Source organism: Caulobacter sp. FV2ps19, assembly GCF_058681035.1.
Map to the genome: position 1 here is coordinate 955,293 of NZ_CM178729.1, position 112,886 is coordinate 1,068,178.

Here is a 112,886-nt window from a genome sequence, read left to right on the forward strand (position 1 = left end):
CCGAGGATCTGGCGGGACTGTTCCCGGATCATCCCAAGCGGATCGCGGGCTTTGTCGCCGCGACCAAGGCGCTGCAGGATGCGCTGGGCCGCCTCAACGACCTTCGGGGGCAGCCTGAACTGGCGCGCGCGGTGGCCCTGGCCAGCGGCGATCCCCAGGCGGCCTTCGCGGCGGGGCGGCTGACCGCCGGCGGCGATGAGGCCGCCCTGATGCGCGACGCCCAGAAAGCCCGCGACGCCTTCGCCGACGCCAGGGTTTTCTGGCCGGCCTGATCGGCGCATGCGCCCTGCGACAATATCACATAAAGATATCTTTATGTGTTAATTGCCCGGAAGGATCGATCGCGATATAAGCCCCGCAAGAACTTCACCGACCGCAGGAGCCCGACCGTGGCCGACTACATCGTCAAGGACATCTCGCTCGCCGATTACGGCCGCAAGGAAATCGAAATCGCCGAGACCGAAATGCCCGGTCTGATGGCCACCCGCGCCGAATACGGCCCGGCCCAGGTCCTGAAGGGCGCCCGCATCGCCGGCAGCCTGCACATGACCATCCAGACCGCCGTGCTGATCGAGACCCTGACCGCTCTCGGCGCCGACGTGCGCTGGGCGTCGTGCAACATCTTCTCGACCCAGGACCACGCCGCCGCCGCCATCGCCGCCTCGGGCGTGCCGGTGTTCGCGTTCAAGGGCGAGAACCTGGTCGAGTACTGGGAATACGCCCACAAGATCTTCGAGTGGAGCGACGGCGGCTATCCCAACCTGATCCTCGACGACGGCGGCGACGCCACCCTGCTGTGCGTGCTGGGCCCCAAGGCCGAGAAGGATCCCTCGATCCTCAACAACCCGCAGAACGAGGAAGAAGAAGCCCTCTACGCCGTGATGAAGAAGTATCTGGCCGAAAAGCCGGGCTTCTACACCGCCATCCGCAACGCCATCACCGGCGTGTCGGAAGAAACCACCACGGGCGTCCACCGCCTGTACCAGATGGCCCAGAAGGGCGAGCTGCCGTTCCCCGCCATCAACGTCAATGACAGCGTCACCAAGTCCAAGTTCGACAACCTGTATGGCTGCCGGGAATCGCTGGTCGACGCCATCCGTCGCGGCACCGACGTGATGCTGTCGGGCAAGGTGGCGGTGGTCTGCGGCTATGGCGACGTCGGCAAGGGCTCGGCCGCGTCGCTGCGCCAGGGCGGCGCTCGTGTGATCGTCACCGAAATCGACCCGATCTGCGCCCTGCAGGCGGCGATGGAAGGCTATGAAGTCCAGACCCTGCAGGACGTCGCCGGCAAGGCCGACATCTTCGTCACGGCGACCGGCAACAAGGACGTCATCACGCTGGACGACATGCGGATGATGAAAAACAACGCCATCGTCTGCAATATCGGCCACTTCGACTCGGAAATTCAGATCGCCGCCCTGCGCAACTACAAGTGGGACGAGATCAAGCCGCAGGTCCACCACGTGGAATTCCCGGACGGCAAGAAGCTGATCGTGCTGTCGGAAGGCCGCCTGGTGAACCTGGGTAACGCCACCGGCCACCCCTCGTTCGTGATGAGCGCCAGCTTCACCAACCAGACCCTGGCCCAGATCGAACTGTGGACCAACCGGGCTTCCTACGAGCACCAGGTCTACACCCTGCCCAAGCACCTGGACGAAAAGGTCGCCTTCCTCCACCTGGAGAAGCTGGGCGCCAAGCTCTCGACCCTGCGCAAGGACCAGGCCGACTATATCGGCGTCCCTGAAAAGGGCCCGTTCAAGCCGGACCATTACCGCTACTAGGCGCGCTATCACGGCGACAGGATCAGGCCCGCTCGCGGAAACGCGGCGGGCCTTTTTCGTGGCGCGCGCCGTGGCATGGGTCCGAAAACCGCGCTGTGACGTTGATAGGGGGCAGGAGCCCCCAATGTCCGCTGAACACGACGCCAAACTCGCCGCCCTGATCATTGAAAACGCCCTCGGCTACGCCATCTTCACGATGGATCTCGACGGCGCGATCACCAGCTGGAGCCGGGGCGCCGAAAAGGTGCTGGGCTTTAGTCGGGAGGAAGCGATCGGCATGCATTTTGGCGCGCTCTTCACGCCCCCCGACCGCGAAGCCGGCGCCGACCGGCGCGAGCTCGACAGCGCCCGGCAGAAGGGGCGCGCCGAGGATACCCGCTGGCACCTGCGCAAGGACGGCACGCGGTTCTGGGGCAACGGCATGACCATGGGCATTTTCAGCCCCGAGCTCAGCGGCCTCTTGAAGATCCTGCGCGACGAGACGCCGGCCAAGCTGGCGGAGGATCAGCGCATCCTGCTGCTCAACGAGCTGAACCACCGGATCAAGAACACCCTGGCCACGGTTCAATCGATCACGGAACAAACCCTGCGCGCCGCCCATGTCGATCCTGTGGTGCGCCGGGAGCTGACCAACCGCCTGATGGCGGTGTCCGACGCTCACAACGTTCTGGTCGATGAGAGTTGGGCGGGCGCCGATCTGGGCACGATCGTAAGGCAAGCCGTGGCGCACCATGATCTCAGCCGCTTCAGGATCGATGGGCCCCTGGTCTGGCTAAGCCCGCAGCAAGCTGTGGCCATGGCCCTGGCCCTGCACGAACTGGCGACCAACGCGCTCAAATACGGCGCCCTGTCGACCGAGGACGGTCAGGTCGAGCTGACCTGGAACCTGGCGCATGATCAGCTCGGCGCCCGTCAGCTGAACCTGCTGTGGCGCGAGGTCGGGGGACCGCCGGTCGAGCCGCCGCAGCGCACCGGCTTTGGCACCCGCCTGATCGCGCGCACCTTTGGTCAGGACAGCGGCGGGCAGGCGCGGATCGACTATCTGCCGCAGGGCGTGCAGTGCGTGATGCAATTGCAGTTGTCGGTCAGCGGCGAAGAGCCGGCGGAATGGTCCTCGCTGGTCGCCGACCAGGTCGGTGAGACGCTCGGTTCCGTCTTCGCCGCAGCCGGCGCGCCGGAGGCGTCCAGCCCCGAAATCTTGCCGGCTTGATCCAGACGCGTACGCGCCGCCCTGTTCAAGCTCGCCGTCGTCCGCTAAGCCGCTTGCCATGCCCTTAGCTCTGATCATCTCCAGCCATGTCGCCGGCAGCCGGGTCGGCGCGTCGGCCCAGGCCGCCGCACTGGTCCAGTTCCGGATTGAGTCGATGGTCGTGCCGACCGTCCTGTTCGGTCGCCATCCCGGCTGGGGCGTGCCCGGCGGGGCGCCCGTGCCGATCGAGGTGCTGGAAGGCATGCTCGACGGTCTGGAGGCCAATGGCCTGTTCGGCCAGACCGATATCGTCATCACCGGCTATTTCGCCGACGCCGCCCAGGTGCGCGCCGCCGCCCGGGCCATCGACGCCGTCCGCGAGGCGCCGCGGGAAGGCGCTTCCAGCCGCCAGCCTTCGGTGATCGTCGACCCCACCATGGGCGACGCCGGCAAGGGCCTCTATGTGCTGCCCGAGGTGGCCGAAGCCATCGCCGCCGAGCTCATCCCCCGCGCCGATGTCGTGGCCTGCAACGCCTGGGAGCTGCAGAAGCTGACCGGCGCCGACGCCCGCGATCCGCAGTCGGCCATGCGCGCCGCCCGTCTGCTGGGCAAGCCGACCCTGGTGTCCTCCGTCCATCGAGGCGCAGAGATCGGCGTCGTGCTGGCCGACCGCAAGGAAGCCTGGCTGGCCGCCCACGCCAAGGTCGAGCGCTCGCCCAATGGCACCGGCGACCTGCTGACCGCCCTCTACGCCGCCTCGATTCTTGAAGGCCAGACCCTGTCCTATGGCCTGGCCCGGGCGGTCGGCGGCGTGGCCGAAACCGTGACGGCGGCCAATATCTGGAACGCCACCGAGCTGCCGATCGTGGCCATGGGCGCGCGGATCAAGCAGACCTCGCCCACCGTCCGTATCGAGCGCCTGGCCTAGGAAATCCGCCATGACCGTTGAGATCACCGGGGTCTGCCCCGATCGCTTCGCCCAAGTGCGCGACGTGTTCGCGGCCAATTTCGCGGAGGACGGCGAGCTGGGAGCCCGCTTCGCCCTGGCGATCGACGGCGAGATCGTCGTCGATCTGATGGGCGGTTTCGCCGATCGCAAGCGTGAGGTCGCCTTCGGTCCCGACACCCTGACGGCCCTGTTCTCGACCACCAAGGCCGTCGCCGCCCTGATGGTGGCCCGGCTCGTCGACGAGGGCCGTCTGGCCTATGACCAGCCCGTCGCCGATGTGTGGCCCGAGTTCGCCCAGGCCGGCAAGGCGGCGATCACCGTCGAGCAGGCTCTGTCGCACCAGGCCGGCCTGTCGGGCTTTCCGGACGAGACCGATCCGGCCATCTGGTTCGACTGGGACGCCACCTGCGCCAAGCTGGCCGCCATGGCCCCGCTGTTCCCGGTGGGCTCGGCCAGCGGCTATCACCCCGTCACCTTCGGCTATCTGGCCGGCGAGATCTTCCGCCGGGTGGATGGCCGCACGATGGGCGCGGCGCTGCGCGAGGATATCGCCCAGCCCCTGGATCTGGACCTGTGGATCGGCCTGCCCGACAGCGAGCACGGCCGCGTCGCCGAGCTGATGCGCCCGACCACCCTGCCGAAATTCGGCGAGATCAATGACGCCGTGAAAGCCGCCTTCCTGACCCCCTGGGCCGCGCCGTCGGGACGCGGCACGGCCGAGTGGCGGCGGGTCGAGATTCCGTCGGCCAATGGTCATGCGACAGCGCCCGCCCTGGCCCGCCTGATGGGCGCCCTGGCCAGCGGCGGCAAGCTGGACGGCCGGTCGCTGATCAGCCTGGCCGGCATCCGCGCCGCGACGGCCGAGCGGATCGTCGGTCAGGATCTGGTCCTGCCGTTCACGATCAGCTGGGGCGCGGGTTTCATGCGCAACACGCCCAACTTCTTTTATGGCCCCACCACCGAGGCGTTCGGCCATTCCGGCTGGGGCGGCTCATGCGCCTTCGCCGACCCGAGCACGGGCGTGTCGGGCGCCTATGTGATGAACCGGCAGGGCGTCGCCCTGATCGGCGATCCCCGCGCTGTCCGGCTCATCGAGGCGGCTTACGCCAGCCTCTAGAGCGTGATAGCCGCCTCACATGATTCCATGTGAGGCTAAAAGGCTCTAGGCCGTCGGCGCAGGGGCCAGCACCCGCGTGCGCTTCCAGGCCCCATAGGCGAAGACCGCCACGCCGGCCCAGATGAACACGAACGACAGAGCCCGCATCGGCGTGAAGGCTTCGCCCAGCGCGACGCCCAGCAGGAACTGGATCGTCGGGGCGATGAACTGCAGGAAGCCCATGGCGCTGAGCGGCATGCGCCGCGCCGACCAGGCGAACAGGGCCAGCGGCACGACGGTGGCCGGACCCGCGATCATCAACAGGGCGGTGACGCTGAGACCCGATCCGAAATGTCCGGCGCCGGTCGACTGCAGGTGCAGCACATACAGCAGGCCGGGGATGGCCAGATAGGCGCACTCGATGAACAGGCCGGTCTGGGCGTCGGCCTTCACCTGCTTCTTCAGGATGGCGTAGGCGCAGAAGCTGATGGCGACGCCCAGTGATATGACCGGCAGATGGCCCAGGGCGGCGGTCTGGATCGCCACGCCGATCACCGCGAGGCCGATCGCGATGGCCCCCTCGCGGCTGATGCGTTCGCGAAACAGGATCGCGCCGGCCGCCATGTTCATCAGCGGATTGATGTAATAGCCCAGGCTGGTCTCGATCACATGGCCGGCATTGACCGCGAACACATAGATCGACCAGTTGATGAAGATAGCCGCCGTCGAGAAGGCCAGCATCATCAGCGTTCGGGGCTGACGCAACACCGCCGCGACCTGGCCGCCCTGCCGGGCCAGTAGCACCAGGCCGCCGGCCCAGAGGACCGACCACAGGGAGCGGTTGGCGATCATCTCCCACGACCCGACGCCCAGCTTGGCCAGAAGGTGGAAATACAGCGGCAGGAACCCCCACAGCAGATAGCAGCCGATCCCCGCGACCAGCGCCGTTCGCCCCTCATCGGGAGCCTTGTTCAAATCCGCCGCCATGGCGCTGTCCTGTGTTCCAAGAAAAAGGCTCCCGGGACCTGATGTCCCGGGAGCCCTGAAATCGTCCATCCGCTTGTTGCGGAAGGCGGCTTAGGCCGGGAGTTTCTGCTTGATCAGACCCTTTTCATGCAGAAGCTGCGCGATCTGCACGGCATTGAGCGCCGCGCCCTTGCGCAGATTGTCGGCGACACACCAGAGCACCACGCCGTTCTCGACGGTGGGGTCGGTGCGAATGCGCGAGACATAGACCGGGAACTCGCCGGCGCTTTCCTTGGGCGTCATGTAGCCGCCGTCCTCGCGCTTATCGATGACTTCAACGCCATCGGCGTCGCGCAGGATCTCGCGGACATCGTCCTCGTCCAGCGGGGTTTCGAACTCGATATTGATCGCTTCGGCGTGACCCACCATGACCGGCACGCGGACGCAGGTGGCGACCAGCTTGATCGACGGATCCAGGATCTTCTTGGTCTCCGCCATCATCTTCCACTCTTCCTTGGTGAAGCCGTCTTCCATGAAGACGTCGATGTGGGGAATGACGTTGAAGGCGATCTGCTTGGTGAACTTCTTGGGGGGCGGCGCGCCCAGAACGAAGACGCCCTTGGTCTGCTCCCAAAGCTCGTCCATGCCTTCCTTGCCCGCGCCCGACACCGACTGATAGGTCGAGACGACGACGCGCTTGATCCTGGCCTCGTCATGCAGGGGCTTAAGCACCACCACCAGCTGCGCCGTGGAGCAGTTGGGGTTGGCGATGATGTTCTTGGGCAGCTTGTTCACCGCTTCCGGGTTCACTTCCGGAACCACCAGCGGCACGTCCGGATCCATCCGGAAGTGGGAGCTGTTGTCGATGACGATCGGACCGGCCGCGCCGATCTTCTCGCCCCATTCCTTGGAGATGGCGCCGCCGGCGCTCATCAGCACGATGTCGACCGTGCTGAAGTCGAACTGGGCCAGGTCCTCGCATTTGAGGATCTGGTTGCCGAACGAGACCTCGACGCCGATGGATTTCCGGCTGGCGATCGCGTGCATCTTATCGACGGGGAATTTCACCTCCTCGAGGATATTGAACATCTCACGGCCAACATTGCCCGTGGCGCCGACCACGGCGACCCGGTAACCCATAGCGGTCTCCAATTCGTCTTTCCCGTCCTTAGATGGCGGGAAGCGTCCCGTTACGCCTCGGGGGGGCTGGAGGCAAGGCAAGGGTTTCTCTCAGGGTCTTTAGATAGGGGCCGGCGCGGCCATTTTTCACCAGTCGGGACGTGATTTCTCGGCCTTGATGAAGTCGACAAAGGCCCGCAGCGGCGCGGGCATGTGGCGGCGGCTGGGATAGTAGAGCAGGGGGCCCGTGAACGGCGGCAGCCAGTCGTCCAGCACGCTTTCCAGTCGCCCATCGGCCAGGGGCGCGGCGACGAAATCCTCGAAGGTGGCGATCAGGCCTATACCCGCGAGACAGCTCTCGATCTCCAGATCGATGCTGGTCGAGACCAGCGGCCCGGTCGGGCTGATGCGGATCACTTCGCTGTCCTTCTCGAACTCCCAGGGATGACTGACCCCGCTTGGAAAGCGGTGGCGGATGCAGGCGTGGTCGAGCACCTCGCGGGGGTGGGCCGGCTTGCCATGGGCGGCGAAATAGGCCGGCGAACCGACCACCACGAACCGTTGCGGCCCGGCCAAGGGCACGGCGATCATGTCCTTCTCCATCCGCTCGTCATAGCGCACCCCGGCGTCGAAGCCGGCGGCCAGCACGTCGATGAAGGTGTCCTCGGCCGTGACCTCCACCGACACGCCGGGGTTGGCGGCCAGGAAGCGCGGCAGCAGCCTGGGCAGGATGACCCGCGCCACTACGGTGGGCACGTTCAGGCGCAGGGTGCCGGTCGGGCTGTCGCGGAAGGCGTTGACCTCGTCCAGCGCCAGGGCCACGTCGGCCAGGGCTGGGGTCAGGCGCTCCAGCAGTTTCTGGCCCGCTTCGGTGGGGGTGACGCTGCGGGTGGTGCGGTTCAGCAGCCTTACGCCCAGACGCGCCTCCAGCCGGCGCACGGCTTCGCTCAGCGACGACGCGGAGACCCCGCGCACGGCCGCCGCGCCGCGAAAGCTCCGGGCTCTGGCCACGGCCGTGAAGGCGTCCAGATCGGCGAAACTGGCATCGGTCCTGGGGCTGGTCATTGTATGAAGTTCCGAACGGGTCGTGCGGGATTGGTCGGATTATCGCACGGAGCATTCGGGCGCATACCCCTCTTCAGTCAACGCGGCCAGACACCACGGCCAGACATACGGAGCCTCCCATGAAGACCCATCACCTCGGCAAGACCGGTCCCGTCGTTTCGGCCTTTGGCCTGGGCTGCATGGGCATGTCGGACATGTACGGCCCCAGCGACCGGACCGAGAGCCTGGCCACCTTCGACGCCGCCGTGGAGCAGGGGATCACCCTGATCGACACCGGCGACTTCTACGGCATGGGCCACAACGAGATGCTGATCGGCGAGGCGCTGAAGCGCCACAAGCGCGAGGACCTGGTGCTCAGCGTCAAGACCGGCGCCCTGCGCGATCCGGCCGGCGCTTTTTTGGGCTATGACAGCCGCCCCAACGCCCTGAAGAATTTCCTGGCCTACAGCCTCAAGCGCCTGGGCGTGGATTACATCGACATCTACCGCCCTTCGCGGCTGGATCCGACCGTGCCGATCGAGGACAGCATCGGCGCCATCGCCGAGATGGTCCAGGCCGGATATGTCCGCCATATCGGCCTGTCGGAAGTGGGCGCCGAGACGATCCGCCGGGCCGCCAAGGTCGCGCCGATCGTCGATCTGCAGATCGAGTACTCGCTGGTCTCGCGCGGCATTGAGGCCGAGATCCTGCCGACCTGCCGCGAACTGGGCATAGGGATCACCGCCTATGGCGTGCTGTCGCGCGGCCTGATCAGCGGCCACTGGAGCAAGGATCGCGCCTCGGCCGGCCGGGATTTCCGCGCCATGAGCCCGCGCTTCCAGGGCGACAATCTCGACGCCAACCTGGCCCTGGTCGAAGCCCTGCGCGCCGTCGCGCAGGCCAAGGGCGTGACCACGGCCCAGGCCGCGATCGCCTGGGTGGCCGCGCAAGGCGACGATATCGTGCCGCTCATCGGCGCGCGCCGCCGCGATCGGCTTACCGAAGCCTTGGGCGCGCTGGACATCACCCTGTCGGCCGAAGATCTGGCGGCCATCGAGGCGGCTGTGCCCAAGGACGCCGTCGCCGGGACCCGCTACGCCGAGGCGATGATGGCCCATCTGGACAGCGAACGCTGATCATGCGCCGGGCGGCGCTCGTTTGGCTGGACGAGCGCCGCCTCTTTCGACCCTGAAAGCTCTGCCGGAAGCCTGATCGCGTCATCTAGGCGACACAGGAACCATCAACCCTCGCATGGGTTTGGCCGTTATCCGGAGCGCATCAGGAGTGGCGGACATGGCGAGCGAATTCGACACGAAATTCGGTAACGGCGGCGAGACCCATCAGCAGGTCCCCAAGAAGGGCCCTCACGACGGCGAGGGCCACCTGACCACCAATCAGGGCATCCGCGTCTCCGACAATCAGAATCAGCTGAAAAGCGGCGAGCGCGGCCCGGTGCTGCTGGAGGACTTCGTCCTTCGCGAAAAGATCTTCCACTTCGACCACGAGCGCATTCCCGAGCGCATCGTCCACGCTCGCGGTTCGGCGGCCCATGGCTATTTCGAGCTCTATGACTCGCTGTCCGACCTGACCAAGGCCGATCTCTTTCAGCGGGCCGGCGAGAAGACGCCGCTGTTCACCCGTTTCTCCACCGTGGCCGGCGGGGCGGGCAGCGTCGACACGCCCCGCGACGTGCGCGGCTTCGCGGTGAAGTTCTACACGAAGGAAGGCAACTGGGACCTGGTGGGCAACAACATCCCGGTGTTCTTCATCCAGGACGCCATAAAGTTCCCCGACCTGATCCACTCGGTGAAGATGGAGGCCGATCGCGGCTATCCGCAGGCCGCCAGCGCCCATGACACCTTCTGGGACTTCATCAGCCTGATGCCCGAAAGCACCCACATGATCATGTGGGCGATGAGCGACCGGGCCATTCCGCGCTCGCTACGCACCATGGAAGGCTTCGGCATCCACACCTTCCGGATGGTCAATGCGGCCGGCAAGTCGACCTTCGTCAAGTTCCACTGGAAGCCCAAGCAGGGCGTGGCCTCGACGATCTGGGACGAGGCGGTGAAGATCGCCGGCGCCGATCCGGACTTCCATCGCCGCGACCTGTTCGAGGCCATCGAACGCGGCGATTTCCCCGAGTGGGAGCTGGGCATCCAGGCCTTCGACCAGGCCTTCGCCGACAGCCTGCCCTTCGATGTTCTCGACCCGACCAAGCTTATCCCCGAAGAGGTGCTGCCGATCCGGATGATCGGCCGCATGGTGCTGGACCGCTATCCGGACAATTTCTTCGCCGAGACCGAGCAGGTCGCCTTCTGCCCGGCCAATGTGCCGCCGGGCGTCGACTTCACCAATGACCCGCTGCTGCAGGGCCGGCTGTTCAGCTATCTCGACACTCAGAAGAGCCGGCTGGGCACGGCCAATTTCCACCAGATCCCGATCAATGCGCCCAAGTGCCCGGTGATGAACTTCCAGCGCGACGGCCAGATGCAGATGCTGCAGCCCAAGGGCCGGGCCAATTACGAGCCCAACAGTCTGGCCGAAACGGCCGGCGAGGTGGGCGGTCCGCGCGAATGCCCGATGACCGGCTTCACGACCTTTCCGTCCGCCGATGGCGCGGGCGAGCAGGGCGACAAGCTGCGGATCCGGCCCGAGAGCTTCGCCGACCATTACAGCCAGGCGCGGCTGTTCTTCCGGTCGCTCGATCCCGCCGAACAGGCTCACCTGGCCTCGGCGATCGTGTTCGAGCTGTCGAAGGTGGGTATCGAGGCAGTGCGGACCCGGATGCTGTCCAACCTGGTCAATGTCGATCCAGACCTGGCCAAGCGGGTGGGGGCGGGCCTGAACATGGCCGTGCCCAAGGCCTCCAAGTCGGCGGCGCCGGTCCTGGATCTGGATCTGTCGCCGGCCCTGCGGGTCGTCAATGGCCCTCGCGCCCCGACCGACATCAAGGGTCACGTCATCGGCATTCTGGTGGCCGACGGCTCCGACGCGGCGGCGGTCGACAAGCTCAAGGCGGCAGTCAAGACGGCCGGGGCCGTGGCCAAGGTGATCGCGCCGAAGATCGGCGGGGCCAAGGGCGCGGACGGGACGATGATCCCGGCCGATGGCCAACTGGCCGGCACGCCGTCGGTGACGGTCGACGCCATCGCGCTGGTGCTGTCTGACGCTGGCTGCGCGGCCTTGCTGAAGGAAGCCGCTGCGGTGCAGTTCGTGATGGACGCCTTTGGTCACCTGAAGGCCATCGGCGCGACCGACGCGGCCAAGCCGTTGCTGGACAAGGCGGGCGTCGAGCCGGACGACGGCGTGGTGGGCCTGGGCGCTGACTTCATCAAGGCGGCGGCCCGGCGGTTCTGGGACCGCGAGCCGAAGGTGCGCATGCTGGCCTAGATAAATCCTCCCCCTGAAGGGGGAGGCGGCCGAAGGCCGGTGGGGGAAGACTGCGATGAGTCAGCAGCATTTCCCCCACCGTCGGCTCCGCCGGCACCTCCCCCGCTAGGCGGAGGACTTAGTTCAGCAAATGCTCCCGCCACGCCGCGCGCAGCACCTTCTTGTCGATCTTGCCGGTGGCGGTCAGGGGCACGGGGGCGAAGACCACGTCGTCGGGGGTCCACCATTTGACGATCCGAGGCGCCAGATAGTCGAGCACGGCGGCCTTGCTGACCTCCGAACCCTCGTGGGCCTCGATGACCAGCAGCGGGCGCTCCTCCCATTTGGGATGCGGCACGCCGATCACGGCGGCGATCTTCACGCCGGGACAGCCGACCGCGACATTCTCCAGGTCGATCGAGCTGATCCATTCGCCGCCCGACTTGATGACGTCCTTCTGGCGGTCGGTGATGCGCATGAAGCCGTGGGCGTCGAGCGTGGCGATGTCGCCGGTGTCGAACCAGCCGTCGTCCTGGGCGGCGTCGGCCTCCTGGCGGAAATAGCGTCGCACCACCCAGGGGCCGCGCACCTTCAGGGCGCCGGAGGTTTCGCCGTCCCAGGGCGCGTCCGAGCCGTCCTCGGCCTCGACCTTCAGCTCGATGCCGAACTGCAGCCGGCCCTGACGGGTCCAGATCGCCTCGTCCAGGGCCTCTTCGCCTAGGGCGGCCAGGGCCGGGGTGGGGGTGGCCACCACGCCGATCGGACAGGTCTCGGTCATGCCCCAGATCTGCAGCACGCTGACGCCGTAGAGGCGTTTGAAGGTCTCGGCCATGGCCCGGGGCACGGCGCTGCCGCCGATCACGACCCTCTTGAGGGTGTCCGGCCGCTGGCCGGTCTTTTCCAGCCAGTCCAGATACATCGTCCAGATGGTCGGCACGCCGCCGGTGAAGGTGACGCCCTCGTCCTGGATCAGGGCGTGCAGGGACGCCCCGTCCATCCTGTCGCCGGGCAAAACCAGCTTGGTCCCGCACAGCGGCGCGGTGAAGGGCAGGCCCCAGGCGGTGGCGTGATAGAGGCTGGAGCACGGCATCACCACATCGAAGGCGGTGAAGCCAAAGGCGCTGTTGAGGCCGCCCGCCATGGCGTGCAGCACCACGGCGCGATGCGAATACAGCACCCCCTTGGGATCGCCCGTGGTGCCCGAGGTGTAGCAGAGGAAGGCCCCGGCGTTCTCGTCGAAGCCGGGCCAGGCCAGGCTTTCGGCCTCGCCGGCGATCAGGGTCTCGTAGCTGACCGCGCCGACCGCGCCGGGGATCGTCCGCGCGCGATCCGACAGCATGACGAAGGTCTTCACCGTGGTTAGGTGCGGGGCGATCCGGTCGACCAGCTCGGCGAAATTGCGGTCGAAGAATAGCACGCGGCTTTCCGCGTGGTTGATCGTGTAGATGATCTGCTCATCGAACAGCCGGGGATTGGCGGTGTGCAGCACCGCGCCGATCCCGGGGACGGCATAGAACAGTTCCAGATGCCGGTGGGTGTTCCAGGCCAGGCTGGTCACCCGGTCGCCGGGCTGGACCCCCAGCCGCTTCAGGGCGTGCGCCAGTTGAGCCGTGCGCCGGGCCAGACCCGCATAGTCATAGCGCCAGACCGGCTCGTCGATCAGTTTGGAGACGATCTCGCGGCCGGCATGGGCCTGGGCCGCATAGGTCAGGACGCCGCTGATCAGCAGCGGGGTGGTCTGCATCAGGCCCGAGATCATGCGCGGCGCTCCCTTTTATCGTTGGGCTCAGCCTAGGGCCTGGGGCAGGCCTTGGGGAAGGGGCGATGGACCGGTTGCGGCCCGTGCGGCGGACATGGCTTGGCGGCCTCACGCGGAAACCCGCTGAAGGGATGGGAAGGGCTGCGGAGCGTCCGGGCCTCGCCCGGAGGATTGGGCAGTGAATACCGTTTCGACGAAGACGAACGCTCCGCGCAGCCGTTATTCGGGAGCATCGCCGGGATTGGCGGGGTTTTAACCCGCTCCGGTAGCTAGGCCCCCGACGGGCAGGGTGTTGGCGCACCCTGGACCGCATGAGCGATTTCAGCCCATGCCTGTCGCACTCTTCGAACCTTGGCCGCCTGGGTTTTCGTCCCGATGTTTCAGGGAACCCGTCCAGATCTGTCGCCAAGGCGGTCACTCAAGACCCCCGATGAGCGCTACCCGCTCGACCACCCCCAAAGGCCCGTCAGGTCGCCGGCCGACGTCCCTTCCCTTGCCTTTGGGTGAGATCAGTATGCGGGCGGTTTGAACGCGGAGGATAAGTTCGCGCGAGAAAGTTGAAAGTGATTGATTTCGCTGTATTCGTTTCGCTGAACACCGAGGATAGAGCGCGCTGTAAGTCGCCCGCCCTACATCCCAAGGTGGGACGATCCCCGCCTTCTCCCTTCCCCCATCCGCCGACGGGAAGGGTTGAGTTTTAGCTTGAAATGCGTGCGCCTCGTCGCCCCGCTATCCGCCTTCCAGCGCCGCCAGCACCTCGGGCCGGCGCCGGGCCAGGTCGATCAGGCGTTCGATCAGGGCGTCCCGGCCTTCGAGGGCCAGGCCGTCGCGCAGGCGGGCCATGCGGGCCTGGACCTTTTGCAGGCCGGCCGCGTCCAGGGCGTTGATCGCCGCCGCGACGGCGACCTGGTGCTTGCAGGCCCCGAACTTGTCAAAGCCCGGACAGGTGCAGGTTCCGTCGGCGGGCGGGCGCAGCTCGACCACATAGAGGTCGCCGCCCTGGACGTGGGCGGTGGCGACCTCGTCCTCGACGGCGATCAGGGTCACCGCGCCGTTCTGGGCCAGGTCCAGGCCGTTGGCGAACGAGCCCTCGCTCATCCGCTCGCCCAGGGCGTCGAGATGGAACCGGGGCGGGGTCATCAGGCGTCGTCCTCGATGCGGTGGATGTCGTCGTCGGACAGGCCGAAATGATGGCCGATCTCGTGGACCAGCACATGGGCGATCAGCTCGCCCAGGGTGACGTCGCCGCGCTCGGTCCATTCGTCGAGGATCGGGCGGCGATACAGAAAGACCCGCGAGGGCTGAACGCCGGTGTCGAGCACCGAGCGATGGCCCAGATCGACGCCGTGATAGAGCCCGCTGAGCTCGAACGGGTCTTCGATGCCCAGGTCGTCGAGCACGTCATCGCTGGCGAAATCGTCGACGCGGATGACGACATCGCCGGCCCGGTCGCGGAATTCATCGGGCAGGGCCTTGAAGGCCGCCTGGGCCAGGGCGGCGAAATCGTCGAGCGAGGGGGCGAGGCGCGTGGTCCAGTCCATGCCCTTCACATAGACCGATTGGCCCGTTTGCCTAGACGTCGCGGAGGGGCGACCGGATGGACTGCGACAGCCGCGCCGGTCGCGCTCTGGTCATGGCCGGACTAATCTGTGATTCTGATTCGCGAGCCCGCCTTCGTGGGCTCGCCCTGGGGCGCTAGCGACCGGCCTGATGACTTCGTATGATTTGATCCTCTCGGCGGCGGCGGGCGCGGTCTGCCTCGCCATCTGCGCGACGCTGTGGGCCCTGGCCCTGCGGCGCGGGTTCGAGGCCCGCCTGGCCGTTCTGCAGGGCCGCCTCGCCGGTCTGGAGGGCGGGGCCCTGGCGGTTCAGGCCTCGGTCGAGGCGTTTGACAGCGCCCTGATCTCGGTTGAGGACGGCAGGGCCGCCCTGGTCTCGGGCGCCGAGGCCCTGGCGGTGTGCGCCCGGTCCCTGGGGTGCGACGCCCAGGCCCAGGCCGTGACCGCCGCCCTGATGCTGGCCGACCCCGATCACGCCCTGCGCCTGCGCGGCCTGTTCGACCAGGGCGAGCCCTGCGCGTTCGAGGCGCGCGGACAGGCCGGCTCGGTGTCGGTCGAGGGCCGGGCGGCCGGGGCCGTGGCCTGGTTGCGTCTGGCCGCCGCCGAGTCCGACGAGAGCGGCCTGCCGACCGCCGCCCGCTTCGCCGCCTTTGTCGACGGCCTGGTCGAGCCGGCCTGGATTTCCGGGGCCGACGGCGCGCCGCTGTGGGGCAACGCCGCCTATCTGCGCGCCGTCGACGCGCCCTCGGCCGCCGCCGCCGCCCTGATCGGCAAGACCTTCGACCGCGCCGCCGACGCCCTTGTCGTCGAGGCGGCCAATGCCGGCGAGCGCCGCGAAGCCCTGCGCTGGGTGAATGTCGATGGCCGCCGCCGCGCCTTCCGCGTGGCCGCCCAGTCGCTGGACGGCGGCGGGGTCGGCGTGTTCTGCAGCGACGTCACCGAAGTCGAGGACATGCGCGACGCGCTGAAGAAGCACGTCTCGGCCCATGACGAGACCCTCAACCACATCGCCGACGCGGTGGCGATCTTCAGCCAGACCCGCCGCCTGGCCTTCCACAACACCGCCTTCGCCGAGCTGTGGGGCCTGGAGCCCGCCTGGCTGGCCGACCGGCCGACCCATGGCGAGATCCTCGACCGGCTGCGCCAGCGCCGCCGCCTGCCCGAGACCATCGACTACGCCAAGTGGAAGGCCGAGGAACTGGCTCACTACGAGGACCTGGGGCCCCAGGCCGACGATCTGTGGGACCTGCCCGACCGCCGCACGCTGAAGGTGATCCGCCAGCCCCACCCGCTGGGCGGCATGCTGCTGCTCTATTCCGACATCACCGGCGAGCTGCGCCTGAAGGCCCAGTACAACGCCCTGATCCAGGTGCAGCAGGCCACGCTGGACAAGCTGAACGACGCCGTGGCGGTGTTCGGCTCCGACGGCCGGCTGCGGCTGCACAACGAGGCCTTCGAAATCTTCTGGAACGTCAGCGCCCAGGCCCTTGAGGCGGCGGTGGATTTCGAGGGCGTGGTGGATCTGTGCGTGCCGCGCCTGCACGACCTGTCGTTCTGGCGCGAGCTGAAGGGCCGGGTCGCCGATCCCGATCCGCAGATGCGCTCGCCCACCTCGGGCGAGGTGCGCACCTCGGACGGCCGGATCGTGCTGTACCAATCGCGGCCGCTGCCGGACGGCGCGACCCTGATCGGCTTCACCGACGTCACCGACACCCGCGACCTGCAAAGCGCCCTGGCCGATCGCTCCGCCGCCCTGGCCGAGGCCGAGCGGCTGAAACGCGACTTCGTGGGCAATGTCTCCTATGAGCTGCGCACGCCGCTGACCACCATCATCGGCTATTCGGAACTGCTGGAGCGGGCCGACGGCCTGCATGAGCGGGGTCGCAACCATGTGGCCGCCGTCCGCGCCGCCGCCACCCAGCTGGCCCGCTCGATCGACGACGTGCTGGACATGGCCCAGATCGACGCCGGCGAAATGGCCCTGGAGATCCAGGACATCCGCGTCGGCGACCTGCTGATCGACGCCAGGGAACGGGCCAGCAAGGACGCCGCCCTGGGCGGGGTGACCCTGACCCTCGAATGCGATGACGACGTCGGCCTGATCCGCGGCGACCTCAAGCGCCTGTCCCAGACCCTGGATCATCTGGTCGAGAACGCCCTGCGCCAGACCCCGCCCGACGGGATCGTCACCCTCTCGGCCCGCCGGGCCCTGGGCGAGGTGCGGCTGGATGTCCGGGACACCGGCCGCGGCGTGCCGTTCCACGTCCAGGCCCACATCTTCGACCGCTTCGTCGGCCGCGATCGCGGTGGTCCCGGCCTGGGCCTGGCCCTGGTCAAGGCCCTGGTCGAGCTGCACGGCGGCTGGGTGGCGCTGGAAAGCGAGCCCGGCGCCGGCTCCACCTTCACCTGCCACCTGCCCGAGACCCAGCAGCCGGGCGCCATGCAACCGGAACTGTCGTTCTAGGGGCGGCGGACCGTCGAAGGACGAGGTTTTCGCGCCAAGGCGCTAGATGTCGCGTTTTCTAGGGACGCTTGCCCTTCGGCTTGGGTGGCAGGCCGGTGACCGGATCGCGGGGCAGGGGGCGGAAGTCGTCGGCGATGAACAGGTCGGTGCGGCGGACATGCCGGCGGTCCAGTCGCACACGGATGATCTGGCGGTCCGAGACGCGGCCGAAATCCTGCTCGATCTCCGGCCGGTACTGGCCTTCAAGGCTGGCGATCAGGGCGTGTCGGCCGAGGGCTGCGTTCAACGGAGCCTCGACCTCGGCCTGATTTTGCGGCCGGGCCTCATGCACCCACATCCTTAGGGGCGGGGCGACGTCCGTTCCGAAATAGTCGCGGCCGTAATAGGCGACGGCGTTGAACAGGAAGCGGTCGTCCACCGCCACGGCGGTCAGCCCGCCCTTGGCCTGCTCCTCCTGCGCGCGCGCAATGATCGCCTGCGTGGTCTGGTCCCAACCGCGCACCCGCTTGAAGCTGTTGGCCGCGCCCAGGGCGTCGGCGACGCGGGGATTGATCATGCAGATCATGAACACGGCGCAGAACGCCGCCTGGATCGCGACGCCCGCGATCAGCCAGCGCCGGGCGTTCCAGCGCAGCAGCCAGGCCGCCGCCAGGATCGAGCCGGCGACATAGGCGGCGCCGGCCCAGTTGGCGTTGGCGCGGGACACGAAGGCCTGGGCCGCCACGATCAGCAGCGGCGGCAGGGCCAGGCACAGCATCAGCTGATCGGCGGGCTCGACCCGGCGGCGCACGGCCAGCCAGACCGCGCCGCCCGCCAGCGCCGCGAACGGGACCGGTCCGAAGACCGCGAACTGAGAGCCGATGAAATTGATCAGCTCAAGGACGTTGAACAGGCTTTTGGCGCTCCAGTTGGCGTTGGCGGCGGTATGCTCCAGCGTCGCGAAATGGTGCGCCTGGTTCCAGATCAGGTTCGGGGCCAGGGTGACGGCGAGGGTCGCCAGGGCGGCCGCGATCATCGGCAGGGTCCAGACCTGGCGGGCCTGGCGTGAACCGGCCAGATGCAGCGCCAGGCCGGCCACAGCGTAGACGGCGGCGTATTTCGACAGGAAGGCCAGGCCCAGCGCCGCGCCCAGGGCGGCGGCCAGTATCGGCCGGCGTCCCGGCGTCGCCCCGGGCAGTCCGACATAGGCCCAGATCGTCAGCGACAGGAAGAACAGCAGCGGCGCGTCGGTGGTGATGACCCCCGAGGACAGCTGGACGCCCGGCATCAGGATGTAGAAGGCCGCCGCAGCCAGGCCGGTCCAGCCGCCATAGAGCTTGCGGGCGATCCTGTGGACGATCAGGGCCGTTCCGGCGTGCAGGACCAGGGCCGAGACCCGCACCCAGGCTTCGGAATCGCCGCCGATCGTGGTGGTGGCCCAGATCAGCCAGGCGATCATTGGCGGCTTGGAGAAATAGCCGAAGTCCAGGGTCCGCGACCACAGCCAGTACTGCGCCTCGTCCGGATACAGTTCGAACGGCGTCGCGAACAGCGCCACCAGGCGCAGAATCGTCAGCAGGCCGACCATGTTGAGCGTCAAACGCCAGGCTCGCGCCTCGGTCGAACGCGCCATTTCATCAAGCGCCACGCTGATTTCCTCTGCACAAGTAATAAGTCGCTGACCAAATGTGTTGCATTGGCGCCGATCTCGGCGGGTTTATCCGCCATCGTGACCTTTCCGTCACCAAACCTTCTAAATAGGCCGCTAAAGACCGCTAAATTATGTTGGCGCGGCGGAGACTGTCGGCCGTCGCGGCTGAAATGAGGGGATAACTCAAAATGATGACGAAGAAACGCGCCTGTCTGGCGTCGACCGCCCTGGTCGGCTGCCTGCTCAGCGCCACCGCCGCTTTCGCCCAGTCGACCGCCTCCACCGAGCTCGATTCCGTCGTCGTCACCGCCGCGAGCGGTCCGAAGACCGTCGGCGGCATGATCAGCGCCGAAACCGTCGCCAAGAGCCGCACCACCGTCACCCAGGAATTCCTGTCCACCCAGGTGCCCGGCCAGACGCTCCTGCAGTCGCTCAGCATCGTGACGCCCGGCCTGAACTTCACCAACAATGACGCCTACGGTTCGAGCGGCGGTAACATCCGTCTGCACGGCTTCGACGGCAACCGCGTCGCCCTGACCTTCGACGGCATGCCGCTGAACGACACCGGCAACTACGCCACCTACACCAACCAGCTGCCCGACTCGGAAATCATCGCCAGCGCCACGGTCAACACCGGCTCGACCGACGTCGACAGCCCGACCGCGGCCAGCACCGGCGGCACCATCGGCATCTCGACCCTGACGCCGTCCAAGGAAATGGGCGCCTGGGTCCAGGCCAGCGGCGGCACCGACAACTATCGTCGCTTCGCGGCCTTCGCCGAGACCGGCGAATTTGGTCCCTGGGGCACCCGCATGTGGGTCGAGGGTTCCTACCAGAAGTACGACAAGTTCAAGGGCGAAGGCGAAATCTACAAGCGCCAGGTCAACGCCAAGATCTATCAGCCCCTGGGCGACAACGGCGACTTCATCAGCCTGGCCGCGCACTACAACGTCAACCGCAACAACTCCTACTATGGCCCCTCGCTGCGCACCGCGACCGCGAGCCTGCCCAACCAAGTGGACACAGACGGCTGGGACGTTGACTACGCCACGACCTACCTGCCGATCACCACGACCGGCGCGGCCAATGTCGATCCGAGCGCCAACTCCAGCTATTATGGTCTGCGCATCAACCCGTCGAACACGGGCAACCTGCGCGGTCAGTCGCGGTTCACCCTCGGTCATGGCCTGACCTTCACGTTCGACCCCTCGTTCCAGTACGTGCTGGCCAACGGCGGCACCCAGAACACCGCCCTGTCGGAAACCAACGCCCAGCTGAAGGGCACCGCCACCACCGGCGTTGACCTGAACGGCGACGGCGACACCGCCGACACCGTGCGGGTGATGACCCCCAGCAACACCAACACCCGTCGTTACGGCGTGCTGACGTCGCTGATCTGGCGCTTGAACGACAACAACCTGTTCCGCGTGGGCTACACCCTCGACTACGGCCGTCACCGCCAGACCGGCGAGTACAGCTATGTCGACCAAGCCAGCCACACCTACGAAAGCTGGTTCGGCGGCAAGGACGGCCACGGCGACAAGATCATGACCGCCGACGGCAAGAGCTTCATGCGGGCTCGTGACCGCGCCTCCATCGCCGAACTGAACCAGCTCAGCGTGGAATATCGCGGCAAGTTCATGGACGACAATCTGGGCGTCAGCATCGGCGTCCGCGCGCCGTTCTTCAAGCGCGAGCTGAACCAGTTCTGCTTCTCGCAGAACGGCAGCAGCAGCGTGCGTTGCACCACCGAAGTCCCGAACGCCACGCTGGCCAACGGCAACGTGACCTTCGCGGGCAGCTCGACGGAATATATCAAGCCCTACAGCCGCACCCTGAAGTATGACGACGTGCTGCCCAATATCGGCGCGAACTATCACTTCGGCGACCACAGCCAAGTCTTCGCCAGCTACGCCCAATCGACGTCGCTGCCGCGCACGGACAACCTGTATCAGGTCAAGCGTCTGGCCGATGGCTCGATCGGCAACGCCAACCTGAACCCGGAAACCAGCACCACCTTCGAAGGCGGCTACCGGTTCCAGACGACTGAAGTGGTGTTCTCGGCCAGCGCCTGGGCCACCCAGTTCAAGGACCGGATTCTCAGCTCCTATGATCAGGACCTGGGCGTCAGCATCGACCGCAACGTCGGTGAAGTGAAGCAATGGGGCATTGACGCCGGCCTGGGCTTCAGCCCGACTGAGCAGCTGAGCTCCTACTTCTCGGTGTCGTACAACGACAGCGAGGTTCAGGATAATATCGCGATCTCGGCGACCACCTTCGCCGCGACCAAGGGCAAGGAACTGGCGGAAACGCCGCACCTGACCTTCTCGACCCGCCTGGAATACGAAGTCCTCGAGGGCCTGACCATCGGCGCTCAGACCAAGTTCGTCGGCGAGCGTTGGGTCACCGACGTCAACGACCAAAAGGTCGCACGCTATGTCCTGACCGACCTGGATGTGCGTTACAGCCTTGCCAAGCTCGGCATGGACAAGTCGAGCCTGCAACTGAACGTCAGCAACCTGTTCGACAAGAAGTACTATGGCAGCCTGGGCACCCAGACGAGCTCGACCCCGGGCGCGCCCGGTTATGGCCGTCCCTACGCCTACATCGGCTCGCCGCGCACGGTGACGATGACCCTGCGCGCAGGCTTCTAAGCGTCTTAGAAACCTGAGCTACAGGAAGGGCGGCCCGGCGACGGGCCGCCCTTTTTTGTTTTGTCGCGCGTTCTTGCTAGAAGGGCCGCTTGACCCGCCGTCCTCCAGGGGCCATCTGCGCCTCCCGTTTTTGATCCAGGCTTTTGAGACCATGACTCCGACCGTTCCCGCCGAGTGGGCGCCGCACCGCGCGATGTGGGTGGGCTTTCCCAGCCATCCCGACGTCTGGAAGGAAGACCTGGAAACCGCCCAGGCCGAGGTCGCGGGCCTGGCCCGCGCCCTGGCCGGTCCCGGGGCCGAACGCGTGCGGCTGATGGTGGCCGGCGACGAGGCCGAGGCCGCCGCCCGCGCCCTGCTGGGCGACACGACCGTCGAGATCGTCCGCGGTCAGTTCGGCGACATCTGGCTGCGCGACACCGGACCGATCTTCATCGAGACCGCGCAGGGCCCCCTCGCCGCCGGCTTTGACTTCAACGGCTGGGGCGGCAAGTACGAAATGGAAGGCGATGATCTGGTCGCCGAGCAGATCGCCGCCGCCTCGGGCGCGCCCCTGGCCCGCAACGGCTTCGTGCTGGAAGGCGGCTCGCTGGATCACGACGGCCTGGGCACCATGCTGACCACCCGCCAGTGCCTGCTGAACGAGAACCGCAACGGCGACTTCGACGAAGCCAAGGCCAGCGCCGCCCTCACCAGGGCCCTGGGCGCCAAGAAGGTGCTGTGGCTGGAGGACGGCCTGCTCAACGACCATACCGACGGCCATATCGACAACCTGGCCCGCTTCGTCGCGCCCGGCGTCGTGGCCTGTCCGGTGGCGTTCGGCGTCGATGACCCCAATGCCGAGGTCTATGCCAACACCGCGCGCCTGCTGGCCGGCATGACAGACGGCCGCGGCTCGCCGCTGCAGGTGGTCCGCATCCCGTCGCCGGGCCGGATCACCAACGCGGACGGCGAGATCGTCCCGGCCTCGCACATGAACTTCCTGATCGCCAACGAGGCGGTGATCGTGCCGATCTATGCCGAGCAATCGGGCGCCTACGCCGTCGAGGCGATCCAGGCCCTGTTCCCCGAGCGCGAGGTGATCGGCCTGCCGTCCACCGCCATCCTGACCGGCGGCGGCTCGTTCCACTGCATCAGCCAGCAGGAGCCGGCATAGCTGCACTAAAGCCAATCATCGCGATCCTGGTTCTGCGCAACTAGTCGAATAGATCGTCTGAGGCCGACTTGATCATACTGTCGCATTTCTCGTTGAAGTACTGCACCTTACCCGAAAATAGCTGACCGATCTCAGTGTGTCGTCGTTTGGTTAGGCCGAGGGTGCAGCAGAATGTGTTTGCAGCGTAGTCTTTGCCCTGTGGAAACAGAATCCTCATGTTTTGGGGATGATAGCCAAGGCCGAGAAAGACCAGCTTATCGGCTTGGCGCACGACCTCGGCGATCGTTGAAGCGTGGTCGGTGCCGACCTCTTCGTTGTAGGTTTTGATTCCTTGCCATGCATGGACCAGACCGTTGGCGTACCCTCCATAGGGCATGGCGTTAGTTCGACCGAGCTCGCCGAGCGAGCCATAGACGTGGTGAACTGGGATTCTCTTAATGTGAGCATAAGCTTGGTCGGCATCCAAGCCGCCGAGAGCGATATAGGCCAAGGCTAGATACTGCTCGATCGTCCGATCATAGTTGAACGTTACGAACGAGAGGCCCGCGAAGACGTCATCCAAATCTCGTCTTCGGACATTTTCCCCAATCCGATGGCGTCGATGGACCTGCCCCATCCAGCTATTCGAAAGCTCATTGAGAATTTCGTTCGGCCCGTTGGTCTCGATAGCGCCAGGACCCATTAGCGACTTGAACTCAGCGTGAAGGATTTGGCGGGCGATGCATATCTTCGCCACCTTCGCGACCTCCGGACGATCCTGAGCCCATTCACTTACGAGATCGTCGATCGAGTCCTTAGTGTGGATGTGATCTCGGATCGTGTGCATGGCTTCCTTGTGGACACCCAAGAAGCCCCCGCTCATGCCCAAAACCTGCTGCACCGAGCCATCTGATGTGTCGCCAGATCCAGCCGCGATCTCATTGGATAAGGCGGTACGGATCATTTTGGCGAGGTCCGCACCGACGGGCATTTGTTTCGACCGATCAAAGTCGAGGCTTGCGCCAGCACCCAGAATAAAGACCGTTTTCATCGTTTCGTCCCCCAAAGGAACGTTATCGCGTGCATCTGGCGAGTGGCAACATCGGCAAAGCTTTCAACGATGCCCGGCATAAGCTAAAGGCCGCACGCTCTTGCGAGGAGGCCGCTGTGTCACGACTTTACCCCGTCCATTTGTTTCAACGTTCCTCGCAGGAGCCCGCATGACCCGGACCCTGAACGTCGCCGCCATCCAGACCGCGTACGGGATGGATCTGCAGGCCAACATCAAGAAGACCGAGGCCTTCATCCGCCAGGCCGCCGCCGGCGGGGCCCAGGTGATCCTGCCGTCCGAGCTGTTCCAGGGGCCGTATTTCTGCGTCACCCAGGAAGAGCGCTGGTTCGCGGAGGCTCATCCGTGGCGCGAGCATCCGGTGGTCAAGGCTATCGCGCCCCTGGCCGGCGAGCTGGGCGTGGTGATCCCGATCTCGATCTTCGAGCGCGAGGGGCCGCACTATTTCAACAGCGTGGTCATGGCCGACGCGGACGGATCGATGCTGGGCCTGTATCGCAAGAGCCATATCCCCGACGGTCCGGGCTATCAGGAAAAGTACTATTTCCGGCCTGGCGACACCGGCTTCAAGGTCTGGGACACCCGCTTTGGCCGGCTGGGCGTCGGCATCTGCTGGGACCAGTGGTACCCCGAAGCCGCCCGGGCCATGGCCCTGATGGGGGCCGAGGCGCTGTTCTATCCGACCGCCATCGGCACCGAGCCGCATGACCCGACCCTGAACACCACCCTGCCGTGGCAGCGGGTGATGCAGGGCCACGCGGTCGCCAATGTGATGCCGGTGATCGGCGCCAACCGTATCGGCTTCGAGCCCTGGGACAACTATCCCAACGGCGGCCAGCGGTTCTATGGCTCCAGCTTCATCGCCGACCATCGCGGCGATCTGGTCAGCGAACTGGGCCATGACGACGAAGGCCTGGTGTCGGCGTCGTTCGATCTGGACTTCCTGCGCACCCACCGCGCCGCCTGGGGCTTTTTCCGGGATCGGCGGTCGGATCTGTATTCGGCTTTGGCTAATCCTCGGCCGGCTTAAGCTGTCGACGGCCACTTGCCCCCTACTGACCGCTGCGCGGTCGTCTTCCCCCGGAGGGGGAAGATAAGGTCGGCGCGTTTCATCTTCCCCCTCCGGGGGAGGAGCGCGTCAGCGCGGAGGGGGCGAGTGGCTAGAGCGCGCACCCCTGTGGCGCACCCTTCCGCTTGGACGCCGCGACCTCGGCCTTCGCCGTCGCCAGATCGGCCTCGAACGCCGGGTCGGTATGCAGGCGTGACACCATGGCCGAGCCCAGCGTGCGGCCCGCCTCGATATCGCTCTGGAAGTGCACGCCGCAGATGACGCGGCTGTCGCCGAACGCCCGACCGCGCGCCAGGATCTGGCTGGCCCTGTCGGGCGCGACCTCCGAGATCACCAGCGCCCAGGACCAGCCGATCAGGCTGTGGCCCGAGGGATAGGAGCCGTCGGTGTTGAGCCACGCCTCGCGCGGCACGCAGATCGGCTTGGCGTTGCCCACCGGCGGCCGGGGGCGCTGATAGGTCGCCTTGGCCGGGCGGTAGACCGTCGCCGCATCGCCGGTCATCCGCATCAGCATCCGGGTCAGGGTCGGCGTGGCCTCCGGGCTGATCGTCACGCCGGCGGCGCACGAGAAGTTTTTCAGACCCTCCTTGCCCGACAGGTCGGCGTCGGCGATGGCCTGGGTCCAGGCCGGGGTGTTGGCCAGCTTGCGGGTGGCGTTGAAGGTGGCGCGATCGGCCTTGCCGCGCGGCGAGTCCGGCGCGGGCGGCGGACCGATCACCAGGGCGCCGTCGATGCCGCTCTTTGCCCCCAGATAGCCGGCCGGCGGTTCGACCCAGGTCGAGCTCGAGGCCGTTACCGGCGCCGCCGGTCCGGCGAACAGATGACCCACAGGCTCCAGCGCGGAGCATCCAGCGACGACAAGGCCGAGCAGGGCGATCGGCGCGAGCAGGCTGCGGGTCATGGATGATCTCCTTTTGAGCGTTCGCTCACAGAACGACGCTGACCGGTCGCGTCAAGGTCGAAGCGACTTGACGAGTCGATATGTTATTTCATAACACTCCACAACGAGGCCGCTCCCCCGGCCCAGGTTCAGGATCTTTCGATGTCGCGTTATGCCGCCCTTTCCGCCGTCAGCCTGCTGGCGCTGGTCGCCGCCACAGCCGCCCACGCCGAAACGCCGGCGGAGGCGGCCGCTCCGGCGACCGAAGACGCCGAGGTCTCGCGCGTCGTGGTCACCGCCGCGCCCTATGCGGTGTCGCTGGACTCGATCACCAGCAGCGTCAACATTATCACCCGCGACCAGCTGGACGTCGCGCCGCCGGTCGGGCTGGGCGACGCGCTCAACGGCATGCCGGGCCTGCGCTCGACGGCCTTTGGTCCCGGCGCCTCGCGGCCGGTGATCCGCGGCCTGTCGGGCCCGCGGGTCATGGTGCTGCAGAACGGCGTCGGCCAGGTTGACGCCAGCGCTCTGTCGCCCGACCACGCCGTGGCCTCCGATCCGGGCGAGGCCTCGCGGATCGAAGTGCTGCGCGGTCCGTCCACCCTGGCCTATGGCGGCTCGGGCATCGGCGGCGTGGTCAACATGATTGATGACCGCATTCCGTCCAAGCGGGCCGAAAACGGCCTTGAGGGTCGGCTGGCCGCCTCGGCGTCGTCGGTGGACGACGGCCGCGCCATCAGCGGCGCGCTGAAGGTCAATGCCGGTCCCCTGGTCTTCGCCTTCGACGCCGACCATCGCACCAGCGACGACTACGCCATTCCCACGCCCGCCGTGTCCGGCCGCCTGGCCAACCGCGACGGCCTGACCGTCGATCCGCAGAAGAAGGTCCTGAACTCGGACGTCGAGATGGACGCCTATGGCGCGGGCGTCTCCTACGTCCACGACACGGGCTTCTTCGGCGTGTCGGTCAAGCGCACCGACACCACCTATGGCGTGCCCTACGAGCAGATCCTGGCGCCGATCGACCCCGACGCCGAGGGCCCGGTCTCCATCCACCTGCAACAGACCCGCTATGATGTTCGCGGCGAGCAACAGGTCGATCTGGGGGTGTTCGACACCGTGCGCCTGTCGGTCGGCTATGCCGACTATGAGCATGCCGAGGTCTCGGTCGACAGCGGCGAGGTCGGCACCCGCTTCATGTCGAACGGGACCGAAGGCCGTCTCGAATTCGTCCAGAAGCAGCGCGGCGGCTGGCAGGGCGCCGTGGGGGTGCAGGCCTTGAGCCGGGATTTCGAAGCCATTGGCGACGAGGCCTTCGTGCCTTCGGTCACCGTCAAGGAACTGGGCGTGTTCACGCTGCAGCGCCTGGACAAGGACAGCTGGGGCGTCGACGCCGGTCTGCGCTTTGACCGTCGCACCCTGGACACCGCCGCCGCCAAGCGCGAGTTCGACAATGTCTCGGCCTCGCTGGGCGTGTTCATCAAGCCCGCCGACCATCAGTTCTACGCCCTGACCCTGTCGCGCAACGGCCGGGCCCCGACCGAGTTCGAACTGTTCGCCGACGGCCCGCACCCGGGCACCGGCGGCTATGAGGTCGGCGACAGCAATCTGGATTCCGAAAAAGTCACCTCGCTGGAGGCGACGGCGCGCTGGACCAGCGACCGGACCCGGTTCGAGGGGCATCTGTGGGCCGCCCACTATGACGGCTTCATCGAGGAAACCCCGACCGGCGCCGTCGAGGACAGCCTGCCGGTCTATCAGTACTTCCAGACCAACGCCGATTTCCACGGCGCCGAGATCGAGACCAGCTATGTCGCCTGGCAGGGCGGGGAGCACGCCCTGAAGCTGGAAGGCGCCTATGACTGGGTGCGCGGCGAGACCGATCTGGGCGTGCCCGCCCGCATCCCGCCGTGGTCGCTGACCGCCCGGACGATCTGGACCGCGCCGCGCGCCGAGGCGCATCTGGAAGTGCGCCGCGTGGCCAGCCAGGGCCGGGTCGCCGCCTTCGAGACCCCGACCGACGGCTACACCGCCGTCAACGCCATGGTCACCGTCAAGCCCTTCGCCAATCCGGCCCTGCGGCTGTTCGTCGATGGTCGCAACCTGACCAATGAAGAGATCCGCGAGCACGTCTCGTTCCTCAAGGACATCGCCCCGGCGCCCGGCCGTTCGGTTCGCGCCGGCCTGGCCTGGCGGTTCTGACGGCGAAAAGGCGAACATTGTTCGCTTGTGAGTGGAAAGGGTCGACCCGTCTCCCGCCAGGAGACGGGTCGATTGCCCGGCTGGCCGGGATCGGCTAGAAGCGCCAGGCCTTTACGGCCGCAGATCTCGTCTCGCGCGTCCGCCCTTTCAGCTTTTTTGTAGAGCTATCCATGGAATCGACTCAGTCCGCCGGCGGCATCTCCGGCAACGTTTTGTTCTACGTCTCGCCTGAGCCGCTGAACCGCGAACAGCATGCCAAGCTCGCGCTCGTCCACAACGACAAGCCCTACAGCTTCGCCTCGACCGGCACCGCCGTGCCGCTGACGGTCACCGAATTCGCCCCGGCCGCCCTGTCGTTCCCGGTGATCTTCGCCGGCGAAGACCGCGTGCCCCTGGCCGTGATGGGTCTCAACAACGCCGAGAACCTGTTCGTCAACGCCGACGGCTCGATCGATCCGGGCGTCTATATCCCCGCCTATATCCGTCGCTATCCCTTCGTTCTGGCCAATGACGAGAGCCAGGACCGCCTGATCGTCTGCATCGACAAGGGCTCGAGCCTGCTGTCGGAAAAGGGCGAAACCAAGCTGTTCGACGAGAAGGGCGAGCCCACCGAATACACCCAGAACTGCATCAAGTTCTGCGACGACTTCGAAGCCGAACGCCGCCGCACCGACTCGTTCGTGCAGCTGCTGAAGGAAAACGACCTGTTCGAGCTGAAGACCGCGACCTTCACCCCGACCAACGAAGCCGGTCAGCCGGGCACGCCCCAGACGGTGGCCGAATATTACGGCGTCTCGGAAGACAAGCTCAACGCCCTGCCGGCCGAGAAGCTGAAGGAACTGCAGGCCAATGGCGCCCTGGCCCAGATCTATGCGCACCTGGTGTCGCTGGTCGGTTGGGATCGCCTGATCGCCCTGGCCATGGTGCGCCAGGCGGCTTCGGCGGGCGTGGCCGTGAACTAAGCCTTTCCTCGGAAAGCGCTGAATTGGGGCGGCGGACCTTCGGGTTCGCCGCCCTTTTTCTTGGGCCTTCGCAGGGGGAGAGCGGACTAGAAGAAACCCTACCGCGCGAAGATGCTCCGGGTCAGGCACGAAAACACCAGCCGGCCGGCTTCGTCGAGCAGGTCGTGCTGGGCGATGATCATGCCCTTGCCCTCGCCGACCGGGTCCTTGCCCATCACGGTCATGCGGCCGCGCAGCAGCTCGCCGACCGGGGGATTGCGCATCCAGCGCAGGGCGTCGACGCCCAGGCGCTTGGTCTGGGGCCAGGCGGCGCTGGCCTCGGCGTCGAGACGTGACCAGATCGCGAAGACCATGACGTCCGGCGCGCCGTTCTCGACCGGCCAGCCCGGCGCGAAGGCGGCGATGAAGGCGTCCAGGGCCTTGGCCTCCACGGCGCGCGTGCCCAGCGAAACGACCTGGCCAATCTCGATAGCGTCGAAGGCGGCGGGCATGACGGACTCTCGCTGTGAACCGAGTCGGGACTGTTGACGGTCGCAGGGTCCTTGTCGAGAGCGCGCGTCCGGGCCATGTGTCGATCACGCGTCTTGGTTGGGGCAGGGTTTGATGATGATCCGCAGACTTCTGGTGGCCCTGCAGGCCGTGGTCCTGGCCGGGCTTCTCGGCGGACAGGTCTTGGCCGCGCCGGTCAAGACGGGACATCTGGAAGCGCAGCTGGTCGCCCAGGACGCCGCCGCCGTCCCCGGATCGACGATCTATGTGGCCCTGCGCCAGAAGATCGCGCCCGGCTGGCATACCTATTGGCGCAATCCCGGCGACGCCGGCGATCCCACCAAGATCGTCTGGACCCTGCCGACCGGCTGGACCGCCGGCGACATCGTCTGGCCGACCCCGGAAAAGAGCCGGGTCGGGCCGCTGCTCGACTATGCCTATACCGGGCAAGTGCTGCTGCCCGTGCCGATCACCGTGCCGGCCGCCGCCCGGCCGGGCTCGACCGTCACCCTGAAGGCCGCCGCCGCCTTCCTGGTCTGTGAAGAGATCTGCGTGCCCGAGGACGCGGTGCTCACCCTGGACCTGCCCATCGTCGCCGGCGCGCCGGGCCCCGATCCCCAGTGGGGCGCGGCCGTGGCCAGGACCCTGGCCGAGGCGCCCAAGGCGGCCGGTCTGAAGGCTGTCTTCAGGCTGGACGGCGGCGCGCTGAAGCTGGCCGTCACCGGCGCGCCGCTGAAGGGCGCCGACCTGGCCGGCGCCTATTTCTATCCCTATTCGGGCAAGGTCATCGACCATGCCGCCGAGCAATCTATCGAGCGCGGGCCCGAGGGTCTGACCCTGGGCCTGACGCCGGGCTATGACTTCACCAGCGGAACCGCGCCGACCGAGCTGTCCGGCGTCGTGGCCCTGAACGGTCAGGCCTATGAGGTCACGGCCACGGCCGGCGAGCTTCCGGCCGGCGCGGCAGGCCTGGGCCCGCCGCCGGCCGCGTCCAAGCCCGCCGATGCGGTCGGACTGCTCACCGCCCTGGTCTTCGCCGTCCTGGGCGGGCTGATCCTCAATCTGATGCCGTGCGTGTTCCCGGTGCTGTCGATGAAGGCCGCCAGCCTGGCCGGCCACGCCCACGATCCGGGCAAGACCCGCCTGCAGGGCCTGGCCTTCCTGGTCGGGGTGGTCGCCACCTTCCTGGCCCTGGCCGGCCTGTTGATCGCGGTGCGGGCCGGCGGCGCGGCGGTGGGCTGGGGCTTCCAGCTGCAGTCGCCGATCGTGGTGGCGGCCCTGGCCCTGGTCATGCTGCTGGTGGCCCTGAACATGTCGGGCGTGTTCGAGTTCGGAACCTCGGTGCAAGGGGTCGGCAGCAGCGTCTCGGCGCGCGGCGGCGTCACCGGCGCGTTCTTCACCGGCGCCCTGGCGGTGGTGGTGGCCGCGCCCTGCACCGCGCCGTTCATGGCCGGCGCCCTGGGCTTTGCCCTGACCCAGCCGCCGCTGATCTCGCTGTCGGTATTCCTGGCCCTGGCCCTGGGCTTTGCCGCGCCGTTCGTGATCCTGGCCTTCGCCCCGGCCCTGCTGGCCCGCCTGCCGCGCCCCGGCGCCTGGATGGACACGCTGAAGAAGGGCCTGGCCTTCCCGATGTACGGCACGGCCGCCTGGCTGGTCTGGGTGTTCAGCCAGCAGAGCGGATCGATCGCCCTGGGCGAGATCTTCGCCGCCGCCGTGCTGATCGCCTTCGCCGCCTGGCTGTGGGGCCACGCCCAGACGCTGCGGGCCAAGGGCAAGCCCAGCCTGGTCTCGGCCGTCGCCGCCGCCCTGGCCCTGATCGCGGCGATCGCCGTGACGGCGCTGACCCTGCAGGCCCCCGGCCCGGTGGTGGCCGGTCCGGTCGCGCAGGGCGCGGCGCCGGCCGGTCCGGGCCTGAGCTCGGAGCCCTGGTCGCCGGAGCGGGTGACCGCCCTGCAGGCCGAGGGTCGGCCGATCCTGGTCGACTTCACCGCCGCCTGGTGCGTGACCTGCCAGGTCAATGAGAAGGTGGCGATGTCGGGCGCCGGCGTCGCCCAGGTGTTCCGCGACAAGAACGCCGTGCTGCTGCGGGCCGACTGGACCAATCGCGACGCGACCATCGCCGCCGCCCTGGCCGAGCATGGCCGGGCGGGGGTGCCACTGTATCTGGTCTATCCGGCCAGGGGCGGGCCACCGGTGATCCTGCCCCAGCTCCTGACCGAGGGCATGGTGGTCGCGGCGATCGAGAAGGCGGCGACCTAGGCTGTGCGTCCTTCGAGGCTCGGCTTCGCCTCGCACCTCAGGATGAGGACGTCAGTACAGAATCCCTCATCCTGAGGCACCCGCCCCTTCTTGCTTGGGGGCGGCCTCGAAGGACGCAGGGCGGCACCCCGGGCGTCGGCGTCAGGCCGCCGGCTGTGGCGGGGCCGTGATCACCTCGACATTGTCGTTGAGCAGATAGTCCATGTCGCGCAGGGCCAGGTCCTGGTCCTTGACGGTCCTGGCGGCCCCGATGGCGGTCAGCTTGTCGGGCAGGTCCTGGCTGATGCCGCGCAGGATGCATTTGAGGTCGTCGACCGCGCCGCGCTCCTTCAGCGTCACGTGGCCCTTCATGTCGAGGGCCGACAGTTCGGTGATCCGGGCGCCGAAGCCGTCAAAACCCTTGAGCGCGACGGCCGGGGCGGCGGGGTCGGCGGCCAGGGTCTTGCGATAGGCCTCGACCTGCAGTTTCAGCCCGCCGGCCCGCTTGACGATGTCGGCGAACAGCGGCTCGCCGGCCACCGACAGGGGCGCGCTGACGGACGGAACGGCGCCGGGCGCGGCGGTGGCCGGACTGGTCGAGGCCAGCCAGAGCAGGGCGGAAAAGGCGATCGCATCACAGGACATGGCGTTCTCCCCGCAAAAAATCGTCAATGGTCGTCATGACGCTGCGGTATCGGTTTGGTAAGCCCCAAGCCGTAAACGCCGATTTACCATCTTGCCAAAAAGGACTGCCCCCATGGCCGATCTCGCCGCCGCCTGGACCCGCCTGCAAGCCGCCGCCAAGGCCGCCGGCGACAAGCGCATTGTCGAGATGTTCGACGCCGAGCCCGACCGCCTCGCCAATCTGACGCTCGACGTGGCCGGCCTGCATATCGACCTGTCGAAACAGGCCTGGGACGAGGCCGGTCTGGAAGCCGCGCTCGACCTGGCCCACGCCGCCGATGTCGAGGGCGCCCGGGCCCGGATGCTGGGCGGCGAGGCGATCAACGGCTCTGAAGGCCGGGCCGTGCTGCACACCGCCCTGCGGGCCTCTGCCGGCGCCGACATCAAGGCCCAGGGCGTGCCGGTCATGGCCGAGGTCGAGGCCGTCCGTCAGCGGATGAAGGCCTTCAGCCAGGCCGTCCGCTCGGGCCAGATCAAGGGCGCCACCGGCAAGCCGTTCAAGGCCATCCTGCACATCGGCATCGGCGGCTCCGACCTGGGCCCCCGCCTGCTGTGGGACGCCCTGCGGCCGGTGAAGCCCGAGATCGACCTGCGCTTCATCGCCAATGTCGACGGGGCCGAGTTCCTGCTGACCACGGCCGATCTGGATCCCGAAGAGACCCTGGTGATCGTGGTCTCCAAGACCTTCACCACCCAGGAGACCCTGTCCAACGCCACCGCCGCCCGGGCCTGGCTGGCCGACGCCCTGGGCGAGCAGGGCGCCAACCAGCACCTGGCCGCCATCTCGACCGCCCTGGAAAAGACCGCCGCCTTCGGCATCAGCGACGAGCGCGTGTTCGGCTTCTGGGACTGGGTGGGCGGCCGCTATTCGCTGTGGTCGTCGGTCAGCCTGTCGGTGGCCGTCGCGGCTGGCTGGGACGCCTTCCAGGGCTTCCTGGACGGCGCCGCCGCCATGGACGCCCACTTCGCCAGCGCGCCGCTGGACCAGAACGCCCCGGTGCTGCTGGCCCTGGCCCAGATCTTCAACCGCAACGGCCTGGACCGCCGGGCCCGCTCGGTGGTGCCCTACGCCCACCGCCTGCGCCGCCTGGCCGCGTTCCTCCAGCAGCTGGAGATGGAGAGCAACGGCAAGTCGGTCGGCCCCGACGGCCGGCCCGCCCCGCACGGCACCGCCACCGTCGTCTTTGGCGACGAGGGCACCAATGTCCAGCACGCCTATTTCCAGTGCATGCACCAGGGCACCGACATCACCCCGATGGAGCTGATCGGCCTGGCCAAGTCCGACGAAGGCCCGGCCGGCATGCACGAGAAACTGCTGTCCAACCTGCTGGCCCAGGCCGAGGCCTTCATGGTGGGCCGCACCACCGACGACGTCCGCGCCGAGCTCACCGCCAAGGGCGTGTCGGACGCGGAGATCGCCACCCTGGCTCCGCAGCGCACCTTCGCCGGCAATCGTCCGTCCACCCTGCTGCTGCTGGAGCGCCTGACGCCCCGGACCTTCGGCGCCCTGATCGCCCTGTATGAGCACAAGACCTTCGTCGAGGGGGTGATCTGGGGCATCAACAGCTTTGACCAGTGGGGCGTCGAGCTGGGCAAGGTGATGGCCGGCCGCATCCTGCCGGAACTGGAAAGCGGCGCGACGGGGAGCCATGATCCGTCGACGGCGGCGCTGATCGAGCGCTTGAAGGTCTGATCCTTCTCCCTTCCCCCTTTTGATGGGGGAAGGGCGGGGATGGGGGTGACACCGCCGGACGGTTTCACACCGGCCGCGCCCCATCCTGAACCTCTGTCACCCCCATCCCCAACCCTTCCCCCATCAAAGGGGGAAGGGAGTCGTCACAGCTCATGCTCGTCCTCCTCCTCCTCCGCCTCCTCCTCCTCCTCCGCCTCCTCCTCGTCCTCCGCCTCCGCCGCCCGGCCCAGGCTCTCGATCGCCGCCAGCCGGCCGCGCCAGTCGCCTTCCGGGACGGCGTCCAGGGTGTCGATGACCTTCAGCATGGTCTCGAAGATCTGGTAGTGCAGTCGGCGTTGCAGCTCCGCGCTCGCCGCGCGGCGGGCCAGCGTCAAGCCGTTGTCGCCCGGCTGGGCGGGGGCGGGGGCGAGGGGGAGGGGCGTCCCCAAGGCGGTCTCGAATTTGTCGAACCTGGGCATCGGATGTCTCCTGAGCGTGGAAGAAGTTGGCTTGCGCGGACTCGCGGACGCGCGCGGGCGCCGACCCCCGGGTGACCCGGCGGGCTGGCCCCAAATCATTGGGGAGGCGGCGAAGCGTCCGGGGTCTGCCCGGATGAGACTGAGGGAGTACCGTTTCGACAGGACACGGGCGCTCCGCGCGATCGTTATCCGGGAGCATCGCCGGGCTGGCGGGGTGTTAATCCGCTCCGGTAGCTAGGCCCCCGGCGGGCGGAGGGGCGACGAACCCCGTCCGGACCGCGCGGGCGATTTCAGCCCGCGCCTGGCGCGCGTCGTCCGGGCGTCGGCAAAGGATGTTCCCGGCGGTCTGGGCCTGGCCTCGACACGGCACGATCCTCGAGGGGTGTCCCGCTCAGCCAGACCCCGCCGGGCCTTCGACGACGGCCGACGGGCGCTACCCGCTCGACCGCCCCCATCACCCGTCAGATCGCCAGCTGGACGTCCTCCCCGGTGACGAGGCGAGACTCAGTATGCGGGCGGTTTGAGACCCGGGGACAAGTTTTCGATCGTCACGCTGGCTCACGGGGGCAGGGCGTTGAATTTGTTGAGGTCAGGGCAGGGATATCCCCGTCGGGGGACGGGGATTGGGGCCGTTTTGGCGCCGCCAAACCTTTCGTCATTCCCGCCCTTGTGGCGGGAACCCCTCTATCCGCCGCAGGTGCGGGAGGGGCGAGGTGCGCGCGCCCTTCGCTGGCGTCTCATGGGTCAGCTGAACCAGGGGTTCCCGCCACAAGGGCGGGAATGACGGAAAGTTAAGGGCACGCGATGACCCCGACCGCCCCAGGTCGGAGCCATCCTTACATCTCTTGGAGGCTGCAGCGTGCGGGTCTGGGCAGGTCAGTCAAGGACGGCTTCGCCGCCGCGGAGCGGCCGCCCGGAGGGCGGTCCTTGAGTGACCTGCCCAGACCCGCGATCGTCTCGCCGTGAGATGTAAGGAGGGGTGGACTTACCAGTTAAGGTTGGGTTGACTGACCGTTCGAAATTAGGGGGCACAATGATCACCATTGCCGACGAAGATGCCCGCCTTCTGGTCAGGGCAGTTAACGAGGGCGAAGCCGTCCTGTTTCTGGGCGCGGGAGCGTCGGCAACCTCGACTTTGCCGCCGACGAGAGATTTGCCGGACCGCCCCATTAAGCAAGGGTGGCAATTGGCAAAATTGATCGCTGAAACTGCCGGGCTTGCCTATGACGACGGAGACGAACTTCCTGATGTTCTGGGCGGCGTGCTTGGAGCTCGGATGAGCGAGGAGAAATTTCACAAGATCCTCGCGGCAGAATTCACAAATGTACGCCCATCGACCGAACTTCAGCAACTGTTCGACTATACTTGGAGGCGGGCATACACATGGAATATTGATGACGCTGTTCCCAACATAAGGGGAGCAGTTCAAGTGCGTCGCCCCTTTAATGGTATCGCAGATAAAGTTTCTGAGCAGGTCGGGCTTGAGTACTTACAGTTTATATTTCTTCATGGCGACGCATTAAAGCCAGAGCATGGATTTATTTTTAGCCCATCCGAATACAACAAGCGCATTGCTGAAAATAGGCACGATTGGTATCGTCAGGCAGCATCGGATTACGCGATATACACGCCTGTTTTCATAGGTAGCCGACTTAAAGAGCCTATATTATCTTTAGAACTGGATCGTGCCCGCCCAAATCCAGGAGCCGGCCTTGGTCTTGCATTTTTAATTACTCCAGATCACTTTTCCGAAGTGAAGCTTGCGGATCTAAAGGCGCGCAATATTGTAGTCATCAAGGCAACTCTCGCCGAATTTGTTGGTTGGCTACGAGAAAAAACCGGAAAGACAGTCACGCCTATCGATGTCGCGCAGAGGATAAATGCTTTTGCCAAAGAGTTAACAGAGAGGTTCGATGTTAATAGTTCTGACGTTGATATAGCGCAATCGATTATTGTTCATACGTGGAAAGATACAAAGCATAATGCGGATTTATTGACTGGAGTTTCTCTTCAGAAGGCAGCCCAGAACTACCTTGAAGGATCTCCACCCACGTGGAGGATATCGGCGACCGACGTTCCCGTCTGGCTAAGCGGAACGCAAAACCTATATGAAGAATTGAAGAAGGCCGTCGATGATCGGGCGCGCGTCTTTATAGTCTATGGTCAATCTGGAAGCGGCAAGACCACAGCGACTATTCAAGCGCTTCTCAGGATAGTCCGCGAAGACGAAATGAAACGGCTTTACGAATTAAAGCCAGACGTAAAATCTTTGCGATCTTCTTTAAATCTAATTTCACGCCTCCACAAAGGAGAGCACGTAATAGTTTATATAGGTGACGCATTTATATACGGAGACTCTCTGTATGAAGATATTGCGAGCACAATTTCTGGAAATATCACCGTGGTCACTGGTGCTCGGTCAAATGAATGGCGCGAACACATTGAGCGTCGAATCGGAGATATTAGTGTTTCTTTTCAATATCAAAGATTTTCCGAAGACGATTTTCAGCCACTTATCGATCGTCTATTGGAATATGTACCAGCGCCGCGATTCAAGAAGTTGCCACCATCACAAAGGCTGGACAGGCTTCGAGCGTCACGTAGTCAGCTGCTGATCGCACTCAAAGAGGCGACAGAGTCTGAGAAATTTACCAGCGTTATAACTAAAGAATTCAAATCTCTTTCTGACGATGCGTGTCGAGCGCTCGCATTGATCGTGGGAATCTCAACAATTGCGCGAACCGGAATATCTGCGTCTGCCGCGAGGGAGGCGTATCGGTATTTCGGGTTTGCTAGAACGTTCGAGCAAGCGCTGCGGGCGCTCGATGGAATTGTTTCGGAGACCACGGGAGGAAGGCTGGTAGCAAGGCACGAGGTATATGTCCGCCACATAATCGACAATGTGGCTGCATTTCCTAGCGTTGTATCTGCCATTGTTGGAATTCTTCGTACCTATACAAAATATAATACACCTATAGTTAAGAATGTTGGCCGCCAAGATGCACTTCTATTTAAGTTTCTTCTAAATCATAACTTCAACGCCGATCTCGCGCGACGCCGAAATGACATGGAGACTGGCCTGAAAATATACGACGAGTTCTCAGTCGAGTTCCAGCTTGATGGGCATTATTGGCTTCAATATGGTCAATATTTAGTGGAAAAGGGAGATTTAGAGGATGCTATAAACGTCCTAAATAAATCTATCCAAGCTTACCCCGATAATTCTTACGCGATACACGCCTATGCGGATGTTCAATTGCGCGTGGCGATGGAGCGCGATGACTATGACTCTAAGACTATCGAGCTGATCGGTGACGCAGTTAAAGCTTTGGAAATTCAACACGCTCGTAAAGATCCGAATTCCGATCAGTACCCAATCGTGACTCTGTCGGAGCGGCATATAGGCGCCTTAATAAAGCATAATCAGAATACTCAGGCACTCGCGCTAGCGCGAAATTACTTCCGAGAAGTTGAAGAGTTGACGAAGCGCAACAATGCGGTTCCACTTCAGCGCGCGAAGGAACGGCTGGCCCATTATCTAACCTCAGGCATATGGGCCGAAAGCAATGGCACGGGTCGATCAGGTCGCTCTCGCCATCGCCGCCGTATGCCCCGGGGCCGTTAAGGGGCTCTACGCTGCGCTTCACCCCACCACCCCTTCCCCCGCCCCGCCCTATCCGCTATAGCCCCCGCCCAATGACCCGCACGCCGCACCATCACGGCCGCCACCACCATCCGACCTCGCCTCGCGGGATCGGCCGGGTCCGCTCGCTTTAACAGCAAGCCCCCTGCCTGAGCCCCGCCTAGCGGATGGGGCTTATGAGCAAGCGCCATCCGTCGAAGCCTTGAGTATCTAAGGACGACGATGACCGACTCCCCGAAGACCGACGCCAAGACAGAAGAAGCCTTCCGCCCCGAGGCCCGCGCCCCGCGCGGCTTCGCCGACAAGCGGGCGCGCGACCTGCGGGCCGAGCGCGCCATCCTGGAGGCGGTGTCGGCGGTGTATGAGCGCCACGGCTTCGAGGCGCTGGACACCGGGGCCTTCGAATATGCCGACGCCCTGGGCAAGTTCCTGCCCGACGCCGACCGGCCCAATGAGGGCGTGTTCGCGCTGCAGGACGATGACGAGCAGTGGATGGCGCTGCGCTATGACCTGACCGCGCCCCTGGCCCGCTTCGCCGCCCAGAACTGGGAGACCCTGGCCAAGCCGTTCCGCCGCTATGCCTATGGTCCGGTGTGGCGCAACGAGAAGCCCGGCCCCGGCCGCTTCCGCGAATTCATCCAGTGCGACGCCGACACCGTGGGCTCGGCCCGGCCCGAGGCCGACGCCGAGATCATCGCCATGGCCGTGGCGGGGCTGGAGGCGGCGGGCCTGCCGCGCGGCTCGGCGGTGCTGAAGATCAATAACCGCAAGCTGCTCAACGGCCTGCTGACCGCCGCCGGGGTGGAGACGCAAGGCCAGAAGCTGGCGGTGCTGCGCGCCGTCGACAAGCTGGACCGGCTGGGCGTCGAGGGCGTGCGGCTGCTGCTGGGCGAGGGCCGGCTGGACGACAGCGGCGCCTTCACCAAGGGCGCGGGCCTGGTGGGCAAGGCGACCGACGCGGTGCTCGACTTCGTGCAGGCGGGATCGGGTGGGCGCGCCGAGACCCTGGCCAAGATCGCTGATGTGATCGGCGGCTCGGCCGAGGGCGATGAGGGCTTGAATGAGCTCTCTTTGATCGACGCGGCCCTGAAAAGCCTGGGCGTGGCCGACGATCAGGCGATGTTCGAGCCGTCGATCGTGCGGGGGCTCGAGTACTACACCGGCGCGGTGTTCGAGGCCGAGCTGCTGCTGTCGACCCTGGATGAGAAGGGAAACAAGGTCTCGTTCGGCTCGATCGGCGGCGGCGGGCGCTATGATGATCTGGTGGCGCGGTTCACCGGCCAGCAGACCCCGGCGACGGGCTTCTCGTTCGGGGTGTCGCGGCTGGCCTCGGCCCTGCGGGCGGCCGGGCGCGAGCCGGGCGGGACGGCGCGGGGACCCGTGGTGGTGATCGTCTTCGACCAGGCCCACATGGGCGAATATTTCGCGGTGGCGGCCGAGCTGCGCAACGCCGGGATCGCGGCCGAGGTCTATCTGGGAACCTCGGGCATGCGGCCGCAGATGAAATATGCCGACCGCCGCATGGCCCCGGCCGCCATCATGCTGGGCGGCGACGAGATCGCGGCCGGCACGGTGACGATCAAGGATCTGGACCTGGGTCGCCAGCTGGCCTCGGGCGTGGCCGACAACGCCGCCTGGAAGGCCGAGCGTCCGGGTCAGCAGACGATCCCGCGCGCCGAGCTGGTGGCCGCCGTGCGTCGCATCATCGCCGGCGGGGAGAACGGTCAATGAGACTGGAACCCGCCATCCCGGCCGTCGCGCTGGACGCCATCCGCGCGCCCCTGGCCGCCGCCGGCGCCGTGCTGACCGACGCCCCGGTGCTGCAGCCCCTGGGCCTGCTGCTGGACCTGGCCGGCGAGTCGATGCGGGCGCGATTGTTCGTGGTGTCCGGCGACGGCGGCGAGGAGGCCTGCCTGCGCCCCGACTTCACCGTGGCCATCGCCCGCCAGCACCTGGAGGCCGGCGCCGCCTCGGGGCGCTATCTCTATGACGGCAAGGCCTTCCGGGTGGCGCCGCGCGGCAGCGACCGGGCCGAGGAGTTCCTGCAGATCGGCGTCGAGGCCTTCGAGGCCGGCGACCCCGTGGCCGCCGACGCCGAGATCGCCGCCCTGGCCTGGGCCGCCTCGGCGGCCGGCGGGCGCTCGGACCTCTCCCTGATGCTGGGCGATGTGGGGCTGTTCGCGGCCTTCATCGACACCCTGGACCTGGCGACGCCTTTGGCCGCGCGGCTGAAGCGCGCCTTCACCCGGCCGCGTCAGCTGAAGATCGAACTGGACGGTTCGTCGGCCTCCGGACAAGCGCTGGGCGAAGATCAAAGCCGCATCGCGGCGCTGCTGGCCGGCCTGCCGGAGGGCGAGGCCTCGGCGGTCTTGCAGGAGCTGTGGTCCCTGGCCGGCATCGAGCCGGTGGGCGGCCGCCGTCCGGCCGAGATCGCTCATCGCCTGGTCGAACGCGCCGAGGACGCCAAGGCCGGTCGTCTGTCGACGGACCAAGCCGATGCGGTGCGGGCTTTCCTGGCGGTCAGCGACCGTCCGGACGCGGCCCTGGACGCCATCGCCGCCCTGGCCGGTCCGCAACGCGCGGCGCTGGACGCGGCGATCGCCGCCTGGCGGGCGCGGCTTTCGGGGCTGGCGGCGCGCGGGGTCCCCGAGGACTGCATGGTGCTGGCCGCCGCCTTCGGCCGCGCCTTCGGCTATTATGACGGCTTCCTGTTTGAAGTGCGCAGCATGGCCCTGGGCGAGGACGCTCCGGTGGCGGCCGGCGGGCGCTATGACGGCCTGCCAGCTCGCCTTGATCCAAAGAGATTGGGCGCCGAGACGACGACCGGCGCGGTGGGCTGCATGGTCCGTCCCGCCCGAGCCTATGCGGGAGCAGGCCAATGAGTGGGCAAATGATCTTCGCCATCCCCTCCAAGGGGCGCCTGAAGGACCAGGTCGAGGCCTGGCTGGCCGAGTGCGGCTTCAAGCTGGAAATGGCCGGCGGGTCGCGCGGCTATTCGGCTGAACTGTCGGGCCTGCCCGGCGTCTCGGTGCGGCTGCTGTCGGCCGGCGACATCGCGGCGGGTCTGGATGCGGGCGAGCTGCACCTGGGGGTCACCGGCGAGGACTTGCTGCGCGAGCGCGGCGACGACATGGACAGCCGGGTGATGCTGCTGCGGGCCCTGGGCTTTGGCCGCGCCGACCTGGTGGTCACGGCGCCCAAGAGCTGGCTGGACGTCGACACCATGGCCGATATCGACGCCGTCGGGCACGTTCATCTGGCCCGCACCGGCCGCCGGCTGCGGGTGGCGACCAAATATGTCACCCAGACCCGGGCCTTCTTCGCCCGCCACGGGGTGGCCGACTATCGCATCGTCGAGAGCAGCGGCGCCACCGAGGGGGCTCCCGCGGCCGGGGCGGCCGAACTGGTCGTCGACATCACCACCACCGGCGCGACCCTGGCGGCCAATGGCCTGAAGATCCTGACCGATGGCGTGATCCTGAAAAGCCAGGCCCAGCTGACCGCATCCCTGATCGCCGCCTGGTCGCCCGATCAGCTGGCGTCGCTGCAGCGCCTGCTGTCAGTGGTCGAGGCCAAGGGCCGGGCGCGGACGCTCGCCACCCTGGTCTGGCCCGCCGAGCAGGACGACCTGGCCCAGGCCGCCGTCGCCGGCTTTGTCGCCAAGGGCGGCTCGCGCCGGACCAATGGCGCCTTGCTGGCCACCGCCGATCTGTTCGAGGCCGCCGCCGCCCTGGCCGCCGCCGGGGTGGAACCGGTCACCGTGTCGCGTCCCGACTATGTCTTTGAGTCTCGCTCGAAGGTTCTGGACGATCTGGCGGCGCGTCTGAAGGTTAGTATTTGACGTAAGTGTCAAAAAACATCCCAACAGATCGCTGATAAGTTTGACCCTCGCGTCCAAACAACGGCTTTTTTGTCAAAAAACGTCCAACCCGTTGCGGAAAAAGGCTTTGATGCGTTGACACTGTCATGGTTTTGACGTTTCTTGATCCTGCAAGGAAGAAACGAGCCCATCAGAGAGCTCCCTTCCTTCGGCGTTTCGGGGAGGAAACGCCCGCCTAGATCGATTGATCGACAAATAGCCAGCCCGCCGCGATTATCCCCCGCGGCGGGTTTGGTGTATCTGGGCCCCGGTTCAAATAATTGACGCTAGAGTCAAAAAGCTTTCGCCGACCCCAAAGCGCCCGAGATCTGGCGGTGGCGTCGGGAGGCTTGAAGCCCCCGTTAAATGGCGCACAATCCCGGCCGGGGCCGCCCAGCGGCGCGGCAAACCTCCGGGGGGACGGTCATGATCAGGATGGACGGATCGGCGGACGCCAAGAGCCAGGCCGGCGCGTCGCCGTCAGAGCTGATCGACGCGCGCATCCAGGACCTGGGCGACTGGCGGGGTGAAACCCTGGCCAGGGTCCGCGCCCTGATCCATGCGGCCGACCCGCAAGTGGTCGAGACCTGGAAGTGGCGCGGCGTTCCGGTGTGGGAGCACGCCGGCATCCTGTGCACCGGCGAGACCTACAAGGCGGTGGTCAAGCTGACCTTCGCCAGGGGCGCGGCGCTGGCCGATCCGGCCGGCCTGTTCAATTCCAGCCTCGAGGGCAATACCCGCCGCGCCATCGACCTCCGCGAAGGCGAGACGATCGACGAAGCCGCCTTCCAGGCCCTGATCCGCGCCGCCGTAGCGCTGAACGGGGCCAAGCCCGCCAAGGGCAAGCGCGGGGGCTGAGCGCGGGGCGGGGGATCAAGCCGTCAGCCCCGAAATCATCTTGCTGGATCGGCGCCGCGCATCCCCTCGCGGCGCCGGAAACGCGGTTGAGGACCGCCGGTCGCCCGGCGGTCCTCGTGTCGCGCGATCCGTCAGACCTCAGGTCGGCGGGACGGCGAAGAGAATCGGGATCGTGATCTCGCCGCCGTCGATCGGCTGTCCGTCAAGGGTCTTGGGACGCATCTGGAAGATCTCGGCCAGTTGCAGGGCCGCCGCGCCAAAGCCCTGGTCGCCGGGACTCTCGCGCCGGACCGCGCACCCCGTCAGACGACCCTCGGCTGTGACGCGGCAGTCGATCAGCGCGCGGCCGCCTGTCTTGGCGGCGGCGGCCGCGGCCGGATAGAAGCGGGCCATGTCATCGCCCGTGGGCTTGGCCGCCCAGTCCGGCTTGGTGATCAGGTGAGCGGGGCGCGCTTCGGCGGCCCAGACCGCGCCGGCGCCGGCAAGGCCGACGAGCGCGACCAGGCCAAGGCCGGCGAGCTTTCGCGCGGGGCTTCTGGCGGGGATGTTCAACATGGCGAGTCTCTCCTTCAGGGGATGTGCGCCGCCGGCCGGCCAATGGCAGCCGAACGGTACGACGCGGGGAGCCAGCAGGGTGTCGAGCAGCGTCTCGGCATAGAGCCGGCGCGCCTCGGGGCGACGCAGGACCACGGCCTCGTCGCAGGCCATTTCCTGGTCCAGGCGCAGGCGATGAGCGCCCAGATGGACCAGCGGATTGAACCAGGCCAGGCATTGGGCGGCCACGACCAGGACGTTGACGAGGGCGTCGCCGCGCGCCAGGTGGACCCGCTCGTGGGCCAGGACGAGGTCGCGGGCCTCACCCTGGAAGCGGGCGTCGAAATCGGCGGGGACCACGATGCGCGGCCAGGGGCAGGCCAGCACCATCGGTCCGGCCCCGACATGCCGGCCCTGAAGCAGGGTCGGGGCGTCGGGATGCGGCGTCAGGCGTCCCAGGGATCGCGTGAACCGGGTCTGGCGGATGGCGAAGAGCACGGCGGTGACGATCACCCCAACGGTCCAGACCAGCAGGACCAGCGACGCGGCGGCCGATGTCGTCAGCGCCGCCGGCACGGCCTGGCGCGCGGCCTGGCTCGCGGTCAGGACGATCGGCGCCAGCGGCGTGGTGTCGATCGGCGCGGGCAGCAGCGCCGCCAGGACGCACAGCGGCGGCGTCAGCCACAGCAGGTAGGCGGCCAGGGCGCCGAAGCGCCGGCGGACCGGCCCGCGCAGGGGCAGCACCGCCAGGACGCCGCCGGCCAGGGCGAGGTTGGCGCTCGCCAGCGCCGAGAGGGCGGCGGCGCTCATTTGCCGATCCTTTCGACCAGCGCCTTCAGCGCGGCGATGTCCTCGTCGCTGAGCTTGTCGCCGTCGGAGAAGTGCATGACCAGCGGGGCCAGGCGACCTTGGAAAAGGCGGTCCAGCAGGCCCTGGCTTTCCGCGCCGACATAGGTCTCGCGGCTGATGAGGGGCGCGTACTGATAGCGCCGTCCATCGGCCTGGGCCGCGACGGCCTTCTTCTTGACCAGGCGGCTGATCAGCACCTTCACGGTGCCATCGGTCCAGCCCTGGGGCTCGCACACCTCCGTCATGATGGCCTCGGAGGTCAGCGGACTGCGCCGCCACAAGGCCTCCATGACGACGCTCTCGGCGGCGCTGATCTTCATGCGTCTCTCCCGATGACAAGTGTCAACGAATCGACGTTGACACTTGTCATCGAACTCGTCAATCCGCGTTCGGCGAGGGGGCTCGCAGAGCCTCCGCGACTTTCAGGATTGTCCGTTTCTTGCCGACCGTGTCGGAAAGCGCCTGCGCCAGGCTGCCGCCATGGCCCTGGAGGATGAGCTTTCCGATGTTCGCGCGCGGCGCGGGGAGGCGTTGACGGTTGTCACGAAGCCATGGCGACTCATTCGCATAACGGGGGTATTCAACTGTCCAAATTGCTTTGGGCCAAGACGCGCGGGGGACACGCATGAGCACGACACCAAGCCAGACGCCGTCTAAGGACTTGGCGTTCTTTCGAACCACAATCACGGCCATGGCCATCGTCGAGATCGCCGGCTTTGTTCTGCAGTTGGCCATGAGGCGATCAAGCTTTGGCGCGCCGCTGATCGTCCATCTGCATGCCGTCGTCTTTATGGGCTGGGTGGCGATCCTCGTCACCCAGGCATGGCTGGCGGCCGGCGGCGGGGTGCGCCTGCACCGTGCGTTGGGCGGGCTGGCGGTGATCTGGATGCTGGCCATTGTGGTGCTGGGGCCGCTGGTGACGATCGCCTCGGCGCGCACCGGGCGCGTGCCGTTCTTCTTTCAGCCCCAGCATTTCGTGATCGCTAATCCGGTGACCCTGCTGGGGGCTGTCGGCCTGTTCGTCGCCGCCGTCGTCTTGCGCAAGAACCGTGAGTGGCACCCGCGCCTGCAGGTCGGGTCCTTCATGATGCTGATGGGCCCAGGCGTTGGCCGCATCATCCCCATGCCGTTCCTCAAGCCCTATGCGTTCGAGATCGCCACCGGGCTGGCGGTGATCGTGCCGCTGATCGGCATCGTGCGAGACTGGCGGGTGCGCGGTCGGCCGCATCCGGCCTGGTTCTGGGCGATCGGCGTGCTGGTCGCGACCTTGGTCGTCGCGCGTGTCATGGCGCTGTCGCCTGCCGGGGAGGCGATCTTCGCTGCCGCCACGGCGGGCAGCCCCGCCGCGCATACGGACGGTCTGGTCTATCCCAAGCCGCCGCCGCTCTAGAGCCTTTTAGCTTTATATGGAATCATATGAAGCGTCTAAAAAGGCTCTAAATCATATACTTAGAGCGCGATAGCCGCCGAAACCGCGTACACTTTCGGCTATCGCGCTCTAACGGCCAGATGCAAAAAGGGCCGGTGATCGCTCACCGGCCCTGATCGAGGCCCGGGATTGGAGCCAAGGAGAAGAGGGTCTGGCGACTACCAGATCTTCACCCGGTCTTCCGGCGCGACATACAGCTTGTCCCCCGGTTTGATGTCGAAGGCGCTGTACCAGCCCGGCTGATTGCGGATCGTGCCGTTGACCCGGTAATAGGCCGGCGAGTGCGGGTCGCTGGCGACCTGCTGCTTGAGGGCGTCGTCGCGGGTCTTCTGACGCCACACCTGGGCCCAGCCCAGATAGACGCGCTGGTCGCCGGTGAAGCCGTCCAGCACCGGGGCCGGCTTGCCCTTCAGCGAGGCGTGATAGGCGTCCAGGCCAAAGCCCAGACCGCCCATGTCGCCGATGTTCTCGCCCATGGTCAGGTCGCCGTTGACGTGAATGCCCGGCAGGGGCTCGAAGGCCGAGTATTGCTTGCCCAGCTTGTCGGCCTGGGCCTTGAACTTGGCCGCATCGGCGTCGGTCCACCAGCCACGCAGCACGCCGTCGCCGTCGGACTTGCGGCCCTGGTCGTCGAAGCCGTGGCCGATCTCGTGGCCGATCACCCCGCCGATGCCGCCATAGTTGACGGCCGGATCGGCGTCGGGATGGAAGAACGGCGCCTGCAGGATGGCGGCCGGGAAGACGATCTCGTTATTGACCGAGTTGTAGTAGGCGTTGACCGTCTGCGGGGTCATGCCCCACTCGCTCTTGTCGACCGGCCCGTTCAGGCGCTCGACGTCATGGCGCCAGTCGAAGGCGCCGGCCCGCAGGTCGTTGCCATAGGCGTCGTCGGCCTTGATCTCCAGCTTGGAATAGTCGCGCCACTTGTCGGGATAGCCGATCTTGACGGTGAACTTGGTCAGCTTGTCCAGGGCCTGGGTCTTGGTGTCGGCGCCCATCCAGTCGAGGTTCTCGAGGCGGACCTTGAGCACGTCGCGGATGTTGTGGACCAGATCGTCCATCTTGGCCTTGGAGTCGGGCGGGAAGTACTGGGCGACATAGTCCTTGCCGACCGCTTCACCCAGCATGTTGTTGACCTGGCCGACGCCGCGCTTCCAGCGCGGGCGCTGTTCGGGCTGGCCCGACAGGGTCTTGGCGCGGAAGTCGAAGTGGGCGTCGACGAAACGCTTGGACAGCAGCGGCGCGGCGTTGTCGGTGACCTTGAACGCTTCCCAGGCCTTCAGGGTGTCCAGCGGGGTTTCGCTGTAGATCTTGGCGTATTTCGGGAACGACGTGTTGGTGGTGACGATGAAGCGGTCGACCTGGGGCAGTTCGGTCCCGGCTAGATAGCGCTTCCAGTCATAGCCCGGCGTCAGGGCCTGAAGTTCCGCCAGATTGGCGGGATTGTAGGTCTTGTCGCGGTCGCGGCGCTCGACCCGGCTCCACGAGGCCTCGGCCAGACGGGTCTCGAAATCGACCACGGCCTTGGCGTTCTGGGCAGGCTTGTCCCAGCCGGCCAGGGTCAGCATCTTCTCGACATAGACCAGATAGGCGGCCTTCTTGTCGGCGAACTTGGCGTCCAGATAATAGTCGCGGTCGGGCAGGCTCAGGCCGCCGGTCGACGAATAGACCGCATAGGCCTTGGGGTTCTTGGCGTCGGTCGAGATATAGACGCCGATCAGGCTGGAATAGGGCGTGACATTGCCCGTTCCCATCAGGGCCGTGAAGTCGTCCTTGGTCTTGACCGTCTTGATCTTGGCCAGCCACGGCGTGATCGGCTTGGCGTCCAGCGCCTCGATCTGGGCCTCATTGGTGAAGGCGCGATAGGCGGCGCCGACCTTGGCGGTGTCGCCGGTGGCGGCCTTGTTGTTGGCGGCGGCCTCGATGATGGCGCGGGTGCGGGCTTCGGACAGTTCCGACAGCTTGTCGAAATTGCCGTAGCGGGTGCGGTCCGACGGGATCTCGGTGCGGGCGGCCCAGGCGCCGTTGGCGAACTCATAGAAGTCGTCGCCCGGCTTGACGCTGGTGTCCATGCCGCTGAGGTCGAAGCCCCAGGCGCCGTAGCGCGGCGAGTCCAGCGAGGTGACATCGCCGGCCGCGCCTTCGGCGGCGGCGGGCAGCAGCGACTGCAGGGTGCAGGCGTCGTTGAGGCACAGGTGGTCTTCCTGGGCCTGAGCGCCAAACGCCGACAGCGAGAGCGCGGCCAGGGCGGCGGCGCCGAACCAAACTTTTTTCATCAAAAACGCGTCCGTGAGTGATTGCTGGCGACAATCTGCCCCGTTGAGGCAGAAACGCCTTCCTTACAAATTTGTCATGTCCGCGCCCGCGACGCCATCAGGGATGCTGGTGATCCATCATCATGGCCGGCGAGGCCTTCGGCGGCGCCCGTTGCACCGTGAGGTCGACCGTGACGCGGCGGCCGTCGGCGAAGACCAGGGTGACGGGCGCCTTTTGCCCGACGCTCAGCGCCTGTTTCAGCCCCAGGATCATCAGGTGATAGCCGCCCGGCGCCAGGGTCAGCTTGCCGCCGGGCGCGATGGTGGTGGTGTCCTGCCGGCGCATGGTCATGATGCCATTGGCCATGGACGACTGGTGCAGCTCGACCTTGCCGGCCAGGGGGCTTTCGATCGCGGTCAGGGTTACGGGCTTTGTCCCGGTGTTGAGGATGGTCATGAAGCCCACCCCGTTCATGCCGGCCTGGGCCGGACGGCTCCAGGGGTTCTGAACCGTCACGGGGCCGACCTTGTAGTCGCCGGCCCAGGCGGGGGCCCAGACGGCGGTCGAGACGGCGGTCGAGACGGCGGCCAGAGCGGCAAGGGCGAGCAGGGGGGGGCGAAGCATCGGAGCTCTCCGGATCAGGGCTGATGGGCGGCGGGGATGTGGGCCAGGGCGATGAGGCAGGGTGCGATCCTGCGCATGGATGTCGCTCCTAGAGCCTGATTGTGGTCATTAAGCGATCCCTCCTCGCCCGGTCCAGAAGACGGCCGTGCTCCATAGCCGCCGCCGGTCTAGCCGAGCGGAAGCTCGGGCTCGCTGTCGAGGTCATCGGACGCGTCCGGCAGGGGCATCGGTCGCTCGATCCGTGCACGGATCTCCGGATCCTTCAGCAAGGCCACGCGCATCACCTCGCGGGCGCGCGGCGCCGCGGCGCTGGAGCCGAACTGGCCGCCATGCTCGATGATCACCGACAGGGCGTAGCGCGGGCTGTCATAGGGCGCGAAGGCGATGAACAGGTTGTGGTCCTTCAGCTTCCAGGGAATGCCCTGGTTGCTGCGCGAAGCGCCCTGGGCGTACTGGCGCACCTGGGCCGTGCCGGTCTTGCCGGCCATCAGCACGTCGCCCAGGCCCAGCTGGCTTTGTCTGAAGGCGCCGCCGGTCGGGTCATTGGCCACCGCCGCCATGCCGGCGCGGACGATCTCGAGGTGTTCATGGCTGAAGGGCAGGTCTGGCGCCGCGTCGCCACGCGGCAGGTCGACCCCGCCGACCGACTGCACCAGCCGGGGGTTCAGCGCCTTCTTGCCATTGGCCAGGCGGGCGCACATCACGGCCATCTGCAGGGCGCTGACATTGATATAGCCCTGGCCGATGCCGTACGGCACCGAGTCCCCGGGGTGCCAGACCGGGTCGCGCTTGAAGGTCTTCTTCTTCCACGCGCGTGACCCCACCAGGCCCTTGCGCTGGCCGGGCACCCCGATGTCGAAGATCTGGCCATAGCCGAAGGCGGTGGCGGCCGCCGCGATCGGGTCGGGACCGATCCGCAGGGCCATCTGGTAGAAATAGACGTCGCACGAGTTCTTGATCGCATCGTGCATGTTCTGCGAGCCGTGACCGCCCTTCTTGTGGCAGTGCCAGACCCGGCCGCCGAACGACCACCCGCCGGTGCACAGCACCCGCTCTTCGGGATTGATCCCCGCCTCCAGCGCCGCCATCGCCACGGTCGGCTTGAAGGTCGAGCCGGGCGGATAGGTGCCGGTCATCACCTTGTCGAGCAGGGGCTTGCGCTCATATTCGGCCAGGGCGCGGTATTCGGCGCCGGACAGGCCCCGCACGAAGCGATTGGCGTCGAAGCTGGGCGCGGACGCCATGCACAGCAGGTCGCCGGAACGGCAGTCGATCACCACGATCGCCCCGCTTTCCTCGCCCATGACCTCCAGCGCGCGGTTCTGGATGTCGGCGTCGAGGGTCAGGTGAACTTCCTTGCCGGGAAGGGTGGGAATGTCGCCTTCGGGATTGAGGCGCACCGTCCGCCCCTGGGCGTCGACCTCGACCTTGGCGCCGCCCGAACGGCCGCGCAGGTCGCGGTCGAACGACTTTTCGACGCCGAGCTTGCCGACCCGAAAGCCGGGATTGTGCAGCAGTTCCTGGTCGGGATCGTTCTTGGCCGCCGCCAGGTCGCGGTCGGAGACCTTGGCGACATAGCCGATCACGTGGGCGAAGGCGCCGCCGAAGGGATAGACCCGCACCTCGCCCATATCGGCCGTGACCCCGGGCAATTCGGGCGCGCGGATATTGACGCGGGAGAACTCCTCCCAGGTCATGTCTTCCATCACCGCGACCGGTGATTTCCGGGGCGCGCGGGCGATGTCCCTGAGCAGGCGTTCGCGGCGATCGGCGATCGGCACCAGCTTTTCAAGATCGGTCAGGGTCGCCTCGATATCGACGCCCTTGTCCTTGGTGATCATCAGCCGGAAGTTCGGCCGGTTGGAGGCCAGGGAAACGCCGTTGCGGTCGACGATCAGGCCGCGCGGCGGCGGCACCAGGCGGAAGTTGAACTGGTTGCCGGCCGAAAGCTTCTGATAGCGCTGGGCGTCGACCAGCTGCAGCTGGGCCAGCCGGGCGCCGAGGGCCAGCAGGCCGACGCCCGTCAGGCCGCCAACCAGAAAGGCGCGGCGGTGGAAGACGCCCTGCCGCTCATTGACCTCGGAGAAGAAGATCGACGGTTCGCTCATCGCGGCGCCGCGGCGTCACGCCGGCCCTGCTGATCGCTTGCAAGCCCTCGGAAAGATCGCGCACGCACAGCCTCAAAGGTGGCAAGAACCATGTCGCGGCATCACAAACTGAAGTTGATCTGCAATCTTGATCTACTTCCCAATCGGTCGCGTCAATGCGCCGCGCGGGAGCGAACGCAGGAAAATTGCAGGTCAGCGCGGCCCCGCCGGGGAGAGAGGAAATCTGTAGCGGCGGTCAATGCCCCGCGGGCCCCGCCGCCATGCGCGGCGCGCGGGCCAGCATGCCCTTGGCGATCTCGTCCTCGCCGATCAGGGCGTGGGTGGCGCCGGCCGCTTTCAGCAGGTCGACATCGGCGTCGGTATAGGCGCGGGCGATGATCTGGGCGTCGGGATTGGCGGCCCGCGCCTGTTCGATGATCCGCGAGGCCTCGAACGGGCTGGGCACGGCGACGAACAGGTGGGTGGCCCGGGCCAGGCCGGCCTTCAGCAGCACCTCGGCCCTGACCGCATTGCCGCCGACCGTCTCGAACCCGGCGGCCCTCAGTTCGGCGGCGCGCTCGGCGTCGTCCTCGATGACCACCAGCGGGGTGTGGTCCTTCAGGCCTTCGGCCACCCGCTTGCCGACCCGGCCATAGCCGACCAGCAGCGCGTGGGGCAGGGCGGCGGCGACCAGCGGCGGCTCGCCGGCGGCCTTGCGCTCCTTGTCGATCATCTTCGGCAGGATCCTGTCGAGGATCACGAACAGCAGCGGATTGACCAGGATCGACAGGATGGCGCCGGCCAGGATCAGGTCACGGCCTTCGGGCGGCAGCAGTTTCAGCGACACGCCCAGTCCGGCCAGGATGAACGAGAACTCGCCGATCTGGGCCAGGCTGGCCGAGATGGTCAGGGCGGTGCTCATCGGGCGGCGGAAGGCCAGCACGATGATCAGGGCGGCGATGGACTTGCCCACCACGATGATCACCAGGGTGGCCAGCACGGCCAGCGGCTCGCGCAGCAGCACGCTGGGATCAAACAGCATGCCGATCGACACGAAGAACAGCACCGCGAAGGCGTCGCGCAGCGGCAGGGTCTCATTGGCGGCCTGCTGGCTCAGCTCGCTCTCGGCCATGATCATGCCGGCGAAAAAGGCCCCCAGGGCGAACGACACGCCAAACAGCGCCGAGGATCCGAACGCCACGCCCAGGGCCATGGCCAGCACGCCCAGCCGGAACAGCTCGCGCGAGCCGGTGTGGGCGATGCGGTGCAGGATCCACGGGATCACCCGTCGTCCGACGATCAGCATCAGGGCGACGAAGGCGACCACCTTGCCCACGGTGATGGCGAAGGTTCCGGCCACGCCGCCGGGGCCGGGCGCGGCGGCCTCGCCGCCCAGCAGGCCCGAAAAGGCCGGCAGCAGCACCAGGGCCAGCACCATGGCCAGGTCCTCGACGATCAGCCAGCCCACGGCGATCTTGCCGCGTCCGGTCTCGATCAGTCGCCGCTCCTGCAGGGCGCGCAGCAGCACCACGGTGGAGGCCACGGACAGGGCCAGGCCAAAGACGATCCCCGCCCCGACGCTCCAGCCCAACAGCAGGGCCAGGCCGATGCCCATCCCCGTCGCCGCCGCGATTTGCACGACGGCGCCCGGGATGGCGATCTTGCGCACCGCCATCAGGTCCTTCAGCGAGAAGTGCAGCCCGACCCCGAACATCAGCAGGATCACGCCGATCTCGGCCAGTTGCGGCGCCAGTTCCTGGTCGGCCACATAGCCGGGGGTGAAGGGGCCCACCAGCACCCCGGCCAGCAGGTAGCCGACCAGGATCGGCAGCTTCAGCCGGTTGGCGATGGCGCCGAACACGAAGGCCAGTCCCAGGCCCGCGACGATGGTGACGATCAGCGAGGTATGGTGCAAAGGCTCTCCTTGACGATCAACGTTTTCGGGCGTACTCAACCAATATGGGTGACAAAGTTCGGACCCGCTAGATGCCCCACGCAAAAATTCTTCTGCCAGCCCAGTGCCGAGGCGCGCGAGGTCTGCTCAACTGGTCGCAGGGCGATCTGGCGGACCGGGCAGGTGTGTCGCGCAGCACGGTCAAGGATTTCGAGACCGAGCGTCACGCGCTGCACCATAGCACTGAACGCCTGCTGATGGAGGCCATCGAGGCCGGCGGGGTGACGCTGATCTTCGCCGACGCGGCGGGCCCGGGCGTAAGGCTGAAACAGGCGATCTGAACGGAAAGAGGACAAGGCGTGCCGCACGAGGTCTCCCCCGCGGACTACAAGGATCTGGTCCTGTTCCTGGCCACCGCGGGCGTCGTTGCGCCGATCTTCAAGCGCCTGAAGCTCAATCCCATTCTCGGCTTCCTGCTGGCGGGCGTGGTCCTGGGGCCGTTCGGCCTGGGCCGGTTCATTCCGCTGGCGCCGTGGCTGGACTATGTGACCGTCGACAATCCCGACGAGATCGCCCAACTGGCCGAGTTCGGCGTGGTCTTCCTGCTGTTCATGATCGGGCTGGAGCTGTCGTGGGAGCGGCTGCGGCTGATGCGCAAGCTGGTGTTCGGCCTGGGCGCGGCCCAGGTGATCGGCTGCTCCCTCGCCCTGGGCCTGGGGGCCATGGTCCTGGGTCAGCCGCCGGTCTCGGCCCTGGTGATCGGCGCGGCCCTGACCCTGTCCTCCACCGCCATCGCCGTACCGGTGCTGGCCGAGCGGCGGCGGCTGCATTCCGACGGCGGACGGGCGACCTTCTCGGTGCTGCTGTTCCAGGACCTGGCCGTGGCCCCGATCCTGATCACCCTGACCATCCTCGGGCGCGGCGACGGGACCTTCGGCCTCAAGGACCTGATGGCCCTTGGTCCGGCCGCCATCGGCCTGGGCGCGATCGTGCTGGTCGGCCGGCTGGCCCTGCGGCCGATGCTGAAATCCGTCGCCAAGGCCAAGAGCGAAGAGATGTTCATGGCCGCCTGCCTGCTGGTGATCATCGGCGCGGGCCTGGTCAGCGCCCTGTCGGGCCTGTCGATGGCCCTGGGCGCCTTCGTCGCCGGGGTGCTGCTGGCCGAGACCGAGTATCGCCACGAGGTCGAGGTCAAGATCGAGCCGTTCAAGGGCCTGCTGCTCAGCCTGTTCTTCGTGTCGCTGGGCATCCGGCTGGACCTGTCGCTGCTGGTCGCCGAGCCGTTCCTGATCCTGGGCGTGGCTCTGGGCCTGCTGGTGACCAAGGCGGCGCTGATCTTCGGCCTGGGCCTGGCCTCGCGTCTGGGCAGCAAGGCCTCGGCCGAGGCCGCCCTGGTGCTGGCGGCGGGGGGCGAGTTCGCCTTCGTTATTCTCGACAACGCCATGGGCGCCCATGTGGTGTCGCGCGAGATCGGCCGGGCCGTGCTGGTCTCGGCCACCCTGACCATGTTCCTGATCCCGGCCCTGGCCGCCCTGGGCGCGCGGCTGGGCCGCAAGACGGCCCTGCAGAAGGTTTCCGAGGCTCCGTCTGACACGCCGGACCGGGTCGGACCCGAGCCCCAGGGCCAGGTGCTGGTGGTCGGCTATGGCCGGGTGGGCCAGATGGTCGGCGATATGCTGGGGCGCCACGACCTGCCCTGGATCGCGATCGACCGCGACGCGCGCCTGGTCGAGCAGGGGCGGCGTGACGGCAGCCGCATCTTCTATGGCGACGCTTCACGCGCCGAACTGCTGGAGCGCTGCGGCCTGGCCACGGTGCGGGCCCTGGTGGTGACGATGGACGCCCCCGACGGCGTCGAGGCGGTGGTCGCCGCCGCCCGCGGGGCGCGGCCGGACCTCGCCATCGTGGCCCGGGCCCGCGACGCCCGCCACGCCGCGCGGCTGTACGAGCTGGGCGTCACCGACGCCGTGCCCGAGACCATTGAGGCCAGTCTGCAGCTTTCGGAAGCGGTGCTGGTCGATATCGGCGTACCGATGGGCCTGGTCATCGCCTCGATCCACGAGCGCCGCGACGAATATCGCAAGGTTCTCAACCGCCCCGACGCCCTGGGTGGCCGCCGCAAGCGGCTACGGGACGCGTCGCTGCGCTAGGCGGCAATTGGGGCGTCGCTGGCCCGGAGCCCTTCGGGCGGCCTTGGGCGCCGGACGCCCTCTCAGCCGCAGCCGCCGCCCGCGAGGTCGCTGCCGGACTTTCGCCTCCCGGGCGAACGGCCGATCCAAAATGGCGAGACTGCGACAAGGCGCCGCCTTTTCATGCACCAAGCCCTTGCGCAACGCGGATTCACGTGCGAACGAACCATACTGGCGCGCTCAGCAGCAATCTCGGCCGATGCGCTCGCAGGTTGACCGATTGGGAACGGTCGCGTTTTGCTTTCTGGACCGGGCGTCCAGATCGGCGAAACCTGACCAGTGTGGCTTTGCTGACACTTTCCTGTGACGTTCACCTTGGTATAACGATGCTCGGTCGTTTTCGGCCGGAGCAGGGCAATAGAGGGCTCTTGATATGAAATTCAAACTCCTGGCGGGAGTCGCTCTGGCTGCGGTTTGCGCCGCATCGGGCGCATCCGCTCAAGAGACCGGCTGGTACGGCGCGGTCGATCTTGGCTACCACTGGCCGACGAGCATGGGCACCGAGTCCGACGCCAACGCTCCGGACGGCGCGCACTATCACTATGAGTGGTCGGCGGACAAAGACTGGGCCGGCTTCGTCCGTCTCGGCTATCAGTTCACGCCGAACTGGCGCGCTGAACTCGAAGGCGGCTATCGCCCCGGCGATCTGACCTCGGTTCGCGGCAACGCCGTGCGCCAACAGCCCCGCGGTCTGTGCACCCCGGGCGTGACCCGCACCGCCGCCGCGCCGACCTGCGGCTCGCCGGACGGTTCGATCGATTCCTGGACCCTGATGGCGAACGTCCTGTACGATTTCGCTCCGGACGCCTGGATCAACCCCTTCATCGGCGCCGGCATCGGCATCAACCGTCTGGACGTCAAGGCCCTCGGCCAGTTCAGCGGCATTTCGTATCCGCCGGGCACGACCGCCGCTCAAATCGCGGCCACCCCCAAGATCCAGAACCTGACCGTCGATGACGACGATCTGGCGATCTCCTACCAAGCCATCGCCGGCGCCTCGATCAAGGCGACCGACAAGCTGAAGATCGACGTCACCTATCGCTATCTCGGCGCCGCCAACGAGCATTCGTGGCAGTCGAGCGGCTCGGGCAACCTGCAACCGGGCGCCTTCACCGGCGGCTACAAGGACCAGTCGGTGACTGTCGGCCTGCGTTATTCCTTCGCAGCCCCGCCGCCCCCGCCGCCCCCGCCGCCGCCCCCGCCGCCCCCCCCGCCCCCGCCGCCTCCGCCCCCGCCGCCTCCCCCGCCGCCTCCGCCGGCGTATGAGGCTCGCGAATTCATCGTCTACTTCCCGTTCGATCAGTCGATCCTGACGCCGGAAGCCCAGTCGGTGGTTTCGGAAGCCGCGAACTACGCCAACGCCGGCAAGGCGACGAAGCTGGTGGTCGTCGGTCACACCGACACCTCGGGTTCGCCCAAGTACAACGTCCGCCTGTCGGAACGTCGTGCGAAGGCCGTCGCTGACGCCCTGGTGGGTCAAGGCGTCGCCGCCGACGCCCTGGCTGTCGACTGGAAGGGCGAAAGCGTTCCTGCCGTCGCCACCGGCGATGGTGTGAAGGAACCGCTGAACCGCCGTTCCACGATCTCGATCAACTTCTAAGATCTAGATCCATCTGATCTGGGAAGGGCCTGGCGGCGACGCCGGGCCCTTTTCTTTTGGGGGTTGGTCTGGCCCCGGGCGCGCGAGAGAATCACGGCGCCCCTCCAGACGGCCCAGAGGGTGGGCCTGCCTGTTTTCTCGGCCGAAATGACGCCGATCGTGGCCGATGGCGCGTTTGCCTGTGAGCGAACAATGATGTCCGGGGACTGACCGCTCGACCTGGCTTGCGGCGTGCTGTCGCGGGTGGAAAAACTTCACACGGGCAACCCGTTGATCCTGCCCAGCAAGTTGGGAGCGTTCACAGCTTGTTAACGAAAAACTCGCGCCCGAGGCGCATCTCGCCGTTGACGAGTCGTTAGCCACTGTGGCCCCATATGTGGGCTGAGGGGGCTCCTCGGCCACAAGATGTAGCGGCTGGGCGGGGCGTTCCCTTTTCCGGAACACGCTGATTGATTATGGATTTTGCTCATGACCGGCAGTGAAGCGGCGAAGATGACTGCGCTCCCCAAGGGCCGCACCGAGGGCTTGCGAGTCGCCGAGCGCCCGAAATTGGCGCTGGTGCGCAAGGTTGAGGTCGATCGCTCGCGCGACGCCCTGCTGACCGATTTCGGCAAGACCACCCTGGAAGATCGCTATCTGCTGCCCGGCGAGTCCTATCAGGACATGTTCGCGCGCGTGTCGACGGCCTTCGCCGACGACGCCGACCACGCCCAGCGCGTTTATGACTATATGAGCCAGCTGTGGTTCATGCCCTCGACCCCGGTGCTCAGCAACGGCGGCGCCGAGCGCGGCCTGCCGATCTCCTGCTTCCTGAACTCGGTCTCCGACAGCCTGGACGGCATCCTGAGCGTCTGGAACGAGAATGTCTGGCTGGCGGCCAACGGCGGCGGCATCGGCACCTACTGGGGCGGCGTCCGCTCGATCGGCGAGAAGGTGAAGGGCCAGGGCCAGACCAGCGGCATCATCCCCTTCATCCGCGTGATGGACAGCCTGACCCTGGCCATCAGCCAGGGCTCGCTGCGTCGCGGTTCGGCGGCGGTCTATCTGGACATCCACCACCCCGAGATCGAAGAGTTCCTGGAAATCCGCAAGGCGTCGGGCGACTTCAACCGCAAGTCCCTGAACCTGCACCACGGCATTTCGATCAGCGACGAGTTCATGCACGCCGTTCGCGACGGCCAGAAGTTCGGCCTGCGCTCGCCCAAGACCAACGAAGTGCTGCGCGAAGTCGACGCCCGCGGCCTGTGGCAGAAGATCCTGGAACTGCGCCTGCAGACCGGCGAGCCCTATCTGATCTTCTCCGACACCGTGAACCGCGCCATGCCGCAGCACCAGCGCGAGCTGGGTCTGTCGGTGCGCCAGTCCAACCTGTGCAGCGAGATCATGCTGCACACCGGCATCGACCACCTGGGCAATGACCGCACGGCGGTCTGCTGCCTGTCGTCGGTGAACGCCGAGACCTTCATGGAATGGCGCGACCATCCGCTGTTCATCGAAGACATCATGCGCTTCCTCGACAACGTCCTGCAGGACTTCATCGATCGCGCTCCGGAGCCGGCCAAGGCCGCCGCCTACGCCGCCATGCGCGAGCGCTCGGTGGGTCTGGGCCTGATGGGCTTCCACAGCTTCCTGCAGAGCCAGAACGTGCCGTTCGAGAGCGCCCTGGCCAAGAGCTGGAACATGCGGATGTTCAAGCACCTGCGCCGCGAGGCCGACAAGGCCAGCATCACCATCGGTCAGGAAAAGGGCCCTTGCCCGGACGCCGCCGATCGGGGCTCGATGGAACGCTTCTCGCACAAGCTGGCCATCGCCCCGACCGCCTCGATCTCGATCATCTGCGGCGGCACCTCGGCGGGCATTGAGCCGATCCCGGCCAATATCTACACCCACAAGACCCTGTCGGGCTCGTTCGCGGTCAAGAACCCCTATCTGGAAAAGCTGCTCGAGGAGAAGGGCCACAACACCGACACGGTGTGGGGTTCGATTCTGGAAAACGAGGGCTCGGTCCAGCACCTGGACTTCCTGAGCCAGGACGACAAGGACGTCTACAAGACGGCCTTCGAGCTGGATCAGCGCTGGGTGGTCGAGCTGGCCGCCGACCGTACGCCGGAAATCTGCCAGAGCCAGTCGGTGAACATCTTCCTGCCCGGCGACGTCGACAAGTGGGACCTCCACATGCTGCACTGGCAGGCTTGGGAGCGCGGCGTAAAGTCGCTGTACTACCTGCGCTCCAAATCGGTTCAGCGGGCCGCCTATGCGGGCGCCGACGTCGCGCTGGAGTCGACCGGAGGCTTCGATGTCGCGATCAAGACCGACTATGAGGAATGCCTCGCCTGCCAATAGGCGGATCAGTGGGCGAAAAAATTGAACAAGGTTAAGCGGCGGCGGGGAGAAATCCCCGCCGCCGTTTGCATTTCGGGAACGTTTCGGGGCTCAACCTGTTGACCATGTGAATATCCGTCGCGGTGGACAGCCGCGAATTACGAGATAGGCTCATGATAATTGGGACGGGGAGATCCGCCGTGCGGGTCAATAGAACGAGGCATTCGGCGCTCTATCTGACGGCTATGGCCTTTGCCATGGCCATCGCACCGACATGCGTCGCTCATGCCGCCGTCAAGGGCGGCAAGGCCGTCGCCGCATCCAAATCTCCAAATGGGGTGGCCGCCGCGCCAGGCAAGGCCGCGCCGGTCAGTTTCAAGCTGAAGCCGTCAACATCGTCCGACGCGGCGATGAAGCTGAGCGTTTCGGATATCCGCCCCGCCGCGAACGCCGCCGGTTTCGCGCCGCGCCCGGTCGATGCGCCCGAGGCGCAGGTCGACGGGGAATTCGCCCTCTCGCCGGCCGCCGCGTTCGGCGACGCCCGCCTGCTGGACGCCGATCGCTATTATCAGAACCGCGGCGCGGTCAACTGGCGCTCGAACGCCTTCGTGGTCAGCGAAAAGGCCGGCTCCGTCGATTCGGTCAGGGTTTCGATGGCCAGTGTGTCGCGCATCGCGGCCATTGCGCCCCTGACCCTGGCGCGCGCGGACGTCGACGCCTTCGACGCCGAGGCTATCGACGTCACCCTGACGCGCGGCTGGCCTTCGGCGGTGAAGTTCGCGGCGGGCAAATATGCGCTGGACGTCACGCCGCATGCGGGCTTCGGCTTCGGCGGCGCGGGCGGATCCGCCGAGGCGGGAGCGACCGTGCGGCTGGGCAAGAATGTCGAGGATCGCGTCAGCGACTCCCTGGGCCTTCGCGACGGCGACGAGGCCTTTGGCCAGCGGGGCCGTTGGTACATCTTTGCCGCCGCCAGCGGCCGAGCCGTCGGGCTCAACATGCTGCGCGGCCAGGATGGCGACTGGAGCCGGGCCGGAATGACCTCCGACGTCAACAGCAAGCTGATCGGGGACTCCCAGGCCGGCGTCGCCTGGCGGCGTGGCCCCATGCAGGCCTCGCTGGGCTATATCCATCGTGAGATGAAGGCCAAGGACGTCATTATGGGCATGGCGACGCAGAAAGATTCGATGGTCGCCCTGTCGTTCAGTCTCAAACCGAACTGGTAGGCCTTACGGCGCTTGAGTTTCGCGCCGTGATCGTGCGATAGCGCCCGTCATGAGTGATAGCGAGCCCCCGCGCCGCAAGATTTTGAGCCTCAAGAGCGGCGTCGCCGCTCCCGGAGGCCCCAAGCCGCTTGAGCGTATCGCCAGGCCGGCGCGCCCCTTTATGGCCGAACCGCCGCCCCCCCCGCCGCCGCCCCCGGCGGTCGGCGACTGGAAGTGCAAGCCCTGCGGCACGCGGTTTGATCCGTCGCCCGATCTGGCCGACACGGACTCGGTTCGCTGCCCGTCGTGCAATGCGCGCCTGGGCCTGGCCAGCGACTTCCGCAGCGATCCGCCCAATCTGGAAAAGCTGCGCGCGCGTCATCTGAAGCGCTGAGGCCGAGCGGCCTCAGACCTGTGGCTCTTCCAGGTCCGGGCTGGCCGGTTGCAGCGTCGGCGGCCATTTGAAGAAATCGCGCCATCCGCCGGTATCCGGAGCGGGGTTGGTCCACAGCGCGTTGCGGCTGGTCAGCTCCACGGCGGCGTCGAAGATCTGCTGCATCGTCGCGGTGTCGAACCGCAGCATGTTAAACCCGTCGAAGCTGGGCGGGATCGAGGCGATGCTGAGCGGAAGATGATGCCGTGCGCAAAAGCCGGCCGCCAGGCTCAGGGCCTGGCGATAGGAGAAGCGCAGCATGGCTTCGAAGCCGCGGCCCATGATCGAGGCCACGCCGGGCGGGGTCGAGCGCGGCGGCGGATCCAGAACCGTATTGACGATCACATAGACCCGCCCGCGGCGCAGGCGCTGGCCCAGGCTGCGCCAGTGCAGCAGGGCGTCGGGCATCAGGAACAGCGGCGCGGCGACGCCGCCGTCCACATGCATCTCCTGATAGCGCTCGCCGCCGGCCTCGACGTCGAACAGCTTGGCCGGAAACAGGCCCGGCACCGAGGCCGAGGCCAGCATCACATCCCGGAACAGTTTCAGGGCGTCGGGGCCGCCGTGCGTGGCGATGGCGCCCATGTCCCAGATCGAGGCCTTCTGGCTGTCGAGATTGGTGGTGGCGACCAGCAGGCGACGGCCCAGGGCATGCTGGACGGCCACGGCCTGCAGCAGGTCGTCATTGATGAAGGGCGCGATCAGGGCTTCCAGGCCCTCGCCCTTGAACAGTCCGGTGCCTCGCCCGGCGGCGAAGGATTTCAGGCTCAGCAGCTCGGCGGCGTGGCCGCCGATATAGGCGTCGGCCAGCCGGTCGTCCCAGGTGTCGCCGACAAAGGCGAGCGGGGCGATCAGGGCTCCGGTGCTGACGCCGGTGACGATGGCGAAGTTGGGCCGCGCGCCCGCCTTGGTCAGTCCGACCAGGACGCCCGCCCCGAACGCGCCGCCGGCCGCGCCGCCGGACAGGGCCAGGATATTGAATTCGTCGCGGCCCAGCAGGGCGCGGGTGGGGGCCAGGCGGTCAGCGACCGCGTTCAGGGCCTGTCCGGCCTGATAGGCGGTCAGGCGCACGCCGGGAAAGCCCACGACCTCGGCCACCTCTTCGGCGGGCGGGGTCGCCAGGCGCTTGCCGCGCAGGGGATCGGTCGACAGCCACTCGCGGAACAGACCCTGCAGGGTGATCCGGCCGGTGTCAGGCAGGCCGTTCAATGGCGTCTCACCGCGCGCCGGCCAGGACCACGCCGACCAGGACGGCGGCGTAGTGCAGGCCCGCGCCGCCGATCACATGGCCGTGCCAGATGGCGCGGCGGAACTTCAGGCGCTGCATCAGATAAAAGACCGTGCCGGTGGAATAGACCAGCCCGCCGATGGCCAGCAGCAGCAGGGCCACCCACGACATGCCGTTGAACATCGGCTTGATGGCCACCAGCACCAGCCAGCCCAGGGCCAGGTACAGACCGACCCAGAACCGCTTGTCCAGACCGGGCAGGAACAGCTTGGCCAGGACGCCGACCGTGGCCACGGTCCACACCGCCGAGGTCATGCCGATCGCCCACCAGCCGGTCAGGTTCTGGGTGGTGAAGGGCGTGTAGGAGGCGGCGATCATCACGAAGATGCCGGCATGGTCAAAGCGCCGCAGCAGCGGCTGCCAGCGGGCCTTGGCGAAATTATAGGCCGTCGACAGCGACAGCATCAGGATCAGCCCGACCGTATAGACCGAGACCGCCGCGACCTGTCCCAGACTGCCCAGGCCAAAGGCCAGGCCCAGCAGGATCCCGCCGCCCAGCAGCGCGCAGGCCAGACCGGCCAGGTGCACGATGAGATCGGCGATCTTCGCGCCGGGGGTCGGATAATGGGTCGGGGTGATGTCGGTCATTGAATCAGTCTAACGGCGCCTTGTGACACATGAACAACGATCATCATGGCCACGAAAAGGCGCCGGGTCGTTAAGAAATCAAGCCTCGCGTCCCGTCAAAGATCAGCTTTGCGCCGACCGCGACCAAAAGGACATAGATCACCCGGTAAAAGCCCTCGGCGGGAACTTTTCGCACCAGCCAGACCCCGGCCCAGGTCGAGGCGATGGCCAGGGGCAGCAGCACGCCGGCCGTGGCCAGCACCTTGGGCGTGAACTGGCCCAGGGCCGCATAGGCCGGGACCTTCATCCAGTTGACGACGGCGAAGAAGATGGCGCTGGTGCCGATGAAGGTGTCGCGCGGCAGGCGGCGCGGCAGCACATAGATCTGGAACGGCGGGCCGCCGGCATGGGCGATCTGGCTGGTGAAGCCCGCCGCCATGCCGCACAGGGCGCCCAGCCACGGCCGGCCCGGCGTGCCCGCGATCTGCGCCGCCGCCTTGACGAGCCGCTCGGCCCACAGGCGCTGCACGGCGAACACCACGGCGATCAGCCCCACGGCCAGCTCCACCGCGCTGCCCGGGACGAAGGCGGCCAGGGCCCAGCCCAGCACGATGCCGACCGCCGCCGCCGGCAACATCAGCTTCAGCAGGCCCCCGTCCCAGCTTCTGCGGAACGCCCAGACGCTGACCACGTCCTGGACCAGCAGGATCGGCAGGATGATCGAGGCGGCGGTCACCGGCGACACGGCCAGGGCCATCATCGGCACCGCCACCACCCCGATCCCGGCGAACCCGCCCTTGGCCAGGCCCAGCAGGATCACGGCCGGGATGGCGACGGCGTAGAACAGCGGATCGGTCAGCATGGACAGGGGCTTAGCAGCTAGGGCTTTGCGAGGCCACGGGCCGCAACGACAGAGCCCTTCCCCCTTTGATGGGGGAAGGGTTGGGATGGGGGTGACAGCGCTTCAGGATGGGCGCGGCCAGCGAGACATCGTCCGACGGGGTCACCCCCAACCCCGCCCTTCCCCCATCAAAGGGGGAAGGGAGAGGACCGGAGCGACCGCCTAAGCCCCCAGCATCACCTCGGCGATCTGCACGGCGTTCAGGGCCGCGCCCTTGCGCAGGTTGTCGCCGGTGACGAACAGCGCCAGGCCGTGGGCCACGGTGGGATCGGGGCGCAGGCGGCCGACAAAGACCGGGTCCTGGCCCGTGGCGGCCAGCGGGTTGGGCACGTCGTCCAGCACCACGCCCGGCGCTGCGGCCAGCAGGGCCGTGGCCTGTTCCACCGAGATCGGCCGCTCGAACTCGGCGTTGATCGACAGCGAGTGACCGGTGAACACCGGCACGCGCACACAGGTGCTGGACACCGGCAGGCCCGGGATCTCGAGGATCTTGCGGGTCTCGTCGCGCAGCTTCAGCTCTTCCTCGGTATAGCCGTCCTCATCGAGCACATAGTTCAGCGGCACGACGTTGAAGGCCAGGGGAACCACCCACTTCTCGGGCGGCGGCAGGGCCACGGCGTCGCCGCTCAGGGCCAGGCCCGCCACGTCGCCGCCGAGACCGGCCGCCAGCTGCCTGGCCAGGACCTCGATACCGGCCACCCCGCCGCCGGACGCGGCCTGATAGGTGCTGACCGTCAGGCGCTTGAGGCCGGCGGCCTCGTGCAGGGGCTTCAGGGCCGGCATGGCGGCCATGGTGGTGCAGTTGGGATTGGCGACGATGCCCTTGGGGATGTGGTTGAGCGCGTGCGGATTGACCTCCGACACCACCAGCGGCACGTCCGGATCGCTGCGCCAGGCCGAGGAATTGTCGATGACGATGGCGCCGGCCGCGGCGGCCTTCGGCGCCAGGACGCGCGAGGTCTCGCCGCCGGCCGAGAAGAACACGATGTCCAGGCCGGAGAAGTCGGCGGTCCCGGCGTCCTCGACCACCACTTCAGTATCACCGAACGCCAGGCTCTGGCCGGCCGAGCGGGCCGAGGCGAACAGGCGCAGGCTGGCCAGCGGGAAGTTCCGCTCCGCCAGCAGCTGGCGCATCATGCCGCCCACTAGTCCGGTGGCGCCGACGACGCCGACATGGGGGGGATTGGATCTGGAAAACCTGAAGCTCACGGGAATAAGTCTCCTGAAGGGGCGGAGGCGCGGGGAGCTTTGGATCTCTGCAAGAGAAGAGCCGCCCCGCGCATCGGCGGGGCTGGCTGGGATGCTCGCTAGATCGCGCGCAGACCCGAAACCGCCCCACCGAAGCGGGTCGTTTTTGGGGTCATAATCGGGGTCGCAGCGATTTGCATCGGGGTGGTGAATAGCGGGAGGAGCGGTGGAGGTAAAGGGCGCTCTGGGGAATAATGATGCGGGGAGGGTGGCGCGCCGCGTGCGGAGGGGCATGAATGTGCCGCTGGGGGCTCCAATTCCCCGTCATCCCGCGCTTCATGCCCGGGACCCATCGATCCGTCGCACGGACGGCGCCAGAACGATCTCTCACGCGAAAGCTGAACCATGGGTCCCGCGCATGAAGCGCGGGATGACGGGTGCTTTTGAGGTTTCTTCTCCCCGGAGAAGGGAGCCCTCCCTAAATCTCACGGCGAGACGATCGCAGGGCTGGTCCGCTTTCAAATGACCGCCCGCGTCGGCGAGGCCGCGCCTTAGACCCTTGCTGGCGAGCCTGCTCTGGCGTCTGACCGTGTCAAGGACGACGCTCCGCGTCGCCGCGACGCGGCCGCCGGAGGCGGTCCTTGACACGGTCAGACGCCAGAGCTCCGATCCACCAAGGATTTAAGGCGTGGCCGCATCCGGGGCGGATGGGCTGTCCGACATGGATGGGTGGCGGACTTCGCCCCCGCCCCTCACGCCTGCTGCCCCAACCGCTCCCACCCGTCAAAAAACGGGAACCGCTGCGCCCAGAACGCGGCCAGCCTCGGATCGGCGTCCACGCGCCGCACCACCTCCGCCATCTTCGGCGCGACCTCGTAGAACCGCACGCGCCGGGGCCCCCAGCGGCTGACCACGGCGACATAGAGGTCCAGCACGCTCATCTGGTCGCCGAGCAAGTATCGGCCCGGCGAAAGCTGACTCTCCATCATCGCCCAGCAGTCGGCGATGCGGTCGGCGGTGGCGGCCTTGATGCGGGCCTGAACCTCGGGGTCGGGACCGCCCAGGCGCGAAGGATCATCGCGCACCCAGAACAGCGCATAGATCGCGGCCGGCACGAAGACCATCCAGCGCAGGAACTGGGCCCGCAGCGGCGACTCGAGGGCGGGGGCGAGGCCCGCTTCCGGATGGGTGTCGGCCAGCCAGATCAGCATGGCGGCGCTCTCGGTGATCGTCTCGCCGGCCGGGGTGACCAGGGCCGGGATCTGTTTCAGCGGGTTGACCACGGCCACCTTGGCCTGCTCGGACTCGCCTTCCCAGGTCGGCGCCTCTATGACCGCATAGGGCTGCCCCAGCAGGGTCAAAGTGGCCTCGACGGGCACGGAACCCGAGCCAAGCGCCCCATAGATGGTGTATGCTGCGTTAACCATTGATTAGCAATCTACCCACAACATGTTGTGTGCTGCGACCAACTGACCACTAGATGATCCGGTTGTCTGCGGTACGAAGAGAGCCTGTCTCGTCCGTTCGATTCGCGTCCGTCCGTCTCTGGAGCCGTTGCCGATGTCTGCCAAGCTTATCACCCTCCCGGGCCTCCTGACACCTTCGGCCGCTTACAAACCCTTCCGCTATCCGTGGGCCCACGAGTTCTGGAAGAAGCAGCAGCAGGTCCACTGGATGCCCGAAGAGATCCCGCTGGGCGAGGATCTCAAGGACTGGGCCGTCAAGCTCAATGACAAGGAACGGAACCTGCTGACGCAGATCTTCCGCTTCTTTACCCAGGCCGACATCGAGGTCGCCGACAACTACATGGAACGCTACGGCCGGGTGTTCAAACCCACCGAAGTGAAGATGATGCTGTCGTCGTTCGCCAATATGGAGACCATCCATATCGCGGCCTACGCCCTGCTGCTGGAAACCATCGGCATGCCGGAAAGCGAGTTCGGCGCGTTCATGGAATATGAGGCCATGCGCGACAAGCACGACTTCATGCAGAAGTTCGGCGTCGACACCGATGCCGACATCTGCCGCACCCTGGCGATGTTCGGCGGCTTCACCGAGGGCCTGCAGCTGTTCGCCAGCTTCGCCATGCTGATGAACTTCCCGCGCTTCAACAAGATGAAGGGTATGGGCCAGGTGGTGTCGTGGTCGATCCGCGACGAGAGCCTGCACTGCGAAGGCATCATCAAGCTCTACCACGCCTTCAACGCCGAGACCGGCGCGGTGACCAAGCCGGTGGCCGACGACATCGTCGACTGCTGCAAGACCGTGGTGGGCCTGGAAGACAAGTTCATCGACCTGGCCTTCGAGGCCGGCGAGATCCAGGGCATGACGCCCGAAGACATCAAGCAATATATCCGCTTCATCGCCGACTGGCGCCTGCGCCAGCTGCACCTGCCCGAGGTGTACGGCGTGAAGGAAAACCCGCTGCCCTGGCTGCAGAGCCTGCTCAGCGGTGTCGAGCACGCCAACTTCTTCGAGGCGCGGGCCACCGAATATTCCAAGGCCGCGACCCGCGGCCAGTGGCACGGCGGCGAGGGCGTGTGGTCCAGCTTTGACCAGCTGATGGCCAAGCGCCCGGAAAGCGCGCTGTCGGCGGAATGATCTCGTTCTTCTCCCCTTGCGGGAGAAGGTGTCATCCGAAGGATGACGGATGAGGGGTCGAAAGACCTGTCCGGACGGCGCGACGCGACCCCTCACCCGACCCCGGCCTTCGCCGGGGCCACCCTCTCCCGCAAGGGGAGAGGGTTTTGTTTGGGGGGAGCCCTTCATGACCAGCATCGCCCTGATCGGACCCGGCGCGGTCGGTGGGACCCTCGCCGCGTGGCTGGCCCAGAATCCGGCGCTGTCGGTGACCGTCTGCGCGCGGACGGCGTTCGAGGGGCTGGAGATCGAAGCGCCCGGCGGCCTGATCCAGGCCGATCCGGTCGTTCTGACCGATCCTGCCCAGGCCACGCCCGTCGACTGGGTGCTGATCGCCACCAAGACCTATGACACCGCCTCGGCCGAGGGCTGGCTGGAGGGCCTGATCGGTCCCGAGACGCGGCTGGCGGTGCTGCGAAACGGCGTCGAGCATGTCGAGCCCTTCCTGGACCGCCTGCCGGCCGGGCGCATCGTTCCGGCGGTGGTCGACATTCCGGCCGAGCGTCGCGCGCCCGGCAGGATCCTGCAACGGCGCGACGGCTCGATCCGGGTTCCCGACGACGCGGCCGGTCGCGACTTCGTGGCGTTGTTCGCCCACACCCCGATCGCCGTCTCGACCACGCCGGACTTCAAAAGCGAGGCCTGGAAGAAGCTGGCCCTGAATTGCGCCGGGGCGGTCAACGCCCTGATCCTCAAGCCCTCGGGCGTGGCCCAGGACGAGGGGGTGGCCGAGGTGATGCGGACCCTGGTGCGCGAGTGTGTGGCGGTGGGCCGCGCCGAGGGCGCGGATCTGGGCGACGACCTGGCCGACCAGGTCATCGCCGGCTATCGCGCCGCCGCGCCCGATGGCGTCAATTCGCTGCACGCCGACCGTCTGGCCGGACGGCCGATGGAGCTGGACGCCCGCAACGGCGTCATCGTCCGTCTGGGCGCCCGACATGGGATCGCCACGCCGGCCAACGCCATGGTGGTGGCGCTGATCGGGGCGGCGGCTGCGGGCTGAGCCGCTTGCCCGCCGATCGCTGTTATTTTAGCGTGACGGCATGGATCCGAGCCCCATCCGTTATACCGGCGGCTGCCTGTGCGGGGCGGTGCGCTACGAGGCCAGCGGCGAGCCGCTCTATGCCGGCCACTGCTATTGCGCCGACTGCCGCAAGGCGTCGGGATCGGGCTTCATCCCGTTCATGGGCTTCGCCGCCAGCGCCCTGCGCTTTAGCGGCGAGACGCTGAAATTCTCCAGTCCGGCGGCCAACGGTGGGGAGGCGGTGCGCAACACCTGCGCCGTCTGCCACGGTCTGGTGTTTGGCGGCGAGGTCGGACTGCACGACTCGCACACGATCTATGCTGGCTCGCTGGACGATCCGTCGCTGTTCGAGCCCCGGATCGCCATCTTCACCCGCGACAGGCCCGATTGGGCGATCATCCCAACGGCCCTGACGCGGTTCGAAGGCATGCCGACGGATTAAGGCCGGTCCTTCTTGGGGATCGCCGCGACTTCCTCGGGCGTCAGCTTGGTGATGGTCTTGGCGCGGATCGGCATGGCGAAGAAGCCGTCCGACACCCGCAGATCCAGATCGAGCGGCGCGCAAACGCGGTCGACGCCCCGTACCACGTTCACGATATAGCTGCCCGGCGACTGCAGCTGATTGGTCCCGTGCGCCAGATCGACGCGATAGACGTCGCGGTTGCGGACCTTCATGTAGAGCACGTCACGGCTGGGCGAGCTCCAGCCGCGCCAGTCCGACAGCGAGAAGCAGGATCGCTCGGGTCGGGCCGGCTTGGCGGGGGATTGGGCGTCCGGCGCCTGGGCCTGGGCTGAAGCGGCTAAGCCGGCCGCCAGGGCCAGTCCGATCAGGCCGCTGCGGGCCAATCCCTTGCGGGCCAATCCCTTGCGGACCAGGGTAGTGATGGCGGTCATGGTTGAAACCTCATGATAGCGTCCCCTTCTCCTAGATTGGCCCGCCCGAGAGGCGTGTCAATGTTCGGGTCAGGCCTTGGCGGGTTCGGCGTCGTCCTCGGGCATGTCGTCCAGCTCGCCTTCCCACTTGGCGACCACGGCGGCGGCGACGCTGTTGCCGACCACGTTGGTGGCGCTGCGGCCCATGTCCAGCAGGTGGTCGACGCCCAGAACCAGGGCGATCCAGGCTTCGGGCAGGCCGAAATAGGTCAGGGTGGCCATGATCACCACCAGCGAGGCGCGCGGCACGCCGGCGATGCCCTTGGAGGTGACCATCAGCAGCAGCAGCATGAAGATCTGTTGCTGGACGCTCAGATGCACGCCGTGCGCCTGCATGATGAACATGGTGGCGAAGGTGCAGTACAGCATCGAGCCGTCGAGATTGAACGAATAGCCCAGCGGCAGGACGAACGACACGATGCGACGGCGCACGCCCACCTTGGGCAGGCTGTCGAGGATGCGCGGATAGGCGGCTTCGGAGCTGGCGGTCGAGAAGGCCAGCAGGGCCGGGTCGCGGATCACGCCAAACAGCGGGATCACCCGCTTGCCCAGCACGGCGGCGGCGGCCAGGAACAGCAGCAGCCACAGGGTTCCCATGGTGGCGTAGAAGCCCAGAACGAACTTGCCGTAGACGGCCAGCATCGCCAGGCCCTGGGTGGCGATGGTCGAGGCCAGGGCGGCGAAGATGGCCAGCGGGGCCAGCTTCATGACGAAGTTGGTGACCTTCAGCATCACCGAGGCGGCCTGTTCAGCCAGTTCCAGGATCTGCGGGGCCTTGTTGTCCAGCGAGGCGACGGCGGTGCCGACGAACAGCGAGAAGACGACGATCTGCAGGATCTCGTTCTTGGCCATGGCGTCGAAGATCGAGACCGGCACCAGGTGGGTCAGGAAGCCCTTGAGGGTGAAGGCCTCGGTGCTGGCGGCTGGGGCGGCGGCGGTCGACATCTCGGTCAGGTTCAGGCCCTGGCCCGGATGCAGCAGGTGCACCATGAACAGGCCCAGCAGCAGTGACACGGCCGAGGCGCTGATGAACCACAGCATGGTCTTGGCCCCGATGCGGCCGACGGCGGCGGCGTCTTCCATGTGGGCGATGCCGGCCACCAGGGTGGTGAAGACCAGCGGCGCGATGATCATCTTGATCAGGCGCAGGAAGATGTCGGTGATCAGCGACAGGTTGGTGGCGGCCGTCGCCGCCTGCTCCGGCGCGAGAAACTGGTTGCAGGCCCACCCCGTGGCGACCCCGAGGATCATGGACGCGATAATCAGGAAGGCGAAGCGCTTGTTCATGAAAGTTCCTCGGGCGCCGGGCGGGCGAGACTGATTTTTGCGCCTGGCGTTAGGTATGACGTACGAGGGCGAGCTATCCGCAGCCCCCCGGGAATTTCAACCCTTTTGGCCGACGGGGGCGGGTTCGTCCATGCTCTTGAAAGCGGCGGCGTACGCAGGGGTTGGCCAAGGCGAATAAACAGGCTCGGTTTGTGTGCGCGAGAGGCGGATCGGCGGCCGCGGGTCCAATAAGTAATAAATCATTCCCGTTCGCGGGGCGCGCGTCTCGCCAATGTCGCGAAACGTCGCTATAAGAGGCCATGTCAAACCAAGAAAAAGCCATGGCCGTCGTTGAACGGCTCAATGAAGAATATGAGCGCGCCGTGGGCGCCCTCCGCACCGCCCTGCGGGCCTATCTCGAAACCGGCGCCCGGCCTGATCCTCAGGATCGCTTCAACGGCGCCTTCGCCTATCCCGAACTGCGCCTGACCTATGATCCCGAGGCCCTGCCGCCCAAGCTGGCGCGGTCCTATGCCCGGGTCAGCCGTCCCGGCGTCTATGCCACCACGGTGACCAAGCCGGCCCAGTTCAAGGCCTATCTGGTCGAGCAGCTGACCCTGCTGCTCAACGATTTCGACGTCGAGATCGAGGTCGACCGGTCGCGCCAGGAAATCCCCTATCCCTATGTGCTGGACGCCACGATCGACCTGAACCAGGCCGATGTGCGCTCGGAGGACATCGCCCGCTTCTTCCCGACCACCGACCTGGCCTTCATCGGCGACGAGATCGCCGACGGCGTCTGGGACATGGCGATGGAAGAAACCCGGCCGATGGCGCTGTTTGACGGCCTGCGCACCGACTTCTCGCTGGCCCGGCTCAAGCACTATACCGGCGCGCCGGCCGAGCACGTGCAGCAGTTCATCCTGTTCACCAACTATCACCGCTATGTCGACGAGTTCGTGCGCTGGGGCATCGAGCAGCTGGGTCAGCCGGACACGCCCTATGAGGCGCTGTCCTGCTCGGGCGGGCTGATGATCACCGCCAACACGGTCAATCCCGAACTGGCGGTGGCCGAGTCGACCTGGCGCAAGCACCAGATGCCGGCCTATCACCTGATGGCCCCGGGCGGGCAGGGGATCACCCTGGTCAATATCGGCGTCGGCCCGTCCAACGCCAAGACCATCTGCGACCACCTGGCCGTGCTGCGGCCCCAGGCCTGGCTGATGATCGGCCACTGCGGCGGCCTGCGCGACACCCAGACCATCGGCGACTATGTGCTGGCCCACGCCTATCTGCGCGACGACCACGTGCTGGACGCGGTTCTGCCGCCCGAGATCCCTGTGCCGTCGATCGCCGAGGTGCAGCGCGCCCTCTATGACGCCGCCAAGGCGATCAGCGGCGACAGCGGCAACCAGCTGAAGAAGCGTCTGCGCACCGGCACCGTGGTCACCACCGACGACCGCAACTGGGAACTGCGCCACAGCCTCTCGGCCCTGCGCTTCAACCAGAGCCGGGCCGTGGCCATCGACATGGAATCCGCCACCATCGCCGCCCAGGGCTATCGGTTCCGGGTGCCCTACGGCACGCTGCTGTGCGTCTCCGACAAGCCGCTGCACGGCGAGATCAAGCTGCCGGGCCAGGCCAACGCCTTCTATGAGCGGGCGATCAGCCAGCACCTGCAGATCGGCATCCTGACCTGCAAGCTGCTGCTGGAAGAGGGCGAAAACCTGCATTCCCGCAAGCTGCGGGCGTTTGACGAGCCGCCGTTCCGGTAGGTCAGAGGTGGGGGTGATGACTTGCCCCCACCGGACCGCTTCGCGGTCGTCCGCCCCCGGAGGGGGCAGATGAGATCGTCTTCCCCCTCCGGGGGAGGAGCGCCGAAGGCGCGGAGGGGGCGAGTAACTACTCCTCCACCCACGCCTTGATCAGTTGATGCGCAATGGCCAGGGCCGGCGGGGCGAAGGCGCCCTCAAGCTCGCCCTTGATCAGGGCGGCGGCCTCGCCCTTGCTGAACCAGCGCACCTCTTCCAGTTCGGTCTGGTCGGGGCGGGCCTCGTTGCTGTCGACCTGGGCGATCAGGCCCATCATCAGCGAGGACGGCCACGGCCAGGGCTGGCTGGAATGGTAGCGCACCGAGGTCGCCGTCAGACCGGCCTCTTCCATCAGCTCGCGGGCGCAGGCTTCCTCGATGGTCTCGCCGGGTTCCAGGAAACCGGCCAGGGCCGAGAACATCCCGGCCGGCCACAAGGCCTGGCGGCCCAGCAGGCACTTGTCTTCGTGAATCGCCAGCATGATCGCCACCGGATCGGTGCGCGGGAAGTGCTCGACCTTGCAGGCCGGGCACACCCGCCGCCAGCCGCCGTCGCTGACCTCGGAGGCCTGGCCGCAGGCGCTGCACCAGCGGTGGCGACGACGCCATTCGAACATCGAGCGGGCGGTGGCCAGGATACCGGCGTCGGCGGGCGGCATCGAGGCGGCGATGCCGCGCAGTTCCTCGAACCGGCCCAGGCCCTGCAGCGGTCCCTCGGCCGGATCGGCGGCGCCCTCCAGATCGACCGCGAACACGGCCAGGTCTTTCCACAGGCCCAGGAACAGCAGCCGCTCGGACCCGCCGGCCAGATCCTTGGCCATGTCGGCGCGCAGATAGGCGATCTGGGCGCTGGTCGGCTTGCCGTCCGCGTCCAGAACGTCCTCGACCAGCGGTTTGCCGTTCCAGATCGCCACGGCCAGGGAGCCGGCGTCGTCGAGCTTTTCGGCGATCCAGGCCTCGTCGCCGCGTCGCTCGCTGGCGCGGTCCAGGGGGTTGCCGGCGAAGGTGTTGGTAATGATCGAAAGAGCCATGGGATTTGTGTAGCTCAGCAGCGAAGAGTCGTCACGACGTCGCGCGGACTTGCATCGCGGGCCATGAGTCGCGATATAGGCCTCGGAGATCGGTGACGGGCGAAGCCCTCGCCAATCTGGTCAGGGCCGAGAGGCAGCAGCCACAACGAGCCAAGCTTCGGGTCGTCCGCCGGTCTCCACCTTTCTCTTAAATCTGTCAGCATGTGGCCGCGGGACGCGACGCAGCCTTTTGCTGCGCGTCCTGGCGCTCTACACTCGATCCCATGGCCGACCACGACGACCTCACCCCCGATTCCGCGCCGCCGTGGGAAGACGAGCCCGCCGAGCGGGACGAAAACACGGCTGACATCTTCGGCGCGCCGCCGGCCGAGGCGCCTGTGGCCGCCGCGCCGGTCGCTGCGACGCCCCTCGCTGCTACAGCTGAGCAGACCGTCCATGACGAGTCCGGGGCCGCCTATACCGTGCTGGCCCGGAAATATCGTCCGCGCACCTTCGAGGACCTGATCGGCCAGGAGGCCATGGTCCGCACCCTGGCCAATGCGTTCTCCAGCGGCCGCATCGCCCACGCCTTCATGCTGACCGGCGTGCGCGGGGTGGGCAAGACCACGACCGCCCGCCTGCTGGCCCGGGCCCTGAACTACGAGACCGAGACCGTCCACCAGCCCTCGGTCGACCTCACGGTCGACGGGTTTCACTGCAAGTCGATCATCGAAGGCCGGCACATGGACGTGCTGGAGCTGGACGCCGCCTCGCGCACCAAGGTCGACGAGATGCGCGAGCTCTTGGACGGGGTGCGCTACGCCCCGGTCGAGGCGCGCTATAAAGTCTACATCATCGACGAAGTGCACATGCTGTCGACGGCGGCGTTCAACGCCCTGCTGAAAACGCTGGAAGAGCCGCCGCCGCACGCCAAGTTCATCTTCGCCACCACCGAGATCCGCAAGGTGCCGGTGACCATCCTGTCGCGCACCCAGCGGTTTGACCTGCGCCGGGTCGAGCCCGACGTGCTGGTCAAGCATTTCGACCGCATCGCCGCCAAGGAAGGCGCGCGGGTCGACGCCGACGGCCTGGCCCTGATCGCCCGCGCCGCCGAGGGCTCGGTGCGCGACGGCCTCTCGCTGCTCGACCAGGCCATCGTCCAGACCGAGCGCGGGGCGACGGTCTCGGCCGCCGTGGTCCGCGACATGCTGGGCCTGGCCGATCGCGGCCAGACCATCGCCCTGTTCGAGGCCGTGATGAGCGGCAAGCCGTCCGACGCCCTGGAAGGGTTCCGCGCTCTTTGGGGCTTCGGGGCGGATCCGGCGGTGGTCATGCTCGACCTGCTGGACCACTGCCATGGCGCGGCCGTGGCCAAGGCCCTGGGCCCTGACGCCCTGACCCTGCCCAAGGAACAGGCCGCGCGCCTGGCCGCCATCGGCGCCCACACCTCGGCCGGCACCCTGTCGCGCCTGTGGCAGATGCTGCTCAAGAGCCATGACGAGGTGCGCCGCGCGCCTGACGCCAAGGCGGCGGTCGAGATGGCGCTGATTCGGCTGTGCTACGCGGCCGATCTGCCCGGTCCCGAGGACGCCCTGAAGGCCCTGCGCGACGGTAATCCGCTCGGCGGCGCGCCGGGCGGTGGTGGGTCGCTGGGCGGCGGCGGTCAGGGCGGCGGCGTCAGCGCCCAGGCCGTGTCGATGGCCGCGCCGGCCGCCCAGGCCATGCCGGTTCTGGCCTCGTTCGACGACGTGCTGGCCCTGATCACCGCCAAGCGCGACATCGGCCTACGGCTGGACGTCGAACAGTTCGTCCGCCCGATCAGTTTCCGGCCCGGGGCCATCACCTATGAGCCCGCCCCCGGCGCCCCCGGCAATCTGGCCGGACGTCTGGTGCGGGCGCTGAAGGAGTGGACGGGCCAGCCCTGGCTGGTCGCCGCCGAGGGCGGCGGCGGGGCCGAGACCCTGATGGAGCGCCAGAAGCGCGAAGAGCGCGAGGCCCTTGCTCAGATCAAGACCGATCCGTTCGTGGCCTCGGTGCTGCGCACCTTTCCCGGGGCCGAGATCGTCGAGATCCGCAAGATCCTGACGCCCGAAGCCCCGCCGATCGAGCCGGACGAGGTCGAGGACTGACTCCTCCCTTCCCCCTTGATGGGGGAAGGGTTGGGGATGGGGGTGAAAGCCTTTCAGGATGCGGCTCGGCTGAGTTGAAATCGTCCGGCGGCGCCACCCCCACCCCTGCCCCTCCCCCATCCAAGGGGGAGGGAACGCGCTAGACTTGGACGCTAGACTTGGAGACGTGAAATGAAAGATCTCGGCGGCCTGATGAAGCAGGCCCAGGCGATGCAGCAGAAACTGGCCGACGCCCAGGCGCGGCTGGCGGAACTGACGGTCGATGGAACGTCGGGCGGCGGCATGGTCACCGTCACCCTGATGGGCTCGGGCGAGCTGGTCAGGGTCCTCATGGATGAAAGCCTGGTCCAGCCGGGCGAGGGCGAGGTGATCGCCGACCTGATCATCGCCGCCCACGCCGACGCCAAGAAGAAGCTGGACGCCACCCAGGCCCAGCTGATGCAGGACGCCGCCGGCCCGATGGCGGGCATGATGGGCGGCCTGCCCGGGATGAAGTTCTAGGACCACCCCTTCCGCTGGAAGGGGATTTTCAAGGAAAAGAATGGCCGCCTCCGCCGGACCCGAGATCGAGCGACTGATCGCCCTGCTGTCCAAGCTGCCGGGGCTGGGTCCGCGCTCGGGCCGGCGGGCGGCGCTGGCGCTGCTCAAGAAGCGGGATACGCTGCTGGCGCCGCTGACGGCGGCCATGGTCGACGCCCAGGCCAAGGTGCGCACCTGTTCCATCTGCGGCTCGCTGGACACCACCGAGCCCTGCGCGGTGTGCGCCGACCAGAGCCGCGACGGTCGGCTGATCTGCGTGGTCGAGGAGGTCGGCTCGCTGTGGGCGATGGAGCGCGGCGGCCAGTTCAAGGGCCGCTATCACGTGCTGGGCGGCTTGCTCTCGGCCCTGGACGGGATCGGGCCCGAGGCGCTGCGGGTCAGTGAGCTGCTGGCCCGGGTGGCGGGCGGTGAGGTGTCCGAGGTGATCCTGGCCCTGCCGGCCACGGTGGATGGCCAGACGACGGCCCACTATCTGGCCGATCGCCTGGCGGCCGGCTCCAATGTGTCGGTGACGATGCTGGCGCGCGGCGTTCCGGTCGGCGGTGATCTGGACTGGCTGGATGACGGCACGATCGCCCAGGCCCTGAGGGCTCGCCGTCCGGCCTGACGACCCGTCTGAGCTCTAGAAGAGCGCGCGGAACGCGAAGGCCAGGCCCACCCAGGCGGCGAGGCTGAACGCGATCATGCCCAGGCGGCCCCAGGCCAGACGCGGCGCGTTGATCTTGCTGACGCCGCGGGCCGACGAGGCGGGGTCGAACGTGACATAGGCCATGGCTTCCTCCTGCCTCTCTGACGGAGGCCAAACGCAATTGCATCGAAGGCCAAGCAACGCCCGTGACGCTCTAAATCAGACCGTAGCCCGATTAGAGCGTCAGCATAACGCGTCATAGCGTCACGGGCCAGAGGGGGAATTGGAAATTTCTTCCCGAAAACCGCCCCGTCGGCCGGATGATTAGGTCATTTTCACCGCAATTGCCTCGAATTTGTGCATTCCTATCTAAATTGCGGCGGGGTCCGGGCGAGCTCCTCTTCGGTCAGCTCGACGTTCGGCGACCAGTGCGCGGCCTGGCTGGAGCCCGCGCCGCTGTCGGTGTGACGCACGACCGAATCGACATCGAGCGACGCGCTCTCGGCGGCCGTCAGCGGACCGACCTTGAACTCGACATGTTGCGGATAGAAGGCGACCCGGTCGCGGATCCCTTCGACGGCGATATAGGGGGCCTCATACGACCACACCGCGTTGTCGATCACCTGGCCGTCGCGATAGATCGTGAAATAGCTCGCCTCGCCCTTGTAGGGGCAGTGGCTGGTCTTGTCGGTGGGGCGCAGGAAACTCATCCGCACATCGTCGCGCGGGAAATAGCGCACGGGCGCATAGCCGGCTTCGCGCAGGACCAGAACATCGTCGCTGTCGGCGATCTCGTGGCCCTCGAACAGCACCTGCACGCGCGCGGGTTCCCGCTCCAGGGTGATGGGGTGGTTTTCGTCGGGCGTCTTCATCCGTCGTCTCCGGGCTGCGACTGTCTTCTTCTCAAACGCGCGAGACGCGAACTCGGCTCCCGCCCGGCAAGCCGTTGCTTGTTAAACGCTTTGTCGCGTGATCTTCTCCCGCCAACTGCGGGCGGCGAGGGCAAAACGACCATGAAGGCTCTCCCGACCCTCCACCACGTCAAGGTTAGTTCATGAATATCGTTATCGCCCTGGGCATATTGGTCACGCTTGTGACCGGTATTCCCGTGCTCATCCAGCTACTTCGAGATCACCCAAAAGGGCTGTTGATTCTGTTCTTCGCCGAAATGTGGGAGCGCTTCTCCTACTACGGCATGCGGGCCATCCTGATCTTCTATCTTACCCAACACTTTCTGTTCGATCCGAAGGTGGCGTCCAATCATTATGGCTCCTATACTTCACTGGTCTATCTGCTGCCGTTGATCGGCGGCTTCCTGGCCGACAAGTATCTGGGCACCCGCAAGGCCGTGGCGTTCGGCGCCGTCCTGCTGGTGGCCGGTCACCTGGCCATGGCCATCGAGGGCAAGCCCGCCGTCCAGACCCTGACCTATGCCGGCCAGACCTATGAGTTCCAGTCCGAGGGGCGCGGCCAGGACCTGGTCGCCAAGCTGGTCGTGGCCGGAAAGCCCTATGATGTGGCCGCCACCAAGACCGGCGATTTCGAGATCAAGGACCTGCCGGCCGACGCGCCGCTGCCGGCCGTTCTGGCCAAGACCGCCTACAAGCTGGACGTGAAGGATCGCGATCCGCTGTATCTCAACATCTTCTGGATGGCCCTTTCGCTGATCGTCGTGGGGGTGGGCTTCCTCAAGCCCAATATCTCGACCATCGTCGGCCAGCTGTATCCCCAGGGCGATCCGCGTCGTGATGCGGGATTCAACCTCTATTATTACGGCATCAATCTGGGCTCGTTCTGGGCCTCGATCCTGTGCGGCCTGCTGGGCGTCACCGTCGGCTGGTGGGCGGGCTTTGGCCTGGCCGGGATCGGCATGGCGGCCGGCTTCATCGTTTTCGTGCTCGGCAAGCCCTTGCTGATGGGCAAGGGCGAACCGCCGCAGCCCAAGGCCCTGAAGGCCAAGGTGCTGGGACCGATCAACCAGGAGATTCTGATCTACATCCTGGCCCTGGTGGGTCTGGTGGGGGTGTTCTTCCTGGTGCAGTCCAACGCTGTCGTCGGCCTGGCGCTGAATGTCGGCATCCTGGCCTCGCTGGGCTATATCGGCTGGTTCATGTTCGCCAAGTGCGGCAAGCAAGAGCGTGAGCGCCTGGCCCTGGCCGTGTTCCTGGTGTTCGGGGCGGTGGTGTTCTGGACCCTGTTCGAACAGGCCGGCTCGTCGCTCAGCCTGTTCGCGGCCACCAATGTGCAGCTGGATCTGGTCAAGGCGCCGATCCAGTGGTTCGGCGGCGCGGTCACCCTGGCCACGCCCGAGCAACTGGCGGCGGCGGGCCTGGACCGGGCCTCGACCTTCTGGGTCAATACCAGCTTCAACGCCCCGCAGACCCAGGCCCTGAACGCCGGCTGGATCCTGATCTTCGCGCCGATCTTCGCCTATCTGTGGACCTGGCTGGGCAAGCGCGGCCAGGATCTCAATCCCGTCGTCAAGTTCGGCCTGGCCCTGATCCAGGTCGGGGCGGGCTTCCTGGTCCTGCAACTGGGCGCGATGTTCGGCGACAGCGCCTTCCGCCTGCCGCTGATCTTCCTGGTGGTCATGTACATGCTGCACACCACCGGCGAGATGTGCCTGTCGCCGGTCGGCCTGTCGCAGATGACCAAGCTGTCGCCTCTGGGCGTGGTGTCGTTCATGATGGCCGTCTGGTTCCTGGCCGTCGCCATCGCCCAGTGGGTCGGCGGCAAGATCGCCGGCCTCACGGCGACAGAAACCGTCGGCGGCCAGGTCCTGGACCCCGGCGCGGCCCTGGCGGCCTCGCTGAAGGTGTTCAATGTCATCGGGCTGATCGCCATCGGCATCGGGATCGGTTTCCTGATCCTGTCGCCCTGGCTGAAGAAGTGGTCGCACGGCTCGGACCTGACCAACACTGCCGAAGCCGATCCCACCACGGCGACCTGATCGCCGGCCGCCTCAAAGACGAAAGGCCCCGGAGCGATCCGGGGCCTTTTTTTGTCGCCCGCCGGCAAGGGCTGCGCCGCCCGGTGCGTCGCATTGGGATCTGGTGTAGGCTGGGGGCAAGATGACCAGCGGCACGAACTTCATCGACACCGTTCCTCTGAAGGAGCAGTTCCGCGACGCTCATGAACGGCGGGCCTATGATCGCGCGCTGGAAATTGCCCGACGGATTGTCGAAGATCCCAGTCTTCTGGAGAAAGGGCGGGTCTTCCTCGATCGGTTCGTGCGTGATGATCTTCGTCAGAAACGGCACTACGCATTGTGGGTCGAAACGATCGGGCGGGGCCCGGAACAGGTCGCGCTCCGGCTCCTGGCCGACGATGAACAGGGCGCGTTCCTGAGGGAAACGGCGCCGGTGTTCGTCACGATCGCGCCAGATTCGGATCGCCGCGCGAGATGATGGACCTGTCGAAGGTGGAGCACGTTCTCCGCGCCGCTGGCGCCGCGACCGGGCACAAGGCGTTCGTCCTGATTGGCTCGGCCGCTATTTTCGTCTGGAGGGATCTCGTCCCGGAAACCTTGGCTATGTCGCGCGAGGCCGATCTCTTCGCCAACGTGTCTGATGCAAAGGACGCTGAGCGGATCGCTGACGAATTGGACGCTCTTCTGGGGCAAGCTTCGCAGTTTGACGAGACCTATGGCTACTATTGCGATGGGGTCGGCCCGGAAACCGCCATCTTGCCGACCGACTGGCGGGATCGCGCGAAGCTCTATGTCAGCCCCGGCACGGATGGCGTCCAGGCGCTTGCGCCGGAGCCCAACGACCTGGCGCTGTCCAAGCTCTGTGCTGGACGCGAGAAGGACATGGACTGGCTTACGTCCGCCGCACAAGCCTCGATTATCGACCTTGAGCGGATGCGCGCACGCCTGGATCGGCTGCCTATCGAACGGGTCGCTGGCGGCTGGGATAGGCTGACGCAGCGGCTGCAGATTGTCGCGGCTCGACTCGGAGCGCTCCAGCCCTAGACCGCCGTGCCGCCCACCGTCAGGCCGGTGATCTTCAGGCTGGGCTGGCCGACGCCGACCGGAATGCCCTGGCCCGACTTGCCGCAGACGCCGATGCCGGGATCGAAGGCGAAGTCGTTGCCGATCATGGTCACGCGGGTCAGGGCGCTGGGCCCATCCCCGATCAGGGTGGCGCCCTTGACCGGGGCGGTGATCTTGCCGTCCTCGACCAGATAGGCCTCGGTGCACTGGAAGACGAACTTGCCGTTGGTGATGTCCACCTGGCCGCCGCCGAAATTGGCGCAGTAGAGACCGCGCTTCATCGAGGCGATCATTTCGGCCGGGTCGTCGGCGCCCGCCAGCATGCCGGTATTGGTCATGCGGGGCAGGGGCATGTGGGCGTAGGACTGGCGGCGGCCATTGCCAGTGGGCTTCATGCCCATCAGGCGCGCCGACATGCGGTCGTGCATATAGCCCACCAGAATGCCGTCCTCGATCAGGATGGTGCGTTCGGTGGGGGTGCCTTCATCGTCGATGGTCAGGGAGCCGCGACGGCCGGCCAGGGCGCCGTCGTCGAACACGGTGACGCCCTTGGCCGCCACGCGCTCGCCGATGCGGCCGGAGAAGGCGCTGATGCCCTTGCGGTTGAAGTCGCCTTCCAGGCCGTGGCCGACCGCCTCATGCAGCAGCACGCCGTTCCAGCCGGGGCCGAGCACCACGTCCATCTCGCCGGCCGGGCAGGCGACGGCGTCCAGATTCACGAGGGCCATGCGCAGGGCCTCGTCGACCTGGTGCTGCCAGGTGTCGGGGCTGATCCAGGCGGCGAAGCCGGCGCGGCCGCCGGCCCCGGACGAGCCGCTCTCGCGCTTGCCGTCCTTCTCGACGGTGACCTGGACATTGACCCGCACCAGGGGGCGGACGTCGCGGACCAGCTTGCCGTCGGCGCGCAGGATCTCGATCACCCGCCGCTCGCCGGCCATCGAGGCCATCACCTGCACGACGCGCGGATCGCGGGCCCGGGCGAAGGCGTCGATTTCCTGAAGCAGGGCGACCTTGTCGGAGAAGCCGGGCGAGGCGAGGGGATCGTCTTCGCCATAGTGCTGTTCATTGGTCGAGCGGGGCCCTTCGGCGCTGACGCCCGCATAGCCGCGCTTGGCCAGGCTGGCCGCGGCCGCGGCCCGGCCGATGGCGGCCTCGGAAATCTCGGCGGCGTGGGCGTAGCCGGCCGTCTCGCCGGCGACGACGCGCAGGCCGAAACCCTCGCCCGAATCATAGGAGGCCGATTTCAGGCGGCCGTCGTCGAAGACGAAGGCTTCGCTTTCCGATTTTTCGAGAAACAGCTCGCCGTCATCGGCGCCGGCCAGGGCTTCGCCCAGGATCTTGCGGGCGTGATCGGGATCGACGCCGGCGGCGTCCAGCAGGGACGGGGCGGACATAAGCGAGGCGGGGAGCGGAGCGTTCATGCGCTTACAGGTAAGCGTTCGAAGCGCATCCGTCACCCCGCCCCTTTGTCGCTATGCGGAGGAGCGCGCGGCTATTCGTCGTTCTGGCGCACCGACCCGGAGCCGGAGATCTTGCTGGTCACGCTGGCCGGCGTCGATTTGAGACTGACATCGCCGCTGCCGGAGATGTCGATCTTGACGGTGTCGCGCGGCGAGAGGTCGACGTCGCCGCTGCCCTGGACGGTCACGGTCGCGTCACGGGCCGTCACCTTGTCCAGATAGGCCGAACCGGAGCCGCTGGTCTTGACGTCCAGAGCCATCGTCCTGCCGTTGGCCGAGACGTCGCCGCTGCCATTTATCGTCACCCCCAAGCTTGGCTGGTCGTAGCTGGCGATGTCGAGATCGCCCGAGCCGGACAGTTCGAAATGACGAACCCCCGGCGCGGTGATGGTGATCCTCAGCCGATCGGCGCCGTCTTGAAGCCGGACGCCATAGCGATCGATCGTCAGGCTTTCGCCCTCGATATTGTCGGCGAGCTGAAGGGCGCCGCCGTTGATGAGCAGGTGGTCGACCATCGCCTTGGGGCCGGAGACCTCGATCTTGCCGACCGGGCCCTGGATGTATTCGACGTCGGACGGCACATCCAGTTTCAGGATGTCGCCGCCGCCCCAGGCAAACTGGCGGCTGACGATCGGCGAAACCGCGCCGCCCTTGATTCCGACGTGGCGGCCATTCAGCACTTGGCGGCCGTTAGACGTGATTATCACCTCGCCATCCTCGTCGAAGGGAATGGTCCAGCCGTCCTTGAGAATGACGGGGCCGGCCAGGGCGGCGACGCCGGCCAGGCAGCCGAGCATCAGCACGAAGCTGGCGCCGGCGATGATGAGCGCATTACGGATCATGACGGTCCCCTCAGCCTTGGTTGTCGATGGCCGGCTTGAGCAGCCGGAAGTGCAGACGGCCGTACCAGACGACCACATTGACGAGGCCCACCGTGGCCAGGGTCAGCAGGGCCCCCAGGAAGGTGGCCCCCGCCATCAGGCCCACGCCGGCCAGGAAAGCCGTCATCGGCCCGCCCGGCGGCGCGGCCAGCGGCCCCATGGCGAACACCAGGCCGCCCGAAACGAACAGCGCGACCACGGCCACCAGGAAGCCGAACAGCGTGGCCAGCACGCCCATCAGCAGGGGCAGCAGGAACATGATGTCGATGGCTCCCAGACCGATCAGCGCCACGATGGCGGCGCCGGCGGCCGAGGGGTTCTTGGTTTCCTCCCAGCGGCGCAGACCGGCGTCGGCGCGCAGTTCGCGGGCCAGACGGTCGGGATCGCCCAGGGCGGCGGCGGCCTCGGCCTCGGTGCGACCCTCTGCCGCAGCCTCGGTGAAGTGGGCCTCATGATCGGCGACGATGTCGGCGATCGTCACGGCGGGCAGGCCCGCCAGACCGCGGCGCAGCCGGGTCATGAACTCATTGCGGGTCATGGGGCGGGTCATGCGGCGGCTCCCAGAATGGCGTCGACGGCCGTGGTGAAGGCGGCCCACTCGGTCTTCTGCTGCGTGAAGCTGGCCCGGCCCGTGGAGGTCAGGCGGTAATATTTCCGCGGCGGGCCGCTCTGGGATTCGACCAGATAGGTCTCCACCAGGCCGTCCGACTGCATGCGGCGCATGAGCGGATAGATTGTTCCTTCCCCCATATCGATGTCCTTCGCGAGCTGGCTGGCGATCTCGTAGGCGTAGCTGTCGGCGCGCGACAGCAGGGCCAGCACGCACAGCGCCAGCACGCCCTTCTTCAATTGGATTTCAATGGCTTCCGACACGTTGTCCTCGCCGTGGTTGCTACAGTCTTCTACCGCAAGGTACTGAGTGGTGCAAGGTAGCTGTCAATGAACGATACGTAATGTACCGGAGGCCTGAACGGGGCTTGTTGAAAATCGCTCGCAACGAACACGGCCGCAGGGCCGCGTCTGCGGCTTTCCGTGCGGTCTCTGGTGCTTGGCAACAGAAGATGATGCGCGTATGCAGCCAGAAGAGCGGCCACAGGGGCGGGCGCGGAATCGACTCGTATTACAGGTCGATCTCGCGGTTCCGTGTCAGGGGTCGTATTGTGCATGTCGGCGCAGCGTGTCGTTGATCGAAGTCAATCGACCAACGACCATTGCCGCCGAAACGGGCCGTGAGGGATATGAAGGCGCAATTTCAGGGGATTCGGCGGGTTTTGACGGGCGTCAGCGCCCTCGCCGCCATGATGGCTTTCGCGGGGCAGGCCCTCGCCGAGGATATGCTTGGTCAGCCGACGCCGGGGGGGATCGACCTTCAGCCGGCCGCCTCCGTGCTCAAGCACGACGCGATCTGGTTCCACGATGTGATCCTGATGCCGATCATCACGGCCATCACGCTGCTGGTGGCGGGCCTGCTGGCCTGGATCGTCTTCCGCTACAACAAGAAGTCCAACCCGATCCCGGCCAAGTTCAGCCACAACACCACGGTCGAGATCATCTGGACGGTCGTTCCGGTGATCATCCTGATGGTGATCGCGATCTTCTCGTTCCGGCTGCTGTTCGCCTATAACGACATGCCCAAGCCGTACATGACGGTGAAGGCCACCGGCTACCAGTGGTACTGGGGCTACGAATATCCCGACCAGAAGATCAGCGAAATCACCTCCCTGCCGCTGAGCAAGGAAGACGCCGACGCCAAGAAGGTCCCGTACCTGCTGGCCGCCGACAAGGCGATGGTGGTCCCGGTCAATCAGGTGGTCCGCGTGCAAGTCACCGCCGCCGACGTCATCCACGCCTTCGCCCTGCCGGCGTTCGGCCTGAAGACCGACGCCATTCCCGGCCGCCTGAACGAAACCTGGTTCAAGGCCGAGAAGACCGGCACCTTCTATGGCCAGTGCTCGGAACTGTGCGGCGTTGAACACTCGAACATGCCCATCGAGATCAAGGTCGTTTCGCAGGCCGAGTTCGACGCCTGGGTGCAGGCCCAGATCGCGCCGCCGGTCGCCGCCGCGCCTGTCGAGGCTCCGGCCGCGACCCCCGTCTCGGCTCCGGCCGCCGTTCCCGCTTCCGTTCCGGCCGCGGCTTCCGCCGCGCCGGCGGTCTAAGACACGATTGCAGGATTAGTCCGATGGCTCACGCCGCAGACCTTGATCATCACGACGCCCACGGGGCGGACGACAAGCCGCCCTTCTTCCAGCGCTGGTTCTTCTCCACGAACCACAAGGACATCGGCACGCTCTACATCCTGTTCGCCATCATGGCGGGCCTGGTGGGCGGCGCCCTGTCGGGCCTGATCCGCTGGGAGCTGATGGAGCCGGGCGTCCAGGTGTTCTCCGACACCGGCGTGCTGGCGCAGATGGGTCTGTTCAAGGGCAAGCACGGCTACAACGCCGTCGTCACCGCCCACGCCCTGATCATGATCTTCTTCATGGTCATGCCCGCCATGATCGGCGGGTTCGGCAACTGGTTCGTTCCGATCATGATCGGCGCGCCGGACATGGCCTTCCCGCGGATGAACAACGTCTCGTTCTGGCTGCTGGTCGCCGCCTGGGTCCTGCTGTGCGTCTCGATGTTCACCGACGGCGGTCCGGGTCAGGGCTTCGGCGGCGGCTGGACGATGTATCCGCCGCTGTCGACCATCGGTCACAAGGGTCCAGCCATGGATCTGGCGATCCTGGCGCTCCACCTGGCCGGCGCCTCCTCGATCCTCGGCGCCATCAACTTCATCACCACGATCTTCAATATGCGCGCGCCGGGCATGACCCTGCACCGCATGCCGCTGTTCGCCTGGTCGGTGCTGATCACCGCCTTCCTGCTGCTGCTGTCGCTGCCCGTCCTGGCCGGCGCCATCACCATGCTGCTGACCGACCGCAACTTCGGCACCCACTTCTTCGACCCCTCGGCCGGCGGCGACCCGGTGATGTTCCAGCACCTGTTCTGGTTCTTCGGTCACCCGGAAGTGTACATCCTGATCCTGCCAGGCTTCGGCATCATCAGCCACATCGTCTCGACTTTCTCCAAGAAGCCGATCTTCGGCTATCTGGCGATGGCCTACGCCATGGTCGCCATCGGCTTCGTCGGCTTCGTCGTGTGGGCTCACCACATGTACACCGTGGGCATGAGCATCAATCTGCGCGCCTATTTCGTGGCCGCGACGATGGTCATCGCCGTGCCGACCGGCGTGAAGATCTTCTCCTGGATCGCCACGATGTGGGGCGGTTCGCTCAGCTTCAAGACCCCCATGCTGTGGGCGATCGGCTTCATCTTCCTGTTCACGGTCGGCGGCGTCACCGGCGTCGTCCTGTCCAACGCCGGTATCGATTACAGCCTGCACGACACCTATTACGTCGTCGCCCACTTCCACTACGTGCTCAGCCTGGGCGCGGTGTTCGCCATCTTCGCCGGCTTCTTCTACTGGTTCGAGAAGATGTGGGGCGTGAAGTACAACGAGTTCCTGGGCTGCGTGCAGTTCTGGATCATGTTCGTTGGCGTCAACCTGATCTTTTTCCCGCAGCACTTCCTGGGCCTGCAAGGCATGCCGCGTCGCTATGTCGACTATCCGGAAGCCTTCGCGAAGTGGAACTATGTCTCTTCGGTCGGCTACATGATCACCGCCGTCGGCGTGGTCGTGTTCCTGGTCCTGTTGCTGGAAGCGGCGATCCGCCGTCGTCCGGCCGAGGCCAATCCGTGGGGCGAAGGCGCCACCACCCTGGAATGGACCCTGTCCTCGCCGCCGCCGTTCCACCAGTTCAGCGATCCGCCCGTGATCAAGGACGACGCGCACTGATCGCATGATCAAGACCTAAGCCAAGAACGCGGGGGCGCGGTTCGGATCTCCAAAGGGTCCAGACCGCGCCCTTCGCCCATAAAGACCCCGTTGCCATGTCCACGATCACCCTGACCAAGCCCGCCGCTGTCCTGACCCCGCAAGCCGAAGCGATCGAAACGCCGCGTCCCGCCCGCTGGCAGGACTATGTCCAGCTGATGAAGCCGCGCGTCATGTCGCTGGTGGTGTTCACCGGCCTGACCGGCCTGCTGGCCGCCCGCGCGCCGGTCAACCCGATCCTGGCCGCCGTGGCGGTGCTGTGCATCGCGGTCGGGGCCGGCGCCTCGGGCGCGCTGAACATGTGGTTTGACGCCGATATCGACGGCCTGATGCGCCGCACCCGCGGCCGTCCGGTGCCCGCGGGCCGGGTGCGTGGCGACGACGCCGCCGCCCTGGGCGTGGTGCTGTCGCTGTTGTCGGTGATGCTGCTGGGCATGGCCATGAACTGGCTGGCCGCCGGCCTGCTGGCCTTCACCATCTTCTTCTACGCCGTGGTCTACACCATGTGGCTCAAGCGCTGGACCAGCCAGAACATCGTCATCGGCGGCCTGGCCGGCGCCCTGCCGCCCGCCATCGGCTGGGCCGCCGCGACCGGCTCGGCCCCGCTGAACGCCTGGCTGATGGTGGCGATCATCTTCTTCTGGACCCCGCCGCACTTCTGGGCCCTATCGCTGTACACCAGCACCGACTACGCCAAGGCCGGCGTGCCGATGCTGCCGGTGGTCAAGGGCGCCAGGGCCACCCGCCTGCAGATCCTGCTCTACAGCCTGGTCCTGATCCCCATTTGCCTGTCGCCGGTCCTGACCGGCCTGGGCGGCCCGTTCTATCTGGCCGTGGCCGGCCTGGGCGGGGCGGTGTTCCTGCTGCTGGCCTTCCGGGTGTTCCTCAGCAAGGCCGGCGACGCCGCCGACCCGCGCCTGGCCGACCGCGACCTCTATGAGGTCACGGAAGATGACCCATCCTTGCCTCGGGGGGTCGCGGGCTCGAAGGCGGCCCGCAATCTGTTCGCCTTCTCGATCCTGTATCTGTTCGCGATGTTCGCCGCCCTGCTGGGCGAGGCGGTCGTCGGTGTCAAAGCGCTGGAGTTCCTGTGATGACCAAGCTTGTCGAGAACGACCCGGCCCTCAAGGCCCGGAAGGCGCGCAACATCGCGCTTGGGCTGGGGCTGGCGGCCTTTGTCATCCTGATTTTCCTGGTCACGGTCGTGAGGCTCGGCGGTAATGTCGTACATCGCACCTTCTGATCTCGCCGGCGCCGCCAAGGCGCAGATGGCCAAGCGCAACATCCGGGTCGGGCTGATCTGCCTGGCCGCCTTCTTCATGATGGTGGGGGCGGCCTATGCCGCCGTGCCGCTGTATCGGGCCTTCTGCCAGCTGACCGGCTTTGACGGCACGGTGCGTCGCGCTGTCGTCGCGCCGACCAAGATCCTGGATCGCAAGGTCACCGTCCGCTTCGACGCCAATATCCGCAACCTGCCCTGGGACTTCTCGACCGAGCAGGTCAGCCAGCAGGTGCGGATCGGCGATACCGGCCTGGCCTTCTTCAAGGTCACCAATCACGGCGACAAGCCGATGACCGGCCGCGCCAGCTATAATGTGGTGCCCGAACAGGCCGGGCCCTATTTCCAGAAGCTGGAATGTTTCTGCTTCACCAGCCAGACCATCGAAGCCGGCCAGACGGTCGAGTTTCCGGTCGTCTATTTCGTCGATCCGCAATATGCCGACGATCCCGAGACCAAGGGGAAGGGCGAGATCACGCTGTCCTACACCTTCTTCCCGGCGGTCGAGGACGCGTCGACGCAAAAACAGGCGGCGTCCGCGACGCCTCGTATCGTTCAACCCCTTGGCGGCGCGCCGTCGAGAGGGCTATAGCGTTTAAACAGGGAGCGTTTCGGCGGGGGGACCCGGTCGCAACGCCTAGAGGGAATAAGGGTTAGCACCACCATGGCCCACGGCGCCGTCAAACACGACTACCACATCCTTCCGCCCAGCCCCTGGCCCCTCGTGGGTTCGGTGGCGGCCACCGTCATGGCGATCGGCCTTATCGGCTGGATCAAGGGCGGTGTGATGTTCATCGACAAGGGCAACTGGGCGATCTTCGCCGCAGGCTTCGCCGGCGTGCTCTACACCTTCTTCGGATGGTGGAGCGACGTGGCCAAGGAAGCCAATGCCGGCGACCACACCCCGGTGGTGTCGATCGGCCTGCGCTACGGCATGATCCTGTTCATCGCTTCGGAAGTGATGTTCTTCGTGGCCTGGTTCTGGATGTTCTTCGAGATGGCCCTGTTCCACGGCCATCGCACGCTGTCGACCATTGAGGAAGTCAGCGCCGCCTGGGCCACCTGGCCGCCGACCGGCGTCGAGACCGTTTCGCCCTGGCACCTGCCGCTGGTCAACACCCTGACCCTGCTGCTGTCGGGCACCACCGTCACCTGGGCCCACCACGCCCTGCAGGTCGGCGATCGCAAGGGCGCCAAGTGGGGCCTGATCCTGACCATTCTGCTGGGCGCGCTGTTCACAGCCATCCAGTTCTACGAATACGCCCACATCAATCACGAGCAGCTGTTCTACTCGGAAGCGGCCGTGAACTCGGGCCTGTATGGCTCGACCTTCTTCCTGGCCACCGGCTTCCACGGCTTCCACGTGTTCGTCGGCACCCTGTTCCTGATCGTCTGCCTGATCCGGCTGATGAACGGCGCCTTTACCCCCAAGCAGCACTTCGGTTTCGAGGCCGCCGCCTGGTACTGGCACTTCGTCGACGTGGTCTGGCTGTTCCTGTTCGCCTTCATCTACGTGATCTTCGGCGCCGCTTCGCACTAGATCGCAAATCTCGAGGGGGCCCGGAACGCCGCAAAGCGTTCCGGGCCTTTTTCATTTCAGGAGGCCCCATGACCCGCGTGAATCCCTATATGGCCGGCGCCACCGGCCGCTGCCCACACTGCGGCGAAGGCTTCCTGTTCGAGGGTTTCCTGAAGATCGCCCCCACCTGCGAAGCCTGCGGCTTCGAGCTGGGGCGTTTCGAAACCGGCGACGGGGCCGCGACCTTCATCATCCTGATCGCCGGCGCCGTCTGCGCCTTCGGGGCGCTGTTTTCGATGTTCGCCTGGCACTGGCCGGTCTGGCTGCTGCTGGTGGTCTGGCTGCCGGCCACCCTGGCCCTGTGCCTGGGGCTGATGCGGCCGGCCAAGGGCCTGATGGTCGCCGCCCAGATCGCCAACAAGGCCTCGGAGGCCGGCGGCCGCGATGTCTGAGGTCGCGCCCGCGAAGAAGGCTGGATTTCCCTTCGGGCTGACGATCGCCACCCTGATCGCCTTCGCCATTCTGTGCGGCCTGGGCGGCTGGCAGATGAAGCGCCTGGCCTGGAAGCAGGACCTGCTGACGAGGATCGAGGCCCTGAAGACCGCGCCGCCGGTTCCGCTGGCCTCGGTGCTGACCGCCACGGCCAGCGTCGAGGACGCAGCCTGGCGGCGGGTCGGCGTCGATTGTCAGCCGGTCGGCCTCCCGCCCCTGACCCTGGCCTACGGCATTCGCGACGGTGACGTCGTGTGGCGCGCCCAGGCCCTGTGCGGGCTCAGCGACGGCCGCTACAATCTGATCCTGGTCGATCGCGGCGTCGTCCCCGACCTGACCGGCAAGGTGGAAACCTCCGCGCGCGCCTTTCCCGAGCCCGGCCGCGTGACCGGCGTCCTGATCCCCCTCAAACAGATGGGCGGCGATCGGGCCGAGGCGGTGGCGGGCATCGCCGGCCGCCGGCCCGCGCCCCTGGCCCTGATGGTCGAATCGGAATCGCCGGCCCCCGCCGGGATCACCCCCGCGCCGCTTCCGGCAGAAATTTCCAATCGCCACCTGGAATACGCCCTGACGTGGTTCGGTCTTGCCGTAACCCTGCTCTTTATCTATGCCGCCATGCTCTGGCGGAGACTGAGACCCTGATGCGCTATGTTTCGACCCGCGGCGAAGCCGCGCCCATCGGCTTCCTCGACGCCGTCCTGGCCGGCCTGGCCCCCGACGGCGGCCTCTATGTGCCGGCCGAGTGGCCGACCTTCACCAAGGCGCAGATCGCCGCCTTCGCAGGCCAGCCCTATGCCCAGGTCGCCGCCGCGGTGATGGGCAAGTTCGTCGGCGACGACATTCCCGCCGAGGTCCTGACCCAGATGTGTGAGGAGGCCTATGCGTCCTTCGCCCACACCGCCGTCACCCCGCTCAAGCAGCTTGGGCCCAACCGCTTCCTGCTGGAGCTGTTCCACGGTCCGACCCTGGCCTTCAAGGACGTGGCGATGCAGCTGCTGGGGCGGCTGTACGACTATGTTCTGGAGCGCCAGTCGCGCAAGATGACCATCATCTGCGCCACCTCGGGCGACACCGGCGGCGCGGCGGTCGAGGCCTTCCGGGGCCGCAAGAACGCCCGCATCGTGGCCCTGTTTCCTGAGGGCCGGATCAGCGAGGTCCAGCGCCGGTTCATGACCACGGCCATCGACAGCAATGTCGCCTGCGTCTCGATCCTGGGCTCGTTCGACGACTGCCAGGCCATCGTCAAGGAGGCCTTCCAGGACGACCAGTTCCGTCACGCGGTGGACCTGTCGGGCGTCAACTCGATCAACTGGGCGCGGATCGCGGCCCAGAGCGTCTATTACTTCACCGCCGCCGTCGCCCTGGGCGCGCCCGAGCGGGCGGTGGCCTTCGTGGTCCCCACCGGGAATTTCGGCGACGCCTATGCCGCCTTCGTGGCCACCAAGTTGGGCCTGCCGATCGCCCAGATCGTCTGCGCCACCAATTCCAACGACATCCTGGCCCGCACCTTCGAGGACGGCCGCTACGCCAAGGGGACCGTGTCGGCGACCCAGAGCCCGGCCATGGACATCCAGGTCGCGTCCAATTTCGAGCGCCTCTATTTCGAGGCGGTGCGCCGCGACGGGGTCGAGACCGGCCGCGCCTTCCGGGGCTTCACCGACAGCGGCCTGATCGACATCCCGCCCAGCGCCTTCACGCTGATGCGCGAGCTGTTCCGCGGTGTGGCGGTCAGCGAGGCCGACACCGCCAAGACCATCCTGTCGACCCTGAACGAGACCGGCGAGGTCATCGATCCGCACACCGCCGTCGGCGTGGCGGCGGCGGCCCATGTGAAGCTCGATGACCCGACGACGCCGGTGGTGGTGCTGTCCACCGCCCATCCGGCCAAGTTCCCCGAAGCCGTCCTGGCCGCCTGCGGCCTGACTCCGGCGACGCCCCGCGCCACGCCGGACCTGTCGAAAAAGCCCGAGCGCTTCGAGCGCCTGCCGGCCAGCGGCGAGACGGTGAAGGCCTTCGTGCGCACCTTCGCGGCCACTTCGTGAGCGCCACGCTTACCACCCTGAAGAACGGCGTCCGCGTCGTTTGCGACCCGATGCCGGGGCTCGAGACCCTGGCGCTCAGCGTCGTCGCCGGTCGCGGCGCGGCCGATGAGGACCTGGCCCGCTCGGGCTGGTCGCACCTGCTGGAGCACATGGTGTTCAAGGGGGCCGGCGCCCGCTCGTCGCGCGACATCGTCGAGGTCATCGAAAGCCAGGGCGGCCAGATCAACGCCGCCACGGGCTATGAGCGCACCAGTTTCCAGGTTCGGGCCCTGAAGGGCGGACTGGACCTGGGCATGGACGTCATCGCCGACCTGCTGCTGCGTCCCACCCTCGATGAGGCCGATCTGACCCGCGAGAAGCAGGTGGTGCTGCAGGAGATCGCCGAGGCCGCCGACGCGCCCGACGACTATGTCTTTGACCTGATCCAGCGGGCGGCCTGGGGCCAGCACCCGGTGGCCAGGCCGATTCTGGGCTCGACCGAGTCGGTCAACGCCGCCACCAATGCCGGTCTGTCGGACTGGCGGGCGGCGATCTACGCCCCCGACCGGCTGGTGATCAGCGCCACCGGCGCGGTGTCGGAGGGCGAGCTTCTGGCCGCCGCCGAGCGCGCCTTTGGCGGCGCCCCGGCCCGCGCGGTGCTGCCAGAGCCCGAGGCCGCGCCGTTCGTCGGCGGCCACGAGGGCGAGGTCCGCAAGCTGGAACAGTCGCATCTGGTGTTCATGCTGCCGGCCTGCGGCGCGCGCGAGCGCGACTATTTCGCCCTGCGGATCTTCGCCGAGTGCCTGGGCGGCGGCATGTCCTCACGCCTGTTCCAGGAAGCCCGCGAAAAGCGTGGTCTGGCCTACAATATCGACGCCTATTCCGACACCTATGCCGATCATGGGGCGCTGGGGATCTATGCCGGCTGCGCGGCGGGCAACGCCGTGGAGACCGCCAAGGTCTGCGCCGAGCAACTTCTGGCCCTGGCCCGCCACATCGAACCGGCCGAACTGGCCCGCGCCAAGGCCCAGTTGAAGGCCCACATGTTCATGGCCCGCGAACAGCCGCTGTCGCGCGCCGAGCAGGCCGCCGGCCAGGTGCTGCTGTTTGACCGGCTGTATCCGCCCGTCGAGCTGGCGGCCGAGGTCGAGGCCGTCACTCCGGCCGATGTCGCACGTCTGGGTCAGCGTCTGCTGGACTCCCGGCGCTGCGCCACCGCCATCCTCGGCGCCAAGTCGGCCCTGAAGGCCGGCCCGGCGTTCGAGAAAGCCCTGTTCGGCGTCGGCTGAGGATCGTCTTGTCCAGCTTTCTGCAGATGTTCCGTTCACGGCCGGGTCTGAAGCTGCAGGGCCAGGCGGTGTATCTGCGCCCGCCGCGCCTGTCCGACTATCGCGCCTGGGCCGAGCTGCGGGGCGCCTCGCGCGGGTTTCTCGAACCCTGGGAGCCGAGTTGGGCCGCCAATGACCTCAGTCGCAGCGCCTTTCGCGCCCGGCTGGGCGCCTATGCGCGTGAACTGGAAACCGGCGAGGCCTGTCCGTGCTTCGTGTTCCGCAAGGCCGATGACGCCCTGATCGGCGCGGTGCGCCTGTTCCACGTCCGGCGCGGTGTCGCCCAGACCGGCACGATCGGCTACTGGGTGGGCCAGCCCCATGCCCGTCAGGGTCTGATGAGCGACGCTGTGGCGACGATGATTCGCTTCGCCTTCACGGGTCTGGGCCTCCACCGCCTCGAAGCGGCCTGCATGCCGGAAAACGCCGCCTCGGCCGCGCTTCTGCTGAAATGCGGGTTTTTGGAGGAAGGTTACGCTCCGGCTTATTTGAAAATTAACGGCGAGTGGCGAGATCATCGTCTGTTCGGACTTGTCGCGCGATCCTAGTGCGGGGTGCGGACACTGGGCGCCGGGTGGCGTGGGATTGTTGATGTCGTTTCGGAGCACCGACCGTAAGATCTGGGACACGACCGCGACGCTCGAAGCGTTGGGTGCGGCCGAGGTCGCCCTGTGGGTCTGGGAGCCTGAAGCCGATCGCCTGCGGATCAACGGTTCGGCCCGCGCCCTGGGTCTGGGCCTGCTGGCTCCCGAATGCTCTTCCAGCGCTTTCCGCGCCCTGGCCCTGCCGCAGGATCGCGCCCAGGCCGAGGAAGTGCTGAAGTTTCGCCAGCCCGGCTCCGAAGTGATGGCCCGCCTGCGCATGCGCGGCGGCGAGGCCTGCATCTGGCGCGGGGTCTGGCTGGAAGAGGGCGTACGCGCCGCCGGCGTGGTGGCGCCCGAGGTCAAGTTCGCCGCCACCGGCCGCTGTGAGCTGACCGGCCTTCTGGATCGCAAGAGTTTCATCGCCCGCGCGCGCGAGCGCCTGGAGCGCGACGGCGTGCACGAGCTGGTGGTCGCCGATGTCGATCGCCTGCGCCGCCTGAACGAGGCCCTGGGCCACGAACGGGCCGACCTGGTGCTGGCCGCCCTGGGCTCGCGCCTGGCCGCGGCCTTCCCCGAAGGCTCGATCCTGGGCCGGATCGGCGAGGACGAGTTCGCGGTGCTGTGCGTGCCGCTGGGCTTCGAGCCGGCCGAGATCCTGCGCAACGCGCTGGAACGGCCCCTGCGCGTGGCCGGTTTCGATATCCATCCCACCCTGTCGATCGGGGCGGTGTCGGCCGAGGGCGGCGAGGACGCGCCCGAGGCCACCGAACTGCTGCGCCGCGCCGAACTGGCGGTCGAGGCCGCCTCCGCGAACGGTCGCGGCGGGGCCGCCGCCTATGGCCGCGCGATGGAGAGCGACGGCCTGTCGCGCCTGGCCCTGGAGGCCGACCTGCGCGGCGCCATCGCCCGGGGCGAGATCACCCCCTATTTCCAGCCCGTCGTGCGCCTGTCGACCGGGGCGCTGTCGGGCTTCGAGGCCCTGGCCCGCTGGCTGCACCCGCGTCGCGGGATGCTGCCGCCCGACGAATTCCTCCCGCTGATCGAGGAAATGGGCCTGATGAGCGAGCTGGGCGAGCACATGATGCGCACCGCCGGCGCCCAGCTGGGCGCCTGGCGTCGCAGCCATCCGGCCGTCGGCGCCCTGACCGTTAGCGTCAATCTGTCGACCGGCGAGATCGATCGTCCGGGCCTGGTGCATGACGTGGCCCAGGTGCTGAAGATCAACAACCTGCCGCGCGGCGCCCTGAAGCTGGAAGTCACCGAAAGCGACATCATGCGCGACCCCGAACGGGCCGCCGTGATCCTGCGCACCCTGCGCGAGGCCGGCGCCGGCCTGGCGCTGGACGATTTCGGCACCGGCTTCTCGTCGCTGCAATATCTGACGCGCCTGCCGTTCGACACGCTGAAGATCGACCGCTATTTCGTCCGCACCATGGGCGGCAATCCCGGCTCGGCCAAGATCGTCCGCTCGGTGGTCAAGCTGGGCCAGGACCTGGACCTGGAAGTGGTGGCCGAAGGCGTCGAGAACGCCGAAATGGCCCGCGCCCTGCAGGACCTGGGCTGCGACTACGGCCAGGGCTTCGGCTATGCGCCGGCCCTGTCGCCGCAGGAGGCCGAGGTCTATCTCAATGAGGCCTATGTGGACGGCGCCGCGCCGGTGAAGGCGCGGGGGTAGTGCTGTGGGGTGACCGGAAGGTGATTAGTAGTAGACTAATCTGACGGTCCCCAAAGTTGTTCTCTCAGTCTTGAAGTTGATCGACGTGCGGTGTTTAACTCCGAATACGTCAATGTATTCGGTAGCACATTGTGCAGCAATAACCGCGATGCCGGCGATTATGTCGTTCGCATCCTGCGGGGTGATAAGCGCATTGTGCCTCATCGATAGTTTAATATCTATGCCCGCGCCCAGCGCGCCACATGGGCCGGGGTGCATATTGGCTGGGGCATCGGGTAGAAGTTGGCCGGCTCCAAAAATCCCTATGTCTCCCCACGCCATAAAGTTTTCGGCTGCGGTGGCACCGGTGTTCTTGAATGTAACCGATATTGTGGGTGCGTGACCGCCGACGATACCCACAATGTTGGAATCACTCTCAACTACATAGGCGCGGAGTTGGCGTCTAGCGTCATCAGCGGCTTTGGCGGCGTCTATAGTCTGCCTTCGCGTGTAGATGAAAGTTATAGCGACACCAACAAATGTAAAAATGCCCAGCAAGATTTGGATCCAGCTTTGGCGAACGGTCGCTTCAGCTGAGTGGGCCATACTCTTCTGGGCTAAGAGATCCTGAGCGCCCTGCGACGTTGCGGCTCTGGCGCGTTCATTGGCGATGGCTGTTGCGATTGCGGCCTCTATCCGGGCCTTTTCGGCAGCCTCGCCCGTCTCAGCCAATGTCTCGCGTTGTTCGCGTTTCTCAGCAGCCTGACCTGCCTGCTTTGGGGCAGGGGCAGGGGCAGGGGCAGCGGCAGTCAGAGTTAGCGCCGCGATCGCAATTCCAATTTTTGAGAACCAACCCATTAGCGCCTCCGCCTGCAGCGCCACCATAACGGGCATCGGAAGTGTCGCAATCTGCGCAGACCGCTAAGCCCGCCCCGCCTGGGTCGACAGGTGATCGGCCGAGATCCCCAGCTTGGCCAGGGCCCGGGTCCATTTGTGCTCGTGGTCGTCGTCGAACAGCAGGTCTTCGTCGGCGTCGCAGATCAGCCAGATATTGTCGCGCACCTCCCGCTCAAGTTGCCCCGGCCCCCAGCCGGCATAGCCCAGGGCCAGGATCGCCCGGCGCGGATGGAGGATGCGGCTGCCCATGGCGTCGAGCACGTCGCGGGTGGCGGTCAGGCCCAGGCCGTCGGCCACGGGCAGGGTCGAGTCCGGGGAATTGAAGTCATCCGTGTGCAGAACAAAGCCGCGCTCCAGCTCCACGGGGCCGCCCACCAGCACCAGATTGCTCTGGGTCTTGATCTCGGACCGCACGCCCAGCTTGTCGAGCAGCTCGAACACCGTCAGGCCCTCGACCGGCCGATTGACCGTGATGGCCATGGCCTGGTCGGCGTCGTGGGCGCACATATAGAGGACGGCGCGTTCGAAGCGCTCATCCTCGATGCCGGGCATGGCCACCAGCAGGCGGCCCGCCAGGAAGTCCGCCTCGTCATGCGTGTCGCGGTTCATGTCCACAGGATCAGCGCGGAAGGCGTCGGTTTCAAGTCGAACCGTTCTCAAGGCCGATCTTCCCGTACAGAATTTGGTGAGAACGGCCAAAAAGCCCGATTTCGACCCTTCCGGGCGCGATGGCCAAGGCGATCGCGGGCGGCTTGGACCTTACCGCCCTTGGCGCGTTGTCTTCCGACCTCTATTTGAACCCACACCCTCAACGAACAGGACCAAGCCCATGACGATCAAGGTTGGCGATACGCTTCCCGCGGCCACTTTCATGACCAGCACCGCCGAAGGGCCCGCGCCCATGACCAGCGACGACCTGTTCAAGGGCAAGACCGTCGCCCTGTTCGCCGTCCCCGGCGCCTTCACCCCCACCTGCTCGGCCAAGCACCTGCCGGGCTTCAAGGATCACGCCGCCGACCTGAAGGCCAAGGGCGTCGACACCATCGCTTGCGTCTCGGTCAACGACCTGTTCGTGATGAAGGCCTGGGGCAAGGACCAGGGCATCACCGACGAGGTGCTGATGCTGGCCGACGGCAATGGCGACTTCACCCGCGCCATCGGCCTGGAGTTTGACGGCTCCAAGTTCGGCATGGGCTCGCGCTCGCAGCGCTATTCGCTGATCGCCAAGGACGGCGTGGTCACCACGCTGAACGTCGAAGAGGGCGGCGACTTCAAGGTCTCGTCGGCGGACTACATGCTGGGTCAGCTGTAGGTCGGCCGACACGGTGCGTCCTTCGAGGCTCGGCTACGCCTCGCACCTCAGGATGAGGCGCCTTGTTCGGATGTCCTCATCCTGAGGCGCCCGCACAGCGGGCCTCGAAGGACGCAAAGCCTATCCAAAGGGCGGCGGGGCGATCCGCCGCCCTTTGTAGGTTCAAGCCCCCAGCACCTCCGGCGTCATCGCCAGGAAGTCGGCCGCGCCCAGCGTGACGCCGGCCGCCTGGCCCGGCACCTGGGCCAGGACCGCCTCGGCATAGACCCGCGCCAGGGCCCGCTTGCTCTCGGCCCAGTCCGCATCGGCCTCGCCGGCCGCCGCCAGGGCGCCCTTGGCCAGCATCCAGCCGCCGACCACGTCGCCCAGCATCTTCAGATAGGCCGTCGCGCCCGACAGGGCGTCGGGCAGGGCGCGCGCCTTGCGCTCGATCATCCAGGCCGTGACGCCGCTGATCGCGTCCAGCGCCGCCTCCAGGCGACTGGCGACCAGGCTCAGGGCCGGATCGCCGGCCATCAGGGCGTCCAGGGTGTCGCGGATATCGTCCATCAGGTCGCCGATCGCCTGGCCTTCGCCCAGACCCAGCTTGCGGCCGACCAGGTCGATGGCCTGGATGCCGTTCGTGCCTTCATAGATCGGGGCGATGCGGGCGTCGCGATAGTGCTGGGCCGCGCCGGTCTCCTCGATGAAACCCATGCCGCCGTGGATCTGCACGCCCTGCGAGGCCACCTCGACGCCGATATCGGTGGACCAGGCCTTGGCGATCGGGGTCAGCAGTTCCTCGCGCAGCTTGGCGGCCGAGCGCTCGGCCTCGGTGTCGCCCCTCTGGGCCAGGTCAGCGGCGACGGCCGTCGACAGGCAGATCCCCCGCGCCGCCTCGATGCGGGCCTTCATCAGCATCAGGGTGCGACGCACGTCGGGATGGTCGAACAGGCGGGCCGAGGCTTCACCGGTCCAGGCCGAGCGGCCCTGACGGCGCTCCAGCGAGAAGGCCAGGGCCTGCTGATAGGCGCGCTCGGCGATCGCCACGCCTTGCGTGCCCACCTGCAGGCGGGCGGCGTTCATCATCGTGAACATGTGGGCCAGGCCCTGGCCCTGTTGGCCGACCATCTGCGCCTGGGCGCCTTCGAACAGCATCACGCAGGTGGGCGAGCCGTGGATGCCCAGCTTGTGCTCCAGCCCGCCGACGCGCAGGGCGTTGGCCGCGCCCAGGGTTCCGGCCGCATCGACCAGGATCTTGGGGGCCACGAACAGCGAGATGCCCTTCACGCCGGGCGGGGCGTCGGGGGTGCGGGCCAGCACCAGATGGACGATATTGTCGGCGACGTCGTGGTCGCCCCAGGTGATGTAGATCTTCTGGCCGGTGATCTTCCAGCCGCCTTCGCCGTCGGGCGTGGCCAGGGTGGTGATCGTGCCCAGATCCGATCCCGACTGGGGCTCGGTCAGGTTCATGGTGCCGGTCCATTCGCCGGAGACCAGCCTGGGCAGATAGACGGCCTTCTGGTGGTCTGAGCCGTGATGGGCCAGGGCCTCGATCGCGCCCAGGGTCAGCATCGGGCACAGGCCGAAGGCCATGTTGGCGGCCTGGAACATCTCGAAGACCCCGACCTCCAGGCTCTTGGGCAGGCCCTGACCGCCATGGTCGGGATCGGCGGACAGACCATTCCAGCCGCCCTCGGCGAACTGCCTGTAGGCGTCGCCGAAGCCTGGGGCGGCGCGGACCACGCCGTTCTCCAGCCTGGCGCCGACCAGGTCGCCCTGACGGTTCACCGGCGCCAGCACTTCGCCGGCCAGGAGGCCCGCCGCTTCCAGCACCGCCTGCACCGTATCGGCGTCGGCGTCCGGGTAGGCGGCGGCCAGCCGGTCAAAGCCGGCCGCGTGGCGCAGGGAGAAGGCGATATCGCGAACGGGCGCGCGGAAGGTCATAGGCGGCGGAGCTCCATATAATCGGCGTTCTGTTTAGGCGCGGCGCACGATCCCGCCAAGTCGGGCGCATGATACGACAAGACCTCACGGCTTCGTGATGTCAGGCCTCTTTATCCGTATGGTGGAGTGCCTAAGTGCGGTAATCGTAACCGATCCAATCACAGTTATCCCCCGATAGACCCTTGGAGATCTCCACGATGACCCGTCCTTTCGCCTATGCCGCGCTCGCCGCCGCGCTCCTGTCGGCGCCCGCCGCCCTGGCCGCGCCCGGCGTCACCTCGACCAAGCCCGCCGACCTGCCGGCCGGCGCCTATGCCCTCGACAAGACCCATGCGTCGCTGACCGCCAAGCTGACCCACATGGGTTTCTCGAACTACACCCTGCGCTTCACCAAGCTGGACGCCAGCTTCACCTATGATCCCAAGGCGCCGGAAGCCTCGAAGATCAGCGTGACGGTCGACCCCGCCTCGATCGACACCGCCACGGGCGGCGACGCCTTCGGCCTGAAGTTCAACAAGGAACTGGCAGGCGACGGCTGGCTGGAAGCCAACAAGTTCCCGACCATCACTTTCGTCTCGACCAAGGTTGATGTCGGCGACGGTCACAAGGGTACGGTCACGGGCGACCTGACCTTCCACGGCGTCACCAAGCCGGTGGTTCTGGACGTCACCTTCAACGGCGTCGGCGGCAGCTTCGCCCCGGGCAGCGTCAAGACCGGCTTCTCAGCCTCGACCACCATCAAGCGTTCGGAATACGGCGTCAGCAAGTATGTGCCGCTGGTCGGCGACGACGTGGCCCTGAACATCGAAGTCGAGTTCGACAAGAAGTAGTCGACTCAGCGCTCGCGCGTCCGCTTCCATCGGGAAACTGCTTGAAGCGGACGCGCGAGCTTGGTCTTTTCGGCGCGGCCTTTTGGGCTTGGCCTGACGACATCGGCACCCGGAGATATCCATGGCCGCGACGCGAACGCGCTACACCAATGTGGCGATCATCATTCACTGGCTGATCGCCGCGGCCATCATCTTCCAGATCATCCTGGGCTGGCGGGCGGGAGACGGCCCCAAGGGCGCGACCACCTTCGCCCTCTTCCAGCTGCACAAGTCGATCGGCATCACCATCCTGCTGCTAAGCCTGGCGCGCCTGGCCTGGCGACTGCTCAACCCGCCGCCGCACGTCCTGACCGACCAGCCCAAATGGGAGAGGATCGCCTCGCACGTCGTGCATATCGGCTTCTACGTCATCATGATCGGCCTGCCGCTGACGGGCTGGATCCTGGTCTCGGCCAGCCGCACCAACATCCCGACCCTGCTGTACGGGACGATTCCCTGGCCGCACCTGCCCTTCATTCCCGAACTGGCCGCCGGCCCCAAGCACGTCTGGCATGAGATCGGCGAGATCGGCCACGGCGTGCTGGTCAAGTTCACCTATCTGCTGCTGCTGCTGCATCTGGGCGCGGTGGCCAAGCATCAGGTTCTGGATAAGGACGCGGTGTTCGCCAACATGGCGCCCGGCGCCAAGCCGGGCCTGAAGGAGCCGCGCGCCTGGCTGGTCGCCGCCGGACTGGTCGCCGTGATCGCCGCTGGCTATCTCTACACCCCCGCCGCCAAGCCCAAGGTCGCGCCCAGCGTCGCCGAGGCGCCGGCCGATCTGGAGCCGACCGCGGCGCCGGAGCCCGCCGCAGCGCCGGCCGAGGCCATGCCTGCTCCGGCGACGGTTGCCGCTGAAGTCGCGCCGCCCGTTGCGGAGCCCGCGCTGAAGGACCCCGTCGCCTGGGCGGTGACAAAGGGCTCCAAGCTGGGCTTCACCGCCACATGGTCGGGCGACGCCCTGGAGGGCGGCTTCACCCGCTGGAGCGCCGACATCCTGTTCTCGCCCGACGCCCTGGATCGCTCGAAACTGACCGTGTCGATCGACATGACCTCGGCCAGGACCGGCGATGATCAGCGCGATAGCAGCCTGCCCGGCGACGACTTCTTCGCCACCGCCGCCCATCCTAAGGCGACCTTCACGGCGACAAAGTTCCGCAAGACCGGCGAGGGCAAGTTCATTGCCGACGGAACCCTGGACCTGCGCGGCGTCAAGAAGCCGCTCAGCCTGCCGTTCAGCCTGAAGATCGACGGCGACACGGCCATGGCGCGCGGTGTAACCACCCTGGACCGGACGGCGTTCGGGGTTGGACAGGGTGAATGGGCGGACACGGATCAGATCGCGGCGAAGGTGAAGGTCAGCTTCGCCCTGACGGCCAGGCGGAAATAGATGGGCAAGCGGAAATAGGCTCTTCAGAGGCGATAGCGGGGGCGGCGCGCGCCCTTGCCGCGGGCGGGCTGGTGCTGCTGCCCACCGAGACGGTCTATGGCCTGGGCGCCGATGCGGCCAATCCGGCGGCCGTGGCGGCGATCTTCGAGGCCAAGGGCCGTCCGCGCTTCAACCCGCTGATCGCCCATGTCGCCGATCTCGAAACCGCCGCCCGTATCGCCGTGTTCGACGATCGGGCCCTGGCCCTGGCCCGAGCCTTCTGGCCCGGTCCCCTGACGATCGTGGCGCCGATCCGCGACCCCGCCGCCGTCTGCGACCTGGCCCGGGCCGGGCTCGACACCGTCGCCATTCGCGTGCCCGGTCACCCGCTGTCGCGCGCCGTGCTGGCGGCGTTCGGCGGGCCGGTGGTCGCGCCTTCGGCCAACCGCTCTGGCCGGCCCAGCCCCACCACCTATGCCGACGCCGTCTCCGAGACCGGCGACAAGGCCGCCGTGGCGCTGGATGGCGGACCCTGCGCGGTGGGCCTGGAGTCCACCGTCGTCGCCGTTCTGGACGGTCCGCCGCGCCTGCTGCGGCCCGGCGCCGTGACCCGCGCCCAGATCGAGGCCGTAGTCGGTCCGTTGGCGGAGGCGCAGGACGACGCCAAACGCTCGCCCGGCCGCCTGGCCCTGCACTACGCCCCCGACGCCCCGGTGCGGATCAACGCCGCCGCGCCCCGGCCGGGCGAAGCCTTCCTGGCCTTCGGCTCCTGGCCGGACGGGGAGGGGGTGTTCAATCTCAGCCCGACGGGCGATCTGTCAGAAGCCGCCGCCAACCTGTTTTCGTTCCTGCGCGCGGCCGACCGCACCCAGCCCACGGCCATCGCCGTGGCGATCATCCCGGGCGAAGGCCTGGGCGAAGCCATCAATGACCGGCTGCGTCGCGCCGCCGGTTTCATAGGATAAAGTCGATGAAGTTCCGGATCATGTACCTCGAGGACAAGTCCAAGGGGCTGAACGGTCCCGCGCGGATCGGCCGGGTGGGCTCGTCCAAGACCGGCGAGACCCTCTACTATGCCGGCCGGTCGTTCGAGGCCCTGCGCAATTCGGGCCTGAAGGCCAATTTCCGCGACCTTCAGACGGGTCAGCCCTTCTGGATCGCCAAGGCCCGCAAGGACGGCGGCGACCGACTCTACAAGGGCGCGGGCGATCCGCCGGTGATCGATGACGATGTGCGCGAGGAATACTGGGCCAAGATCCGGGGCGTTCCCGATCCGGGCCTAGTCGAGGGCTGAGCGAACATCCGTCAGCGGAAAGTCGTCGCCCTTGTACAGCAGCGGCGCGTCCAGGGCCTTGGCCAGGGCGTAGGCGAAGCAGTCGCCCATGTTGAGACCGGCGCGATGAACGCCCTTGCCCCAGCGCATATAGGCGTCGAGGGCGGCGCCGGCTTCGACGATCCGTGTCTCGACGACGTTCTGGGCTTCGAGCCAGGCGTGAAAGCTCTCAGAGGTGAAGCGGGCTTCCCGCAGGACCAGGACGAGGCCAGCTTCCATGATGTTCACCGAGGTCGCGAAGGCGGCCTCGGCTTTTGACAGAGCTTCCTCAAGCGGCTCGAAGCCCGGCTCGTTGCGGGCGATCGCCACGAGCGCCGAAGCGTCAACGGCCAGTGTCATGCGTCATCGATCTCGGGGATGCCGGTCGGCCACAGGGCATCCCAGTCGGCCTTGGGGATGGGACGCAACGGTTTGGGTTCCTTGTCCAGACCGGTTGCGCGTCTGAAGTCCGCTGTGGCGGCGCGCATCTCCTCAAGCGTTCGTTTTCTGGGCGCGATGCGCAGCCGGTCCTGCGCCAGGGCTTCTCGCGCCAGGGCGTCGATCGCGCCGGTGATCGTCATCCCGCGAAGCGCGGCGACTTCGCGGACGATCTTTTCGGTTTCGGGGTTCTTGATGAAGATGCCCATCACGGCCTCCAGCGGTATATAATGATGTATATCCTATTCCCGCCTCGGCTCAAAAGCGTATCCTCCGTCCTCATGACCAAGCCCGCTCCCGCCTCTTCTGCCCTTGGGGACACCCTGTCCCGCCTCAAAGCCGTGCTCGGCGAGGGCGGCTGGAGCCAGGATCCCGATCGCCTCGAGCCCAAGCTGGTGGAATGGCGCGGGCGCTGGCGGGGCGAGACGCCGCTGCTGGTCCTGCCGCGAACGACGGCCGAGGTGGCCGCCGTGGTCGCCATCTGCGCCGCAGACGGCGTGGCGATCACCCCGCAGGGCGGCAATACCGGGCTGGTCGCCGGCCAGATCCCGCAGGGCGAGATCCTGCTGTCCACCGAAAAGCTGCGCGGCGTGCGCGATGTCGACGGCCTGGACGATGTGATGGTGCTGGAAGCCGGCGTCACCCTGTCCGAGGCCCACGCCCGGGCGGCCAGCGTCGGCCGGCGGTTCACGGTGGGCGTGGCCTCGGAAGGCTCGTGCACCATCGGCGGCCTGATCTCGACCAATGCCGGCGGCACCGCCGTGCTGCGCTACGGCATGATGCGCGAGCAGGTGCTGGGGATCGAGGCGGTCCTGCCCAATGGCGAGATCTGGAATGGCCTGAAACGTCTGCGTAAGGACAATACCGGCTATGACCTCAAGCAGCTGCTGATCGGGGCCGAGGGCACGCTGGGCGTGGTCACCGCCGCCAGCCTGAAACTGCATCCGCTGCTGGCCTCGCGGGCCGTGGCCATTGTCGGCCTGGGCTCGCCGGAAGACGCCATCCAGCTTCTGGCCCGGGCCAAGGACGAGACCGGCGGCGCGGTCGAGGCGTTCGAGCTGATGGGCCGGCTGGGTTTCGAGCTGACCGTCCGCAACGTGCCGGGCCTGCGCGATCCGCTGCCGTCGACCCATCCCTGGTATGTGCTGATCGAAATCGCCAGTGGCGAGCCCGGCGCGGCCGAGGCGGCCCTGGAGCGGCTGCTGACCAGCGCCCTGGAGCGCGGCTTGATCAGCGACGCCGCCGTGGCCCAGACGCAGACCCAGATGAAGGCTTTCTGGCACATTCGCGAGGGGCACTCGGCCGGCCAGAAGCCCGAGGGCGCGGCCTGGAAGCACGATGTCAGCGTGCCGGTGTCCAAGATTCCGGTCTTCATCGAACGCGCCAACGCCGCCATCGCCCAGGCCTATCCCGGAACCCGCATCGTCGCCTTCGGCCATGTCGGCGACGGCAATGTCCATTATGATGTGCTGAAAGCGCCCGGCGGCGACGACGACGCCCATGACGCCCTGCGCGAGGGCGGGGCCCGGATCGTCCACGACATCACCGCCGACCTGCACGGGTCGATCAGCGCCGAGCACGGCCTGGGGGCGATGAAGACCGCCGAGGCCCTGGGCTATAAGGATCCGGTCGAGGTGGCGGCCCTGCGGGCCATCCGTTCGGCCCTGGATCCCCGGCGGATCATGAACCCGCGCATCCTGTTTTAGGCATTCGGCGCTTCAGCCGCCGCCGCTCGCGCTGCGGCGCGGATCGCCCTGATCTTCAGCAGCATGGCGATCACCACAAAGGCGCCGACCGGGATACAGGCCTTGAAGAAGCCGGGCGTCGAGCCCGGGCCCAGGATATTGATGGCGGGCAGGATGAAGCCCCATTTGCCGGTGGCGTCCTCCATCCAGAAGGCGCCGACGCCGACGAAGCAGAAGGCCAGCCAGATCAGGCGAAACTTCAGGGCGGGCGTGCGCACCACCATGAACAGGGCGATCAGCATCGGAATCGGCCAGGCGAGGGCGGCCATCAGGCCCAGGGTGTGCGCGGTCATGGCGTCTGGATAGCGGGCGGAGGCGGCGGCGTCGAGGATCCAGGGCGTGCGATGACCGAGACCTACAATGGCTCGTCGTCGCGACTGGACGCCTGAGCCAAAGCGCGCTCACGCGCCGTTGCTGACGTTCAGACCTCTATCCGGTCGATCAGCGGACGGGTCGTGAGGGCGTTGATCGCGCGATTTATGCTGTCGAACACGGGACCGGCGTCCTCCTCCATCTCGGCGTATGCGCGGTCGAACGCCTGGGCCAATCCGTCGAGCAACGCCAGTTGTTCGCGCCCTCTGTCCGTGATCTCGATCAGGACAATGCGCTGGTCGTCAGGGGCGGGGCGACGGGTGACCAATCCCAAAGTCACCAGCTTCGGAATCTTCTGTTGGATGAGTTGGTGCGAACGGTTCAGGGCGCGCACGAGATCCGAAACCGAGACTGGGCCCAGCGTCGCAATGGCGCCCATAAGGGACGAAGACTTGACCGGAATAACAAGGCCGGCGCGCTTGAACACCTCCGCTGATTGTTGCTCGATCAGGTCGCTCAGCTGCTCGCTCAGGCGGCCCAGGAAGGTGCGGCTCAACTCGGTCATTCGCCAGAAGCCCCTCAATTCAGACGACGATAGGCGGCGGTCTCGCCAGACTTCCACACGCGCTCCAGGCCGTTCACCACGCCATGGTCGCGCACCAGGCGGAACCGGTAGTCGTCCGTTCCCTGGACCGCAAACAGATCCTTCCCGATCGGATCCAGAGCCAGAACGAAGTGATCGCGCCAGTGATAGGCCAGACCGGTCGCGGTGCGACGGAGTGTTCGACCTTCGTATGTCCCGACCGCGTCCTCCAGAGCCTCGGCGCTCGGGGTCTGGCCCGAGATCGCGAATTCGACGGGAACCAGGGCCCATTTGGCGTCGGCGTCGCCCGCCGCCGCCCGGCTCTGCAGCAGGAATTTCTGCGCGGCCAGCAGGGCGCCCGAGGCCGGTACGGCAAGGTCGGGAGTCACGCCAACGCCCTCGAAATCCTGCCCGTTGACCGGATCGCGGATCTGACCGATCGGCACCTGCAACATGAACCGGTCATCGATCGGCAGGCGCGTGACCGGATGCGCGCCGCCAGCGGTCCGTTCCCCGATCACGGTCGCACGGCCAAGCCGTTGCAGCGAAAACGCCATCCATTCGGCGGCGGAGAAGGACGTCGAACCCGTCAGCACGACGACGGGCATGGTCCCCGAACGCTGGCCAGGCACGGCGGCCAGACTCCATTGGCTCCGCTCCACGCGGACCCCGCGCTCAGTGTAATTGTAGTCGAAGAATTTCTGCTCCTTGCCCGCCGGGTAGAGGTAACTCATCAAGAACTGCGCCAGTTCGAGGACGCCGCCGTTGTTGTAGCGCAGGTCAAGGATGAGCCCCTTGGCCCCTTCGGCAAATCGCATGGCCCCCGCCGCTGTCTCCTGGGCGTATTGAGGGTCGGCGAAGAAGTCGAACCGGACATAGGCCAGGCCCCCCTCGAGTCGTCGGGCGTCGCGAAAGCCGAAATTGTTCGCCCGCTCGCTGTCGCGCTGCGCCTGGGTGGTCGTCTCGTCGCTCGCTTTCGCCCGTCTTTCAGCGGCGACTTCGTCCGGATCGAAGGCGACGGAGAAGTGCAGATCATCGCTCGCCTTGACCAAGCCCTGCGCGAGGCCGACGGCGAATTGTTCGCCGCTGATGGGCCCGGATTGAACCCGTCTGTCCAACTCGGCCGATATGGCGGGGATGCGATCCGGAAAGACGTAGTTCTGCTGTAGCGCCACCTTCAGGTGCGAAACGACTTCGCGCTGCGCCTCGCGATCCAGGGTCTGGGCGGCGATCGACGCCGGAGTGATTGTCGCGATCGCCAACAGTGACAGAAAAATCCGGGAGACCATTTCTCAACCCCATATGCAATATATTGCGCAATATATTGCATAACATCATCCGTCAATTCCCCGGCCCAATTCGGAGGCGATGCTGATGGCTGCGCACCACCTTTGGGACACTCGGCGCCTCTCCTTCGGAAGAGGGGGGAGTATGGGGATAGGCCACGCTCTATCCCCGTCCTTTCCGAATCAAAACCCAGCCTTTTCAACGCTCTACAAAATAATCGACCGCGCCAATCAGACGCGTTCAGACCTGGCTTATCCTAAACCCACCTCGTCGCACGGGAAGGGCGCAAGGCCAGCGACCATTGCGGCGGCGGGGGGCGATCGAGCGGGAGTCGAAGGCGGCGCGGGGCGGGTTGCTCCGATGCCCTGCAAAGGGTGGAGGTCTCAGAAGGAGGCCTTCGTCGCCGGGTCACATGAAACAGTGGGCGAGGACCTTAAACTTGCCCGCCGGGGACCTTCACGCTGGAAGGCCCGACCGCCCGAAGGTTAATGCGGCGCCGGACGACTGGAGACCGGCGGCGGTCCATAAGGATGCGCCGGCCAAGGCCCAGGGACAGGGATGACCGTGCGGGGTGGAGGGCTGAGAAGGCCCAAGCTGCCCGGCCTGAGGGAAAACGATCGCGCGGAGCGTCTGGCTTCGTCGAAACGGTATTTTGTCTAACTCATCCGGACGTCGTCCGGACGCTCCGCAGCCCTTTCCATCCCTTCAGCGAGAGATCGCGTGAGGTTGCTGACACTTGCCCCGACCGGGTCGCTTCGTGACCGTCCGCCCCCGGAGGGGGCGGATGATCTCATCTTCCCCTCCGGGGCAGGGCTATCGCATATGAGTTTTCGGCCAGAAAAGTTGTCATCCCGGACAAGCCTGGCGAAGCCGGGCGCCGATCCGGGACCGCCGGAAGCGCTGCGTTCAGGCGTCGGTCCCGGATCTTCGCGCTGCGCGCTCGTCCGGGATGACAACCGTTTTTGGCCATATGCGATAGCCCTGCCCTCCGGGGGAGGAGCGCGACAGCGCGGAGGGGGCAAGTGACGCGCCTCCCCGCAATCCGCCTACCGCGTCCCCGCCCGCTGGCTGACCCGCACCCAGTCGACCTCCATCGTCGCCGGCAGGGCGGCGTCGTTCACGCCCCTGGCGTTGGCGCCCTCGGGCCAGTCGCCGCCGAAGGCGAGGTTGAGGATCAGGTGGAAGGGTTTGTCGAACGGGGCCGGCCTGGCCGCCTGGCCGGCGGGCGCCCAGTCCTCGGCCCCGGCCTGGAAATAGGCCACGCCATCGACGGACCAGACGATCCGCCCCGGCGACCATTCCACCGCATAGACGTGAAAGCCGTCGGCCGTGGGCGCCGGAACCGTCTGGCCGCCCCGTTGCCGGTGATCGGGACCGAACCCCTTGCCGAAATGGATCGTGCCGAAGATCCGGTTCTCGCGCCCGCCCTCGCAGCTTTCGCAGGGGGCGCCCAGATTGACGGTCTCCAGGATGTCGATCTCGCCCGAACGCGGCCAGCCGCCATAGGCGTCGGTCTCCGGCATCATCCAGATCGCCGGCCAGACGCCCTGGCCGCCGGGAACCCGGGCCCGGACCTCGACGCGGCCATAGCGCCAACTGGCCTTGCCCTTGGTGAGGATCTTGCCCGAGGCGTAGTCGCCGGTCTTCATCGGCCCGTCCGGCCCGCCCCAGGGATTGGCCAGACCCGTCGCCTCGCGCCGGGTCGTCGTCAGCCGCAGCACGCCGCCCTGCACCGACACGGCGTCAGGCTGGTCGCTGTAGCATTGCCGCTCGTGATTGCCGCCGCCGCCGCAATCAACGGCATAGGACCATTTGGTCCGGTCCAGCGTGGTTCCCTCGAACTCGTCCGACCAGACCTGCCGCCAGGATCCTCCGAGATCGAAGGCGGGGGCGAGGGCGGGGTCGGCGGAGCGTGCGGCGCTCGGCGGCGCGGCCAGCAGGCCCGCCCCCGCAGCCGCCACGACCAGTCCTGTTCCCCAGGCGCCCATGTTCATCCTCGCCCCAATCCGCCGGATCCGGGCGTCAGACTAGACCTCTGCGTCCCCGCGTCCAGCGCCGGTTCAGAAGGTCTTGCGGAGCTTCAGCGACACGAAGGTGTTGGGGTCGATGCTGCGGTCCTCGACAAAGGCCACGGCGCGGGTCTCGCGATCGGCATAGACGACGCGGTGCGTGGTGAAGTCGTCCCAGAGGTTCAACTGGGCTCGCAGCGCCAGGGTGGCGGTGGGCTTGTATTCGACAAAGGCCTCATAATAGTCCGCGCCGCGCCAGCTGCTGGTCTGGTCGGGATCATAGGTGGGCTTGCCCAGCAGCGGCAGCCAGTTGATCCCCCACTGGGTCTTCCACCGCGTCAAATCCTGCTCGAAGCCGATATTGGCCTGGGTGGGACGGATATCGGAAATCGCCCGCTTGCGGCCGGTGGTCGGATCGGTGACCTCGGTCCTGTTCCAGTCGTTCTTGAAGGTGAAGCGACCGCCCGGGATGTGCGCCCTGTCCAGCGGGATGACGATATTGGCCGACAGCCGGTCGAGGGTTCCGTTGCCGATATTGCCCGTCGCCGACAGGCCTTGCGGCAGGGGCAGGCGGTCGATGACGTCGATGATCTCGTCGTGCCGATAGCCGATCGAGACAATGCCTTCGCCCCAGAACCGGCGCTCGAAGGTCAGTTCCGAGATCCAGCGCTGTTCGGGCGACAGATCGACATTGCCGCCATAGACCGTGCTGTCATCCAGCTCGGCCGAGGCGGCGAAGTCGTTGAAATCCAGCTGGCCCAGTTCACGCTCGAACCGGAACCGCACCTGGGTCTGGGCCATCGGCGTCCAGCTGACCAGGAACCGCGGCTTGGCGAAGAAGAAGCTTTTTTCCTGGGCGGCGTCGCCCGACTGCTTGATCGTCGAGCTCTCCAGTCGCAGCCCGCCCTCCAGGGTCAGCCGGGGGGTCATCCGCCAGGTCGCCTTGGTGAAGGCCTCGCCGCGGGTCTCCTCGACCTTGACCGAGGCCGACGGCAGCACCACCGGCGCGCCGCCCACGGTGAAGGCCTGCTGAACGTCCAGCATGTTGTAGGCGACCTCGCCTCCGGCCTCGATCGTCAGGGTCGGCGAGCGTTCGTTGCGCACCAGGGCGCGCAGGATGGACTCAGACGACTTGCCGTCGGCGGTGAATCTCTGCTCGGGTCTGGCGACGGCGCTGAGGACTTCATTGCCGGTGGAGACGTTATCGAAGCTCTCGAATTCGTGGATCAACCGCGTTTCGAGCGTCCAGCCGGGCCGGACGGGCCGCGTCCAGGTCAGGCCCAGCTCGCCGCTCTTGCTGTCCTCGTCAAAGGCGCTCTGGCGCAAGGCGACGGGGGATTGCTGGCGGGTCCACTCATGCCAATCGTTGATTCCGATCCGGGCGGTGGCGTCGATCTTGCCGCCCGCCAGCGGCCCGGCATAGTTGCCGCGAAGGCCATTGCCGCCGCCCCAGCCGTCGGTCTGGTAAGCCTCGTCGCGGAGCACGGCGCCGGACCCGTCGCGGCGCAGGCTGCGACCCGAACCGTTGGAGTCGCTGGTGCTCATGCCGTCCGACAGGGTGAAGCCCCAGCTGCGGTCGCCTTCGCGGGCGGTGAACTGGTAGGAGCCGCCATAGGTGTCATGCCCCCCGTCGAACAGCACGGAATTGAGCGTCACGATCGACTGGCGGCTGCTGGAGGATTTCAGCACGGCGTTGGCGACGACGGCATAGCCTTGCATGTCGATGCCCGGCGCGCCCCCGCGGATCAGCTCGATGCGCTCGACCTGACCGGCCGGTGTGCGCGACAGCACATTGGAGCCGGTATCGTTCTTGGAGGCCGGGCGATTGCCGTTGATGAGAATATTGCCGACCGCGCCTTCAAAGCCGCGCGCGCCCGAACCGTCATCGACCGAGAAACCCGGTACGCGATTGACCATGTCCAGGGCCGTGTTCGGACGCTGGGCCGCGAAGAAGTCCGGCGCGAAGACCAGAAGACCCGAGGGGTCGGCGGCGCTGGACGGGGTGGGGCGGGTGGCCGAAGCATCGGCTGGCGCGGGCGCATCGGCGGCAAAGGCCGCGCCTGCGGTCAGGAAGAGCGCCGTCGTGGCCAGCAGAATGGTCCGGTTCATGAGTCCCCCTCGAACTTACTGACGAGAGATCTGCCGATCCGGCGCATTTATCTCAAGTTACAAGGCGGACATGTAGATTATATTCGGGTCAACATTACACAAAGTTCATGTTTATGGATAAAGTGTTCACAGCATGGAGCGCTGAGTGCTGTGGATAAACTTCATTCTGTACTCATTCGAAACGGGTCGCCGGGGATGTCAGCTCCCATTCCCAGCCTCGTCCGCCTCGACCCCGGTTTACCCTTCATGGGTGGCGCAAATCCCCCTAAACACGGCGGAATGCGCACTGGCCCCGACATGATGCTGGAACTTGCCTGCGGCCCCGGGCCGGTCTGCGGGGTGGACGAGGCCGGGCGCGGGCCGTGGGCCGGACCGGTCAGCGCCGGGGCGGTGATCCTGAATCCCGACCGCATTCCCAAGGGCCTCAACGACTCCAAGACGCTGTCGGCCAAGGCCCGGGCAGGTCTGGAGATCGAGATCAAGGAAACGGCCATCGCCTGGGGCGTGGGTCTGGCCAGTATCGAGGAAATCGAAGAACTCAACATCCTGCACGCGGCGGGCCTGGCCATGCGCCGGGCGATCGAGGCCCTGGCGGTGACGCCGGCCTTCGCCCTGGTCGACGGCAATTACCGGTTCGATCTGCCCTGTCCGATCCAGACCGTGATCAAGGGCGACAGCCTGTCATGCTCGATCGCCGCGGCGTCGATCCTGGCCAAGGAAGCCCGCGACCGGATCATGGTGGAGATGGACCGCCTCTATCCCGGCTACGGCTTCGCCGGTCACAAGGGCTATCACGCCAGGAGCCATGTCGAGGGCCTGCGCAAGCTGGGTCCCTCGCCGATCCACCGGATGAGCTGGGCGCCGGTCAAGGCGGCCCTGGCGGCGCAATCTCCTGTGGAGTCTTTAGGCCAATTGCCCCGTTAAGGCCTTGCTAACCACGCTTCCACACGTCCCGTTTACCAGCAAGACTCATGATTCCGCTGGCTGTTTTACAGGACGCGGACATGACCTTCGGGCCGGAAACCATCATTCAAGGCGACTGCATCGAGGCGATGAACGCCTTGCCCGAGAAGTCGGTCGACCTGATTTTCGCCGATCCGCCCTACAATCTGCAGCTGGGCGGCGACCTGCTGCGGCCCGACAATTCCAAGGTCGACGCGGTCGACGACCACTGGGACCAGTTCGAGAGCTTCGCGGTCTATGACAAGTTCACCCGCGAGTGGCTGAAGGCCGCCCGCCGGGTGCTGAAGGACGATGGCGCGATCTGGGTGATCGGCAGCTATCACAACATCTTCCGCGTCGGCGTGGCCGTGCAGGACCTGGGCTTCTGGATCCTCAACGACGTGATCTGGCGCAAGTCCAACCCGATGCCCAACTTCAAGGGCACCCGCTTCGCCAATGCGCACGAGACCCTGATCTGGGCCTCCAAGAGCCAGAACGCCAAGCGCTACACCTTCAACTATGA

Annotated in this window: 99 protein-coding genes, 1 other RNA gene and 3 pseudogenes (2 of these 103 cut by a window edge); 60 read left to right on the forward strand and 43 right to left on the reverse strand. The window is 66.8% G+C overall.

Annotated features, from left to right (window positions below; translation table 11 throughout):
• The 5 genes from ACW18B_RS04585 to ACW18B_RS04605 all read left to right on the forward strand — a co-directional run.
• On the forward strand, positions 1–272 hold the 3' portion of the coding sequence (locus ACW18B_RS04585; protein WP_492049926.1) for a CYTH and CHAD domain-containing protein. The gene continues 1,225 nt to the left of window position 1, outside the view; the window shows 272 of its 1,497 coding nt (coding positions 1,226–1,497); its start codon lies off the left edge, out of view; its stop codon occupies positions 270–272.
• Positions 273–389: 117 nt separating this feature from the next.
• Positions 390–1,781, forward strand: a complete 1,392-nt coding sequence (ahcY, locus tag ACW18B_RS04590; protein ID WP_492049928.1) for an adenosylhomocysteinase — start codon at positions 390–392, stop codon at positions 1,779–1,781.
• 124 nt (positions 1,782–1,905) lie between these two features.
• Positions 1,906–2,991 carry a sensor histidine kinase gene (locus ACW18B_RS04595; protein WP_492049929.1) on the forward strand — a complete coding sequence of 362 codons (1,086 nt, stop codon included), beginning with the start codon at positions 1,906–1,908 and terminating at the stop codon, positions 2,989–2,991.
• 58 nt (positions 2,992–3,049) lie between these two features.
• Entirely contained in the window at positions 3,050–3,898 is an 849-nt protein-coding gene (locus tag ACW18B_RS04600) for a pyridoxal kinase (RefSeq protein ID WP_492049931.1), read from the forward strand.
• A 10-nt stretch (positions 3,899–3,908) separates the two neighbouring features.
• On the forward strand, positions 3,909–5,036 hold the full coding sequence (locus ACW18B_RS04605; protein WP_492049933.1) for a serine hydrolase domain-containing protein: 1,128 nt from the start codon (positions 3,909–3,911) through the stop codon (positions 5,034–5,036).
• 45 nt (positions 5,037–5,081) lie between these two features.
• On the opposite strand, the gene rarD is transcribed toward ACW18B_RS04605, so the two are convergent.
• From rarD to ACW18B_RS04620, 3 genes are all read right to left on the reverse strand, one after another.
• Entirely contained in the window at positions 5,082–6,002 is a 921-nt protein-coding gene (rarD, locus tag ACW18B_RS04610) for an EamA family transporter RarD (protein ID WP_492049935.1), read from the reverse strand.
• 90 nt (positions 6,003–6,092) lie between these two features.
• Positions 6,093–7,121, reverse strand: a complete 1,029-nt coding sequence (locus ACW18B_RS04615) for an aspartate-semialdehyde dehydrogenase (protein WP_492049936.1) — start codon at positions 7,119–7,121, stop codon at positions 6,093–6,095.
• A gap of 126 nt (positions 7,122–7,247) precedes the next feature.
• Positions 7,248–8,165, reverse strand: a complete 918-nt coding sequence (locus ACW18B_RS04620; RefSeq protein WP_492049937.1) for a LysR family transcriptional regulator — start codon at positions 8,163–8,165, stop codon at positions 7,248–7,250.
• A 119-nt stretch (positions 8,166–8,284) separates the two neighbouring features.
• Here ACW18B_RS04620 and ACW18B_RS04625 point away from each other — a divergent pair, with 119 nt between their 5' ends.
• Both ACW18B_RS04625 and ACW18B_RS04630 read left to right on the forward strand, forming a co-directional pair.
• On the forward strand, positions 8,285–9,280 hold the full coding sequence (locus ACW18B_RS04625; protein ID WP_492049939.1) for an aldo/keto reductase: 996 nt from the start codon (positions 8,285–8,287) through the stop codon (positions 9,278–9,280).
• A gap of 157 nt (positions 9,281–9,437) precedes the next feature.
• A complete protein-coding gene (locus ACW18B_RS04630; RefSeq protein WP_492049941.1) occupies positions 9,438–11,537 on the forward strand; it encodes a catalase in 2,100 nt (699 codons plus the stop codon).
• Positions 11,538–11,655: 118 nt separating this feature from the next.
• On the opposite strand, the gene ACW18B_RS04635 is transcribed toward ACW18B_RS04630, so the two are convergent.
• The 3 genes from ACW18B_RS04635 to ACW18B_RS04645 form a co-directional block, all read right to left on the reverse strand.
• Entirely contained in the window at positions 11,656–13,275 is a 1,620-nt protein-coding gene (locus ACW18B_RS04635; protein WP_492049943.1) for a long-chain fatty acid--CoA ligase, read from the reverse strand.
• Between the two features lie 729 nt (positions 13,276–14,004).
• Complete coding sequence (locus tag ACW18B_RS04640) at positions 14,005–14,415, reverse strand: SWIM zinc finger family protein (RefSeq protein WP_492049945.1); 411 nt, start codon at positions 14,413–14,415, stop codon at positions 14,005–14,007.
• Complete coding sequence (locus ACW18B_RS04645) at positions 14,415–14,816, reverse strand: metallopeptidase family protein (protein ID WP_492049946.1); 402 nt, start codon at positions 14,814–14,816, stop codon at positions 14,415–14,417. Before ACW18B_RS04645 ends, ACW18B_RS04640 begins: the two co-directional genes overlap by 1 nt.
• A gap of 169 nt (positions 14,817–14,985) precedes the next feature.
• Between ACW18B_RS04645 and divL the strand changes: the two genes are divergently transcribed.
• On the forward strand, positions 14,986–17,298 hold the full coding sequence (divL, locus tag ACW18B_RS04650; RefSeq protein WP_492049948.1) for a cell cycle protein kinase DivL: 2,313 nt from the start codon (positions 14,986–14,988) through the stop codon (positions 17,296–17,298).
• Positions 17,299–17,356: 58 nt separating this feature from the next.
• Here the strand turns inward: divL and ACW18B_RS04655 are convergent, their stop codons facing one another.
• Positions 17,357–18,910 (reverse strand): ArnT family glycosyltransferase, encoded by a 1,554-nt coding sequence (locus ACW18B_RS04655; protein ID WP_492051602.1) that lies wholly within the window; start codon positions 18,908–18,910, stop codon positions 17,357–17,359.
• 206 nt (positions 18,911–19,116) lie between these two features.
• Between ACW18B_RS04655 and ACW18B_RS04660 the strand changes: the two genes are divergently transcribed.
• Together ACW18B_RS04660 and ACW18B_RS04665 are read left to right on the forward strand one after the other, a co-directional pair.
• Positions 19,117–21,582 carry a TonB-dependent receptor gene (locus tag ACW18B_RS04660; protein WP_492049950.1) on the forward strand — a complete coding sequence of 822 codons (2,466 nt, stop codon included), beginning with the start codon at positions 19,117–19,119 and terminating at the stop codon, positions 21,580–21,582.
• 151 nt (positions 21,583–21,733) lie between these two features.
• A complete protein-coding gene (locus ACW18B_RS04665) occupies positions 21,734–22,735 on the forward strand; it encodes an agmatine deiminase family protein (protein ID WP_492049952.1) in 1,002 nt (333 codons plus the stop codon).
• Between the two features lie 40 nt (positions 22,736–22,775).
• On the opposite strand, the gene ACW18B_RS04670 is transcribed toward ACW18B_RS04665, so the two are convergent.
• Positions 22,776–23,765 (reverse strand): hypothetical protein, encoded by a 990-nt coding sequence (locus ACW18B_RS04670; protein WP_492049954.1) that lies wholly within the window; start codon positions 23,763–23,765, stop codon positions 22,776–22,778.
• Between the two features lie 169 nt (positions 23,766–23,934).
• Between ACW18B_RS04670 and aguB the strand changes: the two genes are divergently transcribed.
• Complete coding sequence (gene aguB / locus ACW18B_RS04675) at positions 23,935–24,813, forward strand: N-carbamoylputrescine amidase (protein ID WP_492049955.1); 879 nt, start codon at positions 23,935–23,937, stop codon at positions 24,811–24,813.
• Between the two features lie 130 nt (positions 24,814–24,943).
• Here aguB and ACW18B_RS04680 read toward each other — a convergent pair whose 3' ends face one another.
• A complete protein-coding gene (locus ACW18B_RS04680; protein ID WP_492049957.1) occupies positions 24,944–25,753 on the reverse strand; it encodes an acid phosphatase in 810 nt (269 codons plus the stop codon).
• A 141-nt stretch (positions 25,754–25,894) separates the two neighbouring features.
• Between ACW18B_RS04680 and ACW18B_RS04685 the strand changes: the two genes are divergently transcribed.
• Both ACW18B_RS04685 and ACW18B_RS04690 read left to right on the forward strand, forming a co-directional pair.
• Positions 25,895–27,934 carry a TonB-dependent receptor gene (locus tag ACW18B_RS04685; protein ID WP_492049958.1) on the forward strand — a complete coding sequence of 680 codons (2,040 nt, stop codon included), beginning with the start codon at positions 25,895–25,897 and terminating at the stop codon, positions 27,932–27,934.
• Positions 27,935–28,104: 170 nt separating this feature from the next.
• Positions 28,105–28,896 (forward strand): SapC family protein, encoded by a 792-nt coding sequence (locus ACW18B_RS04690; RefSeq protein WP_492049960.1) that lies wholly within the window; start codon positions 28,105–28,107, stop codon positions 28,894–28,896.
• 98 nt (positions 28,897–28,994) lie between these two features.
• On the opposite strand, the gene ACW18B_RS04695 is transcribed toward ACW18B_RS04690, so the two are convergent.
• Positions 28,995–29,387 carry an acyl dehydratase gene (locus ACW18B_RS04695; protein ID WP_492049962.1) on the reverse strand — a complete coding sequence of 131 codons (393 nt, stop codon included), beginning with the start codon at positions 29,385–29,387 and terminating at the stop codon, positions 28,995–28,997.
• A 112-nt stretch (positions 29,388–29,499) separates the two neighbouring features.
• Here ACW18B_RS04695 and ACW18B_RS04700 point away from each other — a divergent pair, with 112 nt between their 5' ends.
• Together ACW18B_RS04700 and ACW18B_RS04705 are read left to right on the forward strand one after the other, a co-directional pair.
• Positions 29,500–31,644 (forward strand): protein-disulfide reductase DsbD family protein, encoded by a 2,145-nt coding sequence (locus tag ACW18B_RS04700; protein WP_492049964.1) that lies wholly within the window; start codon positions 29,500–29,502, stop codon positions 31,642–31,644.
• 5 nt (positions 31,645–31,649) lie between these two features.
• Positions 31,650–31,774 (forward strand): annotated as a pseudogene (locus ACW18B_RS04705) (hypothetical protein); the annotation flags it as partial.
• Positions 31,775–31,785: 11 nt separating this feature from the next.
• On the opposite strand, the gene ACW18B_RS04710 reads toward ACW18B_RS04705, so the two are convergent.
• Positions 31,786–32,268 carry a hypothetical protein gene (locus ACW18B_RS04710; protein ID WP_492049965.1) on the reverse strand — a complete coding sequence of 161 codons (483 nt, stop codon included), beginning with the start codon at positions 32,266–32,268 and terminating at the stop codon, positions 31,786–31,788.
• A 112-nt stretch (positions 32,269–32,380) separates the two neighbouring features.
• Between ACW18B_RS04710 and pgi the strand changes: the two genes are divergently transcribed.
• Positions 32,381–34,000, forward strand: coding sequence for a glucose-6-phosphate isomerase (pgi, locus tag ACW18B_RS04715; protein ID WP_492049967.1), 1,620 nt, complete (start codon positions 32,381–32,383; stop codon positions 33,998–34,000).
• Between the two features lie 143 nt (positions 34,001–34,143).
• On the opposite strand, the gene ACW18B_RS04720 is transcribed toward pgi, so the two are convergent.
• On the reverse strand, positions 34,144–34,458 hold the full coding sequence (locus tag ACW18B_RS04720; protein WP_492049968.1) for a hypothetical protein: 315 nt from the start codon (positions 34,456–34,458) through the stop codon (positions 34,144–34,146).
• 1,033 nt (positions 34,459–35,491) lie between these two features.
• Here ACW18B_RS04720 and ACW18B_RS04725 point away from each other — a divergent pair.
• The 5 genes from ACW18B_RS04725 (at position 35,492) to ACW18B_RS04745 (ending at position 42,818) form a co-directional block, all read left to right on the forward strand.
• Positions 35,492–38,083 carry a P-loop NTPase gene (locus ACW18B_RS04725; RefSeq protein ID WP_492049970.1) on the forward strand — a complete coding sequence of 864 codons (2,592 nt, stop codon included), beginning with the start codon at positions 35,492–35,494 and terminating at the stop codon, positions 38,081–38,083.
• A 240-nt stretch (positions 38,084–38,323) separates the two neighbouring features.
• Entirely contained in the window at positions 38,324–39,832 is a 1,509-nt protein-coding gene (hisS, locus tag ACW18B_RS04730; RefSeq protein ID WP_492049971.1) for a histidine--tRNA ligase, read from the forward strand.
• A complete protein-coding gene (locus tag ACW18B_RS04735) occupies positions 39,829–40,983 on the forward strand; it encodes an ATP phosphoribosyltransferase regulatory subunit (RefSeq protein ID WP_492049973.1) in 1,155 nt (384 codons plus the stop codon). Before hisS ends, ACW18B_RS04735 begins: the two co-directional genes overlap by 4 nt.
• The gene (gene hisG, locus ACW18B_RS04740; protein ID WP_492049975.1) at positions 40,980–41,942 is read left to right on the forward strand and encodes an ATP phosphoribosyltransferase; all 963 of its coding nucleotides are present in this window, start codon (positions 40,980–40,982) and stop codon (positions 41,940–41,942) included. The genes ACW18B_RS04735 and hisG overlap by 4 nt, the downstream gene beginning before the upstream one ends.
• Before the next feature lie 444 nt (positions 41,943–42,386).
• A complete protein-coding gene (locus ACW18B_RS04745) occupies positions 42,387–42,818 on the forward strand; it encodes a DUF1801 domain-containing protein (RefSeq protein WP_492049976.1) in 432 nt (143 codons plus the stop codon).
• Positions 42,819–42,956: 138 nt separating this feature from the next.
• Here ACW18B_RS04745 and ACW18B_RS04750 read toward each other — a convergent pair whose 3' ends face one another.
• Entirely contained in the window at positions 42,957–44,162 is a 1,206-nt protein-coding gene (locus ACW18B_RS04750; protein ID WP_492049978.1) for a TonB family protein, read from the reverse strand.
• The gene (locus ACW18B_RS04755; protein WP_492049980.1) at positions 44,159–44,521 is read right to left on the reverse strand and encodes a BlaI/MecI/CopY family transcriptional regulator; all 363 of its coding nucleotides are present in this window, start codon (positions 44,519–44,521) and stop codon (positions 44,159–44,161) included. Before ACW18B_RS04755 ends, ACW18B_RS04750 begins: the two co-directional genes overlap by 4 nt.
• Positions 44,522–44,826: 305 nt before the next feature.
• Here ACW18B_RS04755 and ACW18B_RS04760 point away from each other — a divergent pair, with 305 nt between their 5' ends.
• On the forward strand, positions 44,827–45,591 hold the full coding sequence (locus ACW18B_RS04760; RefSeq protein WP_492049982.1) for a hypothetical protein: 765 nt from the start codon (positions 44,827–44,829) through the stop codon (positions 45,589–45,591).
• A 197-nt stretch (positions 45,592–45,788) separates the two neighbouring features.
• Here ACW18B_RS04760 and ACW18B_RS04765 read toward each other — a convergent pair whose 3' ends face one another.
• The 4 genes from ACW18B_RS04765 to ybaL all read right to left on the reverse strand — a co-directional run bounded on the left by ACW18B_RS04765 (position 45,789) and on the right by ybaL (position 52,512).
• Positions 45,789–47,906, reverse strand: a complete 2,118-nt coding sequence (locus ACW18B_RS04765) for a M13 family metallopeptidase (RefSeq protein ID WP_492049983.1) — start codon at positions 47,904–47,906, stop codon at positions 45,789–45,791.
• A 97-nt stretch (positions 47,907–48,003) separates the two neighbouring features.
• Complete coding sequence (locus ACW18B_RS04770; protein ID WP_492049984.1) at positions 48,004–48,510, reverse strand: copper chaperone PCu(A)C; 507 nt, start codon at positions 48,508–48,510, stop codon at positions 48,004–48,006.
• A 167-nt stretch (positions 48,511–48,677) separates the two neighbouring features.
• Positions 48,678–50,618: a penicillin-binding protein 2 gene (gene mrdA / locus ACW18B_RS04775; RefSeq protein WP_492049986.1), complete on the reverse strand. Its 1,941-nt coding sequence runs from the start codon at positions 50,616–50,618 to the stop codon at positions 48,678–48,680.
• Between the two features lie 235 nt (positions 50,619–50,853).
• Positions 50,854–52,512 (reverse strand): YbaL family putative K(+) efflux transporter, encoded by a 1,659-nt coding sequence (gene ybaL / locus ACW18B_RS04780; RefSeq protein ID WP_492049987.1) that lies wholly within the window; start codon positions 52,510–52,512, stop codon positions 50,854–50,856.
• 71 nt (positions 52,513–52,583) lie between these two features.
• Here ybaL and ACW18B_RS04785 point away from each other — a divergent pair, with 71 nt between their 5' ends.
• The 6 genes from ACW18B_RS04785 to ACW18B_RS04810 all read left to right on the forward strand — a co-directional run bounded on the left by ACW18B_RS04785 (position 52,584) and on the right by ACW18B_RS04810 (position 60,201).
• Positions 52,584–52,832, forward strand: a complete 249-nt coding sequence (locus ACW18B_RS04785; protein ID WP_492049988.1) for a helix-turn-helix domain-containing protein — start codon at positions 52,584–52,586, stop codon at positions 52,830–52,832.
• Between the two features lie 18 nt (positions 52,833–52,850).
• Positions 52,851–54,641, forward strand: a complete 1,791-nt coding sequence (locus tag ACW18B_RS04790; protein WP_492049989.1) for a cation:proton antiporter domain-containing protein — start codon at positions 52,851–52,853, stop codon at positions 54,639–54,641.
• Positions 54,642–55,053: 412 nt separating this feature from the next.
• Positions 55,054–56,280: an OmpA family protein gene (locus tag ACW18B_RS04795; protein ID WP_492049991.1), complete on the forward strand. Its 1,227-nt coding sequence runs from the start codon at positions 55,054–55,056 to the stop codon at positions 56,278–56,280.
• A 462-nt stretch (positions 56,281–56,742) separates the two neighbouring features.
• Positions 56,743–58,623 (forward strand): ribonucleoside-diphosphate reductase subunit alpha, encoded by a 1,881-nt coding sequence (locus ACW18B_RS04800; RefSeq protein WP_492049993.1) that lies wholly within the window; start codon positions 56,743–56,745, stop codon positions 58,621–58,623.
• Between the two features lie 179 nt (positions 58,624–58,802).
• Positions 58,803–59,828 carry a lipid A-modifier LpxR family protein gene (locus ACW18B_RS04805; protein WP_492049995.1) on the forward strand — a complete coding sequence of 342 codons (1,026 nt, stop codon included), beginning with the start codon at positions 58,803–58,805 and terminating at the stop codon, positions 59,826–59,828.
• A gap of 49 nt (positions 59,829–59,877) precedes the next feature.
• Positions 59,878–60,201, forward strand: a complete 324-nt coding sequence (locus ACW18B_RS04810) for a hypothetical protein (RefSeq protein WP_492049996.1) — start codon at positions 59,878–59,880, stop codon at positions 60,199–60,201.
• 12 nt (positions 60,202–60,213) lie between these two features.
• Here ACW18B_RS04810 and ACW18B_RS04815 read toward each other — a convergent pair whose 3' ends face one another.
• From ACW18B_RS04815 to ACW18B_RS04835, 5 genes are all read right to left on the reverse strand, one after another.
• A complete protein-coding gene (locus ACW18B_RS04815) occupies positions 60,214–61,449 on the reverse strand; it encodes a patatin-like phospholipase family protein (RefSeq protein ID WP_492049998.1) in 1,236 nt (411 codons plus the stop codon).
• Positions 61,450–61,456: 7 nt separating this feature from the next.
• Complete coding sequence (gene trhA, locus ACW18B_RS04820; protein ID WP_492050000.1) at positions 61,457–62,116, reverse strand: PAQR family membrane homeostasis protein TrhA; 660 nt, start codon at positions 62,114–62,116, stop codon at positions 61,457–61,459.
• A 70-nt stretch (positions 62,117–62,186) separates the two neighbouring features.
• Positions 62,187–62,957, reverse strand: a complete 771-nt coding sequence (locus ACW18B_RS04825; RefSeq protein ID WP_492050002.1) for a sulfite exporter TauE/SafE family protein — start codon at positions 62,955–62,957, stop codon at positions 62,187–62,189.
• Positions 62,958–63,158: 201 nt separating this feature from the next.
• Positions 63,159–64,205 (reverse strand): aspartate-semialdehyde dehydrogenase, encoded by a 1,047-nt coding sequence (locus ACW18B_RS04830; protein WP_492050003.1) that lies wholly within the window; start codon positions 64,203–64,205, stop codon positions 63,159–63,161.
• 731 nt (positions 64,206–64,936) lie between these two features.
• Positions 64,937–65,611, reverse strand: a complete 675-nt coding sequence (locus ACW18B_RS04835) for a glutathione S-transferase family protein (RefSeq protein ID WP_492050005.1) — start codon at positions 65,609–65,611, stop codon at positions 64,937–64,939.
• A gap of 133 nt (positions 65,612–65,744) precedes the next feature.
• Here ACW18B_RS04835 and ACW18B_RS04840 point away from each other — a divergent pair, with 133 nt between their 5' ends.
• The 3 genes from ACW18B_RS04840 to ACW18B_RS04850 all read left to right on the forward strand — a co-directional run bounded on the left by ACW18B_RS04840 (position 65,745) and on the right by ACW18B_RS04850 (position 68,290).
• Entirely contained in the window at positions 65,745–66,785 is a 1,041-nt protein-coding gene (locus tag ACW18B_RS04840; protein ID WP_492050007.1) for a ribonucleotide-diphosphate reductase subunit beta, read from the forward strand.
• A 166-nt stretch (positions 66,786–66,951) separates the two neighbouring features.
• A complete protein-coding gene (locus ACW18B_RS04845) occupies positions 66,952–67,827 on the forward strand; it encodes a 2-dehydropantoate 2-reductase (RefSeq protein WP_492050009.1) in 876 nt (291 codons plus the stop codon).
• Positions 67,828–67,867: 40 nt separating this feature from the next.
• Complete coding sequence (locus ACW18B_RS04850; protein WP_492050011.1) at positions 67,868–68,290, forward strand: GFA family protein; 423 nt, start codon at positions 67,868–67,870, stop codon at positions 68,288–68,290.
• On the opposite strand, the gene ACW18B_RS04855 is transcribed toward ACW18B_RS04850, so the two are convergent.
• Positions 68,287–68,742 (reverse strand): DUF6491 family protein, encoded by a 456-nt coding sequence (locus ACW18B_RS04855; RefSeq protein WP_492050013.1) that lies wholly within the window; start codon positions 68,740–68,742, stop codon positions 68,287–68,289. The two genes, ACW18B_RS04850 and ACW18B_RS04855, sit on opposite strands and share 4 nt — an antisense overlap.
• Before the next feature lie 69 nt (positions 68,743–68,811).
• Positions 68,812–70,068 carry a dicarboxylate/amino acid:cation symporter gene (locus tag ACW18B_RS04860; protein ID WP_492050015.1) on the reverse strand — a complete coding sequence of 419 codons (1,257 nt, stop codon included), beginning with the start codon at positions 70,066–70,068 and terminating at the stop codon, positions 68,812–68,814.
• Between the two features lie 299 nt (positions 70,069–70,367).
• Between ACW18B_RS04860 and ACW18B_RS04865 the strand changes: the two genes are divergently transcribed.
• Complete coding sequence (locus ACW18B_RS04865) at positions 70,368–71,822, forward strand: AMP nucleosidase (RefSeq protein WP_492050017.1); 1,455 nt, start codon at positions 70,368–70,370, stop codon at positions 71,820–71,822.
• Positions 71,823–71,949: 127 nt separating this feature from the next.
• Here the strand turns inward: ACW18B_RS04865 and nudC are convergent, their stop codons facing one another.
• Entirely contained in the window at positions 71,950–72,888 is a 939-nt protein-coding gene (gene nudC, locus ACW18B_RS04870; protein WP_492050019.1) for an NAD(+) diphosphatase, read from the reverse strand.
• An 87-nt stretch (positions 72,889–72,975) separates the two neighbouring features.
• On the opposite strand from nudC, the gene ffs reads away from it, so the two are divergent.
• From ffs to recR, 4 genes are all read left to right on the forward strand, one after another.
• Positions 72,976–73,066, forward strand: an RNA gene (gene ffs, locus ACW18B_RS04875) — signal recognition particle sRNA small type.
• Positions 73,067–73,151: 85 nt separating this feature from the next.
• Positions 73,152–74,996, forward strand: coding sequence for a DNA polymerase III subunit gamma/tau (locus ACW18B_RS04880; RefSeq protein WP_492050020.1), 1,845 nt, complete (start codon positions 73,152–73,154; stop codon positions 74,994–74,996).
• A gap of 171 nt (positions 74,997–75,167) precedes the next feature.
• Positions 75,168–75,497 carry a YbaB/EbfC family nucleoid-associated protein gene (locus ACW18B_RS04885; RefSeq protein ID WP_492050022.1) on the forward strand — a complete coding sequence of 110 codons (330 nt, stop codon included), beginning with the start codon at positions 75,168–75,170 and terminating at the stop codon, positions 75,495–75,497.
• Between the two features lie 40 nt (positions 75,498–75,537).
• Positions 75,538–76,143 (forward strand): recombination mediator RecR, encoded by a 606-nt coding sequence (gene recR, locus ACW18B_RS04890; RefSeq protein WP_492050024.1) that lies wholly within the window; start codon positions 75,538–75,540, stop codon positions 76,141–76,143.
• Between the two features lie 15 nt (positions 76,144–76,158).
• Here the strand turns inward: recR and ACW18B_RS04895 are convergent, their stop codons facing one another.
• Positions 76,159–76,308: a hypothetical protein gene (locus ACW18B_RS04895; RefSeq protein WP_492050026.1), complete on the reverse strand. Its 150-nt coding sequence runs from the start codon at positions 76,306–76,308 to the stop codon at positions 76,159–76,161.
• 221 nt (positions 76,309–76,529) lie between these two features.
• Positions 76,530–77,036 (reverse strand): DUF427 domain-containing protein, encoded by a 507-nt coding sequence (locus ACW18B_RS04900; protein WP_492050028.1) that lies wholly within the window; start codon positions 77,034–77,036, stop codon positions 76,530–76,532.
• Positions 77,037–77,218: 182 nt separating this feature from the next.
• On the opposite strand from ACW18B_RS04900, the gene ACW18B_RS04905 reads away from it, so the two are divergent.
• The 3 genes from ACW18B_RS04905 (at position 77,219) to ACW18B_RS04915 (ending at position 80,137) form a co-directional block, all read left to right on the forward strand.
• Positions 77,219–79,114 (forward strand): peptide MFS transporter, encoded by a 1,896-nt coding sequence (locus ACW18B_RS04905; RefSeq protein ID WP_492050030.1) that lies wholly within the window; start codon positions 77,219–77,221, stop codon positions 79,112–79,114.
• Positions 79,115–79,235: 121 nt separating this feature from the next.
• Complete coding sequence (locus ACW18B_RS04910; protein WP_492050032.1) at positions 79,236–79,571, forward strand: hypothetical protein; 336 nt, start codon at positions 79,236–79,238, stop codon at positions 79,569–79,571.
• Positions 79,568–80,137, forward strand: a complete 570-nt coding sequence (locus tag ACW18B_RS04915) for a DUF6036 family nucleotidyltransferase (RefSeq protein WP_492050034.1) — start codon at positions 79,568–79,570, stop codon at positions 80,135–80,137. Before ACW18B_RS04910 ends, ACW18B_RS04915 begins: the two co-directional genes overlap by 4 nt.
• Here ACW18B_RS04915 and tldD read toward each other — a convergent pair.
• From tldD to ACW18B_RS04935, 4 genes are all read right to left on the reverse strand, one after another.
• A complete protein-coding gene (gene tldD, locus ACW18B_RS04920) occupies positions 80,134–81,579 on the reverse strand; it encodes a metalloprotease TldD (protein WP_492050036.1) in 1,446 nt (481 codons plus the stop codon). The genes ACW18B_RS04915 and tldD overlap by 4 nt on opposite strands.
• A gap of 71 nt (positions 81,580–81,650) precedes the next feature.
• Complete coding sequence (locus tag ACW18B_RS04925; RefSeq protein WP_492050038.1) at positions 81,651–82,460, reverse strand: GIN domain-containing protein; 810 nt, start codon at positions 82,458–82,460, stop codon at positions 81,651–81,653.
• 10 nt (positions 82,461–82,470) lie between these two features.
• Positions 82,471–83,037 carry a DUF1700 domain-containing protein gene (locus ACW18B_RS04930; RefSeq protein ID WP_492051604.1) on the reverse strand — a complete coding sequence of 189 codons (567 nt, stop codon included), beginning with the start codon at positions 83,035–83,037 and terminating at the stop codon, positions 82,471–82,473.
• Between the two features lie 8 nt (positions 83,038–83,045).
• A complete protein-coding gene (locus ACW18B_RS04935; RefSeq protein WP_492050040.1) occupies positions 83,046–83,372 on the reverse strand; it encodes a PadR family transcriptional regulator in 327 nt (108 codons plus the stop codon).
• 365 nt (positions 83,373–83,737) lie between these two features.
• Here ACW18B_RS04935 and coxB point away from each other — a divergent pair, with 365 nt between their 5' ends.
• From coxB to ACW18B_RS04995, 12 genes are all read left to right on the forward strand, one after another.
• Positions 83,738–84,658: a cytochrome c oxidase subunit II gene (gene coxB, locus ACW18B_RS04940; protein ID WP_492050042.1), complete on the forward strand. Its 921-nt coding sequence runs from the start codon at positions 83,738–83,740 to the stop codon at positions 84,656–84,658.
• Positions 84,659–84,681: 23 nt separating this feature from the next.
• The gene (gene ctaD / locus ACW18B_RS04945; protein WP_492050044.1) at positions 84,682–86,340 is read left to right on the forward strand and encodes a cytochrome c oxidase subunit I; all 1,659 of its coding nucleotides are present in this window, start codon (positions 84,682–84,684) and stop codon (positions 86,338–86,340) included.
• Between the two features lie 95 nt (positions 86,341–86,435).
• On the forward strand, positions 86,436–87,473 hold the full coding sequence (gene cyoE, locus ACW18B_RS04950) for a heme o synthase (RefSeq protein WP_492050046.1): 1,038 nt from the start codon (positions 86,436–86,438) through the stop codon (positions 87,471–87,473).
• The gene (locus ACW18B_RS04955; RefSeq protein WP_492050047.1) at positions 87,473–87,622 is read left to right on the forward strand and encodes a cytochrome c oxidase system small membrane protein; all 150 of its coding nucleotides are present in this window, start codon (positions 87,473–87,475) and stop codon (positions 87,620–87,622) included. Before cyoE ends, ACW18B_RS04955 begins: the two co-directional genes overlap by 1 nt.
• Complete coding sequence (locus tag ACW18B_RS04960) at positions 87,600–88,250, forward strand: cytochrome c oxidase assembly protein (RefSeq protein ID WP_492050049.1); 651 nt, start codon at positions 87,600–87,602, stop codon at positions 88,248–88,250. Before ACW18B_RS04955 ends, ACW18B_RS04960 begins: the two co-directional genes overlap by 23 nt.
• A gap of 72 nt (positions 88,251–88,322) precedes the next feature.
• Entirely contained in the window at positions 88,323–89,198 is an 876-nt protein-coding gene (locus tag ACW18B_RS04965) for a cytochrome c oxidase subunit 3 (RefSeq protein ID WP_492050051.1), read from the forward strand.
• A gap of 68 nt (positions 89,199–89,266) precedes the next feature.
• Positions 89,267–89,629, forward strand: coding sequence for a DUF983 domain-containing protein (locus ACW18B_RS04970; RefSeq protein ID WP_492050053.1), 363 nt, complete (start codon positions 89,267–89,269; stop codon positions 89,627–89,629).
• Entirely contained in the window at positions 89,622–90,311 is a 690-nt protein-coding gene (locus tag ACW18B_RS04975) for an SURF1 family protein (RefSeq protein ID WP_492050055.1), read from the forward strand. The genes ACW18B_RS04970 and ACW18B_RS04975 overlap by 8 nt, the downstream gene beginning before the upstream one ends.
• Positions 90,311–91,711, forward strand: coding sequence for a threonine synthase (thrC, locus tag ACW18B_RS04980; RefSeq protein WP_492050057.1), 1,401 nt, complete (start codon positions 90,311–90,313; stop codon positions 91,709–91,711). Before ACW18B_RS04975 ends, thrC begins: the two co-directional genes overlap by 1 nt.
• Positions 91,708–92,979 carry a M16 family metallopeptidase gene (locus ACW18B_RS04985; protein ID WP_492050059.1) on the forward strand — a complete coding sequence of 424 codons (1,272 nt, stop codon included), beginning with the start codon at positions 91,708–91,710 and terminating at the stop codon, positions 92,977–92,979. Before thrC ends, ACW18B_RS04985 begins: the two co-directional genes overlap by 4 nt.
• A gap of 26 nt (positions 92,980–93,005) precedes the next feature.
• Complete coding sequence (locus ACW18B_RS04990; protein WP_492051606.1) at positions 93,006–93,566, forward strand: GNAT family N-acetyltransferase; 561 nt, start codon at positions 93,006–93,008, stop codon at positions 93,564–93,566.
• 43 nt (positions 93,567–93,609) lie between these two features.
• On the forward strand, positions 93,610–95,277 hold the full coding sequence (locus ACW18B_RS04995; protein ID WP_492050060.1) for a putative bifunctional diguanylate cyclase/phosphodiesterase: 1,668 nt from the start codon (positions 93,610–93,612) through the stop codon (positions 95,275–95,277).
• Positions 95,278–95,301: 24 nt separating this feature from the next.
• On the opposite strand, the gene ACW18B_RS05000 is transcribed toward ACW18B_RS04995, so the two are convergent.
• The gene (locus tag ACW18B_RS05000; protein ID WP_492050062.1) at positions 95,302–96,150 is read right to left on the reverse strand and encodes a hypothetical protein; all 849 of its coding nucleotides are present in this window, start codon (positions 96,148–96,150) and stop codon (positions 95,302–95,304) included.
• A gap of 27 nt (positions 96,151–96,177) precedes the next feature.
• On the reverse strand, positions 96,178–96,762 hold the full coding sequence (locus tag ACW18B_RS05005) for a YqgE/AlgH family protein (protein WP_492050064.1): 585 nt from the start codon (positions 96,760–96,762) through the stop codon (positions 96,178–96,180).
• Positions 96,763–96,982: 220 nt separating this feature from the next.
• On the opposite strand from ACW18B_RS05005, the gene ACW18B_RS05010 reads away from it, so the two are divergent.
• Positions 96,983–97,465 (forward strand): peroxiredoxin, encoded by a 483-nt coding sequence (locus tag ACW18B_RS05010; RefSeq protein WP_492050066.1) that lies wholly within the window; start codon positions 96,983–96,985, stop codon positions 97,463–97,465.
• Between the two features lie 15 nt (positions 97,466–97,480).
• Positions 97,481–97,581: pseudogene (locus tag ACW18B_RS05015) on the forward strand (hypothetical protein); the annotation flags it as partial.
• A 46-nt stretch (positions 97,582–97,627) separates the two neighbouring features.
• Here ACW18B_RS05015 and ACW18B_RS05020 read toward each other — a convergent pair.
• On the reverse strand, positions 97,628–99,391 hold the full coding sequence (locus tag ACW18B_RS05020; RefSeq protein WP_492050068.1) for an acyl-CoA dehydrogenase family protein: 1,764 nt from the start codon (positions 99,389–99,391) through the stop codon (positions 97,628–97,630).
• A gap of 197 nt (positions 99,392–99,588) precedes the next feature.
• On the opposite strand from ACW18B_RS05020, the gene ACW18B_RS05025 reads away from it, so the two are divergent.
• The 4 genes from ACW18B_RS05025 to ACW18B_RS05040 all read left to right on the forward strand — a co-directional run bounded on the left by ACW18B_RS05025 (position 99,589) and on the right by ACW18B_RS05040 (position 102,920).
• Positions 99,589–100,221 carry a YceI family protein gene (locus ACW18B_RS05025; RefSeq protein ID WP_492050070.1) on the forward strand — a complete coding sequence of 211 codons (633 nt, stop codon included), beginning with the start codon at positions 99,589–99,591 and terminating at the stop codon, positions 100,219–100,221.
• A 121-nt stretch (positions 100,222–100,342) separates the two neighbouring features.
• Positions 100,343–101,647, forward strand: a complete 1,305-nt coding sequence (locus ACW18B_RS05030; RefSeq protein ID WP_492050071.1) for a YceI family protein — start codon at positions 100,343–100,345, stop codon at positions 101,645–101,647.
• Complete coding sequence (locus ACW18B_RS05035) at positions 101,578–102,591, forward strand: L-threonylcarbamoyladenylate synthase (protein WP_492050073.1); 1,014 nt, start codon at positions 101,578–101,580, stop codon at positions 102,589–102,591. The genes ACW18B_RS05030 and ACW18B_RS05035 overlap by 70 nt, the downstream gene beginning before the upstream one ends.
• Before the next feature lie 5 nt (positions 102,592–102,596).
• Positions 102,597–102,920, forward strand: coding sequence for a 1-deoxy-D-xylulose-5-phosphate synthase (locus ACW18B_RS05040; protein ID WP_492050075.1), 324 nt, complete (start codon positions 102,597–102,599; stop codon positions 102,918–102,920).
• Here the strand turns inward: ACW18B_RS05040 and ACW18B_RS05045 are convergent.
• A complete protein-coding gene (locus ACW18B_RS05045) occupies positions 102,906–103,298 on the reverse strand; it encodes a type II toxin-antitoxin system VapC family toxin (RefSeq protein WP_492050077.1) in 393 nt (130 codons plus the stop codon). The two genes, ACW18B_RS05040 and ACW18B_RS05045, sit on opposite strands and share 15 nt — an antisense overlap.
• Positions 103,295–103,585, reverse strand: coding sequence for a type II toxin-antitoxin system VapB family antitoxin (locus ACW18B_RS05050; protein WP_492050079.1), 291 nt, complete (start codon positions 103,583–103,585; stop codon positions 103,295–103,297). Before ACW18B_RS05050 ends, ACW18B_RS05045 begins: the two co-directional genes overlap by 4 nt.
• A gap of 72 nt (positions 103,586–103,657) precedes the next feature.
• Between ACW18B_RS05050 and ACW18B_RS05055 the strand changes: the two genes are divergently transcribed.
• Positions 103,658–105,082 carry an FAD-binding oxidoreductase gene (locus tag ACW18B_RS05055; protein WP_492050081.1) on the forward strand — a complete coding sequence of 475 codons (1,425 nt, stop codon included), beginning with the start codon at positions 103,658–103,660 and terminating at the stop codon, positions 105,080–105,082.
• On the opposite strand, the gene ACW18B_RS05060 is transcribed toward ACW18B_RS05055, so the two are convergent.
• From ACW18B_RS05060 to ACW18B_RS05085, 6 genes and pseudogenes are all read right to left on the reverse strand, one after another.
• A complete protein-coding gene (locus ACW18B_RS05060; RefSeq protein ID WP_492050083.1) occupies positions 105,079–105,414 on the reverse strand; it encodes a hypothetical protein in 336 nt (111 codons plus the stop codon). The genes ACW18B_RS05055 and ACW18B_RS05060 overlap by 4 nt on opposite strands.
• Before the next feature lie 128 nt (positions 105,415–105,542).
• Positions 105,543–105,998, reverse strand: a complete 456-nt coding sequence (locus tag ACW18B_RS05065; protein ID WP_492050085.1) for a MarR family winged helix-turn-helix transcriptional regulator — start codon at positions 105,996–105,998, stop codon at positions 105,543–105,545.
• 14 nt (positions 105,999–106,012) lie between these two features.
• Positions 106,013–107,278 carry a S41 family peptidase gene (locus ACW18B_RS05070; RefSeq protein WP_492050086.1) on the reverse strand — a complete coding sequence of 422 codons (1,266 nt, stop codon included), beginning with the start codon at positions 107,276–107,278 and terminating at the stop codon, positions 106,013–106,015.
• Positions 107,279–107,543: 265 nt separating this feature from the next.
• Positions 107,544–107,650: pseudogene (locus ACW18B_RS05075) on the reverse strand (hypothetical protein); the annotation flags it as partial.
• Between the two features lie 699 nt (positions 107,651–108,349).
• Entirely contained in the window at positions 108,350–109,291 is a 942-nt protein-coding gene (locus tag ACW18B_RS05080) for a glycoside hydrolase family 16 protein (protein WP_492050087.1), read from the reverse strand.
• Positions 109,292–109,363: 72 nt separating this feature from the next.
• Positions 109,364–111,421, reverse strand: a complete 2,058-nt coding sequence (locus ACW18B_RS05085; RefSeq protein WP_492050088.1) for a TonB-dependent receptor plug domain-containing protein — start codon at positions 111,419–111,421, stop codon at positions 109,364–109,366.
• A 279-nt stretch (positions 111,422–111,700) separates the two neighbouring features.
• On the opposite strand from ACW18B_RS05085, the gene rnhB reads away from it, so the two are divergent.
• Both rnhB and ACW18B_RS05095 read left to right on the forward strand, forming a co-directional pair.
• Positions 111,701–112,345 carry a ribonuclease HII gene (gene rnhB / locus ACW18B_RS05090; protein ID WP_492050090.1) on the forward strand — a complete coding sequence of 215 codons (645 nt, stop codon included), beginning with the start codon at positions 111,701–111,703 and terminating at the stop codon, positions 112,343–112,345.
• An 80-nt stretch (positions 112,346–112,425) separates the two neighbouring features.
• Positions 112,426–112,886: the start of a site-specific DNA-methyltransferase gene (locus ACW18B_RS05095; RefSeq protein WP_492050091.1), read on the forward strand. 616 nt of this gene lie beyond the right edge of the window; 461 of the gene's 1,077 nt are visible here — the first part of the coding sequence; it begins with the start codon at positions 112,426–112,428; its stop codon lies beyond the right edge, outside the window.

What these genes read in the sequence shown, in the direction of transcription:
- mrdA (WP_492049986.1), bottom strand. Translation starts at nt 50,618, where the DNA reads ATGAGCGAACCGTCGATCTTCTTCTCCGAGGTCAATGAGCGGCAGGGC.
- ACW18B_RS04810 (WP_492049996.1), top strand. Translation starts at nt 59,878, where the DNA reads ATGAGTGATAGCGAGCCCCCGCGCCGCAAGATTTTGAGCCTCAAGAGC.
- ACW18B_RS04620 (WP_492049937.1), bottom strand. Translation starts at nt 8,165, where the DNA reads ATGACCAGCCCCAGGACCGATGCCAGTTTCGCCGATCTGGACGCCTTC.
- ACW18B_RS04970 (WP_492050053.1), top strand. Translation starts at nt 89,267, where the DNA reads ATGACCCGCGTGAATCCCTATATGGCCGGCGCCACCGGCCGCTGCCCA.
- nudC (WP_492050019.1), bottom strand. Translation starts at nt 72,888, where the DNA reads ATGGCTCTTTCGATCATTACCAACACCTTCGCCGGCAACCCCCTGGAC.
- tldD (WP_492050036.1), bottom strand. Translation starts at nt 81,579, where the DNA reads ATGAACGCTCCGCTCCCCGCCTCGCTTATGTCCGCCCCGTCCCTGCTG.
- ACW18B_RS04670 (WP_492049954.1), bottom strand. Translation starts at nt 23,765, where the DNA reads ATGAAAACGGTCTTTATTCTGGGTGCTGGCGCAAGCCTCGACTTTGAT.
- ACW18B_RS05040 (WP_492050075.1), top strand. Translation starts at nt 102,597, where the DNA reads ATGAAGTTCCGGATCATGTACCTCGAGGACAAGTCCAAGGGGCTGAAC.
- ACW18B_RS04905 (WP_492050030.1), top strand. Translation starts at nt 77,219, where the DNA reads ATGAATATCGTTATCGCCCTGGGCATATTGGTCACGCTTGTGACCGGT.
- ACW18B_RS04855 (WP_492050013.1), bottom strand. Translation starts at nt 68,742, where the DNA reads ATGACCGCCATCACTACCCTGGTCCGCAAGGGATTGGCCCGCAAGGGA.
- ACW18B_RS04655 (WP_492051602.1), bottom strand. Translation starts at nt 18,910, where the DNA reads ATGGCGCGTTCGACCGAGGCGCGAGCCTGGCGTTTGACGCTCAACATG.
- ACW18B_RS05085 (WP_492050088.1), bottom strand. Translation starts at nt 111,421, where the DNA reads ATGAACCGGACCATTCTGCTGGCCACGACGGCGCTCTTCCTGACCGCA.
- thrC (WP_492050057.1), top strand. Translation starts at nt 90,311, where the DNA reads ATGCGCTATGTTTCGACCCGCGGCGAAGCCGCGCCCATCGGCTTCCTC.
- ACW18B_RS04850 (WP_492050011.1), top strand. Translation starts at nt 67,868, where the DNA reads ATGGATCCGAGCCCCATCCGTTATACCGGCGGCTGCCTGTGCGGGGCG.
- ACW18B_RS05025 (WP_492050070.1), top strand. Translation starts at nt 99,589, where the DNA reads ATGACCCGTCCTTTCGCCTATGCCGCGCTCGCCGCCGCGCTCCTGTCG.
- ACW18B_RS04910 (WP_492050032.1), top strand. Translation starts at nt 79,236, where the DNA reads ATGACCAGCGGCACGAACTTCATCGACACCGTTCCTCTGAAGGAGCAG.
- ACW18B_RS04735 (WP_492049973.1), top strand. Translation starts at nt 39,829, where the DNA reads ATGAGACTGGAACCCGCCATCCCGGCCGTCGCGCTGGACGCCATCCGC.
- hisG (WP_492049975.1), top strand. Translation starts at nt 40,980, where the DNA reads ATGAGTGGGCAAATGATCTTCGCCATCCCCTCCAAGGGGCGCCTGAAG.
- ACW18B_RS04960 (WP_492050049.1), top strand. Translation starts at nt 87,600, where the DNA reads ATGTCGTACATCGCACCTTCTGATCTCGCCGGCGCCGCCAAGGCGCAG.
- ACW18B_RS04615 (WP_492049936.1), bottom strand. Translation starts at nt 7,121, where the DNA reads ATGGGTTACCGGGTCGCCGTGGTCGGCGCCACGGGCAATGTTGGCCGT.
- ACW18B_RS04665 (WP_492049952.1), top strand. Translation starts at nt 21,734, where the DNA reads ATGACTCCGACCGTTCCCGCCGAGTGGGCGCCGCACCGCGCGATGTGG.
- ACW18B_RS04925 (WP_492050038.1), bottom strand. Translation starts at nt 82,460, where the DNA reads ATGATCCGTAATGCGCTCATCATCGCCGGCGCCAGCTTCGTGCTGATG.
- ACW18B_RS04900 (WP_492050028.1), bottom strand. Translation starts at nt 77,036, where the DNA reads ATGAAGACGCCCGACGAAAACCACCCCATCACCCTGGAGCGGGAACCC.
- ACW18B_RS04990 (WP_492051606.1), top strand. Translation starts at nt 93,006, where the DNA reads ATGTTCCGTTCACGGCCGGGTCTGAAGCTGCAGGGCCAGGCGGTGTAT.
- ACW18B_RS05080 (WP_492050087.1), bottom strand. Translation starts at nt 109,291, where the DNA reads ATGGGCGCCTGGGGAACAGGACTGGTCGTGGCGGCTGCGGGGGCGGGC.
- ACW18B_RS04625 (WP_492049939.1), top strand. Translation starts at nt 8,285, where the DNA reads ATGAAGACCCATCACCTCGGCAAGACCGGTCCCGTCGTTTCGGCCTTT.
- coxB (WP_492050042.1), top strand. Translation starts at nt 83,738, where the DNA reads ATGAAGGCGCAATTTCAGGGGATTCGGCGGGTTTTGACGGGCGTCAGC.
- ACW18B_RS04600 (WP_492049931.1), top strand. Translation starts at nt 3,050, where the DNA reads ATGCCCTTAGCTCTGATCATCTCCAGCCATGTCGCCGGCAGCCGGGTC.
- ACW18B_RS05045 (WP_492050077.1), bottom strand. Translation starts at nt 103,298, where the DNA reads ATGACACTGGCCGTTGACGCTTCGGCGCTCGTGGCGATCGCCCGCAAC.
- ACW18B_RS04840 (WP_492050007.1), top strand. Translation starts at nt 65,745, where the DNA reads ATGTCTGCCAAGCTTATCACCCTCCCGGGCCTCCTGACACCTTCGGCC.
- ACW18B_RS04965 (WP_492050051.1), top strand. Translation starts at nt 88,323, where the DNA reads ATGGCCCACGGCGCCGTCAAACACGACTACCACATCCTTCCGCCCAGC.
- ACW18B_RS04640 (WP_492049945.1), bottom strand. Translation starts at nt 14,415, where the DNA reads ATGACCCCGCCCCGGTTCCATCTCGACGCCCTGGGCGAGCGGATGAGC.
- ACW18B_RS05000 (WP_492050062.1), bottom strand. Translation starts at nt 96,150, where the DNA reads ATGCCCGTTATGGTGGCGCTGCAGGCGGAGGCGCTAATGGGTTGGTTC.
- ACW18B_RS04700 (WP_492049964.1), top strand. Translation starts at nt 29,500, where the DNA reads ATGATGATCCGCAGACTTCTGGTGGCCCTGCAGGCCGTGGTCCTGGCC.
- ACW18B_RS04680 (WP_492049957.1), bottom strand. Translation starts at nt 25,753, where the DNA reads ATGACCCGCAGCCTGCTCGCGCCGATCGCCCTGCTCGGCCTTGTCGTC.
- ACW18B_RS04595 (WP_492049929.1), top strand. Translation starts at nt 1,906, where the DNA reads ATGTCCGCTGAACACGACGCCAAACTCGCCGCCCTGATCATTGAAAAC.
- ACW18B_RS04635 (WP_492049943.1), bottom strand. Translation starts at nt 13,275, where the DNA reads ATGATCTCGGGCCTGATGCAGACCACCCCGCTGCTGATCAGCGGCGTC.
- ACW18B_RS04755 (WP_492049980.1), bottom strand. Translation starts at nt 44,521, where the DNA reads ATGAAGATCAGCGCCGCCGAGAGCGTCGTCATGGAGGCCTTGTGGCGG.
- ACW18B_RS04795 (WP_492049991.1), top strand. Translation starts at nt 55,054, where the DNA reads ATGAAATTCAAACTCCTGGCGGGAGTCGCTCTGGCTGCGGTTTGCGCC.
- ACW18B_RS04630 (WP_492049941.1), top strand. Translation starts at nt 9,438, where the DNA reads ATGGCGAGCGAATTCGACACGAAATTCGGTAACGGCGGCGAGACCCAT.
- ACW18B_RS04685 (WP_492049958.1), top strand. Translation starts at nt 25,895, where the DNA reads ATGTCGCGTTATGCCGCCCTTTCCGCCGTCAGCCTGCTGGCGCTGGTC.
- pgi (WP_492049967.1), top strand. Translation starts at nt 32,381, where the DNA reads ATGGCCGATCTCGCCGCCGCCTGGACCCGCCTGCAAGCCGCCGCCAAG.
- ACW18B_RS04845 (WP_492050009.1), top strand. Translation starts at nt 66,952, where the DNA reads ATGACCAGCATCGCCCTGATCGGACCCGGCGCGGTCGGTGGGACCCTC.
- ACW18B_RS04605 (WP_492049933.1), top strand. Translation starts at nt 3,909, where the DNA reads ATGACCGTTGAGATCACCGGGGTCTGCCCCGATCGCTTCGCCCAAGTG.
- aguB (WP_492049955.1), top strand. Translation starts at nt 23,935, where the DNA reads ATGACCCGGACCCTGAACGTCGCCGCCATCCAGACCGCGTACGGGATG.
- ACW18B_RS05060 (WP_492050083.1), bottom strand. Translation starts at nt 105,414, where the DNA reads ATGACCGCGCACACCCTGGGCCTGATGGCCGCCCTCGCCTGGCCGATT.
- ACW18B_RS05055 (WP_492050081.1), top strand. Translation starts at nt 103,658, where the DNA reads ATGACCAAGCCCGCTCCCGCCTCTTCTGCCCTTGGGGACACCCTGTCC.
- ACW18B_RS04720 (WP_492049968.1), bottom strand. Translation starts at nt 34,458, where the DNA reads ATGCCCAGGTTCGACAAATTCGAGACCGCCTTGGGGACGCCCCTCCCC.
- ACW18B_RS04930 (WP_492051604.1), bottom strand. Translation starts at nt 83,037, where the DNA reads ATGACCCGCAATGAGTTCATGACCCGGCTGCGCCGCGGTCTGGCGGGC.
- ACW18B_RS04865 (WP_492050017.1), top strand. Translation starts at nt 70,368, where the DNA reads ATGTCAAACCAAGAAAAAGCCATGGCCGTCGTTGAACGGCTCAATGAA.
- ACW18B_RS04745 (WP_492049976.1), top strand. Translation starts at nt 42,387, where the DNA reads ATGATCAGGATGGACGGATCGGCGGACGCCAAGAGCCAGGCCGGCGCG.
- ACW18B_RS04785 (WP_492049988.1), top strand. Translation starts at nt 52,584, where the DNA reads ATGCCCCACGCAAAAATTCTTCTGCCAGCCCAGTGCCGAGGCGCGCGA.
- ACW18B_RS05005 (WP_492050064.1), bottom strand. Translation starts at nt 96,762, where the DNA reads ATGAACCGCGACACGCATGACGAGGCGGACTTCCTGGCGGGCCGCCTG.
- ACW18B_RS04770 (WP_492049984.1), bottom strand. Translation starts at nt 48,510, where the DNA reads ATGCTTCGCCCCCCCCTGCTCGCCCTTGCCGCTCTGGCCGCCGTCTCG.
- ACW18B_RS05050 (WP_492050079.1), bottom strand. Translation starts at nt 103,585, where the DNA reads ATGGGCATCTTCATCAAGAACCCCGAAACCGAAAAGATCGTCCGCGAA.
- trhA (WP_492050000.1), bottom strand. Translation starts at nt 62,116, where the DNA reads ATGACCGACATCACCCCGACCCATTATCCGACCCCCGGCGCGAAGATC.
- ACW18B_RS04710 (WP_492049965.1), bottom strand. Translation starts at nt 32,268, where the DNA reads ATGTCCTGTGATGCGATCGCCTTTTCCGCCCTGCTCTGGCTGGCCTCG.
- ACW18B_RS04975 (WP_492050055.1), top strand. Translation starts at nt 89,622, where the DNA reads ATGTCTGAGGTCGCGCCCGCGAAGAAGGCTGGATTTCCCTTCGGGCTG.
- rarD (WP_492049935.1), bottom strand. Translation starts at nt 6,002, where the DNA reads ATGGCGGCGGATTTGAACAAGGCTCCCGATGAGGGGCGAACGGCGCTG.
- hisS (WP_492049971.1), top strand. Translation starts at nt 38,324, where the DNA reads ATGACCGACTCCCCGAAGACCGACGCCAAGACAGAAGAAGCCTTCCGC.
- ACW18B_RS04660 (WP_492049950.1), top strand. Translation starts at nt 19,117, where the DNA reads ATGATGACGAAGAAACGCGCCTGTCTGGCGTCGACCGCCCTGGTCGGC.
- ACW18B_RS04695 (WP_492049962.1), bottom strand. Translation starts at nt 29,387, where the DNA reads ATGCCCGCCGCCTTCGACGCTATCGAGATTGGCCAGGTCGTTTCGCTG.
- ACW18B_RS04760 (WP_492049982.1), top strand. Translation starts at nt 44,827, where the DNA reads ATGAGCACGACACCAAGCCAGACGCCGTCTAAGGACTTGGCGTTCTTT.
- cyoE (WP_492050046.1), top strand. Translation starts at nt 86,436, where the DNA reads ATGTCCACGATCACCCTGACCAAGCCCGCCGCTGTCCTGACCCCGCAA.
- ctaD (WP_492050044.1), top strand. Translation starts at nt 84,682, where the DNA reads ATGGCTCACGCCGCAGACCTTGATCATCACGACGCCCACGGGGCGGAC.
- ACW18B_RS04725 (WP_492049970.1), top strand. Translation starts at nt 35,492, where the DNA reads ATGATCACCATTGCCGACGAAGATGCCCGCCTTCTGGTCAGGGCAGTT.
- ACW18B_RS04860 (WP_492050015.1), bottom strand. Translation starts at nt 70,068, where the DNA reads ATGAACAAGCGCTTCGCCTTCCTGATTATCGCGTCCATGATCCTCGGG.
- rnhB (WP_492050090.1), top strand. Translation starts at nt 111,701, where the DNA reads ATGCGCACTGGCCCCGACATGATGCTGGAACTTGCCTGCGGCCCCGGG.
- ACW18B_RS05030 (WP_492050071.1), top strand. Translation starts at nt 100,343, where the DNA reads ATGGCCGCGACGCGAACGCGCTACACCAATGTGGCGATCATCATTCAC.
- ACW18B_RS05010 (WP_492050066.1), top strand. Translation starts at nt 96,983, where the DNA reads ATGACGATCAAGGTTGGCGATACGCTTCCCGCGGCCACTTTCATGACC.
- ACW18B_RS05065 (WP_492050085.1), bottom strand. Translation starts at nt 105,998, where the DNA reads ATGACCGAGTTGAGCCGCACCTTCCTGGGCCGCCTGAGCGAGCAGCTG.
- ACW18B_RS04895 (WP_492050026.1), bottom strand. Translation starts at nt 76,308, where the DNA reads ATGGCCTATGTCACGTTCGACCCCGCCTCGTCGGCCCGCGGCGTCAGC.
- ACW18B_RS04880 (WP_492050020.1), top strand. Translation starts at nt 73,152, where the DNA reads ATGGCCGACCACGACGACCTCACCCCCGATTCCGCGCCGCCGTGGGAA.
- divL (WP_492049948.1), top strand. Translation starts at nt 14,986, where the DNA reads ATGACTTCGTATGATTTGATCCTCTCGGCGGCGGCGGGCGCGGTCTGC.
- ACW18B_RS04645 (WP_492049946.1), bottom strand. Translation starts at nt 14,816, where the DNA reads ATGGACTGGACCACGCGCCTCGCCCCCTCGCTCGACGATTTCGCCGCC.
- ACW18B_RS04765 (WP_492049983.1), bottom strand. Translation starts at nt 47,906, where the DNA reads ATGAAAAAAGTTTGGTTCGGCGCCGCCGCCCTGGCCGCGCTCTCGCTG.
- ACW18B_RS04955 (WP_492050047.1), top strand. Translation starts at nt 87,473, where the DNA reads ATGACCAAGCTTGTCGAGAACGACCCGGCCCTCAAGGCCCGGAAGGCG.
- ACW18B_RS04915 (WP_492050034.1), top strand. Translation starts at nt 79,568, where the DNA reads ATGATGGACCTGTCGAAGGTGGAGCACGTTCTCCGCGCCGCTGGCGCC.
- ACW18B_RS04825 (WP_492050002.1), bottom strand. Translation starts at nt 62,957, where the DNA reads ATGCTGACCGATCCGCTGTTCTACGCCGTCGCCATCCCGGCCGTGATC.
- recR (WP_492050024.1), top strand. Translation starts at nt 75,538, where the DNA reads ATGGCCGCCTCCGCCGGACCCGAGATCGAGCGACTGATCGCCCTGCTG.
- ACW18B_RS04885 (WP_492050022.1), top strand. Translation starts at nt 75,168, where the DNA reads ATGAAAGATCTCGGCGGCCTGATGAAGCAGGCCCAGGCGATGCAGCAG.
- ACW18B_RS04690 (WP_492049960.1), top strand. Translation starts at nt 28,105, where the DNA reads ATGGAATCGACTCAGTCCGCCGGCGGCATCTCCGGCAACGTTTTGTTC.
- ACW18B_RS04835 (WP_492050005.1), bottom strand. Translation starts at nt 65,611, where the DNA reads ATGGTTAACGCAGCATACACCATCTATGGGGCGCTTGGCTCGGGTTCC.
- ACW18B_RS04750 (WP_492049978.1), bottom strand. Translation starts at nt 44,162, where the DNA reads ATGAGCGCCGCCGCCCTCTCGGCGCTGGCGAGCGCCAACCTCGCCCTG.
- ACW18B_RS05020 (WP_492050068.1), bottom strand. Translation starts at nt 99,391, where the DNA reads ATGACCTTCCGCGCGCCCGTTCGCGATATCGCCTTCTCCCTGCGCCAC.
- ACW18B_RS04995 (WP_492050060.1), top strand. Translation starts at nt 93,610, where the DNA reads ATGTCGTTTCGGAGCACCGACCGTAAGATCTGGGACACGACCGCGACG.
- ACW18B_RS05035 (WP_492050073.1), top strand. Translation starts at nt 101,578, where the DNA reads ATGGGCGGACACGGATCAGATCGCGGCGAAGGTGAAGGTCAGCTTCGC.